The sequence below is a fragment of the Actinosynnema sp. NPDC002837 genome (assembly GCF_040295345.1).
Taxonomy (GTDB): domain Bacteria; phylum Actinomycetota; class Actinomycetes; order Mycobacteriales; family Pseudonocardiaceae; genus Actinosynnema.
Genome location: NZ_JBEOVG010000025.1, coordinates 1 through 94,023, shown reverse-complemented (window position 1 = coordinate 94,023; position 94,023 = coordinate 1). Strand labels below are relative to the sequence as shown.

77 protein-coding genes are annotated in these 94,023 nt (G+C 73.2%); 51 read left to right on the top strand and 26 right to left on the bottom strand.

Annotation, left to right across the window (positions count from 1 at the left end; genetic code table 11):
- Nucleotides 1-34: 34 nt before the first annotated feature.
- The gene (locus tag ABTZ99_RS19530) at nt 35-280 is read right to left on the bottom strand and encodes a hypothetical protein (protein WP_498775853.1); all 246 of its coding nucleotides are present in this window, start codon (nt 278-280) and stop codon (nt 35-37) included.
- Between the two features lie 562 nt (nt 281-842).
- On the opposite strand from ABTZ99_RS19530, the gene ABTZ99_RS19525 reads away from it, so the two are divergent.
- Complete coding sequence (locus tag ABTZ99_RS19525) at nt 843-1,067, top strand: hypothetical protein (protein ID WP_498775855.1); 225 nt, start codon at nt 843-845, stop codon at nt 1,065-1,067.
- Nucleotides 1,068-1,121: 54 nt separating this feature from the next.
- Here ABTZ99_RS19525 and ABTZ99_RS19520 read toward each other — a convergent pair whose 3' ends face one another.
- The 6 genes from ABTZ99_RS19520 to ABTZ99_RS19495 form a co-directional block, all read right to left on the bottom strand.
- Nucleotides 1,122-2,663: a glycerol-3-phosphate dehydrogenase/oxidase gene (locus tag ABTZ99_RS19520; protein WP_499612745.1), complete on the bottom strand. Its 1,542-nt coding sequence runs from the start codon at nt 2,661-2,663 to the stop codon at nt 1,122-1,124.
- A complete protein-coding gene (gene glpK, locus ABTZ99_RS19515; RefSeq protein ID WP_498775859.1) occupies nt 2,656-4,146 on the bottom strand; it encodes a glycerol kinase GlpK in 1,491 nt (496 codons plus the stop codon). Before glpK ends, ABTZ99_RS19520 begins: the two co-directional genes overlap by 8 nt.
- A 13-nt stretch (nt 4,147-4,159) precedes the next feature.
- Nucleotides 4,160-4,870, bottom strand: coding sequence for an MIP/aquaporin family protein (locus tag ABTZ99_RS19510; RefSeq protein ID WP_498775861.1), 711 nt, complete (start codon nt 4,868-4,870; stop codon nt 4,160-4,162).
- Between the two features lie 103 nt (nt 4,871-4,973).
- The gene (locus tag ABTZ99_RS19505; RefSeq protein ID WP_498775863.1) at nt 4,974-5,741 is read right to left on the bottom strand and encodes an IclR family transcriptional regulator; all 768 of its coding nucleotides are present in this window, start codon (nt 5,739-5,741) and stop codon (nt 4,974-4,976) included.
- A 57-nt stretch (nt 5,742-5,798) separates the two neighbouring features.
- On the bottom strand, nt 5,799-6,695 hold the full coding sequence (locus ABTZ99_RS19500; RefSeq protein ID WP_499612743.1) for a bifunctional helix-turn-helix transcriptional regulator/GNAT family N-acetyltransferase: 897 nt from the start codon (nt 6,693-6,695) through the stop codon (nt 5,799-5,801).
- Nucleotides 6,696-6,733: 38 nt separating this feature from the next.
- Nucleotides 6,734-8,167 carry a bifunctional phosphatase PAP2/diacylglycerol kinase family protein gene (locus ABTZ99_RS19495; RefSeq protein ID WP_498775867.1) on the bottom strand — a complete coding sequence of 478 codons (1,434 nt, stop codon included), beginning with the start codon at nt 8,165-8,167 and terminating at the stop codon, nt 6,734-6,736.
- A gap of 80 nt (nt 8,168-8,247) precedes the next feature.
- On the opposite strand from ABTZ99_RS19495, the gene pafA reads away from it, so the two are divergent.
- From pafA to ABTZ99_RS19480, 3 genes are all read left to right on the top strand, one after another.
- Nucleotides 8,248-9,606, top strand: a complete 1,359-nt coding sequence (gene pafA, locus ABTZ99_RS19490) for a Pup--protein ligase (RefSeq protein ID WP_053716655.1) — start codon at nt 8,248-8,250, stop codon at nt 9,604-9,606.
- Between the two features lie 99 nt (nt 9,607-9,705).
- Complete coding sequence (locus tag ABTZ99_RS19485; RefSeq protein WP_498775870.1) at nt 9,706-10,266, top strand: ArsR/SmtB family transcription factor; 561 nt, start codon at nt 9,706-9,708, stop codon at nt 10,264-10,266.
- Nucleotides 10,259-11,134, top strand: a complete 876-nt coding sequence (locus tag ABTZ99_RS19480) for an SRPBCC family protein (RefSeq protein WP_499612740.1) — start codon at nt 10,259-10,261, stop codon at nt 11,132-11,134. The genes ABTZ99_RS19485 and ABTZ99_RS19480 overlap by 8 nt, the downstream gene beginning before the upstream one ends.
- On the opposite strand, the gene ABTZ99_RS19475 is transcribed toward ABTZ99_RS19480, so the two are convergent.
- Both ABTZ99_RS19475 and ABTZ99_RS19470 read right to left on the bottom strand, forming a co-directional pair.
- Nucleotides 11,121-11,741, bottom strand: coding sequence for a response regulator (locus ABTZ99_RS19475; protein WP_498776133.1), 621 nt, complete (start codon nt 11,739-11,741; stop codon nt 11,121-11,123). The genes ABTZ99_RS19480 and ABTZ99_RS19475 overlap by 14 nt on opposite strands.
- A gap of 5 nt (nt 11,742-11,746) precedes the next feature.
- Complete coding sequence (locus ABTZ99_RS19470) at nt 11,747-12,712, bottom strand: sensor histidine kinase (RefSeq protein WP_499612738.1); 966 nt, start codon at nt 12,710-12,712, stop codon at nt 11,747-11,749.
- Between the two features lie 139 nt (nt 12,713-12,851).
- Here ABTZ99_RS19470 and ABTZ99_RS19465 point away from each other — a divergent pair, with 139 nt between their 5' ends.
- From ABTZ99_RS19465 to ABTZ99_RS19435, 7 genes are all read left to right on the top strand, one after another.
- Complete coding sequence (locus ABTZ99_RS19465) at nt 12,852-13,358, top strand: GlcG/HbpS family heme-binding protein (RefSeq protein WP_499612736.1); 507 nt, start codon at nt 12,852-12,854, stop codon at nt 13,356-13,358.
- A 173-nt stretch (nt 13,359-13,531) separates the two neighbouring features.
- Complete coding sequence (locus tag ABTZ99_RS19460; protein ID WP_498775878.1) at nt 13,532-14,518, top strand: helix-turn-helix transcriptional regulator; 987 nt, start codon at nt 13,532-13,534, stop codon at nt 14,516-14,518.
- The gene (locus ABTZ99_RS19455) at nt 14,515-15,486 is read left to right on the top strand and encodes a helix-turn-helix transcriptional regulator (protein WP_498775880.1); all 972 of its coding nucleotides are present in this window, start codon (nt 14,515-14,517) and stop codon (nt 15,484-15,486) included. Before ABTZ99_RS19460 ends, ABTZ99_RS19455 begins: the two co-directional genes overlap by 4 nt.
- Before the next feature lie 18 nt (nt 15,487-15,504).
- On the top strand, nt 15,505-15,771 hold the full coding sequence (locus tag ABTZ99_RS19450) for a bacteriophage holin (protein WP_499612733.1): 267 nt from the start codon (nt 15,505-15,507) through the stop codon (nt 15,769-15,771).
- Nucleotides 15,764-16,108 (top strand): Sec-independent protein translocase subunit TatA, encoded by a 345-nt coding sequence (gene tatA / locus ABTZ99_RS19445; protein ID WP_498775884.1) that lies wholly within the window; start codon nt 15,764-15,766, stop codon nt 16,106-16,108. Before ABTZ99_RS19450 ends, tatA begins: the two co-directional genes overlap by 8 nt.
- A 120-nt stretch (nt 16,109-16,228) precedes the next feature.
- Nucleotides 16,229-17,140 carry a twin-arginine translocase subunit TatC gene (gene tatC, locus ABTZ99_RS19440; RefSeq protein WP_498776135.1) on the top strand — a complete coding sequence of 304 codons (912 nt, stop codon included), beginning with the start codon at nt 16,229-16,231 and terminating at the stop codon, nt 17,138-17,140.
- 38 nt (nt 17,141-17,178) lie between these two features.
- A complete protein-coding gene (locus ABTZ99_RS19435) occupies nt 17,179-18,063 on the top strand; it encodes a diacylglycerol/lipid kinase family protein (protein WP_498775886.1) in 885 nt (294 codons plus the stop codon).
- Here ABTZ99_RS19435 and ABTZ99_RS19430 read toward each other — a convergent pair.
- Nucleotides 18,047-18,532, bottom strand: a complete 486-nt coding sequence (locus ABTZ99_RS19430; RefSeq protein ID WP_498775888.1) for a hypothetical protein — start codon at nt 18,530-18,532, stop codon at nt 18,047-18,049. The two genes, ABTZ99_RS19435 and ABTZ99_RS19430, sit on opposite strands and share 17 nt — an antisense overlap.
- 151 nt (nt 18,533-18,683) lie before the next feature.
- On the opposite strand from ABTZ99_RS19430, the gene ABTZ99_RS19425 reads away from it, so the two are divergent.
- The 3 genes from ABTZ99_RS19425 (at nt 18,684) to ABTZ99_RS19415 (ending at nt 23,649) form a co-directional block, all read left to right on the top strand.
- Nucleotides 18,684-21,449 carry a DEAD/DEAH box helicase gene (locus ABTZ99_RS19425; RefSeq protein ID WP_498775890.1) on the top strand — a complete coding sequence of 922 codons (2,766 nt, stop codon included), beginning with the start codon at nt 18,684-18,686 and terminating at the stop codon, nt 21,447-21,449.
- Nucleotides 21,450-21,576: 127 nt separating this feature from the next.
- Entirely contained in the window at nt 21,577-22,278 is a 702-nt protein-coding gene (locus tag ABTZ99_RS19420; protein WP_499612730.1) for a DUF4333 domain-containing protein, read from the top strand.
- 162 nt (nt 22,279-22,440) lie between these two features.
- Entirely contained in the window at nt 22,441-23,649 is a 1,209-nt protein-coding gene (locus ABTZ99_RS19415; RefSeq protein WP_499612728.1) for a GNAT family N-acetyltransferase, read from the top strand.
- A gap of 433 nt (nt 23,650-24,082) precedes the next feature.
- Here ABTZ99_RS19415 and ABTZ99_RS19410 read toward each other — a convergent pair whose 3' ends face one another.
- A complete protein-coding gene (locus ABTZ99_RS19410) occupies nt 24,083-25,024 on the bottom strand; it encodes a 5'-3' exonuclease (RefSeq protein ID WP_498776137.1) in 942 nt (313 codons plus the stop codon).
- A 467-nt stretch (nt 25,025-25,491) separates the two neighbouring features.
- Here ABTZ99_RS19410 and ABTZ99_RS19405 point away from each other — a divergent pair, with 467 nt between their 5' ends.
- Both ABTZ99_RS19405 and ABTZ99_RS19400 read left to right on the top strand, forming a co-directional pair.
- A complete protein-coding gene (locus tag ABTZ99_RS19405) occupies nt 25,492-26,619 on the top strand; it encodes a M24 family metallopeptidase (protein ID WP_498775897.1) in 1,128 nt (375 codons plus the stop codon).
- Nucleotides 26,616-27,065, top strand: a complete 450-nt coding sequence (locus ABTZ99_RS19400; protein ID WP_197289421.1) for an Lrp/AsnC family transcriptional regulator — start codon at nt 26,616-26,618, stop codon at nt 27,063-27,065. The genes ABTZ99_RS19405 and ABTZ99_RS19400 overlap by 4 nt, the downstream gene beginning before the upstream one ends.
- 7 nt (nt 27,066-27,072) lie before the next feature.
- On the opposite strand, the gene ABTZ99_RS19395 is transcribed toward ABTZ99_RS19400, so the two are convergent.
- Complete coding sequence (locus ABTZ99_RS19395; RefSeq protein WP_499612725.1) at nt 27,073-27,957, bottom strand: hypothetical protein; 885 nt, start codon at nt 27,955-27,957, stop codon at nt 27,073-27,075.
- A gap of 48 nt (nt 27,958-28,005) precedes the next feature.
- Complete coding sequence (locus ABTZ99_RS19390; protein ID WP_499612723.1) at nt 28,006-28,755, bottom strand: aminotransferase class IV; 750 nt, start codon at nt 28,753-28,755, stop codon at nt 28,006-28,008.
- Between the two features lie 69 nt (nt 28,756-28,824).
- Here ABTZ99_RS19390 and ABTZ99_RS19385 point away from each other — a divergent pair, with 69 nt between their 5' ends.
- Together ABTZ99_RS19385 and ABTZ99_RS19380 are read left to right on the top strand one after the other, a co-directional pair.
- Complete coding sequence (locus ABTZ99_RS19385; protein WP_499612722.1) at nt 28,825-29,988, top strand: GlxA family transcriptional regulator; 1,164 nt, start codon at nt 28,825-28,827, stop codon at nt 29,986-29,988.
- A 17-nt stretch (nt 29,989-30,005) separates the two neighbouring features.
- Nucleotides 30,006-30,632 carry a DJ-1/PfpI family protein gene (locus ABTZ99_RS19380; RefSeq protein WP_498775906.1) on the top strand — a complete coding sequence of 209 codons (627 nt, stop codon included), beginning with the start codon at nt 30,006-30,008 and terminating at the stop codon, nt 30,630-30,632.
- A 209-nt stretch (nt 30,633-30,841) separates the two neighbouring features.
- Here ABTZ99_RS19380 and ABTZ99_RS19375 read toward each other — a convergent pair whose 3' ends face one another.
- Complete coding sequence (locus tag ABTZ99_RS19375; RefSeq protein ID WP_499612721.1) at nt 30,842-31,786, bottom strand: RNA polymerase subunit sigma-70; 945 nt, start codon at nt 31,784-31,786, stop codon at nt 30,842-30,844.
- A gap of 99 nt (nt 31,787-31,885) precedes the next feature.
- On the opposite strand from ABTZ99_RS19375, the gene ABTZ99_RS19370 reads away from it, so the two are divergent.
- The 4 genes from ABTZ99_RS19370 (at nt 31,886) to ABTZ99_RS19355 (ending at nt 39,329) form a co-directional block, all read left to right on the top strand.
- Nucleotides 31,886-33,082 carry an MFS transporter gene (locus ABTZ99_RS19370; RefSeq protein WP_499612719.1) on the top strand — a complete coding sequence of 399 codons (1,197 nt, stop codon included), beginning with the start codon at nt 31,886-31,888 and terminating at the stop codon, nt 33,080-33,082.
- The gene (locus tag ABTZ99_RS19365; RefSeq protein ID WP_499612717.1) at nt 33,049-34,239 is read left to right on the top strand and encodes an MFS transporter; all 1,191 of its coding nucleotides are present in this window, start codon (nt 33,049-33,051) and stop codon (nt 34,237-34,239) included. Before ABTZ99_RS19370 ends, ABTZ99_RS19365 begins: the two co-directional genes overlap by 34 nt.
- A 446-nt stretch (nt 34,240-34,685) precedes the next feature.
- On the top strand, nt 34,686-35,933 hold the full coding sequence (locus ABTZ99_RS19360; RefSeq protein WP_499612715.1) for a GGDEF domain-containing protein: 1,248 nt from the start codon (nt 34,686-34,688) through the stop codon (nt 35,931-35,933).
- A gap of 111 nt (nt 35,934-36,044) precedes the next feature.
- The gene (locus ABTZ99_RS19355) at nt 36,045-39,329 is read left to right on the top strand and encodes a hypothetical protein (protein WP_499612713.1); all 3,285 of its coding nucleotides are present in this window, start codon (nt 36,045-36,047) and stop codon (nt 39,327-39,329) included.
- Here ABTZ99_RS19355 and ABTZ99_RS19350 read toward each other — a convergent pair.
- Together ABTZ99_RS19350 and ABTZ99_RS19345 are read right to left on the bottom strand one after the other, a co-directional pair.
- Complete coding sequence (locus ABTZ99_RS19350) at nt 39,307-39,876, bottom strand: DUF4865 family protein (protein WP_499612711.1); 570 nt, start codon at nt 39,874-39,876, stop codon at nt 39,307-39,309. The genes ABTZ99_RS19355 and ABTZ99_RS19350 overlap by 23 nt on opposite strands.
- Nucleotides 39,877-39,887: 11 nt before the next feature.
- A complete protein-coding gene (locus ABTZ99_RS19345) occupies nt 39,888-40,832 on the bottom strand; it encodes a P1 family peptidase (protein ID WP_499612709.1) in 945 nt (314 codons plus the stop codon).
- Nucleotides 40,833-41,168: 336 nt separating this feature from the next.
- Between ABTZ99_RS19345 and ABTZ99_RS19340 the strand changes: the two genes are divergently transcribed.
- The gene (locus tag ABTZ99_RS19340; RefSeq protein WP_499612707.1) at nt 41,169-41,432 is read left to right on the top strand and encodes a hypothetical protein; all 264 of its coding nucleotides are present in this window, start codon (nt 41,169-41,171) and stop codon (nt 41,430-41,432) included.
- Here the strand turns inward: ABTZ99_RS19340 and ABTZ99_RS19335 are convergent.
- Nucleotides 41,416-42,849: a pyridoxal phosphate-dependent decarboxylase family protein gene (locus ABTZ99_RS19335; protein WP_499612705.1), complete on the bottom strand. Its 1,434-nt coding sequence runs from the start codon at nt 42,847-42,849 to the stop codon at nt 41,416-41,418. The two genes, ABTZ99_RS19340 and ABTZ99_RS19335, sit on opposite strands and share 17 nt — an antisense overlap.
- A gap of 19 nt (nt 42,850-42,868) precedes the next feature.
- Between ABTZ99_RS19335 and ABTZ99_RS19330 the strand changes: the two genes are divergently transcribed.
- A complete protein-coding gene (locus ABTZ99_RS19330; RefSeq protein WP_499612703.1) occupies nt 42,869-44,149 on the top strand; it encodes a carboxylesterase family protein in 1,281 nt (426 codons plus the stop codon).
- Here ABTZ99_RS19330 and ABTZ99_RS19325 read toward each other — a convergent pair.
- Nucleotides 44,142-45,041 (bottom strand): LLM class flavin-dependent oxidoreductase, encoded by a 900-nt coding sequence (locus ABTZ99_RS19325; protein ID WP_498775933.1) that lies wholly within the window; start codon nt 45,039-45,041, stop codon nt 44,142-44,144. The genes ABTZ99_RS19330 and ABTZ99_RS19325 overlap by 8 nt on opposite strands.
- A gap of 56 nt (nt 45,042-45,097) precedes the next feature.
- On the opposite strand from ABTZ99_RS19325, the gene ABTZ99_RS19320 reads away from it, so the two are divergent.
- Nucleotides 45,098-45,628 carry a MarR family winged helix-turn-helix transcriptional regulator gene (locus ABTZ99_RS19320; RefSeq protein WP_498775935.1) on the top strand — a complete coding sequence of 177 codons (531 nt, stop codon included), beginning with the start codon at nt 45,098-45,100 and terminating at the stop codon, nt 45,626-45,628.
- Here the strand turns inward: ABTZ99_RS19320 and ABTZ99_RS19315 are convergent.
- Entirely contained in the window at nt 45,559-46,647 is a 1,089-nt protein-coding gene (locus tag ABTZ99_RS19315) for an NAD(P)/FAD-dependent oxidoreductase (protein ID WP_499612700.1), read from the bottom strand. The genes ABTZ99_RS19320 and ABTZ99_RS19315 overlap by 70 nt on opposite strands.
- A 100-nt stretch (nt 46,648-46,747) precedes the next feature.
- Entirely contained in the window at nt 46,748-48,436 is a 1,689-nt protein-coding gene (locus tag ABTZ99_RS19310; RefSeq protein ID WP_498775939.1) for a DEAD/DEAH box helicase, read from the bottom strand.
- Between the two features lie 520 nt (nt 48,437-48,956).
- Here ABTZ99_RS19310 and ABTZ99_RS19305 point away from each other — a divergent pair.
- From ABTZ99_RS19305 to ABTZ99_RS19250, 12 genes are all read left to right on the top strand, one after another.
- Nucleotides 48,957-49,364, top strand: a complete 408-nt coding sequence (locus tag ABTZ99_RS19305; RefSeq protein ID WP_499612698.1) for a histone-like nucleoid-structuring protein Lsr2 — start codon at nt 48,957-48,959, stop codon at nt 49,362-49,364.
- A 279-nt stretch (nt 49,365-49,643) separates the two neighbouring features.
- Nucleotides 49,644-50,351, top strand: coding sequence for an AfsR/SARP family transcriptional regulator (locus tag ABTZ99_RS19300; RefSeq protein WP_498775943.1), 708 nt, complete (start codon nt 49,644-49,646; stop codon nt 50,349-50,351).
- An 8-nt stretch (nt 50,352-50,359) separates the two neighbouring features.
- On the top strand, nt 50,360-51,124 hold the full coding sequence (locus tag ABTZ99_RS19295; RefSeq protein WP_498775945.1) for an AfsR/SARP family transcriptional regulator: 765 nt from the start codon (nt 50,360-50,362) through the stop codon (nt 51,122-51,124).
- A 100-nt stretch (nt 51,125-51,224) separates the two neighbouring features.
- Nucleotides 51,225-51,488: an acyl carrier protein gene (locus tag ABTZ99_RS19290; protein WP_498775948.1), complete on the top strand. Its 264-nt coding sequence runs from the start codon at nt 51,225-51,227 to the stop codon at nt 51,486-51,488.
- A 45-nt stretch (nt 51,489-51,533) separates the two neighbouring features.
- Nucleotides 51,534-52,766 carry a beta-ketoacyl-[acyl-carrier-protein] synthase family protein gene (locus ABTZ99_RS19285; protein ID WP_498775952.1) on the top strand — a complete coding sequence of 411 codons (1,233 nt, stop codon included), beginning with the start codon at nt 51,534-51,536 and terminating at the stop codon, nt 52,764-52,766.
- Nucleotides 52,766-53,464 carry an alpha/beta fold hydrolase gene (locus ABTZ99_RS19280; RefSeq protein ID WP_499612695.1) on the top strand — a complete coding sequence of 233 codons (699 nt, stop codon included), beginning with the start codon at nt 52,766-52,768 and terminating at the stop codon, nt 53,462-53,464. Before ABTZ99_RS19285 ends, ABTZ99_RS19280 begins: the two co-directional genes overlap by 1 nt.
- Nucleotides 53,461-54,423, top strand: a complete 963-nt coding sequence (locus ABTZ99_RS19275; RefSeq protein WP_498775957.1) for an acyl-CoA thioesterase family protein — start codon at nt 53,461-53,463, stop codon at nt 54,421-54,423. Before ABTZ99_RS19280 ends, ABTZ99_RS19275 begins: the two co-directional genes overlap by 4 nt.
- Nucleotides 54,420-55,454: a beta-ketoacyl synthase N-terminal-like domain-containing protein gene (locus ABTZ99_RS19270; RefSeq protein WP_499612693.1), complete on the top strand. Its 1,035-nt coding sequence runs from the start codon at nt 54,420-54,422 to the stop codon at nt 55,452-55,454. Before ABTZ99_RS19275 ends, ABTZ99_RS19270 begins: the two co-directional genes overlap by 4 nt.
- A complete protein-coding gene (locus ABTZ99_RS19265; RefSeq protein WP_498775964.1) occupies nt 55,451-55,738 on the top strand; it encodes an ApeI family dehydratase in 288 nt (95 codons plus the stop codon). Before ABTZ99_RS19270 ends, ABTZ99_RS19265 begins: the two co-directional genes overlap by 4 nt.
- Complete coding sequence (locus ABTZ99_RS19260) at nt 55,735-56,187, top strand: 3-hydroxyacyl-ACP dehydratase FabZ family protein (RefSeq protein WP_499612690.1); 453 nt, start codon at nt 55,735-55,737, stop codon at nt 56,185-56,187. The genes ABTZ99_RS19265 and ABTZ99_RS19260 overlap by 4 nt, the downstream gene beginning before the upstream one ends.
- Nucleotides 56,184-56,918 (top strand): 3-oxoacyl-[acyl-carrier-protein] reductase, encoded by a 735-nt coding sequence (gene fabG / locus ABTZ99_RS19255; RefSeq protein ID WP_498775969.1) that lies wholly within the window; start codon nt 56,184-56,186, stop codon nt 56,916-56,918. The genes ABTZ99_RS19260 and fabG overlap by 4 nt, the downstream gene beginning before the upstream one ends.
- 1 nt (nt 56,919) lies before the next feature.
- Nucleotides 56,920-57,618: a 2-hydroxychromene-2-carboxylate isomerase gene (locus tag ABTZ99_RS19250; protein WP_499612688.1), complete on the top strand. Its 699-nt coding sequence runs from the start codon at nt 56,920-56,922 to the stop codon at nt 57,616-57,618.
- A gap of 21 nt (nt 57,619-57,639) precedes the next feature.
- Here ABTZ99_RS19250 and ABTZ99_RS19245 read toward each other — a convergent pair whose 3' ends face one another.
- Nucleotides 57,640-60,384, bottom strand: a complete 2,745-nt coding sequence (locus ABTZ99_RS19245; RefSeq protein WP_499612686.1) for a hypothetical protein — start codon at nt 60,382-60,384, stop codon at nt 57,640-57,642.
- Nucleotides 60,385-60,544: 160 nt separating this feature from the next.
- Here ABTZ99_RS19245 and ABTZ99_RS19240 point away from each other — a divergent pair, with 160 nt between their 5' ends.
- Nucleotides 60,545-61,531 carry a Gfo/Idh/MocA family protein gene (locus tag ABTZ99_RS19240; RefSeq protein WP_498775975.1) on the top strand — a complete coding sequence of 329 codons (987 nt, stop codon included), beginning with the start codon at nt 60,545-60,547 and terminating at the stop codon, nt 61,529-61,531.
- Nucleotides 61,532-61,535: 4 nt separating this feature from the next.
- On the opposite strand, the gene ABTZ99_RS19235 is transcribed toward ABTZ99_RS19240, so the two are convergent.
- Complete coding sequence (locus ABTZ99_RS19235; RefSeq protein WP_498775977.1) at nt 61,536-63,974, bottom strand: FtsX-like permease family protein; 2,439 nt, start codon at nt 63,972-63,974, stop codon at nt 61,536-61,538.
- Entirely contained in the window at nt 63,974-64,780 is an 807-nt protein-coding gene (locus ABTZ99_RS19230; RefSeq protein WP_499612683.1) for an ABC transporter ATP-binding protein, read from the bottom strand. Before ABTZ99_RS19230 ends, ABTZ99_RS19235 begins: the two co-directional genes overlap by 1 nt.
- 357 nt (nt 64,781-65,137) lie before the next feature.
- On the opposite strand from ABTZ99_RS19230, the gene ABTZ99_RS19225 reads away from it, so the two are divergent.
- From ABTZ99_RS19225 to ABTZ99_RS19190, 8 genes are all read left to right on the top strand, one after another.
- A complete protein-coding gene (locus tag ABTZ99_RS19225; protein ID WP_498775981.1) occupies nt 65,138-66,172 on the top strand; it encodes a LysR family transcriptional regulator in 1,035 nt (344 codons plus the stop codon).
- A 223-nt stretch (nt 66,173-66,395) separates the two neighbouring features.
- On the top strand, nt 66,396-67,322 hold the full coding sequence (locus ABTZ99_RS19220) for a 3-oxoacyl-[acyl-carrier-protein] synthase III C-terminal domain-containing protein (RefSeq protein WP_499612681.1): 927 nt from the start codon (nt 66,396-66,398) through the stop codon (nt 67,320-67,322).
- Between the two features lies 1 nt (nt 67,323).
- Entirely contained in the window at nt 67,324-68,682 is a 1,359-nt protein-coding gene (locus ABTZ99_RS19215) for a preATP grasp domain-containing protein (protein WP_499612679.1), read from the top strand.
- The gene (locus tag ABTZ99_RS19210) at nt 68,679-69,980 is read left to right on the top strand and encodes a type III PLP-dependent enzyme (protein WP_498775989.1); all 1,302 of its coding nucleotides are present in this window, start codon (nt 68,679-68,681) and stop codon (nt 69,978-69,980) included. The genes ABTZ99_RS19215 and ABTZ99_RS19210 overlap by 4 nt, the downstream gene beginning before the upstream one ends.
- Nucleotides 69,977-70,249 (top strand): acyl carrier protein, encoded by a 273-nt coding sequence (locus ABTZ99_RS19205; protein WP_498775991.1) that lies wholly within the window; start codon nt 69,977-69,979, stop codon nt 70,247-70,249. The genes ABTZ99_RS19210 and ABTZ99_RS19205 overlap by 4 nt, the downstream gene beginning before the upstream one ends.
- Nucleotides 70,250-70,251: 2 nt before the next feature.
- Nucleotides 70,252-71,082, top strand: a complete 831-nt coding sequence (locus tag ABTZ99_RS19200; protein ID WP_498775993.1) for a hypothetical protein — start codon at nt 70,252-70,254, stop codon at nt 71,080-71,082.
- The gene (locus ABTZ99_RS19195) at nt 71,079-72,296 is read left to right on the top strand and encodes a hypothetical protein (RefSeq protein WP_499612676.1); all 1,218 of its coding nucleotides are present in this window, start codon (nt 71,079-71,081) and stop codon (nt 72,294-72,296) included. The genes ABTZ99_RS19200 and ABTZ99_RS19195 overlap by 4 nt, the downstream gene beginning before the upstream one ends.
- Complete coding sequence (locus tag ABTZ99_RS19190) at nt 72,293-73,480, top strand: acyl-CoA dehydrogenase family protein (RefSeq protein ID WP_498775997.1); 1,188 nt, start codon at nt 72,293-72,295, stop codon at nt 73,478-73,480. Before ABTZ99_RS19195 ends, ABTZ99_RS19190 begins: the two co-directional genes overlap by 4 nt.
- Here ABTZ99_RS19190 and ABTZ99_RS19185 read toward each other — a convergent pair.
- From ABTZ99_RS19185 to ABTZ99_RS19175, 3 genes are all read right to left on the bottom strand, one after another.
- Nucleotides 73,422-73,994 (bottom strand): P-loop NTPase family protein, encoded by a 573-nt coding sequence (locus tag ABTZ99_RS19185; protein ID WP_499612674.1) that lies wholly within the window; start codon nt 73,992-73,994, stop codon nt 73,422-73,424. The two genes, ABTZ99_RS19190 and ABTZ99_RS19185, sit on opposite strands and share 59 nt — an antisense overlap.
- Nucleotides 73,995-74,031: 37 nt before the next feature.
- Nucleotides 74,032-76,317, bottom strand: a complete 2,286-nt coding sequence (locus ABTZ99_RS19180) for an RCC1 domain-containing protein (RefSeq protein ID WP_499612672.1) — start codon at nt 76,315-76,317, stop codon at nt 74,032-74,034.
- Nucleotides 76,318-76,496: 179 nt separating this feature from the next.
- Nucleotides 76,497-78,089 (bottom strand): tryptophan halogenase family protein, encoded by a 1,593-nt coding sequence (locus tag ABTZ99_RS19175; RefSeq protein ID WP_498776004.1) that lies wholly within the window; start codon nt 78,087-78,089, stop codon nt 76,497-76,499.
- A gap of 261 nt (nt 78,090-78,350) precedes the next feature.
- On the opposite strand from ABTZ99_RS19175, the gene sbnB reads away from it, so the two are divergent.
- The 5 genes from sbnB to ABTZ99_RS19150 are packed head-to-tail and all read left to right on the top strand — an operon-like array spanning nt 78,351 to nt 93,976.
- Nucleotides 78,351-79,373: a 2,3-diaminopropionate biosynthesis protein SbnB gene (gene sbnB / locus ABTZ99_RS19170; RefSeq protein WP_498776006.1), complete on the top strand. Its 1,023-nt coding sequence runs from the start codon at nt 78,351-78,353 to the stop codon at nt 79,371-79,373.
- 36 nt (nt 79,374-79,409) lie between these two features.
- A complete protein-coding gene (gene sbnA / locus ABTZ99_RS19165; protein ID WP_498776008.1) occupies nt 79,410-80,393 on the top strand; it encodes a 2,3-diaminopropionate biosynthesis protein SbnA in 984 nt (327 codons plus the stop codon).
- Nucleotides 80,390-91,939, top strand: coding sequence for an amino acid adenylation domain-containing protein (locus tag ABTZ99_RS19160; RefSeq protein ID WP_499612669.1), 11,550 nt, complete (start codon nt 80,390-80,392; stop codon nt 91,937-91,939). Before sbnA ends, ABTZ99_RS19160 begins: the two co-directional genes overlap by 4 nt.
- Complete coding sequence (locus tag ABTZ99_RS19155; protein ID WP_498776012.1) at nt 91,936-92,751, top strand: ABC transporter permease; 816 nt, start codon at nt 91,936-91,938, stop codon at nt 92,749-92,751. The genes ABTZ99_RS19160 and ABTZ99_RS19155 overlap by 4 nt, the downstream gene beginning before the upstream one ends.
- A gap of 13 nt (nt 92,752-92,764) precedes the next feature.
- Nucleotides 92,765-93,976 (top strand): cytochrome P450, encoded by a 1,212-nt coding sequence (locus tag ABTZ99_RS19150; protein WP_498776015.1) that lies wholly within the window; start codon nt 92,765-92,767, stop codon nt 93,974-93,976.
- Nucleotides 93,977-94,023 lie beyond the last annotated feature (47 nt).

Here is a 94,023-nt window from a genome sequence, read left to right as displayed (position 1 = left end):
GCCCCCGACACCGCGTCGGGGGCCTTCGCCGCGTTCACAGGAAGATCTTGACCAGCTGGTCGCGCCCCTCGTGGTCGCGCAGCACCACCTGGTTGCCCGCGCGCAGCTCCGAGTCGACGAACTCGTAGATCAGCAACGCCCGGTTGACCAGGTCGACCTTCTTGAGCCCGGTCCGGTCCTGCAACTTGCCCAACGCCTCGACCGCCTCCGCGATCAGCGCGACGTTCACCCGATCCGCGACGGCGGGCTTGTCCGACGTGGCCCGCTCGACCGACGACATGTGCACCTTCCTCCGACTTGCCCCCTGCCCACCATTGTCGCAGACGCCGCAGCGATCAACCACATTTCCAGTGGCGAAAATGTGGCGAACCGGTTGCGCACGGCTGCGGAAGCGGTACTGTAGGTCATGTCACCGCTGGGTGGCCAGGACCACGAGGGGCGTTCGCGCCCCGGCGAGAGGAGTTCTCGTGACTCGTTTGTGCTTCGGCGCACGCGAAGGCCCCTGACAGGGGTCGCCCGGCCTCGGAATCGACCACCGTTCCGACGCGGGGCAGCCACGAGGACTTCATCCTCGTCGCACGGGGTGCGACGAGGAGGGGGAGGCAGCTCGCTGTTCGGAGTTCCGGGGGGAGCTCGCGCAGCGGATACCTCCCAAGGTGGTTCTCCGGCGTGCTGTGCCCGCAGTGGGCGTACCTGTCCGGAGAGGAAAGGGCACTTCACCCATGAGTGCCGCAACGCCGGATCGGGCATTGTCCGGGTCCGGCACGGAAGAGGGCTGGGGTGAACCCAGTCGCGAAGCGCGGGTGCGCGTGGAGAAGTCGGGACTCAGGGTGGAAGTGGCCGTGCCCTCCAGCCAGGCTCCCCGACTGCTCACCGCCGCAGTCCTCGCGATGGTGATGGTCGGGGCCGTGGTCGGCCCCGTGGCCACGCTCCGGGCGGTCCCGGTGGACTTCCCGGTGTGGGCGACCGTCGGCTTGGTCGTCGGTCAGATCGGCCTGCTCGGGCTGATCGCGTTGATCGCGCGACGGGCGTCCGGGTCCGGCAGAGGGATCGGACGGCGGAGCTGACGCGAAAGGGGCACTCGGGAGAGTGCCCCTTTCGCGTGGTCGGGCGTGGTCGGCCTACGCGATGGCCTTGGCCAGCAACCGCCCCGTGCGCTCGCGCACCGACGGCGTGTCCAGCCCGCGCACCACCACGGTGGTCCGCCGCCGCAGCACGTCGTCCACCTCGGTCGCCCACTCGTACCGCTGCGCGTGCGCCACCTGCGCCCAGATGTCCGGCCCGTCCGGGTGCACCCGGTCCAGCAACGACGGGTCGTCCGACGCCAGCGCCAGCACCTCGTGGCTCACCGTGCCGTAGTGCGTGGCCAGGTGCCGGAGCACGTCGTCCGGCACCGACGGCAGCTCGCGGCCCAGCTGCGCGCTCACCCGGTCGGGCAGGGCCGCGCCCGGCAACGCCGACGGCACGCCGTCGAACGCGTGCGACAGGTCCCGGCCCAGCGCCTCGCCGACGCGCGCCAGCACCGACGCGCCGATGCGCCGGAACGTGGTCCACTTGCCGCCCGCCACGCTGATCATCCCGCCACGACCGCGGGTGATCACGGTCTCCCGCTTGGCGTGGCTGGTGTCGCCGGACCCGCCGGGCAGCACCCGGAGCCCGGCGAACGCGTACGCCAGCCGCGACCGGTCCAACGCCGACGCGACGATGCCGACCGACGCCTCACCGAGGATCTGGTCGACGTCGGCGGGCGAGCACCGCACGTCGGCCGGGTCGCCCTCGTACGGCTCGTCGGTCGTGCCCAGCAGGAGTTGCCCCTCCCACGGGATGGCGAACGACACCCGCACGTCGTCCACCGGGATGGTCATCGCCGCACGCCACGGCTCGTCCGTCTTCAGCACGAGGTGCGCGCCCTTGGACAGCCGGATGCTCGGCGCGGCCGCCGCGTCCTCCATCCGCCGCACCGAGTCCAGCCACGGCCCGGTCGCGTTGACCACCACCGACGCGTCCAGCCCGAACTCGCCGCCGTCCACCTTGTCGCGCAGCTCGACCCCGGTCACCAGCCCGCCGCGCTTGCGCAGGCCCGTCACCTCGACGTGGTTCAGCAGCACGGCGCCCGCTTCGGCCGCCGCACGCGCCGCCGTGATGGCCACGCGCGCGTCGTTCATCTGGTGGTCGTAGTACAGCGCCGCGCCGCGCAGGCCCGCGGTCCGCAGGTGGGGCACGTGCTCCACGGCCCGCCGCGCCGACAGCACCTTGCCGACGCCGTCGCCGAACCCGGACAGCGCCGAGTACAGCACCACGCCCGCGCCGAGCACCGACCGCGAGTGCGGCCCGCCCCGGTACACCGGCACCAGGAACGGCAGCGGCCGGACCAGGTGCGGCGCCAGGTGGTCGCCCAGCGCGCGCCGCTCGGCGTGGTTCTCCCGCACCATCGGCACCGCGCCCGGACCCATCGCGAGGTACCGCAGGCCGCCGTGCACGAGCTTGGACGACGCGCTGGACGTGGCGCCCGCGAAGTCGCCCGCCTCCACCAGCGCCACCCGCAGGCCCGACCGGGCCGCCGCCCACGTGGTGGCGATGCCCAGCGCGCCGCCGCCGATCACGACCAGGTCGAAGGCGCCGTGTCCCAGCGCCTCGCGCGCCCTGGCCCGTTGCTCACTCATCGTTGTCGTCCTCGTCAATCCAGCCGACGGTCCGCTCGACCGCCTTCTTCCACTTGCGGTAGCCCTTGTCGCGGGTCTTCGCGTCCATGCCGGGCAGCCACTCGGCGGCCTTGTGCCAGTTCTCGCGCAGGCTCTCGGTGTCCGACCAGTAGCCGACCGCGAGGCCCGCCGCGTAGGCCGCGCCCAGGCACGTGGTCTCGGCGACGATCGGCCGCACCACGGGCACGTCCAGCACGTCGGACAGGAAGCCCATGAGCAGGTTGTTGGCCGTCATGCCGCCGTCGACCTTCAACGCGACCAGTTCCACGCCGGAGTCGGCGTTCATCGCGTCCACGACCTCCCGGGTCTGCCAGGCGGTGGCCTCCAGCACCGCGCGGGCGATGTGGCCCTTGTCGATGTAGCCGGTGAGGCCCGCGATGATGCCGCGCGCGTCGGACCGCCAGTGCGGCGCGAACAGGCCGGAGAACGCGGGCACGAAGTACGCGCCGCCGTTGTCCTGCACCGACCGCGCGAGCGTCTCGATCTCGGGCGCGCTGGAGATCAGCCCCATCTTGTCCCGGAACCACTGCACCAACGCGCCGGTGACCGCGATCGCGCCCTCCAGCGCGTACGCGGCCGGCTGGTCGCCGATCTTGTAGCCGACCGTGGTCAGCAGGCCGTTCTCCGACACGACAGGCTTGTCGCCGGTGTTGACCAGCAGGAAGCTGCCGGTGCCGTACGTGCACTTGCCCTCGCCGGGCGAGTAGCAGGTCTGGCCGAACAGCGCCGCCTGCTGGTCGCCGAGCGCGGAGGCCACCGGGACGCCTTCCAGCGTGCCGGTCGCGGTGCCGTAGACCTCCGCGGACGAGCGGATCTCCGGCAGCATCGCCTTGGGCACGCCGATCGCGTCGACCAGCTCGTCGTCCCAGTCCAGCGTCTCCAGGTTCATCAGCATGGTGCGGCTGGCGTTGGTGACGTCGGTGACGTGGCGGCCGGTGAGCTTCCAGATCAGCCAGGTGTCCATGGTGCCGAACAGCACCTCGCCGGCCTCGGCGCGGGCGCGCAGGCCGTCGACGTGGTCGAGCAGCCAGCGGACCTTGGGCCCGGAGAAGTAGGTGGCCAGCGGCAGCCCGCACTTCTCGCGGAACCGGTCCTGCTCGCCGAGCTCCTTGACCAGCTGGTCGGTGCGGGTGTCCTGCCAGACGATCGCGTTGTGCACGGGCTTGCCGGTGGCCTTGTCCCACACCAGCGTGGTCTCGCGCTGGTTGGTGATGCCGACGGCGGCCAGGTCGTGCACGGTCAGCGAGGCCTTCTGCAGCGCGCCGTGCACGACGTCGAGCACGTTGGCCCAGATCTCCTCGGCGTCGTGCTCGACCCAGCCGGGCTTGGGGAAGATCTGCCGGTGCTCCTTCTGCGCCACGGACACGATCGCGCCGCCGTGGTCGAAGACGATGCAGCGTGAGGAGGTCGTGCCCTGGTCGATGGCGGCGATGTAGGTGCTCACGGTGGGACGCTCCTCAGTAGACGGCGATGTCGACGAGCCCGGCCAATGCTCCGCCGATCAGGGGACCGACGACGGGGATCCAGGCGTACCCCCAGTCCGATCCACCCTTTCCGGGGATCGGCAGGACGGCGTGCGCGAGGCGGGGGCCCAGGTCGCGCGCGGGGTTGATGGCGTAGCCGGTGGGCCCGCCGAGGGACATGCCGATGCCGACGACCAGCAGGGCGACGATCAGCACGCCGGTGCCGGAGGTCTCCAGGCCCTTGGTCTGGCCGGTCGCCAGGATGACGAACACCAGCACGAACGTGGCGATGACCTCGGTGGTCAGGTTCTGCGCGCGGTGGCGGACCTCGGGGCCGGTGGCGAAGACGCCGAGCACGTCGCCGGTGTTGGCGCGGAACTGGCCGAGGTAGGCGAGGTAGCACAGGACGGCGCCGGTGAACGCGCCGAGGAGCTGGGCGAGCAGGTAGAGCGGGACGGTGCTCCACTCGCCGTTGTGGATGGCCAGGCCGACGGTGACGGCCGGGTTGAGGTGCGCGCCGGACAGCGGCGCGACCGCGTAGGCGCCCGCGAGGACCGCGAAGCCCCAGCCGAACGTGATCACCACCCAGCCCGCGCCGTTCGACTTGGACTTCGCCAGCACCACGCCCGCGACGACGCCGTTGCCGAGCAGCAACAGCAGTGCGGTGCCCAGGAACTCACCGATGAAGATCGACTGGTTGGTCATCCACGCGCCCTCTCTGGCCTGAATGCCGTTCGACAATGTCGTACGGTGCGCGTGAATCCTGTGCCGACGCTCACAAGATGTCAACCCTTCCGGAACGCCCTCGTCACCAGGGGATGGCGCCGAGCTCGCGCGAGATGGACCGCGCGGCCTCGCGCACGTAGGACACGAGGTCCGTGCGCGGCTGCTTCTTCTCGTCGCAGAGGCGCTCGACGGGCCCGGAGATCCCGACCGCGCCCACCGTCACCAGCCGTCGGTCCCGGATCGGGGCCGCCAGCGACACTTCGCCCTCGACCAGCTCTTCGACCTCCGACGCCCAGCCGCGCTGCCTGACCTGCTCCAACGCGTCGCCGAGCCGGTCGAGGTCGGTGATCGTGGCGGCGGTGTAGGACTTGAGCGGCTCGTCGTCGGCGAGGCCGAGGCCGACCGGGTCGTCGGCGAGCAGGACCTTGCCCAACGCGCTGGCGTGCGAGGGGAGCAGCGCGCCGACTTCGAGGACCTGGCGGGAGTTGTCCGGCCGGAAGACGTGGTGCACGACCAGGACCTGGTTCTCGTGCAGGGTGCCGATGCGGACGCTCTCCATGCTGCGCGAGGCCAGCGAGTCCGACCAGTTCAGCGCGCGGGTGCGCAGCTCGTTGCCGTCGAGGTAGCTGCTGCCGATGTGGAACAGCGCCGCGCCGAGCTGGTACTTGCCCGTGTCCGGCGACTGCTCGACGAACCCGACCAGCTGCAACGTGCGGAGGATGCCGTGCACGGTCGGTTTGGGCAGGTCGAGGGCTCGGGCGAGTTCCGCCACCCCCATCCGCCGCGCACCGCTGGCCAGCAGCCGCAGCACCGCGGCTGCCCGTTCGATGGACTGGATGGGACCGGGCACGCGATCACTCTAGCGCTTCACCGTTCGACCATGTCGAACTGCTGGAATCGCGGCGCGTCACAGGTGCAGCGACCAGGTCTGCGCCTCCACGTCCCGCCCGAACAGGCGTTCCGGCGTGCTCTCGTCGAGGGTGAAGCCGACCTTCTCGTAGAGGTGCCGCGACGCCGCCAGGCCCGCCACGGTCCACAGCTCCATCCGCTCGTACCCGGCCCGGCGGGCGAAGCGGAGGCACTCGTCGACCAGTCGCGCGCCGATGCCCAGGCCCCGTGCGGCGGGTTCGACGAGCAGCAGGCGGAGCTTGGCGGTGCGGTCGTCGACCCGCATGCAGAAGATCGAGCCGACCGGTTCGCCGTCGACCTCGGCGATCCACGCCGCCTCGTGGTCGGGGCAGTGGCGCGCCCCGTACTCGCCCGCGACCCGTGCCACCAGCGCCTCGAAGGTCTGGTCGAAACCGCACTCCTCCGCGTACCGCACCCCGTGCCGGTTGACCACCCACCCGAGGTCGCCCGGGCGCAACGGCCGCAGCAGGTACGACCGGGGCGTGCCGGTGAGCAGGCGTTCGACCTTCCGCATCGAGGCCACCAGCTCGACCCGGTCCGCCGGCGGCACCCGGTCCAGCAGCGCGCCGATCTCGGCGTCGGACCGGGCGTTCAGGTCGGCGAACACGGACTCGCCGTGCGGGGTGAGCGCGACGACGTGGCGGCGCGAGTCGCGCTCGGACACCGTGCGGGTCACCAGGCCGTCCCGGTCGAAGCGGGTCAGGATGCGGCTGAGGTAGCCCGCGTCCAGCGACAGCGCCGCGCGGAGGTCGGCCGCCTCGCGGGGGCCCGCGGCCAGCTCGAACAGCACCCGCACCTCGGTCAGCGAGTACGGCGAGGCCAGGTAGCCGCGGTCGCGCACACCGATCACGCCGGTGTAGAAGCGGTTGAACGCGCGGACGTCCGCGACCGTCATCGTTGACTCCCTCAACAGAAACGTTGACGGAGTCAACCTTATCCCTGTGGTCGGTAGACGGCCAGGGCCGCGGGCCGGGACCGGAACTCGAACGTCGAGCCCGTGGGGCCGACCTCGCCGTCCGTCGCGATCGCCACCGCGCCGTCGAGCAGCCGCACGTCCAGCCACCGCGTCTCCAGGTGACCGTAGGTCCGGCTGCGGTGCAGGGAGCCGAGCAGCGCGCCGAGGAAGAACCGCGCCCGGGAGAACCGGGTGTCGGCGCGGATGTACCGGACGTCCATCAGCCCCGCGTCCAGGGCGGGCCGCATGGTCGGAGCGAAGCCCTTCGGCCGGTACGGGCCGTTGCCGACGAACAGCATCCACACCAGCCGCCGCTCGCCGTTCAGCTCCACCCGCAGCGGCCGCGACGTGCGCAGCACCCGGGCCAGCGCGATCGCCGCCGCCGGCCACTTGCCCCACCTGCCCTGCAACTTCTCCCGCAGCCGCACCATGTCGGGGTAGCCGCCGAGGCTCGCGGTGTTGACGAACCAGCGCGGCCCGGCGCCGTCGACGGACACCGCCGCGAGGTCCACCAGCGCGCCGTCGCCGTCGGTGACCGCCCGCGCGCTGTCGTCCAGCCCCTGCACGCCCACGTCACGAGCGAAGTGGTTCAACGTCCCGGACGGCACCAGGACCAGCGGCAGCCGGTGCGCCGCGGCCAGCGCGGCGACGGCGGCCACCGACCCGTCACCGCCCGCCACCCCCAGTGCCTGCGGAGCGTGATCGGCGATCACCGTGTCGAGATCCTCGATTCCCACGATCGTGGCTTTCGGCCATTCGCGGAGGATCTCGTCCGTCGGATCGCCCCCGACCAGGCCCGCGCTCGGGTTCACCACGACCGCGAGACCTTCGCCGTCGACCAGGGCCGCCAACGCCCGGTGCTCGCGCGCCGACGCGGGCTCGGTCCGCCCCAACGGCCACCAACGCCTGGTCAGCAGGGCCGCGCCGACCCCGATCGCGGCGCCTGCGGCCACGTCGGACGGCCAGTGCACGCCGGTGTGCACCCGCGAGTAGGCCACCGCCGCCGCGACCGGCGCGATCGCCGCCCCCAGCGCGGGCGACTCCATCGCCACCGCCGTGGTGAACGCCGCCGCCGACGCCGCGTGCCCGGACGGGAACGACGACGACGTGGGACGCCTCGTCAGCCGCCGGGGCACGTGGAGCAGGTCGGCGGCGGGCCGGCGGCGCGGGAACAGGCGTTTCGCGACCAGGCTCGCGGAGAAGCTCGCGCCGCCGATCGCGGCCACCCCGCGCAACCCCGCGCGCCGCGTCACCCCTTTGCGCACCGCCAGCACGCCCGCGACGGCGAGCCACAACACGCTGTGGTTGGCGGCGCGCGACAATCGCTTCATGCCCTCGTCGACGGGCGAGGCGCGCAGCTCCCCGGTTCGGCTCATCAGGGCCAGGTCCAGGCGGTTCACTCGTCGGAGCACACAAGAACGTTATCCGCGAAATCGGCGCGACGCCCGATTGGATCACTGAGGAAAGCTCCGAATGCGCCTACTGTTGAGGGATGCAGCGGCGGATCTTCGGCATTGAGACTGAGTTCGGGGTGACCTGCACCTTCCACGGGCAGCGCAGGCTGTCCCCGGATGAGGTCGCGCGTTATCTGTTCCGCCGGGTCGTCTCGTGGGGACGCTCGTCGAACGTCTTCCTGCGCAACGGCTCTCGGCTCTACCTGGACGTGGGCTCGCACCCCGAGTACGCGACGGCGGAATGCGACGACCTCGCCCAGCTCGTCACGCATGACAAGGCTGGTGAGCGCATCCTCGAGGACCTGCTCGTCGACGCCGAGCGCAGGCTCGCCGACGAGGGCATCGGGGGAGACATCTTCCTGTTCAAGAACAACACCGACTCCGCGGGCAACTCCTACGGTTGCCACGAGAACTACCTGGTCGCGCGGGCGGGGGAGTTCTCCCGCATCGCCGACGTCCTGCTGCCGTTCCTGGTGACGAGGCAGCTCATCTGCGGCGCGGGCAAGGTGCTCCAGACGCCGCGCGGAGCGGTCTACTGCCTCTCGCAGCGGGCCGAGCACATCTGGGAGGGCGTGTCCAGCGCCACCACCCGGTCCCGCCCGATCATCAACACCCGCGACGAGCCGCACGCCGACGCCGAGCGCTACCGCAGGCTCCACGTCATCGTCGGCGACTCGAACATGTCCGAGGTGACCACGCTGCTCAAGGTGGGCAGCGCGAACCTGGTGCTCGAGATGATCGAGCAGGGCGTCCAGTTCCGCGACTTCAGCCTGGACAACCCGATCCGCGCGATCCGCGAGATCAGCCACGACCTGACCGGCAGGCGCACCGTGCGGCTGGCGGGCGGCAAGGAGGCCTCGGCGCTGGACATCCAGCGCGAGTACTACGAGCGCGCGGTGGAGCACGTGGCCAAGCGCGCGCCGGACCCCATGGCCGAACGGGTGCTGGAGCTGTGGGGCCGCACGTTGGACGCGGTCGCGTCGGAGGACCTGTCCAAGATCGACCGCGAGATCGACTGGGCCATCAAGTACCGGCTGATGGAGCGCTACCAGGCCAAGCACGACATGGACCTGTCCAACCCGCGCATCGCCCAGCTCGACCTCGCCTACCACGACATCCGGCGCGGCCGGGGCATCTTCGACCTGCTCCAGCGCAAGGACCAGGTGGAGCGGGTGACCGACGACGGCGAGATCGAGGCCGCCAAGGACACCCCGCCGCAGACCACGCGGGCCAAGCTGCGCGGTGACTTCATCGCCGCCGCGCAGGCCGCGGGCCGCGACTTCACCGTCGACTGGGTGCACCTGAAGCTCAACGACCAGGCGCAGCGCACCGTGCTGTGCAAGGACCCGTTCCGCGCCGTGGACGAGCGCGTGGAACGGCTGATCTCCTCGCTCTAGCCGGGCGGGGCACGACGGGACGACCCCGGGCCGCGTGGCCCGGGGTCTCTCTCGGCCCTATTGACAAAACAGATTTTTACGTACAACATGATTTTTGCGATGAGAGACGTCCTGTACCTGGAGCAGATCGAGCAGGCCGAGGCACTGCTCAAGCCGCAGCGCATCGAGGTGCTGCGGCAACTGGCCGAGCCGCGGTCGTGCACCGAGGTGGCCGCCGCGCTCGACCAGACCCCGCAGCGGGTCTACTACCACGTGAAACGCCTGGTCGAAGCCGGTCTCGTGACGCAGGTGAACGAGCGGCGCGTGCGCGGCATCAACGAAGGCGTGTACCAGGCGAGCGCGCGCTCGTACTGGCTGTCGCCGGGCCTGGTCGGCCGGCTCGGGCTGCGCCGGGCGCAGGACGAGCTGAGCCTGGGGTACCTGCTGGACCTCGTGGAACGGGTCCAGGCGGACATCGCGGGCCTCGACCGGACCCGGCCCGAGCTGCCGTCGCTCGGCGTCTCGGGCGAGATCCGGGTGCGGCCCGAGCAGCGGCAGCAGTTCTTCGACGACCTGAAGACGACCTTGCAGGACCTGTTCGCCCGCTACGGCGGCGCGGAGGGCGACGCCTTCCGGCTGGCCGTGGCGTGCTACCCGAAGGAGGAGGAGACCGATGAGTGAGACCGTGGTCCTTCGCGCCCGCACCACCGCGCCCGTCGACCGGGTGCGACGGGCCGTGACCGACGCCGGGGAGCTGGGCACGTGGCTGGCCGAGCACGCGGCCGTGGAGCTGCCCGACCGGTTCGAGTTCTGGGGCCGCACCACCCCCGAGGGCGACGCGCCGCACCAGACGCTGCGGCACGTGGGCGAGGACTCGCTGCGCTTCGACTGGAGGGTCGGCGGCGAGGACACCACCGTCGAGATCGGGTGGGCCGAGGAGGGCGGCGACACCGTGGTCACGCTGTCGCAGAGCCACTTCCCGGGCTGGGACGTGGCCGTCGTGGAGACCAGCGTGCTCGGCTACCTGTACACCTACTGGTGCCTGTCGCTGGCCAACCTGGTCGACCACGTCGAAGGCCGCCCGCTGACGCCGAAGGTGGACTTCGCCACCACCGAGATGCGCGGCGAGGTGCTCATCGGCGCGCCGGTCGACGCGGTGGCCCACTCGCTGGTCGACGCCGGGCAGTACACCCGGTGGTTCGGCGCGAAGATCGACATCGAGGCGTGGGAGGGCGGCCGGGTCGCCATGGGCGGGTTCGACCAGAACCCGCAGCCCGCGAAGGTGGTCGACTTCGAGCCCGGCAGGCGGATGGGCATCGACTGGGGCGGCATGGTGTCGACCTGGGAGCTGGCCGAGTCCGACGGCGGCACCCGGCTGACGTTCGTGCAGAGCGGGTTCGACACCGACCTGCCGCCGTACGGCGCGTGGGCGGGCTGGCTGTCGGGCGTGGCGGAGCTGCGCCGGTTCCACGAGCTGCCCGGCTGGCGGCCGATCTGGCTGCGGCCGGAGGTGCCCGGCCTGCCCGAGGGCATGCTCACGGAGAGCTGAGGCGGATCAGCTTCAGCTCGACGGCGGTCCGCACGGCCGCCGTCCGGGTGTCCACGCCCAGCTTGTCGAAGATCCGCACCAGGTGCGTCTTCACCGTCGCCTCGCTGATGAACAGCGCCTTGGCGATCTCGCGGTTCGACAGGCCGCGGGCGAGGTGGTCGAGGATCTGCACCTCGCGCTTGGTCACGGCGGGGGTGGTCGCCGGCCGCAGCAGGCGGCGGGCGATGTCGGGGGACAGCACGGTGCGGCCCGCGGAGGCCTGGCGGACCGCGGCGGCCAGCTCGTCGGGCGGGCAGTCCTTGAGCAGGTAGCCGGTCGCGCCCGCCTCGACCGCGCGCACCACGTCCGCGTCCGAGTCGTACGTGGTCAGCACCACGACCTGCGGCGGGTCGGGCAGGGCGCGCAGCCGCCGGGTGGCCTCCACGCCGTCGATGCCCGCGCCGAGCCGCAGGTCCATCAGCACCACGTCAACGCCCCTGGTCGCGGCGAGGCGGACCGCGTCCTCGCCCGTGGCGGCCTCGGCGACCACCTCGAAGTCGCGGGCCAGCAGCCCGGCCAGGCCGAACCGGACCACCGGGTGGTCGTCCACCACCAGCACCCGCAACAGGCCGGTCACGGCGTCGGCACGCTCACGGCCAGCGCCGTGCCCTCGCCCGGCGCGCTCTCCACCGTCATCGTGCCGCCGAGCTCGGCGACCCGGTCGCGGATCGCGTCCAGCCCGTAGCCCCGGCCCGGTTCCGGGCGGACCGCGGCCGGGTCGAACCCGCGGCCGTCGTCGCGCACGTCGAGCGTCACCGCGTCGCCCAGGTACGTCAGCGTCAGGACGGCGGTGGTGGCGTCGGCGTGCTCCCGGACGTTCGCCAGCGCGCCCTGCGCGACCCGCAGCAACGCCACCTCCACCGGCACCGGCAGCGGGTACGGCTCGCCCTCCACCTCGACCCGGTCGCACAGGGCGCGCAGCGCGTCGGTCAGCGTGCGGCCGCTCAACGGCGAGAGGTCGCGGACGAACCGGCGCGCCTCGGCGAGGTTCTCCTTGGCCACCTCGCGGGCGCGGTCGGTGTCGCCGAGCTCGAGGAGCAGCGTGATGCTGGACAGGCCCTGCGCCAGCGTGTCGTGGATCTCCCGGGCCAGCCGCTGCCGTTCCCGCAGCGCACCGGCCTGGTGCAGCAGGCGGCGGCGGTCGAAGAACACGGCCGCGGTGATCACCGCGACGCCGACCGGGCCGAGCACCAGGCTCGGCTCGACCGTCTCGGCCAGCCGCACCTGCGCGAGCACCACCGCGGCGGTGAGCACGGCGGCCAGCGGCACGGCCACCCGCGGCCGCAGCTGCCGCAGGCACTGGAAGAACAGGGGGATCGCGCACCAGCCGAAGCTCGGCGCCAACCACACCAGCGCCAACCACAGCGCGAGCACGGCGGGCAGCGCGCCGGTCCACCGCACCCCGAACGGGTAGGCCGCGCCCAGCACGGCGGCGGTGAGCAGCACGACGGGCGCGACGCCGTGGTACGCGAGGTACCGCGCCGCCGACGCCGTCAGCAGCACGTAGAAGCCCGCGTGCATCGCCCGGTGCAGCCACACGGGGCCGACCCTAGGCCAGGTTCCGGCCCGCGGGGTCAACCGATGGGTTGAACGGGTGTCGACCGGAACCACCAGGTCGGGGCGGTCGGGCGCGGCCAGGCTCGGAACCGGCACGAAACCGGACGAGGAGGGTGTGGCGATGCGCAAGACCACGATCGCGGTGCTGGTGGCGTTGTCCGTGGCGGGAGCCGGCGGGTACGCGGTGGCCGACCAGCAGCACGGGCGCAGCGGCGTCGCGGTGCGGACCACGACGACCATCACGGTCGACGCGGCCGTCCAGGCGGCGCAGGCGGCGTTGGACGCTGCGGAGAAGGAGGGCCAGCGGGTCACGGTCGCCGTCGTCGACCGGGGCGGCGACCTGGTCGTGCTCCTGCACGGCGACGGCGCCGGGCCGCAGAGCGAGGAGTCGGCCCGCCGGAAGGCGTTCACGTCGGTGTCGTTCAACGCGCCGACGTCGGCGCTCGGGGGCCGGGTGACCGGCGACGGCGCGACGTTGCGCGACATCCCCGGCACGCTGTTCCTGGCCGGCGGGGTGCCGGTGGTGTCCGACGGCGCGCCCGTCGCGGGCATCGGCGTCGGCGGCGCCCCCAGCGGCGACCTCGACGAGCGCTTCGCCCGCGCGGGCCTCGCGGCGATTGGCGGCTGACCGGCCCGCGGCCGTGACCTGCGCGGACGGGGCGCTTCCCGGGCGGAACGGAGCCCGGGAGGCGCCCCGCCGGGCCGCGGCGTCCGGCCCGGCAATCGGCTGAACGGACCATTCATCCGCGTTCAGGGCGGGGATGGCGTCACCGGGCGTTCGTCCGGGGTTAGGGTTCCGGTGTGGCCATCGCACGTGCCGAACGGCTCGTCAACCTGGTGCTGTGCCTGCTGTCGACCCGGCAGTACCTGACCGCCGAGCGCATCCGCGCCATCGTCCCCGGCTATGCCGACGCCGCGACGGACGAGGCGTTCTTCCGCATGTTCGAACGCGACAAGACCGAGCTGCGCGACCTCGGCGTGCCGCTGGAGACCGGCCGCAGCACCGGCTTCGACGCGATCGACGGGTACCGCATCGCCCGCCGGGACTACGAGCTCGGCGACATCGACCTCGAACCCGACGAGGCCGCCGCCGTGGCGCTGGCCGCCCGGCTCTGGGACTCGCCGCAGTTCACCGGCGCCGCGCACGGCGCGCTCATCAAGCTCCGCGCCGCGGGCGTCGACGTCGACCAGGACGTGCACGTGCCGGTCGAGCCGAAGGTCCGCACCAGCGAACCCGCGTTCCCGCCGCTGCTCGCCGCCGTCCAGCAGGCGCGCGTGGTCGAGTTCGACTACCGCCGCCCCGTGTCGGTCGAGGTGCGCACCCGCACCGTCGAGCCGTGGGGCGTGGTCGCCTGGCGCGGCCGCTGGTACCTCGTCGGGCACGACCGCGACCGCGACGCGCCGCGCTGCTTCCGGCTCTCCCGCATCGTCGGCGACGTCCGCGCGGTCGGCAAGGCGGGCGCCGTGGCGCCGCCCGAGCAGTTCGACCTGCTGTCGTTCGTGGTCCGCAACCAGCCCGCCGCCGACCAGCAGCCCGCCACCGCCAAGCTGTGGGTCGCGCGGGGCCGGGCGCAGGGCGTGCGCAGGCGGGCGAAGGTCGTCGGCGCGCGGGACTTCGACGGCGAGCCCGGCGACGTGCTGGAGATCGAGCTGAGGTTCCCCGACTCGGCCGCCGGGTGGATCGCGGGCTTCGGCCCGGACGTGGTGGTGCTCGAACCGGAAGTGCTGGCCAAGACCGTGCGGGAGAAGCTGCTCGGCGCGCTGCGCGGGGCGGGGGTGCGCGCGTGAACGCCGCCACCGACCGGCTGCCCCGGCTGCTCGCCCTCGTGCCCTACCTGCTGGCCCGGCCCGGCATCCCGATCGACGAGGTCGCCGCCGACTTCGAGGTCACGCCCAAGCAGATCCGCAAGGACCTCGAACTGCTGTGGATGTGCGGCCTGCCCGGCTACGGCCCGGGCGACCTGATCGACCTGTCGTTCGAGGGCGAGACGGTCACCGTCACGTTCGACGCGGGCATGAGCCGCCCGCTGCGGCTGACCGCGGCCGAGGCGACGTCGCTGCTCGTGGCGCTGCGCGCGCTGGTCGAGACGCCCGGAGTGGCCGACCAGGACGCGGTGCAGCGGGCGGTGGCCAAGATCGAGGCCGCCGTCGGCCAGGCGCAGCCCGCCGGCGTGGCCGTGGGACTGGCCCTGCGGGAAGCGCCGGAGACGGCACGCGTGCGCGACGCGGTGTCCGACGGCGTGCGCCGCGGCCGTGCCCTGCACCTGCGCTACTACACGCCCTCGCGCGACGAGATCACCGCCCGGGTCGTGGACCCGATGCGGATGCTGCTGGTGGAGGGCCGCGGCTACCTGGAGGCCTGGTGCCGCGCGGCGGACGGCGTGCGGCTGTTCCGCCTCGACCGGATCGACGCCGTCGACGTGCTGGCCGAGCCTGCCGCCCCGCCGCCCCACGCGACGCCCACCGACACGTCGGAGGGGTTGTTCCAGCCGGACCCGTCGCAGCGCACGGCCGTGCTGGTGCTCGAACCGGACGCCCGCTGGGTGGCCGAGTACTACCCGACCGACGGCCTGGTCGAGTTGCCCGAAGGTCGCGCCAGGGTGCTCATGCGGTACGCCGACACGGCCTGGATGGTGCGGCTGCTGCTCGGGTTGGGCGGCGAAGCGCACGTGGAGCAGCCGCCCGACCTGGTGGCCGAGGTCGCCCGACAGGCCGAGGCGGCGTTGCGCCGGGCGGATCACCTCCCGGCAACCTAGGGCAAGTACGGTGGTGCCGTGCCGTACTTGCCGAGCCTGGTGCTGATCGTCCTCGGGGTGGTGGTGCTCGTCCCGATCGCGGTCCGAGTCATCCGATCCTTGCGTCGCTTCCGCGCCGCAAGCACTCTGGTGGGTGACAGGGTCGGCGACGGCGTCGGTCTGCTGCGGGCGCGCTCTGCCGCGCTCGGGGTGGCCATCGCCGAACGGCGTCCGGATCACGCCCGCGAGGGCAAGCCCCGCGTACCATCGGTGGACCGGGGGAGACAGGAGGACAACCGTGCCTAACCTCGGACCAACCGAGCTGATCATCATCGCCGTGGTGATCATCCTGCTCTTCGGCGCGAAGAAGCTGCCCGACATGGCGCGCTCGATCGGTCGTTCGGCGAAGATCCTCAAGGCCGAGACGAAGGGCCTGCGCAGCGAGGACGACCCGCAGCAGCAGGGCACGACGACGGCGCAGCAGGCGCCCGCGCCGCAGCAGCTGCCGCCCGCCCAGCCGCAGGTGGCCCAGCAGCCGGTCGCGCAGCCCCAGCAGGTCGCCCAGCCCGTGGCGCAGCCGCAGGTGGCCCAGCCGATCGAGCAGTCCGCGCAGAACCTGCAGAACAAGCAGAACACCAACTAGAACCGCGTCGACGAGAGCCTAAGGACGGTCCGCACGGTGGGGGCAAGTCCGGTCCGGTGGTGGGCCGAGCGCCGGGAGCGCCGCAAGATCACGAGTCGTCGGGCCAACCCGGACGGCACGATGTCGTTGAAGCACCACCTCTACGACCTCCGGCACCGCCTGGGTCTGGCGCTGCTGTTCATCGCGGGCGGTGCGATCTTCGGTTTCATCTGGTGGAGCTGGTACCCCTTCGGCCTGCCCAGCCTCGCCTCGATCGTCATCGACCCGTACTGCGGCATCCCGGAGACCCTGCGCCTCACCCAGGAGGGCAAGGGCTGCCAGCTGCTGCAGACCAAGCCGTTCGAGGCCTTCATGATCCGGTTGAAGGTCGGTGCCGGCGCGGGCATGGCGCTGACCGCGCCCCTGTGGCTCTACCAGGTGTGGCGGTTCATCTCGCCGGGCCTGTACGCCAAGGAGCGGCGCTTCGCCATCGTCTTCGTGGCGTGCGCGTCGGTGCTGTTCGTCGCGGGCGCCACGCTGGCGTTCTACATCGTGCCGCAGGGCCTGGCCGTGCTGATCGGCTTCGGTGACGAGCAGTTCATCACCGCCCTCACCGCCGGCGAGTACGTCAGCTTCGTCATGACGCTGCTGCTGATCTTCGGCGTGAGCTTCGAGCTGCCGCTGATCGTGGTGATGCTCAACCAGGTCGGCGTGGTCAGCTACGAGAAGCTGCGCAAGTGGCGGCGCGGCATCATCTTCGGCCTGTTCATCTTCGCCGCGATCGCCACCCCGGGCACCGACCCGATCTCCATGGTCGCGCTGGCCGTGGCGCTCGTGCTGCTGTTCGAGCTGGCGATCCAGATCGCCAGGGTGCACGACCGGCGCGTCGAGCGCAGGCGCAAGGCCGAGGGGCTGGACGACCTCGCGGACGACGAGGCCGCGCCGTTCGACTACACGCCGTCGGCGGTCGAGGAACCGTCACCCGAACCGGTGCCCACTCCCGACCCGACGCCGGCTCCGCCCGGCAAGGTTCGCTACGACGACGTGACCTGATCACTCGATCCGGTGAAGGCTTTGTAGGCTGCCGGACCATGTCGACGTCAACGAGGGCTGCCCTGCTGGTGTGCCCCACCTCGGGCAGGGGCAGGGCCGCGCGCATGGCCGGCACCGTCGCGGAACGGCTGCGCGGCGTGGTCGACCGGCTCGACCTGCACGTGGCGTCCAGCGCCGAGGGCACGGCCGAGGCCGCGCGCCGGGCGGTGGCCGACGGCGTCGACGTGCTCGTGGTCCTCGGCGGCGACGGCGGCGCGCACCTGGCCGTCCAGGCGTGCGCGCAGTCAGCGACGGCGCTGGCCGTGGTGCCCGCCGGCACCGGCAACGACCTGGCCGCGGCCCTCGGCACGACCTCCGTGGACGACGTGGTGACCGCGTTGCGCGAGGGCCACCGCACCAGGTTCGACCTCGGGCGGGTGGAGCACGGCCCCTGGTTCGCCACCGTGCTGTGCGCGGGCTTCGACTCCGCGGTCAACGAGCGCGCGAACGCGATGCGCCGGCCCGCCGGACCACGCCGCTACGACCTGGCGATCCTGGCCGAGCTGGCGGCGCTGCGGCCGCAGCGGCTGGTCGTCGAGACCGAGGATGACGTGCTGGAACTGGACGCGCTGCTGGTCGCGGTCGGCAACACGACCAGCTACGGCGGCGGCATCCCGGTCTGCCCGGACGCCTCCACGAGCGACGGCCTGTTCGACCTGACCGTGGTGCGCGCCACGCCGCGCCGCACCCTGCTGCGGATGCTGCCCACCCTCCGCACCGGCCGGCACGTGGACCACCCCGCCGTGCGCACGCTCCGGGCCCGTTCCGCACGGCTGTCCGGGCCGACCTGGGTCGCCTACGCCGACGGCGAGCGGCTCGGCGGCGTGCCGCTGACCACCACGTGCGTCCCGGGCGCCCTCGTCGCCGTCACCGGTGCCGGCTGATCACGTCGCGCTTGCGCCACGAGCCGTGCGGCTCCGTCGTGCCCCGGTCGAACAGCCAGCCGGCGATGGTCAGCACCCCGTCCGCGGCGTCCAACGGCGTGCCGTGCGCCGACTCGACGGTCTCGATCTCGTGCCTGCCGCAGTCCCGGATCGCGTCGCAGCGGACCGAGATCTCACCCTCCACCTGCCACGGCGGAGGCGGTCGCAGCACGTTGCGGTGCGGGTCGCGCGGCAGCGAGACGTGCACGAGGAAGGCCACCTCCTCGAACTCGGCGAGCGCCGACAGCCCCGCGTAGGGCGCGCCGGGCAGGTGGTCGAACACCAGCCCGGCGCCCGGTCTGCCGAGGTGGCCGGCCAACCGCTCGATCCGCGCCTCGGCCAGCCTCAGCACGGCGAGCACCGGGTCGACCTCGACCAGGTCGGGGAACACCCACCGGAGGTCGCCCTCCGCCAACGGGATCGCTTCCACGGCTACCGAGTCTGCCCCATGGTCCATATTCATGGTCTTTATAGCTTCAGTGTTGATTAAAAGAAGCGTCCCGGACCCGGTCGCGGCGCTGTTCCGGGTTCCGCTGCGGATCTGAAGCGATTTTGTCGGTCCCGTATGACAGCCTGGACAGGTGTCAAGCACTCCGCGGTCTCCAGCCGACTCGTACGCGGACTTCCGCCGCCGCTCCTCCCGGCCCAAGCTGGCCGACTTCCTGGGGGTCATCTCGTTCGAACTCGACCCGTTCCAGGAACGCGCCTGCGAGGCGCTGGAAGACGGGCACGGCGTGCTGGTCTGCGCCCCCACCGGCGCCGGCAAGACGGTCGTCGGCGAGTTCGCCGTGCACCTGGCCCTGACCGAGGGCCGCAAGTGCTTCTACACGACGCCGATCAAGGCCCTGTCCAACCAGAAGTACGCCGACCTGGTCGCCCGCTACGGCGCCGCGAAGGTCGGCCTGCTCACCGGTGACACGTCGGTCAACGGCGACGCGCCGATCGTCGTGATGACCACCGAGGTCCTGCGCAACATGCTGTACGCGGGCTCCTCCACCCTCAAGACCCTCGCCTACGTGGTCATGGACGAGATCCACTACCTGGCCGACCGGTTCCGCGGCCCCGTGTGGGAGGAAGTGATCCTGCACCTGCCCGAGTCCGTGCGGCTCGTCGGCCTGTCCGCCACCGTCAGCAACGCCGAGGAGTTCGGCGAGTGGCTCGTCGAGGTCCGCGGCGACACCACCGTCGTCGTCGACGAGCACCGGCCCGTGCCGCTGTGGCAGCACATGATGGCGGGCGGCCGGATGATGGACCTGTTCGCCGGCGAGGGCCCCGACGGGCACACCCGCATCAACCCCCAGCTGCTGCGGCACACCGACGACCTGGCCCGCTTCCACGTGCCGTGGAGCCGCAACCGCAACAACAAGGACCAGCGGGGCCGTCCGCCGCGCGGCTCCGGGTTCAAGCCGCCGTCCCGGGTCGACATCGTGCAGCGGCTCGACGGCGCGGGCCTGCTGCCCGCCATCGACTTCGTGTTCAGCCGGGCGGGCTGCGACGCGGCCGTCCTCCAGTGCGTGCGGGCCGGGCTGCGGCTCAACTCCAACGACGAGGTCGAGCAGATCCGCGAGGTCATCGAGGAGAAGACCAAGGACCTGCCGCAGGGCGACCTGATGGTGCTGGGCTACTGGGAGTGGCGCGAGGCCCTCGAACGCGGCATCGCCAGCCACCACGCCGGCCTGCTGCCCGCGTTCAAGGAGACCGTGGAGGAGCTGTTCGTCCGCGGCCTCGTGAAGGTCGTGTTCGCCACCGAGACGCTGGCGCTCGGCATCAACATGCCCGCGCGCACCGTCGTGCTGGAGAAGCTCGTCAAGTACAACGGCGAAGCGCACGTCGACCTCACCCCCGGCGAGTACACGCAGCTCACCGGCCGCGCGGGGCGGCGCGGCATCGACGTCGAGGGCCACGCCGTGGTGGTGTGGCAGCCCGGCGTCGACCCGAAGGCCGTCGGCGGCCTCGCGTCCACCCGCACGTACCCGCTGCGCTCGTCGTTCCGCCCCGGCTACAACATGGCCGTCAACCTGGTGAACCAGCTCGGCGCCGCGGCGGCCCGGGAGATCCTGGAGCAGTCCTTCGCCCAGTTCCAGGCCGACCGGTCGGTGGTCGGGCTGGCCCGGCGGATCGAGCGCAACCGCGAAGCGCTCGGCGGCTACGCCGAGGCGATGACGTGCCACCTCGGAGACTTCACCGAGTACGCGTCGCTGCGCCGCCGGGTCGCCGAGCGGGAGAAGGCGTTGGCGCGCCAGAACACCTCCGCGAAGCGGGCCGAGGCGGCGCAGTCGCTGGAGCGGCTGCGCAAGGGTGACGTGATCGCGGTGCCGTCCGGGCGCCGGTCCGGGCTGGCCGTCGTGATCGACCCGGGGCTCGAACCGCTCGGCGAGGCGCGGCCGTTCGTCGTGACCGAGGACCGGTGGGCCGGCCGGCTGTCGTCGGCGGACTTCCCCATGCCCGTGGAAGTGCTGGGCAAGATGCGGCTGCCGAAGCAGGTCGACACGCGTTCGCCGAAGTCGCGGCGCGACCTGGCGGCGTCGTTGCGCGCCACCGGGATCGTCGCGCCGGCCATGCGCAAGCGCCGTTCGACGGCGGACGACGACGCGGAACTGGCCACGTTGCGGCGGGCCTTGCGCGCGCACCCCTGCCACGGCTGCGAGAAGCGCGAGGAGCACGCCCGCTGGGGCGAGCGGTACCACCGGCTGCTGGCCGAGACCGAGCAGGTCGAGCGCAAGGTCGCCGCCACCACGCACTCGTTGGCGCGCGAGTTCGACCGGATCCGCGGCCTGCTGCGCGAACGCGGCTACCTGCACGCCGACGAGAACGGGCCCGGCGAGGAGGTCACCGAGCACGGCAAGCGGCTGACCAGGCTCTACAGCGAGTCCGACCTGCTGGCCGCCGAATGCCTGCGGCACGGCGTGTGGCGCGACCTCGACCCGGCCGAACTCGCCGCCGTCGTGTCGGCGCTGGTGTACGAGGCGCGCCGGGACGGTCCGCTGGAAGCCAGGCTGCCACCGGGCAAGGTGGCGGACGCGCTGACCGCGACCGCGCGGCTGTGGGCGGAGCTGGAGGACGACGAGCGCAGACATCGGCTCGACCGGACCCGGCAGCCCGACCCGGGTTTCGCGTGGGCGGTGTACCGGTGGGCGCGCGGCGAGTCGTTGGAGAAGGTGCTGTCCGCGGCGGAGGAGAACGGCGCCGAGCTCGGCGCGGGCGACTTCGTGCGGTGGTGCCGGCAGGTGATCGACTTCCTGGACCAGATCCGGGACGTCGTCGGCGGCGGTGATCCGGTGGGCGCCGCCGCGCGCAAGGCGGTGGACGCGTTGCGCCGCGGGGTGGTGGCGATGGCCACCGTTTGACAAAGCTTTGCGGGGCGGGTGGGTACCGTGCGGGTGGCTGTGGTTTGATCGCGCCCGCAAGCCTTGAACAGCTTGTCCAGATCGTTTGCAGACCGACCTTGTCCAGACCGACCGTCGGAGGCCGAGCATGACCAGTCCGTACGGACCGTCCGGAGGGAACGACCCGCAGCCGCAGTGGGGCCAGCAGCAACAGCCCTACGGTGGTGGGTACCCGGGCACGCCGTCGGGTGGTTTCCCCGCTCAGCAGCCCAATCCCTACGGGCAGCCGGACCCCTCGCAGCAGCAGCAACAGCAGCAGTGGGGGCAGCAGCCGGGCCAGCAGCCGTACACGCAGCAGTACCCCGCCGGGTACGACCCGAACAACCCGCAGTCGAACCCGTACGGGCAGCCGCAGCAGGGTCAGTACGGGCAGCCCGGCCAGTTCGGCCAGCCGGGTCAGCCCGGCCAGTTCGGGCAGGGGCCTGGTCAGTTCGGTCAGCCGGGGCAGTACGGCCAGCAGCCGCCGAAGAAGTCCAGCGCCGTGCTGTGGGTCGTGGTTGCGCTGGTCGTGCTGGTGGTCGCGGCCGTCGGCATCACCGGTTTCGTCGCGCCAGGGTTCTTCAACACCAAGGTCTTCGACCAGACCGCCGTGCAGAACGGTGTCGTCGGCGTGCTGAAGGACGACTACAAGATCTCCGACGTGGAGGGCGCGACCTGCCCGGCCGAGCAGGAGGTCAAGCCGAACACGACCTTCGAGTGCAAGGTGAAGGTCGGCGGCAAGGACAAGACGGTCAAGATCACCGTGAAGACCGAGGACGGCGAGTACGAGGTCGGCCAGCCCGCCGGCTGACCTCCCGCTCCGTTGCCCCGAGGCCACTCCCGCTGTCGACGCGGGGGTGGCCTCGCGGCTTTCGCGCCTCGTTGGCTTGACGCCTCGTTGGTTCGCGCCTCGTTGGCTTGGCGCGGTGAATCTCGTTAGCAATGCGAGTGACCTCTGAGGCACCATGCGGAGGTGACCGATTACGACATCCGGGTGCTGGACGACTCCCAGTACCGGACCGCGCACACCCTGTTCCGCGGCACGCTGCACCACGCGCCCGCCCCCGACGACCAGTGGAAGTTCGCGCAAGAGTCGTACGACGAGGGGCGCGTGTTCGGCGCGTTCGGCGACGGGGAGATGATCGGCACGGTGCAGTCGTTCCCGTCCCGGCTGGCCGTGCCGGGCGGGGCCGTTTTGCCGCACGCCGCCGTGAGCCGGGTCGGGGTGCGGGCGGACTGGACGCGCCGCGGTGTGCTGAGCGCGTTGCAGCGGGCGCAGCTGCGGGCGCTGCGGTCGGGCGGCGACGTGATCGCCACCTTGCGCGCGTCGGAGACCGCCATCTACGGCCGGTACGGCTACGGCGTCGCCACCAGGTACCGGAACCTGCGCATCGACCGGCGCCAGGCCGCCCCGCGCACGCGCCCGGTCGGTCGGGTGCGGCTGGTCGAGGGTGAGGCGGGGGAGCGGATCGCGCGCGGGCTGTTCGACGAGCTGTCGCCGGGGCGTGCGGGCACGATCGCCCGGTGGCCCGCGTGGTGGAGCCTGAACGTCCGGCGCGTGGCGGCCGACGAGAACATCAAGTTCGCGGTGCGCTCGGGCGCGGCCGGTGACGACGGCTACGTGGCGTTCAAGGTCGAGCCCGGCAGGCACGACTCGAGCGAGGAGAGGCCGACCACGCTGATGGTCCTGGACCTGTGGGCGCGCGACGCCGAGGCGTGGGCCGACCTGTGGCTGTTCGTGCTCGGCGTCGACCTGGTGGTGGAGGTGTCGGCGGCCGGTCGGCCGGTGGACGAGCCGGTGGAGTGGCTGCTGGGCGACCGGCGCGCGTGCCGGGTGGCCGCGGAGACCGACGAGACGTGGCTGCGCCTGCTCGACGTCCCGGCCGCCCTGTCGGCGCGAACGTACCGCCAGGCCGAGCCGGTGGTGATCGGCGTGCGCGACGCCTACCTGCCGGAGAACGCGGGTTCGTACCGCGTAGCGGCGGACGGCGTGACGCGGGTCGACGACGCGCCCGAGCTGGTGCTGGACGTCGACGTCCTCGGTTCCACCTACCTGGGCGACGTGTCGTTCACAACGCTCGCCGCCACCCGCCGCCTGGACGTCGTCACCCCCAACGCCCCCGCCCGCGCCGACGCCCTGTTCCAGGTCTCCACCCCACCGTGGAGCGGCACCTTCTTCTAACCCCACCTTCTCCCAACCTCACCCCGCCACCCTCGCGCAGCGCCTCCCGACCTCCGTCGCACCGCCCTCACCGTCCACCGACGGCCGCCAGCAACCCGCCACCGCCACCCACCACCGCCAGCCGCGCAGCCCGGCCACCACCACCGCCAGCCGCCGGCAAACCCGCAGCCACTTCGAGCAGCCGCGTCCGGCCGACCGGAGCCGGTGATCTGTCCGTGGCAGCTCGCCGCTGGCGCTCGCGACCGGCGGCCAGCGGCGGGTGGTCGGCGACTGGGCGGCCAGCGGCGGCGGCTGGTGACTGGCGGCTGGTGACTGGCGGCTGGTGACTGGCGGCTGGTGACTGGCGGCTGGTGACTGGCGGCTGGTGACTGGCGGGCGGTGACTGGCGGGCGGTGACTGGCGGTTGGGCGGCAGGCGGTTGGGCCTGGCGCGGCTAGCGGCGCTCCAACGCCGACAGCAGCCTCGGCAACGAGCTGCCGAGTCCCCAACGCCGGGTCAGCTCGGCGACGCGGTCGGGGTCGGCGGGTGCCGCGGGCACGACGTCCGGGCGGTCCATGACGATCTTCGCGTCGGTCGCCACGTTGACCACGGTCGGTGCGACCGCAAGGTAGTCCTGGGCGTTGAGCAGCGCGGTGCGGGCGCGGGTGGTCAGTTTGCGGTCGCGGCCGTCGTGCACGGCGTCGAGGACGGCTTGCAGCGAACCGAACTCGCTGATCAGCTTCGCCGCCGTCTTCTCGCCGATGCCGGCCACGCCGGGCAGGCCGTCGGACGGGTCGCCGCGCAGCACGGCCATCCCGGCGTACGCGCGCCCGGCGTCGTGCACCGGCAGTGCGTACTTGGCGGCCAACTCCACCGGGCCGAGCAACTCGGCCTTCGCCCACCCGCGGCCGAGGTAGAGGACTCGCACCGGGGTCGGCTCGTCGCGCACGACCTGGAAGAGGTCGCGGTCGCCGGTGATCACTTCGACCGGGTCGGCGGTCTCGCGGGCGGCGAGGGTGCCGATGACGTCGTCGGCCTCGTAGCCGGCGGCCTCGGCGGTCGCGATGCCCACCGCGTCCAGCACGTCGAGGATGATCGGCACCTGCGGGGTGAGGGTGTCGGGCACCTCTTCCTCGCCGTCGGCGGCGCCCTCGGCTACGCGGTGCGCCTTGTAGGACGGGAGCGCGGCGACGCGGAACTCCGGGCGCCAGTCGGCGTCCAGGCAGGCGACCAGGCGGCTCGCCTTCCGGTCGGTGATGACCTTCGCGATCGTGTCGACGAACCCGCGCACCGCGTTCACCGGTGTGCCGTCCGGTGCGGTCATCGACTCGGGCAGCGCGTAGAACGCCCGGAAGTACAGGCTGGCGGCGTCCATCAGGACCAGCGGGTTGCTCACCTGGGACAGCTTGCCAGAGACCACCGACATCGCAGACCGCTCGGGCCGTCCCTGTGGATAACCCGGTCGCCAGGTGCAGTTCAGTCCTCGGGTCTGGTTCCGTCTTGGGTCAACTTCAGCTCTTGGGTCTTATGCGAGGGCGAGGGGCTGATGTGTGGGAGGGGAGGGCTGATGTGTGGGAAGGGAGGGCTGATGTGTGGGAAGGGAGGTAGGTGTGCGGAGGGGTGGGGCGGGGGTGGAGGGGTTGGGGCATGGGGGTGGTTGCGGCGGGCCTCATTGTTTCAACCGACGTTTTAGGGGGTTGGAAACGGCGTTATTTTTCATCGGGTTTTCAATGATCACCCGGTCGTGGAGGAGGTCGGTGGGAAATGGCAGGTAGGTGGGGGTGCTGCCCCGATCGAGGGATAGGGCTCGTGGTGCAGTGGCTTGTGGCGTAGGACGGGCTCCGCACCACTAGGCTTCCCTGCATGTCGACCCATGTTGGGCCCGTCGACGTGGACGCCCTGCGCGCGCGCCTCGACCGGGCTACCGCTGCCGCCGCCGTCGCGGGCGTGGACGCGTTGCTCGTCGCGCCCGGCTCGGACCTGCGCTACCTCATCGGAGCCGGCGGCACGTCGTTCGAGCGGTTGACCTGTCTGGTGGTGCCGGTCGGTGGTGTCCCCGTGTTGGTGGTGCCCAAGTTGGAGCACCCGGGTTACGCCGACGTCCCCACCGACGAGCTCGGCGTGGAAGTCGCCACGTGGGTGGACGGCGAGGACCCGTACGCCCTGGTCAAGCGGGCGTTGAAGGGGAACCGGACGGCGGTCTCCGACATGATGCCGGCGCTGCACACCCTGCGGTTGCGGGACGCGGTCAGCGCCGACCAGGTGTTGGCCGGGCCGGTGTTGCGAGAGTTGCGGATGCGCAAGGACGACACCGAGGTGGCCGCGTTGCGCAAGGCGGGCGCGGCGATCGACCGGGTGCACGCGCGCATGGCCGAGTGGCTGCGCCCCGGCCGCACGGAGGCCGAGGTGGGCGCCGACATCGCCGCCGCGATCGTCGCCGAGGGCCACGCCCTGGCCGAGTTCGTCATCGTCGCCTCGGGCCCGAACGGCGCGTCACCGCACCACGACGTGTCCGACCGGGTGATCGAGGCCGGTGACGTGGTGGTGGTCGACATCGGCGGACCGCTGGCCGAGGGCTACAACTCCGACTCCACCCGCACCTACGTGCTCGGCGAGCCGCGCGACGCCGACGTCTGGCGGACCTACGGCGTGCTCCAAGCCGCCCAGCAGGCCGCCGTCGACGCGGTGCGGCCCGGAGTCACCTGCGAAGCGGTGGACGCCGCCGCGCGCGACGTCATCGCCGACGCGGGTTTCGGCGAGTACTTCGTCCACCGCACGGGCCACGGCATCGGGCTGGACGTGCACGAGGACCCCTACATCGTCGGCGGCAACGACCTGCCGCTCGAGCCGGGCATGGCGTTCAGCGTCGAACCCGGCATCTACCTGCCCGGGCGGTGGGGCGCGCGGATCGAGGACATCGTGATCGCCACCGCCGACGGCGTGGAGAGCGTCAACAACCGACCGCACGAGCTGGTGGTGTTGCCCACGTGACGAACCTGGAGCCGATCGACCGGGCGATCCTGCGCGAACTGGCCGCGGACGGCCGGTGCAGCTTCACCGACCTCGCCGAACGGGTCGGGCTGAGCGTGTCCGCCGTGCACCAGCGGGTGCGGCGGCTGGAGCAGCGCGGCGTGGTGCGGGGCTACGCGGCGCGGCTGGACGGCGACGAGGTCGGCCTGCCGCTGACCGCGTTCATCTCCCTGACCCCGATCGACCCCGCGGCTCCGGACGACTACCCGAAGCGGCTGGAGCACCTGCCGCAGATCGAGGCGTGCTACTCCGTCGCCGGCGACGCCTCGTACGTGCTGCGGGTGCGGGTGGCGTCGCCGCACGCGCTGGAGGAGCTGCTCAGGCAGATCCGCGAGGTGGCGAACGTGTCCACCCGCACCACGGTCGTGCTGTCCACGCCGTACGAGGACCGGCCGCCCGCGGTCTGATCGCCCCTCAGAACAGCCGGGTCCACGTGTTCGCGAAGCGCCGGAGCACGTCGCGGTCACGCCGGTCGGGCGCCACCGGCAGGAGGCGCTTGACCTCGTCGTCGGTCGCGGGCCGCACGGACAGCACGAACTCGCGCACCGCCTCGACGTCGGCCCTCTTCGTCACCACGGCGACCGCCTCCACCTCGCCGATCCGCCGCACGAACACGTGGTCGACCTGGTCCGGCCGGTACTCCGGCTCCGTCGTCCCCGCGGTGGCGGGCCGCACCACGAGCCGGGGGAACGCGTGCAGCTCGCCGCCGTCGCCGGACCGGCTGTAGTCCAGGGTGGCCCGGCCGTCGGAGACGGTCAGCCGGGGGAACTGGTAGCCCTCCGGCGTGGCGATCAGCAGCACGCCGCCGGGCAGGTCGGCGTGCGCGATGCGGGACGCGGCGTCGTCGCCGGGCATCGTGGTGGGCAGCCAGATGCCGAACGCCACGGCGGCGACGGTCGCCCCGCCGGCGACGAGCCGGACCACGAGGCCGTGCGCCAGCATCGCCGCGACCAGCGCGAACGGCACGCCGAGCGCGGGCAGCGCGAGCCACGACGCGGGTTCGGAGGGTTCGCTCGACTCCAGCACGGCGTTGTAGAACACGGCGCCGACCAGCCCGAACGCGGTCACCAGCGCCGCCCAGCCGAGCCGGGGCAGCGGCTTGGCCGTCAGCGGGCTGCCGCGGGGGGTGAACGTGCCGATCAAGTACGCCATGGCGAACGGGCCGGCCATGCCGATCACGACCAGCACGGCGCTCTGCAGGAAGAACCCGACCAGCACCAGCCAGCCGACGAAGGCCGCGGACAGCCCCATGACGAGCCACACCACGGCGATCTGCACGGGAACCCGGTAGTCGATCATGCGCACACGCTCTCGTGACCGGGATGCGGCGGGCATCGGTGGATCTACTCAAACGGGGTCGGCGGTGATCGCGTCGTAGGCGGCCTGGACGCGGGCGAGCGCCTCGGCGTCCACGGCGAGCTCCACGTCGTCGATGCGCGACACCGCGACCACGCCGATCGAGTTGGTCAGGAACGCGCCCCGGTAGCGGCCCACGTCGGCCAGCCGCACCACCTCGCGCCGTGACGGCAGCTCCCGTTCCAGCAGCTGCATGGTGATGCCGTGCAGCCAGTCCGCCCGCGGCCACACCACGTCGTCACCGTCGTCGAAGAACGCGATGTTGGCGATCGCGCCCTCCACCACGACACTGTCGGCGGTGAGCAGCGCGTCATCGTAGCCGGCCCGGACGGCACGCCGTCCGTGGTGGAGCTGGCCGAAGCCGCCGAGGTGCTTGATGTGCGGCAGCGGGCGCGTGTAGTCGACCGGCATCAGGCGCTGCGGCGTCGGCGGGGGAGTGGCAGGCGGGCGCACCACGACCATCACCGTCGGCGCGTCCAAGCCGAACACGACGACCCGGACGGCCGCGTCACGGACGTCGTCGGCCAGCGCGTGCGAGATCAGGGCGCGGACCCGGTCGCCGTCCAACGGCGTGCCGTACAGCTCTTGGTTGGCCTGGTCGAGGCGGCGAAGGTGCAGGTCCAGGCCCTTCACCCGGCGGTCGCGGACCTGCATGGCGGTGAAGTGCCCGTAGTTGGCCAGCAGGCCGGGCACGAAGTGGTCGACGGTCGGCGGCTCGCCCTCGATCTCGATCCTCAGCACGCGGGTGAACGTAGCGTGGCGGGAATCGAGGGTCGCCGGTCGTTGCCGCCGTCCCGGGAGGTGGGGAGGGTGGGGATCGTGGAACGCGAGGTCCTGGTGGTCGGGTACGACGGTGCGGCGCTGACCGACATCGCGGGTCCGGCGGACGTGTTCGCCGGCGCGAACCGGGCGTGCGGCGCCGACCGGGCGCGCGAGGTCGACCGGCGGCACGAGACCGACCCGCCGCGCGAGGCCGACCGGCCGCACAAGTCCGACCGGTCGCGCGGGATCGACCGGGCGTGGGGCATCGACCGACTGCGTGCCGACGACGGGCCGCGCGAGGCGGACCGGGAGCTTGCCGGTGAGCCGCGACAACGGGCCCCTCAGGCGCGTGGCGGCTACCGCGTGCGGCTGGCCGGGATCGGTGGCGGGTTCGAGGTGACCGGCGGGTTGCGGATGGAGGCCGAGGACCTGCGGGACGTGTCCGGAGGGGTGGACACGGTCCTCGTGGTCGGCGGCTTCACGTTCGCCGACGCGGCCCGTGACGCCGAACTGCTGCACCACCTGCGGCGGGTCGCGGGCGGCGCGCGGCGGGTGGGCAGCGTCTGCACGGGCGCGTTCGTGCTGGCGGCGGCCGGGCTGCTGGACGGCGCCCGGGCCACGACGCACTGGGCGTTCTGCGACCGGCTCGCGGCCGACCACCCGTCGGTGGACGTGGTGCCGGACGCGATCTACGTGCAGGACGGGCGGCTGGTCACCTCCGCCGGCGTCACCGCGGGCATCGACCTCGCGCTGGCGCTGGTGGAACGCGACCACGACGCCGCGCTGGCCCGGCTGGTCGCCCGCTGGATGGTGGTGTTCCTGCAACGTCCCGGCGGCCAGTCGCAGTTCAGCGTGCGGTCACGGGTGCCGCCGGTGCGGGAACCGGGGCTGCGGGCCGTGCTGGACGCGATCGCCGACGACCCGGCGGCCGGCTGGACGGTCGAGGGCATGGCGCGGCACGCCGCGATGAGCGCGCGGCACTTCGCCCGCGTGTTCCCGCGCCGGGTCGGCGTGTCACCCGCCCGGTACGTCGAACGGGTCCGGGTCGAGGCGGCGGCCGGGCTGCTGGAGTCGGGCGACGAAGGGCTGGACGTCGTCGCCAGGCGCACGGGTTTCGGCTCGGCGGAGACGTTGCGCCGGGCTTTCCTGCGGGTGCTCGGCGTGACGCCGGGCGGTTACCGCGACAGGTTCCGCACCACCGGTGCGGCATGACGACAAGGGGGACCAAGATGGACGTGGCTTTCGTGCTCTACCCGCGGATGACCGCGCTGGACCTGGTGGGGCCGTACGAGGTGCTCGGCCACCAGCCGGAGGTGACCGCGCACTTCGTCGCCGCCTCGCTCGACCCGGTGGTCACCGACGCCGGGCTGACGATCGTGCCGACGACGACGTTCGCCGAGCTGGACCGCGCCGACGTGATCGTGGTGCCCGGCGGCGGTGGCTGGGCGGAGGTGCTGGCGGAAGGGGTGGTCGCGCGGTGGCTGCGGGTGGCGCACCCGACCGCGACCTGGACCACGTCGGTGTGCAGCGGGTCGACGTTGCTGGCGCAGGCGGGCATCCTCGACGGCCGTCCGGCGACCACGCACTGGGCGTTGCGCGACGAGCTGGCCGCCCGCGGCGCGGTGGTCAGCACCGAACGGGTGGTCGTCGACGGGTCCGTCGTCACCGGCGCCGGTGTGTCCGCCGGGATCGACCTGGCGCTCACCCTCGTCGGCCGGATCTGGGGTGACGAGCGGGCCCGGTTCACCCAGCTGGTCATCGAGTACGACCCCCAGCCGCCCTACGAGGCCGGTTCCCCCGAGACGGCGCCGCCCGGGCTCGTCGCCCTCGCCCGCGGCGTGTTCGCGGGGAGTTGACCGGGTCACCGCGGCGAGCACGGCGGGCCGCCCGCCGTGCCCGCGCAGGACCCGCAGCGGCAACCCGGCCAACGCCAGCACCGAGCCCTCCCCGAACAGCTCGCCGTCCAGGTCGAGCGTGCCGCCGAGCACGATCACCAGCGCGTCCCGCCACTGGAGCGGGTCGTACGGGCAGGCGTCCGCCACGGTCACCAGCCGGACGTCGAAGCTCACAGCGCCGTGGGCAGGCCGAAGAGCGCGAACCGGTCCGACGGGAACGTGACGATCTCCACGACCTCGTCGCCCTCGATCCGCAGCACGTCCAGCGCGACCGGCCGGAAGTGCTCCTCGCCGGGCTTGCGGGCGTAGTTGGCCAGCGCGGGCTGCCGGTTCGCCCGGGTCTCGACCACCTTCCACTCGCCGAACGCCTCCGGGCCCACCATCACCGACGCGCAGATCTCCATGACGGCGTCGCGGCCGGACTGCCACTCCGGCTGCGGCGGCATCGTCCACGTGACGTCCTCGCGCAACGCCGAGGCCAGCAACGCCATGTCGCAACGCTCGGTGGCCTCGACGAACTTGCGGACCACCGCCTTCTCCCGCGGGTTCGGCTCGCCCGACCAGTCGGCACGCCGTTGCGGCAGGTGCTTGCGCATCGTGACGCGGGCGCGTTGCAGCGCGCTGTTCACCGCGGGCACGGTGTCCTCCAGCAACGCCGCCGTCTCGCTCGCCGGCCAGCCCAGCACGTCCCGCAGCACCAGCACCGCCCGCTGCCTGGCCGGCAGGTGCTGCACGGCGGCCAGGAACGCCAGCTCGATCGTCTCCCGCGCGACCACCTCCGCGTCCGGCTCGGCGTCCAGCAGGGCGTCCGGGAACGGCTGCAGCCACGGCACGTCGGCCGTCGGCAGCTCGTCGGTCACGCCGATCGCGGGACGGCGGTCGATCACGTCGAAGCACGCGTTCGTGGCGATCCGGTACAGCCAGGCGCGGAACGACGACCGTCCCTCGAAGGTGTCCCTGGCGCGCCACGCCTTGAGGAACGTCTCCTGCACGAGGTCCTCCGCCTCGTCGAACGAGCCGAGCAGCCGGTAGCAGTGCACCCGCAGCTCGTGCCGGCACCGCTCGGCCTCGCGCGTGAAGTCGACGGTCATCTGCGCAACCTCGCTCATGGTCACCCTCCGGGCTTGTACGGTGACGTGCCGGTCGCACGCCGCACAAGTTGTGACGGGGCCGGCCCGGGAAACTCATCGGTCGCGGCCGGATCGGGGGAGCGGGTGGTCGGTGGCACGGGGTTCCGCGCGGTGTTCGCGGTGCCGGAGTTCCGGGTGTTGTGGTCGGCCGCGGTGCTCTCGACCGTCGGCGACCAGCTGGCCAGGGTGGCGTTGTCGGTGCTGGTGTTCCAGCGCACCGGGTCCGCGGCGTGGACGGCGCTGACCTACGCGTTGACGATGCTGCCCGCGCTGGTGTCCGGGGTGCTGCTGACGGGGCTGGCGGACCGGTACCCGCGGCGGACCGTGATGGTGGTCGCCGACGCGGTGCGGGCCGTGCTGCTGGCCGTGATGGCGGTGCCGGGCGTGCCGCTGCCGGTGGTGGCGGCGCTGCTGGTGCTGTCGCAGCTGGCCGAGCCGCCGTTCGCCGCCGCGCAGGGCGCGCTGCTGCCGTCCGTGCTGGGCGGGAAGTACGAGGCCGGCCAGTCGGTGCACCTGATCACCCACCAGGCGGGGCTGCTGCTGGGGTTCGTCGGCGGCGGGCTGGTGGTGGCGTGGCTGGGCACGTCCGGCGCGCTGCTCGCCGACGGGGTGACGTTCGCGGTGTCGGCGTTGGTGCTGCGGTTCGGCCTGCGCCACCGGCCGGCCCCGGCGTCCGTGCCCGCCGCGCGCGTGCGGATCCGGGCCGGCGCGGCGCTGGTGTGGCGGGACCGGCGGCTGCGGCTGCTGGTCGGCCTGGGGTGGCTGGCGCTGTTCACGGTGGTGCCGGAAGGGCTGGCCGCGCCGTTCTCGGCGGAGGTCGGCGCGGGTGCGGCGGGTGTCGGCCTGCTGCTGGCCGCGGACCCGGCCGGGATGGTCCTCGGCACGGTGCTGCTGCGCTTGCTGCCCGCGTCGGCGCGGGTGCGGGCGCTCGGGCTGCTCGCCGTCGCCACCGCGTTGCCGCTGGTCGGGTACCTGTTCGCGCCGGGCCTCGTCGGCGCGGTGGCGTTGCTCGCGGTGAGCGGCGTGTTCAGCGCGTACCAGGTGACGGCCGGCGCGACGTTCGTGCGCCTGGTGCCGGACGAGCAGCGCGGCCAGGCGTTGGGCTTCGCCCGCAGCGGCCTGGTCGCCGCGCAGGGCATCGGCGTCGCGGCGGGCGGCCTGCTGGCGTCCGCGACGGGCTCGCCGACCACCGCGATCGCCGTGGCGGGCGTCGCGGGCGCCGTCCTGGCCCTCACCGCCACCACCGCGTGGTCCCGCGTGGCGCCCGCGGCGGTCGCCTGACCGTGCTGTGGCGCAACCGGTCGTTCCTGTTGTTGTGGGCCGGGCAGTCCGTGTCCCTCGTCGGGTCGCAGGTGACGGTGGTCGCGGTGCCGTTGGTGGCGGCGCTGGCGTTGGGCGCGGGGCCTTGGGGGATCGGGGTGGTGACGGCGTGCGGGCGGTTGCCGTACCTCCTGTTCGGGTTGCCGGCCGGGGTGTGGGTCGACCGGTTGCCGAGGCGGGTGGTGGCCGGGGTGTGCGCCGTCGGGCAGGCGGTGAGCCTGGCGGTCGTGCCGGTGGCGGCCGGGCTCGGGGTGTTGTCGGTCGGGTTGTTGGCCGTGGTGGCGGCCGTGGCGGGGACGTTCGCCGTGTTCGGGGACATCGCCGGGTTGGCGTTGGTGCCGATGGTGGTGCCCGCGGGGGAGTTGACGCGCGCCCAAGGTGTCGTGGAGGTGGGGCAGGCGACGGCGCAGGTGGCCGGGCCCGCGTTGGGCGGGTGGCTGGTCGGCGCGGTCACGGCGGCGGGCGCGTTGGTGGCCGACGCGGTCAGCTTCCTGGTCGCGGCGGTGACGTTGGTGTGGGTCCGGGTGGTCGAACGGCCGCAGGCGCGGGCCGGGATGTGGGCCGGGGTGCGGGCGGTGTTCGCCCACCAGGGGCTGCGGCGGGTCACGCTGTGCACGGCGACGCAGGTCTTCTGGTTCAACGCCTTCACCGTCGTGGTGCTGCTGCACCTGGTGTCGGCGTTGGGCCTGTCGGCGGCCCAAGCGGGGCTGACGTTGTCCGCGGGCGCGGTCGGCGGGCTGGTCGGCGCGCTAGTCGCCGCCCGCTTGGGCGGGTGGTGGGGCAGGCGGCGGACGATGGTCGTCGCGATCCTGGTCACCGGCGCGGGGCAGGCGGCGGTCGCGGTGGACCAGCTGGTGATCGGCGCGGTGGCGGTGATGTGGTTCGCGCTGCAGGTCTACAACGTGCACCAGGTGCCGGTGCGGTACGAGGCCACGCCCGCCGCCCTGCACGGGCGCGTCAACGCGACCATCCGCACGGCGGTCTGGGGCACCGCGCCCGCCGGTGCGCTGGTGGGCGGCCTGCTCGGCGACGCCGTGGGCCCGCGGGCGACGCTCGTGCTCAGCGGCCTCGGCGTCGCGACGGCGTGCCTGTGGCTGGTCCGGGCGCGCATCGGGTGAGCGCGCCGGCCGCGGGAGTCGGAGTGCTCGCCGCGGCCCGCGCGTGGCCTCGGTAGGTGTCGGTCACCTTCGGGGGAACCCGTCTTCACCAGATCTTGTCGCGCATGGCGGCGCACCTCCCCTCGACGTGGCGGGCAGCGGGAACGGCGGCATCGGAGTGATCACCAGATCTTGTCGCGCACGAGGACACCTCGCCTCCGTCTCGACACGGCTACGACCGGCGGGCTTCACCAGATCTTGTCGCGCACCGCGATCACCTCCAGTGGTCCTGGTCACCCCGGTAGCGGCTGACATCGACACAGGTCACCATTACTGTGACCCTCCGTCCGGACGCCATGACGGTCCGGGGTAGACAGTCGTGAGGAACCATGGGCAGAGCGGGTTCGACGTCGTCGGGCGATCGACGCTGGTCACTATGGTCCCTGCCCAAGCGGGCCCTGGTGTACGTGCTGTCGGTGGATCTGCTCGCCGTCCTCGCGCTCGCCGCCACGACCGCGTGGCCGGTGCCCGCCGACTCGTGGACCGCGTTCGCCGTCCTGGCCGGCTGCGCCGCGCTGCACCTGCACTGCTCGCGCTGGATCGAGCGCATCCGCCGCGACCACAGCCACCTGCCGCACGTCGACCTGTGCAGCATCTGGATCCTGGCCGGCGCCCTCGTGCTGCCGCCCTCGCTCGCCGTCGCGCTCGTCGTGCTGATGTACGCGCACCGCTGGTGGGTCGTCGGCCGCTGGGACGCCTCACGCCCACCGCACCGCAACGTGTTCACCACGTCGATGATGGTGCTGGCCACGCTCGCCGCGAGCACCGTGGCGGGCGTCACCGGGCTGCGCGCGAACCTCGGCGCCGGGCGGCCCGACGGCCCGCTCGACCTCGTCGGCCTGGTCGGCGCGGGCGCGGCGCAGTGGCTGGTCAACACCGCCCTGGTGGCCGCGGTGATCCTGCTGACCGTCCGGCCCCGCTCGGTGAAGGACGCCCTCGGCAGCGGCGCGGACAACCTGCTCGAAGCGGGCCAGCTCGCGCTGGGCGGCTTCGTCGCCCTCGCCGTGGCGTGGTGGCCCGGGTTCGCGCTGCCGATGGTCGTCGCGGCCGTCGCCCTGCACCGCACCGTGCTCATCCACCAGCTGGAGCTGGCCGCCCGCACCGACACCAAGACCGGCCTGCTCAACGCCGAGGCCTGGCACCTGCAGGCGACCCTGGAGCTGCAGCGCACCCGTCAGCAGCCGCCCGGCGCGCGGGTCGGCCTGTTCATGATCGACGTCGACCACTTCAAGGACATCAACGACACGCACGGCCACCAGACCGGCGACCTCGTGCTGCGGCGCATCGCGGCGGCGTTGGAGAGCGCGGTCCGGCGGGGCGACGCGGTGGGCCGCTTCGGCGGCGAGGAGTTCGCCGTGCTGCTGCCCGGCGTGGACCACGAGGAAGCGACCGCGATCGCCGAGCGGGTGCGCGCGGAGGTCCACCGGGTCCTCGTGGACGACGGCGACGGCGGCGTGGTGGCGGGCCTCACGGTCAGCATCGGCATCGCGGTGTGGCCGGAGGTCGCCGAGGACACCGTGTCCGGGCTGCTCGCGGCGGCGGACTCGGCGCTGTACGAGGCGAAGCGGCTCGGCCGCGACCAGGTGCAGGCGGCGGGCGCGCGCCGCCGCGCCCGGTGGACGCCGGCGACCCGGTCCGAACGTCCCGGGGTGTAACGACCGCGACTACCCGGCAGATCTGCTACAGGTCGGGCCTGAAGGTGGCGTAGTTTCCTGCCCGCCACCTCCGACACGGTGGACCTCCTCGCTTGCAAGGGTCGTGAGCCAGTGGACCTCGGTGCCCCGCACGGCATCCGCTTCCGCTTCGAAGCGGGGCTGCTGCGTGCCGTCCTGCTCGACGCGCACCGCAAACCGCCCGTCGACGCCGCCGAGGAGCTGACCGCCGAGGCGGGCGCGCGCGACCTGCTGGTCGAGCAGACCCGGGACGGGCACGAGCGCGCGGTGCTGCGGCAGCGGTTCGACCTGCCCGCGCCCGCGCGGTGGCGGCTCGCCGTGGACGCGCCCGCCACCGAGACCGCCGACGGGGTGTCGTTCGCGCTGCCGGACTCGGTGACGCTGCTGGTGTCCGGCTCGCAGCCGTGCGAGGTCGTGGACGGCGGCGTGTGCGTGCGGCTGCCCGCGGGCGAGTCCGACCTGGACGTCACGGTGATCAGCGAGCCCGTGTTCGAGGTCGGCGACACGGTCGTGGTGTGCCGCCCGGACCAGCTGCGGGAGGCCGCGGTCGTGGTGTCGTGCCTGCCCGCGGACCGCGTCACGCCCGTCGTCGCGCTGAGACCCGGGCACCCGTCGTCGCACCGGCACGACCGGCTGCTGGCCCACCTGCTCGACGCCACGGGCGTGCGCCGCGCGGTGTTCCTCGACGAACCGGACGAGGAGCTGTTCGGCGCGCTGCCCGAACGCCTGCACCTGCCGTGCGAGGAGCCCGTCGGGCTGACCGCGAAGGCCTGGGAGCTGCTGCGCGGCGGCGGCGAGCCCGAACGCACGCTCGACGTGGCGCCGGACGCCGACTTCGTCGCCGCCCTGTTCACCGCCCTGCGCACGGGCGCGGCGCTGCGCGTGGACGAGGACGCGCCGCCCGTGCCGTTCGCCGAGCACAACCCGGACGACGCCGACGAGGCCGTGCTGATCGACCGCGCCGGCGAGGCCGACGGCCTGATGGCCGCTGTCTACGCGCACCACCGCGGCGCCCGGCTGGTGATCGTGCCCGAGCCCGACCTGGCCCTGGTGGGCGCGGTGGTGGCCGAGGAGCAGGAGCGGGTCACCGCGGCCGCGGGCGCGATCGGCGACGCGGTCAAGGGCATCGGCTTCGTCGAGGCGCTGTGGCGGTACCTGTCCAGCGGCGGGCACGACCCGTACGCGGCGGTCGAGGCCGCGGTCACCGCGCAGGTGCCCGCCGACGCGGTCGCGGAGGTCGGCGACCGGGCGCTGACCGCGTTCACCGCCGGGCTGCCCTACTCGTTCGTGCACACCGAGGACGTGAACTGGGCGCGCAAGCCGATCGGGCACGTGGTGGCCGACCCGGCGCTGGTCGTGCTCACCGAGCTGCACCGCGCGGGCGTGGCGCGCGAGCCCGGCGCGTTCAGCGTCGTGGTCGACGCCGGTGCGTTCACCCCCGGCGGAGCCGAACACCGGACCGCGGCGCCGGGGACTGCTCTCCGGCACCACACCCACCCCATCGTGCTGTCCGAGCAGGACGCCTCGCCGGACGTGCTGCGCGACCTGGTCGTGGACCTGCCGGTCGAGCTGGTGTTCTTCAACTGCCACGACGCCGACGACGCGATCGCGCTGGGCGGGCAGGCGCTGCCGGACGACGACATCCCGGTGGCGCTGCGGCACCGGCCGATCGTGTTCAACAACTCGTGCCGGTCGTGGACGGGGCTGGGCCGCGAGTTCGTCCGCGCCGGCGCCCGCGGCTACATCGGGACCCTGTGGACCATCCCGCCGAACCTCGCCGCCGGGTTCGCCCGCACCGTCGTGCGGCGGCTCACCGCCGAGGAGACGCCGGCCGCGCGGGCCATCGTCAACACCGGCACGCCGGGCGGCATCGAGCGGTCCTACCTGTACGTCGGCACGGTCAACGGCCGGCTGGACGAGTGGCGCGACCGGTCCACCACCGCCGCCGAGGCCGCGTTGACGGGGTGCGAGCTGCTGGCCGCCGCCGCGCGCGACCGGGCCGGCCCGCTCGCACCCGTGCTGCGCCGGGAGCTCACGGCGTTGCGCGAGGTCGCCGACACCGGCGACGCGACCGACACCCCGGCCTACGCCGACGTGCTGCTGGCCGAGCTGGGGCTGGAGGACGACGAGGAGCGGGCCGCCGTCCTCGTCGACCGGGTCGACGCCCTGCTGACCGGGCTCGACCTGCCCGAGGACGAGCTCGAAGCCCTCTGGGCGACCAGGTTCGAGCTCACCGGCGCCCGCTCCGAGCGGCGCGGGGAATACGGGGCCGCGCTCGCGGACTTCGAACGGTGTGTGGGCCTGGGCGACGCGTGCCGCGACCGAGCGGACGTCCTGCTGCGAATGGCGAGGCTGCTGATGCGCGAAGGCAGAACCGACGAAGCCGGACAGGCGGCGCGGCTGGCGTACGAGGAGCACCGGGTGCGGGAGGACGGGCCCGGGCGGCTCGAGTCGATCACCGTGCTCGACGAGCTCGGCGACGCCGATCCCGAGACCGCCCTCCGGTACGCCGTCGAGGGCCGCGACCTGGCCGGGGAGCTGGGCGACCGCGTCCGGGAGGCCGAGTTCACGCTCGCCGAGTGCGACCGGCGCCGCGACCGCGGCGACCTCGCCGAGGCGATCGAGGCCGGGTCGCGCGCCGTGGAGCTCTTCCGGGACCTGGGCGACGACCGGCGGGAGCTGGCCGCGCTGCGCCGGCTCGGCGCGTGCCACCGCGACCGGGGCGACCTGGAGACCGCGCAGCACTACGCCGCCGTCGGCCTGGCCCGGGCCGAGCAGGTCGGCGCGGCGGCCGAGGTGGCGTCGTTCCACGACGACCTGGGCGGCGTGCTGACCGCGCGCGGCGAGCACGGCAAGGCGTTGGAGCACTACCGGCACGCGGTGGAGAAGCTCGTCGCGACCGGCGCGTGGGAGCGCGGCGCGGAACTGCTGCCGCACCTGGCCGTCGGCGCCGTCCGGGCGGGCGACCCGGAGGCGCTGTGGACCGCGGCCCTGAGCGGCGGCCTGATCTGCGAGGTCGCGCCGCGCGAGGTGTGGGCGTCGGTCGTGCCGCTGGTGGTCGACTCGATGAAGCGGGCGATCGAGACCGGTCCGCTGGAGCTGACCGAACGCGGCATGACCGACTTCGCCAGCGCGGTGACCGCGGGCCGGCGGGAGGACATGCCGTTCCAGGTCGGTCTGCTCGCCGACGTCGTGGTCGTGCTGCTGGCGTGGCTGATGGACCGCGCCGACCCCGACATCCTCGCCTTCGCCCGCGAGCTGGACCGCACCAGCGGCGGCGTGCTCGACCTCGTCGGCTACGTCGCCGTGCCCTACGGCGACCGCGCCCGCAACCCCGGGACGGGCCGGTCGCGGCCTACCAGTGGCGGCCCGCGCTGAGGTCCTCCAGCTCGGGCCGGGACAGGTGCAGCACCCGGAAGCGCACCTCGCCGTCGGTGTCGGGTGCCGTGCGCCAGAGGCTGAAGTGCACCAGCTCCCAGTTCCGGGTGTCGACCGCCAGCGCGGTGCTGTGCAGGTCGGGGTGGTCCTTGAGCCCGTCGACCCGGTCGAGCGCCTGGTCGACGGCCTCGGCCGCGTCGGCGTCGGCGGGCAGCCGCCAGGTGCGCTTGGTGGCGGCGGCCGGGGTTTCGGCGGCGCCGCGTTCGAAGGCGAGGCCCGTCCAGTGCTGCACGACGGGGCGGCCGAAGTCGGCGCTCAGGCCCCGGAAACCCGGTCCCCACAGGAAGCTGTTCATGCCCTCGGCGGTGCGCCACAGGTAGAACGGCGCGTACTGGTTGACCGGCGAGCCGTCGACACCGCGTTCCCGCACGCAGTAGGCCTTGAGGCCCAGGCCGGGGAAGGCGTCCAGCGCGGAGCCCTTGGTGGCGACCCGGGTGCGGATGACGTCCATGTCGTAGTCGGCGGGCAGGGTGATCTCGTAGTGCATCGCGTGCATGGTCAGTTCCCCCGGTACTCGGCTGCGGTGCGCGGGTACAGCTCGCGGTAGGCCGCGAGCTGGCCCCAGGACGTGGTGGCGGACTCGGCTCGGAGCAGGCCGTGGACCAGCGCGCGGGCGAACACCCGCCGTGCGGCGGCGAGCACCTCGTGGGGGTCGGCCGCGTCGTGGGTCCCGGTCGTGGCGGCGAAGACCGTGTCGCCGTCGGTGAGGCCGTGCGCCGGGCGGACGGCGGTCGCGAGCCCGTCCTGCGCGGCGTTGGCCAGGGCGAACAGGTGCGGCAGGCGGGCGTTCGTGGCGATCACGCCGATGACGGTGTTGAACGGCTGGGGGTGCCCGGTGGTCCGGGCCGCGTCGAGGTCGTCGCCCTGGTAGGCGGGGAACTCACCGGGCAGGCCGAGGTGCGCGGCGAACGGCAGGCCGGTGTCGAGGTCGACCGACGGGCCCACCGCGTTGAGGACGGCCACCGCGCCCACGACCACGCCGCCGGGCAGCGTGGCGCTCGCCGTGCCCAGGCCGCCTCTCATCGTGGCGTTGAGCGCGCCCGTGCCCGCGCCGACGTTGCCCTGGGCGAACTCCACGCCCGCGTCGCGCACGGCCTCCGCGCCCTCGGCGGGCCCCGGCCGGGCGTGGAAGTCACCGCCGCGGCCGAGGTCGAACAGCGCGGCGGCGGGCACGAACGACCCCAGCTCGCGGGCCGCGCCGTCGGCCGCCGCGAGCCCGTACGCGCTCCCGCCGGTCAACAGCACGCCGCGCACCTCCCGGCCGCCGTGGCGGGGGTCGAGCGCGGCGGTGTCCCGGGTCGCCGGCGCACCACCGCGAACGTCCACAGTGGACAGCGTGCCGGGTGGGAACAGCACGGCCGTGGAGCCGGTCAACGCGCCGTCACCGATCCGCGTGGCGTGCCCGACCAGCACGCCGGCCACCTCGGTGATCGAGTTCCGCACGCCTCCGATGGTACGGCGCGGCTCGGCGTCGAGTCCGCCGCGGTGGTGGCGGTGACGTGTGGGGCTCACCTCGGACGTGCCTACCGGCGGGACCCGTGATGACCGGTAGCGTGCCCGAAGCGCCTTGACGGTCGGCGGCGTGCACGAGCACTTCAGCGACAATCTGTGAGGCGGACATGCGTTTCGTGATTCGCGCCGACCGGCGGGTACACCAGAGCTCGGCGTTCGGACGGCAGCGAGATCTACCTCGGTCCCGAGTCGGGCCCGGACTCGCGTTGATCCGAGTGGCGCGGCTGATGGACTGAGGCTTCAGCTCGCCCGGCGAGGGGGCGCCTGATGTTCCCGCTGCGGTCGACCGTGGTGGCGGCACTCGTGTTGTCGTTGTGCGTGGCGTGCGGCGGGGAGGAGGTCGAGCCGCCGAGGCGCGACCCCGCGCTGGTCGCCGAGGTGGAGGACTTCCCGGCTTCCGATCTGGAGCGGAAGCCGTTCAAGGCGTTTGTCGGTCGCGTACGTGCGGAAGACATGCGCCTGCCGGCTTGCCGAGGACAACTCCAAGCCCTTGCCGCCGTGATCGGGGTGGTCGTCAGGCTTCGGCGGTGAGCAGGCGGGCGCCCAGTTCGCGGACCACGGAGGCCAGCAGGTCGACGTCCTCCTCCGTGGTACGCCAGTTCACGATCGCCGGGCGCAGGGCGACCACGCCCCGGTAGACCGTGGTGCCCGCGTAGACGCGGCCGTCCTCGATCAGGGCCTCGCCCAGCCTGCGGTTCAGGTCGTCGAGGGCTTCGTCGGGCACGCCCGGTGGGCGGTAGCGGAAGCAGACGATGAAGAGGGTGATCGGGGCCAGCAGCTCCAGGTCCGGCGCTTCCCCGATGCGGCGGCCCAGGCGCAGCGCCAGGTCCTGGTGGCGTTCGACCATCGCCCGGTGGCCGTCCCGGCCGTAGGCGCGCAGCGTCGCCCAGATCGGGAACGCGCGGGCGCGGCGGGAGGACTCCGGGCCCAGGTTGTTGTAGTTCACGGACTCGTCGTCCGGCTCCGGCAGGTACGGGGCGTTCCAGGCGCCGAACGCGTGCCCCAGCAGCGCCCGGTCCCGCACGAACGCCATCCCGCTCTCGTACGGCACGTTGAGCCACTTGTGGCCGTCCGCGGCCACCGAGTCGGCACGCTCCACGCCGCGCACCAAGTCGGCCGTCCGGGGTGAGAGGGCGGCGAACAGGCCGAACGCGCCGTCCACGTGCAGCCACGCCCCGTGCCGCTCGGCCAGGTCGGCCATCTCGTCCAACGGGTCGAAGTCGCCGCCGTTGACCTCACCCGCGTTGCCGATCAGCACCGCGGGCCCCGACGACGCCAGTTCGCGGTCCAGGGCGTCGACGTCGAGCCGGCCCGCGTCGTCACGGGTCAGCGTCCGCACCGAGTCCCGGCCCAGCCCCAGCATCTGAAGTGCCTTGCGGCTGCTCGGGTGCACGTACCCGCTGGAGAACACCGGCAGCCGCGGCAGGCCCACCAGGCCGTCCGCGGTCACGTCCACCCCGTGCTGCCGCGCCCACCAGTACCGCGCGCACGCCAGCCCGGTCAGGTTCGCGAACGTCGCGCTCGGCGTGAGCACGCCGCCGTGCGACGGGGGCAGCCCGAACAGCTCCTTCAACCACCGCAGCACCACCGTCTCGGCGTGCGCGGCCAGCGGCGAGGCGGGCCACAGGCCACCGGCCTGGTCCAGCAGCGACGTCACCCAGTCCGCGGCCTGCGCGGCCGGCGTCGCGCCACCGACCACGAAGTGGAAGAACCGGGGCCCGGACGAGTGAGTGGCGGCCCGCGTCCCGATCCGCAGCAGGTCCGCGACGGCGGCGATGGTCCCGTCACCGGCCTCCGGCAACGGCCCGTCGAGGTCCTTGATCAGGTGGGCGTGCGTGGCGTCGCGCACCGGCAGGTGCGGCAGCGCGTCGAGGTACGTCCCGGCGGCCCGCGCCACCATCCCCAACGCCTCGGCGGCGTCCTCTCGTGCGTTCAGCGGATCACCCATCATGGCAGAGTAGGCGCTGATGACACGACGTGGGCGGTTTCGAGGTCGGGCGGTCGACGCCGGAGTGGACGCGTTCCTCGGCATCCGGTACGCCGAGCCGCCGTTCGGGCCCCGCCGGTTCGCCGCACCCGTCCCGACCGACTTCGCGGGCGACTGCCTGGAGTTCGGGCCGATCGCGCCGCAGTCCGCGCGGTTGCCCGGCGCGCCGGTGTGGCGTCCGGGCGACGAGGACGTGCTGACCCTCAACGTCTGGACGCCCTCCACATCGGACGGGCCCTGGCCGGTGCTGTTCTACGTGCACGGTGGGGCCTACACGTTCGGCTCGTCGGCCCAGCCCGACTACGACGGCGCCGAGCTGGCCCGCGCCGGGCTGGTCGTGGTGACGTGCAACTACCGGCTCGGGTTCGAGGGTTTCGGGCACGTGGAGGGGCAGCCGGCCAACCGGGGGCTGCTCGACCAGCGGGCCGCGCTGCGGTGGGTGCGGGAGAACATCGCGGTGTTCGGCGGCGATCGCGACAACATCACCGTCGGCGGGCAGTCCGCGGGCGCCGCGTCGGCGTTGTTCCTGGCGGCGTGGGAGCCGGTGCGGCGGGTCATCGCGCACAGCGTGCCGAACCGGGTCTACACGCCGGGGTTCGCGCGCCGGGTCGCGGAGTGGGTCGACACCGGCACGCCGGAGTCGACGGTCGCGTCGACCGACGCCCTGGCCGCCGCGCAGCGCACCGGGCCGTTGAGCCACGACCCGGTGCTGTTCGGTCCGGTCGCCGACGCGCTGCCCGCGCTGCCCGCGGCGACCGACGCCCTGCTGTGCCACACCGACGTCGAGTACGCGCTGTTCGAGGCGGTGGGCACGTTCCGGCCGCCGGCGGACCTGCGGGCGTTCGGCCGCGCCTGGGGCATCCCCGACCACGTCGTGGCCGCGTACGAGCACTTCGAGGACGCGCACGTGCGGCTCGCGGGCGACTTCGTCTTCGCCGAACCCACCACCAGGCTGGCCGAGGCGCACGGCCGGGCGTTCCTCGCGCGGTTCACCCGGCCGCCCGCCTGGCACACCGCGGACGTGCCGTTCTCGTTCGGCAACCTCGACGGCGCGGACTTCCTCATCGGTGGCCGCGCGGGTGACGCCGAGCGCGCGCTCTCCCGGCGGATGCTCCGGGCGTGGGTCGACTTCTGCGCCACCGGCGACCCCGGCTGGACCGGTGTCCGGCACTGGGGCGACGACGTCGAGGCCCGGCGCGAGCCGTGGCGCGGCGTGGACCTCTCCGCGCCCGTCGACCACCCCGTGCAGCCGGTCACCTGACGGCCTCCCGCACGGCGGGCGCGATCTCGTTGGCCCACGTCCCGAGCGCCACGTCGGTCACCGGCTCCTTCACCGGGAAGTAGACGAAACCGGCGGCGTCGTGCTCCAGGACCGCGCCGGTCAGCTCCTCGACCCACTGCCCGACCGAGCCGCCGACCCACCGGCCGTCCCCGTCACGGGTCGCGGCGAGCGGCGTGGACGTGATCACGCCCGGCAGGTTGTAGACGGTGGCGACGTCGCGCGGATCCCGGCCGGCGGCCCTGGCCGCCTCGTCGACCACGGGCCGGGACGTCCGGTACCGCTCGCTGAGCCAGTCCGCCGCGTGCCCGGGGATCCAGCCGTCGGCGAGCTTGCCGGTGACCGCCAACGACTTCGGCCCGACCGAGCCCGTCCACACCGGCGCGGCGGGCACCGGCGCCGGCTGCAACGCGGTGACCTGGTAGAACTCGCCGTCGAACGTCACCGGCTCGCCACCGCCGGACAACGCCCGGACCAGCGTGATCGCCTCCTCGAAGGCGCGGATGGCCGCACCGGGCGTCAGCCGTCCGACACCCAACCTGGCGATGTCGTCCCACAGTCCGCCCGCGCCCATGCCGAGCACGATCCGGCCACCCGACAACGCGGACAGCGACGTCACCGTGCGGGCGAGCACCGGCGCCGGCCGGCTCGGCAGGTTGGTCACGCTCACCAACCCCGTGACGCCCGTGGTCCGGCCGAGCACCGTGCCCATGAGGGCGTAGGCGTCGAGCCGGTCGCCGAAGTACGGGTGGTCGGACGCGGTGACGAGGTCCAGGCCCGCGCGGTCGGCCGCGACCGCGTGCCGGAGGGTTTCCGCGGCCCGGCCGACGGCGGTGCTGATGCCGATCCCGAACAACGGCTTGCGTGGCGACATCGAGGTGATGTCCTTCCCGGTAGTTGGTTCGCGGTGCGAACGAGTATCGTGATCCCATGGCCAAGGCCGAGGGTGAGCAGATGGGCATCGTCACCGCGCTGGTGCGCGCCACGTTCCTGGTGGACGCGGTGTACGCCGACTCGGCCCGGGAGTACGGCCTGACCCAGCAGCAGGGGCAGTTGCTCTGCGTGCTGATGCCCCGGTCCTACGGCATGGGCGAGCTGGGCGAGGTGCTCGGCCTGGCCAAGTCGAGCCTGAGCGGTCTGGTCGACCGGACCGCGCGGCGCGGCCTGGTCCGCCGCGAGGCGGACGCCCACGACAACCGCGCGGTCCGGGTCGAGCTGACGCCCGAGGGCAGCCGGCTCGCCGACGAGTTCTACGCCGAGACGTGCCGCCGGATCGAGCGGCTGCCCTCGGGCCTGCCCGACGCCGAGCGCGAGACCCTCGCGGACCTCCTGTCCCGCCTGGTGCGGGACAACGAGGTGCCGCCGGTGTTCATGGTGTTGAACGAGCAGGGTCAACGGGTGGCGGGGTCGACGCCGAACAGCTCCACGAACCGCCCGGTGAACAGGTCGGCCCCCTTGTAGCGGGCGACGTCCTCCGGCGACAGGAGCGTCGTGCCGTCCGGGGTCGGGAACTGGCCCACACCGCCCTTCGGGCCCAGCGGCAGCAGGATCGACGGCACGGGGGACGGGCGGTAGGTGGCCGTGGGCCGCTCGCCGCGCACCTGGGCCGCGATGTTCTTAGCCACCACCTCGGCGTGCTGCATCGCGTACCCGGCCATCTTCGCCTCGGCCAGGTCGGTGATGTCGCCGACCGCGTACACGTGCCGGTGGCCCTCGACGTTGAGCGTTTCGGTCACCCTGACCCGGCCCTGCGGCGTCCGCGCGTCGTCCAGGAAGCCGCCGTTGACGCGCGCGCCGTGGCAGCGGAACCAGATGTCGGCGGTGAGCTCGCCGTCGGTCGTGCCGACGGTGAACGTCCCGGCCCGCGCCGGTTCCGTCGGCGGCGCCGCGGTCAGCGCCGTGCCCAGCCGCAGCTCCACGCCGATCGCGTCGAGCTGCCGGTGCAGCTCGTCGCGCAGCTCGGGCTCGAACCCGGGCACCAGCCGCTCGGCCGGGTCGACGACGGTCACCCGCTTGTCCGGCCACACCGCCTTGATCTCGCCGGACAGCTCCAGGCCGACCGGGCCCGCGCCGACGATCAGCACGCGCGGCGCGTCGGCGAGCTCCTTGTGGGTGGCCAGCAGCCGGTCCAACGCCTCGGTGGACGACTCGGTGTCCGTCTTCGCCGGGTACGGGTAGTCCGACCCGGTGGCCAGCACGACGTAGTCCGCGGCGATCCGCTCGCCGGAGGCCGGCGTGACACCGCCCGGGTCGACCGACGCGGCCCGGGCGCGGACGACCCGACCCCGCGCGAGCAGGCCGTCGTACGGGAAGAAGATGTTGCCCGCCCAGTCCGGTTCCACCAGCGCCCGCAGCGATCCGGCGGCGTGGACGAACGCGTCCTTCGGCTCCACCAGGACCACGTCGGCGTCCTCGTCCAACGCCTTGGCGACCGCGGCGCCCCCGTACCCGCCGCCGACGACCACGACAACACGACTCATCTCGGCACACTCCCCAGCGATCAGTAGTTCGTCCTACGAACCATACTAGTTCGTAGGACGAACTGACAAATCGCGGTGAGGATCGTCCCGGGTGGCGGTGTCAGCGCGGGTCGTCGCGCTCCCGCCGCACGGTGACCTTGCGGCCCTTGATGGTCGCGCCCCGCAACGAGGCGATGACCTGCTGCGCGGCCGAGTCCGGCACCTCCACCAGCGAGAACCGGTCGGCGATCTCGATCGCGCCGATGTCGCGGCCGTTGAGGCGCGCCTCACCCGCGATCGCGCCCACCAGGTCCTGCGGCCGGATGCCCGAGCTGCGGCCCGCGCCGACGAACAGCCTGGTCATGCCCGCGGACGGGCGGCGCGGCCGGCGCGGCTCACGGCGTTCGCCGCCGCCCTCGCGCCCGCGGCGGTCACCGGACGGCCCGGACCGCGGCACGTACTCCGGGATCTCCTCCTCGTCCGCCGCCGCGCCGGTGGCCTCGTGCGCGAGCTTCACCGCCGCCAGCGCCACCTCCATGACGTCGAACTGGTCGGTCAGCGTCTCCACCACGACCCGGAAGCTCTCCAGGTCGTCCTCCAGCAGGCTCTCGTGCAGCGCGGCGCGGGTCAGCTCCAGCCGGCGCGCCCGCAGGTCCGCGATCGTCGGGACCTTCTCCATGTGGATGCGCTGCTTGGTGACGCGCTCGATGGTCTTGAGCATGCCGTGCTCGCGCGGCTCGGCCAGGGTGATCGCCACGCCCTCGCGGCCCGCCCGCCCGATCCGGCCGATGCGGTGCACGTAGGACTCCGGCGCGGACGGCACGTTGTAGTTCACGACGTGCGTCAGCTGCTCGATGTCCAGCCCCCGTGCCGCCACGTCGGTGGCCACGAGCAGGTCGGCCGTGCCGTTGCGCAGCCGCGTCATCACGCGGTCGCGCTGCTCCTGGCTGATGCCGCCGTGCAGCGACTCGGCCCGGTAGCCGCGCCCGTTCAGCGTCTCGGTGAGCTGGTCGACCTCGTCGCGCGTGCGGCAGAACACGATCGCCGCGGTCGGCGCCTCGACGTCCAGCACCCGGCCCAGGGCGGCGGGCTTGTGCGCGCGCGGCACGACGTACGCGCTCTGGCGCACCTTCGGCGCCTCGCCGGGCTCCGCCTGCTCGCGGCCGATGGTGATGCGCACCGGGTCGGACAGGTGCGTGCGGGCCAGGCGGTCGATGCGGCCGGGCATGGTCGCGGAGAACAGCACGGTCTGCCGCTCCGACGGCGTCTCGGCCAGGATCGTGTCCAGGTCCTCGGCGAAGCCCATGTCGAGCATCTCGTCGGCCTCGTCGAGCACGACGACTTCCAGGTGCTCCAGCTTCAGCGTGCCCCGGTTGAGGTGGTCGACCGCGCGGCCCGGCGTGGCCACCACGACGTCGACGCCCTGCTCCAGCACCCGCAGCTGCCGCCCGATGGGCTGGCCGCCGTAGATGGGCAGCACCCGCGCGCCCAGCTCACGGCCGTACCGGTGCACCGCCTCGGAGACCTGCACCGCCAGTTCCCGCGTCGGCACCAGCACGAGCGCGAACGGCGCCCGTCGCTCGCGCTCGCCGCCCGCCATGCGCTCCAGCACGGGCAGCGCGAACGCGGCCGTCTTGCCGGTGCCGGTGGCGGCCTGGCCGAGCAGGTCGCGGCCGGCGGTCAGCGGCGGGATGGCCTCGCGTTGGATGGGGGTGGGCTCCTCGTAGCCGAGGCCGGACAGCGCCCGGAGCAGTTCGGGGCGCAACCCGAGGTCGGCGAAGCTGGTCCGGTCGTCGGGCTCGTCGTTCATGCCCTCAAGTCTCGCTGATCGCCCCTGAACCGCTCGGTGAGGGGGGTCGCGCGCCGCGGTCGGGTCCGGGATTCCGCAGTCACCGCGAATCGCGTCGCGCCCGTCCGGATCGGGTCCCGGGCTCGTGCTCATCGCGTGGCCCGGGGGTCGGGGAGTCGGCGGTGAAGTCACGCCGTCAAGGGTCGAACGCACCACACGGGCGTATCGGCGGTCGACTCCGGGGATTGTCCGAAATTGACGGTTGACGGCCGGTTGTCGAGCGTCGGCCGAAGTGTCGGGAATACGGGAATCTGCGGGAATCGCGTCGCGCGCGGACGTCCGAGGCTTTTCGGGAAGCGGAGTCGGGTGAGGCGTGGCCGCCGCTCGGGGTAACACCGGTGCGGCCGATCGTCACGGCTGCGACCGGGGATTCACCCGGAGGTCACACTGGGGCCGCCCGCTATACCTCTCCTATACTTGGCGATCGGCATCCCCTTCATGGTCAACTCACCGGTAGCGTGCCGCGAGATCGATACCCAGCGTGAGTTCCGACCAGTGGGAAGTGGTGCGCGTGGCGGTGGACGACTTGGACGGGCATTCCGGGCACGACGTCCGGCCGGTCTCGTTCGGCCTCGACGGGGTGTGGTTCGAGATCCGCCTCGGCGCCGCGAACGCGGCCAGACTGCGTGCCGTCCTGGACCGGTTCGTGCGTGCCGCGCGGCGGGTCCCCGGCACCGCTCCGGCACCGGTACGCAGCGCCGATGCCCACCTGGCGCAGGTCGTGCGGCAGTGGGCGCGCGAGCACGGCTACCGGATCTCCGACCGCGGCAGGCTCTCGGAGATCGTGCTGGAGGCCTACGAGCACGCGCACAGCGGCCGACGGCGCGCGGACGGGTCGCGGGGAGTCGCCGATCACCCGAAGCGGCTAGGTGGTCGTGACGCGCCGTGACCGTGACCGCCGTCGGGCCCAAGTTCGTCGAGTCCGGAAGCAGCAGCCGGAGTCCGGCGCTGCCCCGATCGGCGGCATACCGCCGCGGCACGGTCCCAGTGGTTCAAATGATATTTCCCCCATCGTGACGGGCTCGGCAACATGTCAAACGCTTTAGTCGGCCGATTTCGAGGTTGGATGGCCGGCTACCGCGCGCTCTGCGCCGTCTAGAGACTGGGGGTCGTGACCATGCGGGTGCAGATTCTCGGTGCTGTCGCCCTCGCACGTGAGGATCGTCGGATGGGTGTGGCCGCTCGTCAGGTGCGCACCCTGCTCGCGTTGCTGGCGCTTTCACCGGGCGCCCCCGTTCCGTTCGACCAGCTGGTCGAGGAATTGTGGGCCGGTAAACAGATGGGAAACGCGCGCAACGCGCTCCAGGCGAATGTGGTGCGGCTGCGCAAACTGCTGGAGCAGTTCGCCGACGTGCCGGGCGACTGCCTGGTCCGCACGGTGAGCAGCGGCTACGTGCTCGACCTGCCGGGCGCGGCGGTCGACGCGCAGCTGTTCCGCGACCTGGCCGACCGCGGCTCGGCCCTCGTGCCGCAACGGCCCGGCGAGGCGATCGACCTGCTGGAACGCGCGTTGCGGCTGTGGCACGGACCGGCGCTGTTCGACGTGAGCGACGGCCTGCGGTTCCGCATCGAGGCCGCCCGGCTCGACGAGCGCAGGCTCAGCGCCCGCGAGGACCTCATCGCCGCCAAGCTCGCCAACGGCGAGGACCGCGGCGTCGTGTCCGAGCTCAAGCAGCTCGCCGCCGAGTACCCGGAGCGGGAGCGGTTCAGCGAGCAGCTGATGGTCGCGCTGTACCGCAACGGCAGGCAGACGGAGGCGCTGGACGTCTTCCACCACACGCGCAGGCGCCTGGCGAGCGAGCTCGGGTTGGAGCCCGGCCGCGCGATGCGACGGCTCTACCAGGCGATCCTCGTCCACGACCAGGTACTGCTGTAGGAGGCGAAGTGCTGGAGTTCCGGGTCTTGGGGCCGGTCGAGGCGCACCACGACGGGCAGGAGGTGCCGCTGGACGGGTCGAAACCGCGCACCGTCCTCACGGCGTTGCTGCTCGCCGACAACGGCGCTGTCTCCGACACCCAGATGAGCGATTTCCTGTGGGGCGACCACCCGCCCGCCACGTTCAACGCGCAGATCTACACCTACGTCTCGCGCCTGCGCAAGACGCTGCGCCGGGAGGTCGGCATCACCCGCCGTTCCCGCGGCTACGAGGTGCGGCTCACCGACTGCGCGTTCGACCTGCGGGAGTTCGAGGAGCAGGCGGCGCGGGGCCAGTCCGCGCTCGCCGCCGGCCACTACGAGGAGGCGGCGCGGCTGCTGCGCGCGGCGTTGCGGCTGTGGCGCGGTCCCGCGTTGACGGGGGTGTCGGAGCACCTGGCGGACGCCGAGGCGCCGCGGTTGGAGGAGGCGCGGATCGCCGCGCTGGCCAGCCGCATCGAGGCCGACCTCGCGCTGGGCCGGCACGCCCAGCTGCTGCCCGAGCTGACCAGGCTCGTGCACCAGCACCCGTTGCAGGAGCGGTTCCGCGCCCAGCTCATGACCACGTTCTACCGCTGCGACCGGCAGGCCGACGCGCTCGTGCTGTACGAGGAGGGCCGGCGCATGCTCGCCGACGAGCTGGGCATCGACCCGGGCTCGCTGCTGCGCGAGGTGCACCTGGCGATCCTCACCGCGGACCCCGTGCTGGCGTCGCCGCGCCGGGTGGCGGTGTAGCGCGGGCGGGAGCCGTATAGCCCGCCGCATAGGCCGGATATAGCCCCGAAAAGCAGGGTGGGAACCGGTAGGCAGAAACCCGTGTTCCCGGAGGTGCCCAGTGACCAGTTCGGTGCGGATCGACGCGGACGGCAAGGCGAAGATCAAGGAGATCGTGTCGGAGATCCTCGAGATCGACGCCGCGGAGATGACCGACACGAGCCTTTTCAAGGAGGACCACGACGCCGACTCGCTCGGCGCCATCGAGATCCTCTCGGCGTTGGAGCGCACGTTCGGCGTGGAGATCGACCAGGCCGAGCTGACCCGGATGGTCAACCTCGACGGCGTCATCGCGGTCGTCGCCGAAGCCCAGGCCGCCAAGTAGCCACCTCACCCGTCGAGCGGTCCGGCACCGGACTTGGAGGGCACGATGCACGACGGAGTGCGGCAGCCGCGCCGGGTGGTGATCACGGGTCTCGGCGTGGTCACCAGCATCGGCATCGGCGTCACCGAGTTCCTGGCCGGCCTGCGCGAGGGTCGCAGCGGGATCACGCCGATCACCTCGTTCGACACCACCGGTTTCAGCCACGCCAACGGCGCCGAGGTCACCGACTTCGACCCGGCCGCGTGGCTCACCCGGGTGGACCCCGACGAGCTCGGCCGGGCCGGGCAGTTCTCCGCCGCCGCGGCGCGCATGGCCGTGGGCGACGCGGGCCTCACGGTGGAGGAGCTGCGCGGCAAGCGGGCCCTGGTGTCCGTCGGCACGACCGACGCCGAGTCGCGCGACCTGGACAACCTCGTGGCGCAGCAGCTCGAGCACGGCCCCGAGTCGTGGAGCCCGGTCGTCGCGCGGCGCTCCACGGCCGGTCGCCTGTCGTCCAGCATCGTGCGCGAGCTGGCGTTGACCGACGTGGAGGCGGTGACCATCCCGACCGCGTGCGCGGCGGGCAACTACGCCATCGGCAACGGCTTCGACGCCATCCGCGAGGGCGAGGTGGACGTCGCGCTGGTCGGCGGCGCGGACGCGGTGTGCCGCAAGACGTTCACCGGCTTCTACCGGCTCGGCACGATCGCGCCGGAGGTGTGCGCGCCGTTCGACAAGGACCGCAAGGGCATCCTCACCGGCGAGGGCGGCGGCATCCTGGTGCTGGAGTCGCTGGAGTCCGCGCTGGCCCGCGGCGCCCGGATCTACGCCGAGGTGCTGGGCTACGGCCTCAACTGCGACGCCAACCACCCCGTGGCGCCGGACCGGGACAGCCTGGCCCGGTGCATCGAGCTCGCGCACCGCAACGCGGGCGTCAAGCCCGAGGACGTCGACTTCATCTCCGCGCACGGCACCGGCACCAAGGCCAACGACGTCACCGAGTCCGGCGCGATCCGGCAGGTGTTCGACGCGCCGCCGCCGACCGTGTCGATCAAGTCGATGCTCGGCCACTCGATGGGCGCGGCGTCGGCGCTGGCGTCGGCGGCGTGCGCGCTGGCGATCACCGAGGGCTTCATCCCGCCCACCATCAACCACCGCGAGACCGACCCCGAGGTGGGGCTGGACTGCGTGCCCAACCAGGCGCGGCCGGCCACGCTGAACGTGGTGCAGAACAACGCGCTGGCGTTCGCGGGCAACAACTCGGTGCTGATCCTGGGCCGGTACCGGGACGCGGTCTGATGGTCGAGGTGCTGTTCCTGCACGGCTTGGCGGGCAAGGCGGCGGTGTGGGACGCGCTCGACCTGCCGGTCACCGCCGTCACGCCGGAGCTGCCGTGGCACGGGATGGCCGACCCGGCGTGGAGCCACGAGCCGGACCCCGGTCGGTTCGTGGTCGACGCGGTGTCGGCCGCGCACGACGTCGTGGTGGCGCACTCGTTCGGCGCGAACCTGCTGCTGGAGTGCTACGCCGACGGCCGCGTGCCGCCGCGGCCCACGGTGCTGGTGTGCCCGTTCTACCGGCCGGAGCCCGCGGACTTCGACTGGCCCACGATCTCCTACTACCTCAACGACTTCCACCGCACGTTCACCGAGGCGCTGCGCGTCGGCGAGACCGCCCGCTTCCCCGAGGCCAAGCGCGAGTGGCTGGCCAGGGCGTTGCGCGACCAGGTCGGCCCGTACGGCTGGACGCGGTGGTTCCAGACCTACCTGCGCACCCCGTTCCTGGACCTGTCCCGGGTCGACGCGCCGGTGCTCGTGGTGAGCGGCGTGGACGACATCGCCGCCCGCCCCGACGACGGCCGCGCCCTGGCCAAGGCCCTGCCCCGCGGCCGGTTCGAGCCGCTGGACGGGTGCGGCCACTTCCCGATGATCGAACAACCCGACCGCCTCGCGGCCCTGGTCCGCGACGTCGTCGACGAACACCTGGAGCTGACGTGACCACCACGACCGTCTCGCTGCGGCCCCGCTACGAGGGCTCGAACATCTGCACCTGGATCGGGTTCAAGCACGTCAACTACATGGTCGAGGAAGCGGTGCTGGACCACCTGCGGCAGAGCGGGTTCCCGGCCGGCGCGCTGTACGAGCGGTTCGGGCTGTGCACCGACATCACCGACCTCGACACCAAGATCCTCACCGCGTTCCACATCGACGACCTCGCGCGGGCGACGGTCGAGCGGGTCGACGGCGACGGGCCGCTGCAGGTGGTCGTGGAGCTCACCGTGGAGCGGGACGGCAAGACGGTGAAGGCGGTCAAGTCGAAGGTGTCGGTGTCGTTCCGGCTCGACCCGCACGGCTTCGACGCCGAGCCCGTGCCCGACGAGCTGCGGCCGCACGTGGTCGACGAGATCGGCGCGCCCCGGGCCGCCGTGCTGGACAAGATCGGCGCGGTCGAGCCGGTCGAGGTCGGCGACGCCGACCCGCTGGACCTGCTCACGGCGGGCAAGAACGCGTTCGCCTGGGCGTGGCGGATCCCGTACTTCTACTGCCACTTCACCGAGCGCGTGCAGATGTCGGGCTACCTCCGCCAGATGGAGGAGGTGCTGGACCTGTTCGTGCAGGACCGCGGCGCGTCGATCAAGACGCTGCTGGACGAGCAGAACTGGATCCCCGTCGTGCCGAAGTCGCGGATCACGTTCCTCGGCGAGGCGAACATGGAGGAGACGCTCTACACGGTGTTCACCGTGGAGGAGGTCTTCAAGCGCTACACCTTCACCGCCCGGATGGACTGCTACGTGCTGCGCGACGGCGTGCTGGTGCCGACCGCGACCGGCCGCATCACCCACGGCTGGGCCGTGATCGAGAACCGCAAGGACTGGAGCCTGGTCGACTTCGACGACCGCCTCGTCGGCGCCATCACCGGCAAGGCCGGGTCGCTCAGCGGGCGCGGTGCGTCGTGACGGCTTCCCTGGTGGACGGCCTGGTCATCTCGGCGTGGTCGGCGGTGTCCCCGTTCGGGATGGGCGCGGAGGCGTTCACGGGCGGTGTGCGGGCGGGCGTCCCGGCGCTCGCCCCCGCGCCCGGCGGCCCGTTCGAGCAGGCGGCGCTGGTGCCGGACTTCAGCGCGGCCGGCGCGTTGGGCAAGAAGGGCACCCGGACCATGGACCGGGTCACGGCGCTGGCCGTCAGCACGGTCGGCCGGCTGCTGGAGGAGTGCGGCCCGGCGTTGCTGGAGCAGCCCGAACGCGTGGGTGTCGTGCTGGGCACCGGTTCCGGCAGCGTGCAGTCCATCATGGACTTCACGCGTGACGGCCTCACCGGCGAGAAGCCCTACCACGTCGACCCGGCGCTGTTCCCCAACACGGTGATGAACCGCGCGGCCGGGCAGAGCGCCATCTGGCACAAGATCAAGGGTCCCAACACCACCATCGCGGGCGGCGCGCTGACCGGGCTGCTGGCGTTGAGCTACGCGGCACGGCTGCTGCGCGGCGGGCACGCGGACCGGGTGCTGGTCGGCGCCGCCGAGGAGTACTCCGAGCAGCGGGCGTGGCTGGAGTGGCGCGGCAGCGAGGGCACGGCCGGTCCGCTCGGCGAGGGCGGCGCGGTGTTCCTGCTGGAGCGCGAGTCGGCCACGGCCGGGCGGCCGGTGCTGGCCCGCGTCGTGACCACCCGGTTCCGCGGGTTCTTCGAGCCCGGCGGGGCGGCGGAGGCGTTGCGCGAGTGCGTGCGCGCGGCGCTGGCGGAGGCGGCCCTGGACCCGGCGGACGTGGTGTTCGTGTCCACCGACGGCGCCGAGGAGCCCGCCGTGGTGCAGGCGCTGGGCCGCACGCCCGAGTGGTTGCGGTGCGTGCCGCTGGTGGGCGACACGTCGGCGGCGGTGGCGAGCTTCCAGCTCGCGGCGGCGATCGCGGCCGGCCGGTCGGGCGCCGCGCTGGTGACCGGCGTCGAGCGGGACGGCACGGTCGGCTGCGTCGTGCTGGACCTGCCGTGAGCACGGTGCGCGTGGACCCGGCGGACCCCGTGTTCGCCGGGCACTACCCGGGCTTCCCGATCCTGCCGGGGCTGTTCGTGCTCGACCACGTGCGGGCCGCGCTGCCCGGCCACCGCGTGGTCGCGCTGGACCGGGCGAAGTTCGTGCGGCCGGTGTTCCCCGGCGACGAGCTGACCGTCTCGACCGAGCTGACCGCCGAGGAGGACCACGTGCGGTGCGCGGCGAAGGTGTCCACCGGCGCGGGCACGGTGGCGGAGTTCAAGCTGCGGCTGGTGGCGACGTGACGGGCCTGGCCGGCATCCGGCGGATCATCCCGCACCGGTTCCCCGTGCTGCTGGTGGACCGGGTGTCCGAAGTGGACCCTGGCAGCAGCATCGTGACGGTGAAGGCGGTCAGCGGGCGCGAGCCCTGTTACGCCGGCGCCGACGTCGAGGACGCGTACCCGCTGGGGCTGCTGATGGAGTCGTGGGCGCAGTCCGCGGTGCTGCTGACCCGGTGGGAGCACCCGAACCCGGACGTCCGGGCGGACAAGGTCGAGCTGATCAGCGGCATCCGCGACGTCGTCGTGCACGGCGACGTGGTGCCCGGCGACGTGGTGGAGCACCACGTCCGGCTGGTCCGGGAGGTGGCCGACGCGGCGATCCTCGCGGGCCACAGCCTGGTGGTCGGGCGCAAGGTGCTGGAGATCGGCTCGTTCACGATGGCACGGCGCAGGGCGGAGGAACTGGCATGAGGCGCGTGGCGCTGGTGACCGGCGGGTCGCGGGGCATCGGGCACCAGGTGGTGGCCCGGCTCGCGCGGGACGGGTTCGACGTGGCGTTCTGCTACCAGTCGAACCGCGACGCCGCCGAGGTGGTGGAGAAGGAGGCGCTCGCCGCGGGCGCGGCCGTGTTCACCGCGCAGGTGGACGTGGCCGAGAAGCGCGAGGTGGACCGGTTCGTCAAGGACGCCGAGCGGTCGTTGGGACCGTTGCACGCGGTGGTGTCGTGCGCGGGGATCGTGCGCGACAACCCGTTGGTGCTGCTGAAGGAGGAGGACTGGCAGCGGGTGCTGCGGGTCAACCTCGACGGCACGTTCCACCTGGCCAAGGCCGCGGTGTTCGCGATGATGAAGCGCAAGGCGGGCTCGGTGGTCACGCTGTCGTCGGTGGCCGGCGTGCACGGCAACGCGACGCAGACGAACTACTCGGCGTCCAAGGCCGGGATCATCGGCTTCAGCAAGGCGTTGGCCAAGGAGGTCGGCAAGTACGGCATCCGGGTCAACGCGGTGGCGCCGGGGTTCATCGAGACCGACATGGTGGCCGGGCTGGGCGAGGACTTCGCGTCCCGGATGGCGGCGCAGATCCCGCTGGGGCGGTTCGGCCGGCCCGAGGAGGTGGCCGACCTCGTGTCGTTCCTGGTGTCGGACCAGGCCTCCTACGTCACGGGCCAGGTGTTCGGCGTCGACGGCGGGTTGGTGATCTGACGTGGCGCGCGAGCCCCGGTTCTACTTCTCGCTGCGCAGCCCGTACTCCTGGCTGGCCTACCACGACCTGCTGCGCGAGTACCGGGACGTGGCGGACGCGATCGAGTGGCGGCCGTTCTGGGAGCCCGACGAGCGCAACGAGCGCGCGTTGGCCGAACGCGGCGAGCACTTCCCGTACGCGGCGATGTCGCGCGCCAAGCACTTCTACATCCTCCAGGACGTGGCCAGGCTCGCCGCGGCGCGCGGGCTGGAGCTGACGTGGCCGGTGGACCGCGACCCGGTGTGGGAGATCCCGCACCTGGGGTACCTGGTGGCGTTGCGCGAAGGGCTCGGGCCGCAGTACATCGCCGCGGCGTACCGGGCGCGGTGGGAGCAGGGGCGTGACATCTGCTCCCGCGAGACGGTCGCCTCGATCGCCGCGGAGCTGGGGCTGGACCCCGCCGAGGTGTCGGGCGCGAGCGAGGACCCGGAGCTGCGGGCGCGCGGGGTCGAGCTGCTGGTGGACATGTGCCGGGACGGCGCGTTCGGCGTGCCGTTCTTCGTGCACCGGTTCACCCGGTTCTGGGGCGTCGACCGGTTGCCCGACTTCGTCGCGCACGTGCGGTCGAAGCTCGCGCCGGCGGCGGCTCTGCCCGCGTCCTCCAGCGCGGTCGGCCTCGGCCGCTCCTCCGACGAGGGGCACGCGGGCGGCTGCGGCTGACGGCGGCGCGGTCGGTGCGCGTCAGCGCCGGCAGGTGAGCACGTCCGGCGGCTCGGTGCCCACGTAGCGCCGCCACTCGTCGGTGCTCAGGTCGCGGCCGGCCGAGGCGCACGCGGCGCGCACCCACTCCTGCTCGGTGAGGTGCCAGCGGGTCAGCTCGCCCTCGGGTTCGGCGGTGAGCAGGTGACTCGCATCGGTGCCCGGCGCCACCGCCGTCAACCGCGACACCCCCTGGGAGGGGTGGGGGAGCGGGATCGTGCCCAAGGGCTCGCCCGAGCCCAGGTCGGTCAGCACCAGCACGTGGTCGGCGCGGACGCGGGCGGCCACCCGACCGTCGTGGGTGGCGGCCAGGCCGGGCGCCCACCGCCCGGTGGACGGGACCGAGCGGATCACCGCCGCGCCGTCGCGGTCCCACACCTCGACCGCGGTCGCCCGCTCCACCAGCAGGTGCGCGCCGGTGTGGTGGACCGAGGCGGCGGGACCGCCGGCCAGCTCCCGCGTCGTGCCCGCGGCGACGTCGACCAGCACCACACCGGCCGCCCCCGACACCGCCACCTGCCCGCCGTCGGCGCTGACCGAGGCGCGGTCGGCCTGCACGGGCCGGTTGAGCAGCGAGGTGTCGACGCCGGTCTCGATCACGTCCAGCACCTCTCCCGTGGAGCTGTCGAGCACGTGCACCCGACCGTCCTGGTCGACCAGCACCAGCCGGGCGCCGTCGGCCGAGGCGCGGGCGGCCATGAGGTCCTCCATACCGGGGACGGCGGGCCACTGGTCGAGCAGTTCGGCGCCGTCGCGGTCGTAGACGTCCACGGTCCCGCTCGGCGTCGACAGCACGAACAGGCGGTCGCCGTCGGCGCTCCACACCGGCACGGCGCCGTAGTCGTCCACCCTCCCGTCCTCGAACCCGGCGAAGGCGCCGTCGCCGGCACCCACCAGGACTTGCTGCTGCGCGACCAGGGCGATCCGGTCCGGCGCCGTCACCAGCCACGGCGCGCGGCAGGCCCGGCAGGTGATGGGCAGGTCGCCGTGCAAGGGCTCGCCGACGCGGGTGTTGCGGGTCAGGTCCCACAGGACGAGGGCGTCGTCGGTGCCGGACACCAGGTGGTCGGAGTCGCCGACGAACGCGAGCGCGTCGGCCCGGCTGTTGTTGCCCGGCAGCCGCCACCGCCTGCCCTGGTCCGCGCCGGAGGTGTCCAGCACCTGCAGGACACCGGTGTGGCCGACCGCGATCCGGCCGCCGTCCGCGCTGACGGCGAGCGACTCGGGGTCGGGCTCGCCGATCGGCAGCCGGACGTCCGCCGTGTCGTAGTCCGCCGTCGCGACCCCCTCGGTGCGCCACAGCCAGGTCTCGCCTGCCCGCGACCAGCCGAAGTGGCCGCCGTCGGGGGAGTACCCCACGGCGTGCCCGCCGTCGGCGGGCAGCACGGACACCGGGACGGACCGGCGCACGGCCAGGTCGTCCACCGAGCGCAGCTGCCACTCGGTGGCGGCGAGCACCGCGAGCTCGTCCTCGGACCGCAGCGCCACCTTCTCCGGCCAGTTCGACGTCGAGGACTCGGCGGACCGCCCGGTGCGCCGGTCGTGCACGACCAGCCGGGCCTCGTCGTCGCGGGTGTCGCCCGGTTCGAGGCGGTGGGAGAGGAAGGCGACGACCTCGCCGGACGGGGAGATCGCCGCGCTGCCGCGGTTGTGCTCCGCCGGCACCCCGACCTCGGTGACGGCGTCGCGGCCGTCCCAGCGCAACGCGCGCCCCTCGGCGAGCACGGCCACCGCGTCGCCCTCGGCGTCGACCGAGAGGTCGACCACCGGGCGGTCGAGCCCGATCTCGGTCCTGGCGCCGCCGACGAGGTCCCACCGCACCACGCGACCGGTCGCGGTGCCCGCCACGGCGACGCGGCCGTCGCGCGACGCCGCGACCGACGTGACCCGCGACCCCACGTGCAGGTAGCGCTCCAGGTGCGGGCTCGCGGTCAGCACCTGGAACAGCACCGACCTGGTCACCGGCTGCGGGTCGGTCCGGTAGGCCTCCACCGCGAGCAGGTGCGCCAGGTCGAGCCGGGTGTCGACGTTGGCCAGGGCGGCGGACGCCAGGCCTCGCGCGGTCGCGATCCGCGCCTCGGCGCGGGCGTTGTCCCGCTGCACGATTGCCAGCACCGCGCCGACCACCGCCAGCACCGTGAGCAGCGCCAGCGCCACCACCGCGCCGCGCGCCAGCCGCAGGGTCGTGCGGTGCCGCCGGATGTCCTCGCCGACCAGCTCGTCCTTCGGCACCCCGCGCACGGTCGCGGCGACGTCGGCGACGCAGTCGCGGAAGCGGGCGTCGGTCTGGTCGACGTGCTCGGTGTCGTGCAGCCACCGCAGGTCCACCCACCGCGGCTCGGTGGCCATCGCGGTCCGCAGCGGGGGCGGCAGCGCCGTCCGCTCGTGGTCGGGGTCCAGTTCGCCGTCGGTCAGCACCAGCAGGATGCGGTCGGCGGACCGGTTGGCCAGCCACCACTCGACCTCGCGGGCCACCCACACCGACCGCGCGGCCTGCACCGAGGCCATGAGCACCAGCCACCGCGAGGAAGCCAGCGCCCGCTCGATCGAACCCCACAGGTCCGGGTCGGCGGACAGGCTCGCGTTGTCCAGGAACACCCGCATCGCGCGCGGCCGGTACCACGGCTTCGCCAGGCGTTGGAGCCCGGCGCGCAGCGCGGGGCCCGCCCGTCCGTCACGTGCGTGGCTGTAGCTGATGAACGCGTCGTACTCCGCCCGGCCCGTCACTTCCACCCCCGCGGTCGTCCACGTCCGATGGTCCGCCCACTGGACAGGAGGAGGTACGCACCAGTGCGGATACCGCCGGGAACGGACGTGCCCGCACGGCGTGGCCTGCCGACGGCCTCGGCCGCCGGCCGGGGAGGTGAAGCGATTAAGCTCCGGCGGTGTGAAGCCGCTGCGCTGGGGTGTCCTCGGGGCCACCGCCCACATCGCCGGTCGGGTGCTGCCCGCGATCCACCGGGCGGCGGGCAACGCCGTGGTGGCGGTGGCCGGCCGGGCGGGGCGGCGGGCGGCGGCGGAGGAGGTGGCGCGGCCCTTCGGTGCCCGCGTGCACGACGGGTACGACGAGCTGCTGGCCGACCCCGACGTCGACGCCGTGTACATCGCGCTGCCCAACACCTTGCACGTGCCGTGGACGTTGCGCTCGCTCGACGCGGGCAAGCACGTGCTGGTCGAGAAGCCGATGGCGCTGTCCGAAGAGGACTGCGTGCGCGTCGAGCGCGCCGCCGCCGACCTCGTGGTCATGGAGGCGTACATGTACCGCTTCCACCCGCAGCAGCGGCGTGCGGCGGAACTGCTGGCCTCGGGCGAGATCGGCGAGCTGCGGGTGGTGCGGTCGGCGTTCGCGTACCCGACCGCGGTCGAGGGCAACATCCGGTTCGACCCGGCGCTGGGCGGCGGCGCGACGTGGGACGTCGGCTGCTACGCGTTCGACGTGCCGCTGTGGGCGTTCGACGCCGAGCCGCGCGCGGTGCGGGCCCGGTTCCACTCGCGGGAGGTCGACCTGAGCGCGGTGGCCACGCTCGACTTCGGCGACGGCCGCTGGGCCGTGCTGGACTACAGCCTCGAGTACGGCCCGCGCGCCGCCTACGAGTTCCAGGGCGCCCGCGGCTCGATCTCCGTGCGCAACGCGTGGACCCGTCCCGACGAGGAAGGGCTGATCACGGTCGTCACGCTCGACGGCGTGCGCGACGAGGTGGTGCCCGCGTCCGACGCCTACGAGCACCAGGCCGCCGCGTTCGCCGAGGCGGTGCGGGAGCGGGTCACGCCGCTGGTGTCGCCCGCGCACTCCGCGCGCACCGCCCGGGTGGGGCAGGCGCTCGTGCGGTCGGCCGCGACCGGCGCCGAGGTGGACCTCCGGCGCCGGCCGTGACCCGTCAGTCCACCGACGCCGCGGCTTGCACGGGAGGGGTCCGCAGCACGTACGCCGTGGACAGCACGGTCGACAGCAGCGTCAGCCCCGTCGCCCCGCCCACCACGACCAGGTAGATCGCGATCGGACCCTCCGGCCAGAACGAGCCGTTCAACGCGATGGCGAACGGCACGAGCGTCACCAGGGACACGATCCCGCCCAGGATGATGCCGCCCAGCGCGATCACCACCGACTCGACGCCGACCATCCGCAGGATCTGCCCGTGCGTGGCGCCGATGAGCCGTTGCAGCGCGAACTCGCGCCGCCGTTCACCGGTCGCGATCACCAGGGTGTTCACCAGCGAGATCACCGTGTACGCCAGGATCATGCCGACCAGCAGGTAGTTCACCCACGCGCCGGTCTGCTCGCCACCGCCGCCCGCCGCCACCGCCTCCTCGCGGCCCGCGACCCGCAGGTCCGGGTGGCGCTCGGTCAACGGCGCCAGCGCCGACTCGGGCCCCTTGACCAGCACCTGCGACGCCGAGCCGCCGGTGGTGTGCGCGACGACCAGCTCCGCGGGCAGCAACGCCGCGTCGAACGAGCCCGTGTGCACGGCCGCGACCTCCAGGTCGACCACCGCGCCGTCGCCGAGCTTCATCCGGACCGGGTCGCCGACCGCGACGCCGAGGTCCTCCGCCCAGCCGGTCGGCAGCGCGACCGAGTCGCCGCGCAGGTCGTCCAACGACCCGGCGGTGACGTCGACGTCCATGGTCCGCGTGACACCGCTCGGCGTCACGCCCAGCACGGTGATCTCGTCGTCGCCGTCCTCGTGGTCGGGGAAGAACGCCTCGGTGTCGACCACGGCCGACGCCGCCTCGACGCCCGGCAGCGCACGCACCTCGTCCACCACGTCCAGCGGCACGCCGCCGGTCGAGCCGGTCACCACGGCGTCCGCGCGCAGGCTCGCCGCGAACGCGTCCGTCGCCGCGCCCGCCTGCGTGGTCTGGAGGTAGAGCAACGCGGTCGCCAGACCCGTGGCCAGCATGACCGGCGTGATGGCGCTGGCCACGCGCACCCGCCGGGCGCCGGCGTTGAGCACCGCGAGGTACCCGGACATGCCGGACAAGGCCCGCACCGGCCAGTGCAGGACCGCGATCAGCACCTTCGCCGCGGCGGGGGAGAGCAGCGCGATGCCCGACGCCCACAGCATCGCGGTGGGACCGGCCGTGCTCGCCGCCACCGGCCCGGACATGACCACCGCGGTGATGATGCTCAACGCCGTGCCGCCGCCCAGGCACAGCAGCGCGAACACCAGGCGGGGCACGCTGAACCAGCGCGTCTGCAGGCCGGCCGCCGTCAACGCCTCGGTCGGCCGGGCCACCGCCGCGGCCCGTCCGGCGATGAACGCCGCGATCGTGGCGCTGAGCAACGAGATGCCGACGCCGGCCACCACGGGCACCCAGCCCTGGCGGTACGCCATCGCCCGCGGCGCGACGCCCGCGCCGGACAGCTGCGTCAGCAGCCACTCGCCGAGGTACGCGCTCACCGGCCAGCCCAGCGCGGTCGCCAGCACCGCCACGAACGCCGTCTCGCCGAGCACCAGCCGGCGCAGCTGGCCCGGCGTGGTGCCGATCGCCCGCAGCAGCGCCATCTCGCGGTGCCGCTGCTGCACGGACAGGCCGAGCGTGCCCGCCACCACGAACATCGCGACCATGATCGCCAGGCCGCCGAAGACCGCGGACACCGTGATGATCGTCTCGCCGCCGCCCCGGCTGTCGGAGAACTCGGCGAGCCCGCGTTCGTCGCCCGCGAGCACGACCACGTCCCGGGCGGCGACCGCGGCCGCCAGGCCCTCGCGCACGCCGTCCGCCGTCGCGCCCGGTTCGAGCAGCACGCCGAGCAGGTCGGCCTGGCCGGGTTTCGCGTACCGGCGCCGTGCCTCGTCGTCGGTGAAGAACACGGCCTTGGCCTCGACGGCCGCCCTGGCGACGCCGACCACCCGGTAGTCGACGCTCTCCGAGCCGATCCGCAACGCGACCGTGCCGCCGAGGCCGACGCCGGAGTTCGCGTCCACCACGACCTCGTCGGGTCCTTGCGGGGCGCGGCCCTGCTCCACCGCGTACGGCGCGAGGCGTGCGCCGGACCACGTGTGGCCGGTCGCCTCCGCGCCACCGGGCAGGACCACCGGGAACGCCACGTCGGCCACGACCTCGGCCACACCGTCCACGGCCGCCGCCTTCGCGGCCAGCGAGGCGTCGATCGGGGAGCGCTCCAGGTACGACGGATCGCCGGTGACGACCAGCGGCGCCGCCGCGAGCCGTTGCGCCGGGACGTCGTTGCGGATGCCGGTCTCCATCAGCCCGCCGCACGCCATCACGATCGCCGCGCCCATGAACAGCGCGATGAACGAGGCGGTGAACCCGCCGATGCGGTGGCGCAGCGTGCGCAACGCGAGGCGCAGCATCAGCGCACCCCGTTGGCCAGGTCGCCGGCGGGCTCGTCGGCCCACGCGCCCAGCTGGGTCATGCGCGCGCTGACGGCGTGCGCGGTCGGCGACGTGAGCTCGCCCGCGATCCGGCCGTCGGCGAGGAAGACGACGCGGTCGGCGTGCGCGGCGGCCACCGGGTCGTGCGTCACGATCACCACGGTCTGGCCGCCGTCGCGCACGGTCTGCCGCAGCAGGGCGAGGACCTCGAGCGCGGTGCGGGTGTCGAGCGCGCCGGTCGGCTCGTCGCCGAAGATCACCGCGGGTTCGGTGACGAGCGCGCGGGCGATGGCCACCCGCTGCTGCTGGCCGCCGGACAGCTCGCCGGGGCGGTGCCCTCGGCGGTCGGCGAGCCCGACGCGGGCGATGACGTCGTCCACCCGGGAGCGCTTCGGGCGGCGGCCCGCCAGGCGCAGCGGCAGCTGGACGTTCTCCACCACGGACAGCGCGGGCAGCAGGTTGAAGGACTGGAAGACGAAGCCGACGCGCTCGCGGCGCAACCGGGTCAGCTCGCGCTCGCCCAGGTCGGTGATCTCCCGGCCGTCGAGCAGCACGGAGCCCGACGTCGGCCGGTCGAGGCCGGCGGCGCAGTGCAGCGCGGTGCTCTTGCCGGAGCCGGAAGGGCCCATCACCGCGGTGAAGGTGCCGCGCGCGATGCCGAGCGTGACTCCGTCAAGGGCCACTACGCCGTTCCGCTCATTGCCGTAAACCTTGCGGACGGAATGCAGTCGGACGACGTCATCCACGCCTTGAATCGGAGATAGATTCACGTTCTTGCTCCCCATGTGGGACCTATCGGTGTGTGCACGCGCCGCAGACCATACGGACGTGATCACGCGGGTGGCACTGGTGCTGTCCCCCGCGTCGCCCGTGGGGCCGGCAGGTGGGGCCCGTCCCCGCATCGTTGCGGAGACAAGGCGTGACCGACTTTTGAGTAGGTACGTGCCGGGATCGTAGCGACGCTTTCCATAATTTCTGTTGAGAACTCAACGAATAGTGGGCTGTTGCGTGAACTCCTCCGCTCGGGATGGCCCGTGGGGTAGGTTGGAACGGCCGCCCGGCACGAACGAGGTGGGTCCGGGAAATCCCCGAACCCGCCGGAGTTGGTGGACCCCGAGTAACGACGCGAAGGGGTTGGATGCATGCACTTGGAGATACGTCATGCCAGGGTGGTCACCACCCTTGCCGAGGCCGGCAGCATCTCGAAGGCCGCGGCGAAGCTGTCCCTGCCCCAACCGAGCCTCACCGCCCAATTGAGACGGATCGAGAAGGCGGTTGGCGGCGATCTGTTCGTGCGTTCGGCCTTCGGGATTACTCCGACGCCCCTGGGGGAGCGTTTAATCCCGATGCTGGCCGATCTCGCCACCCGGGCCGACGCGGTGGTCGCGGAGGCGTCCTCGCTGTCGTCCGGAATTCTCCGTATCGGCAACGCCGAATGGACCCCGGTGACGCTGCGGCGGGCGTTGCAGTCGTCGCTGCCGTCGGTCGAGGTGCAGACGGTGACGCTGGACCCGGCCCTGGGGGTGGACGCGGTCAGCCGGGGCGAGCTCACCGCGGCGCTCGTGCCCAGCCCAGAGGCGGTGGACGGGGTGCGGGACCTGGATCCCGCGCTGGCCAAGGAGATCATCGTGCGCGAGCCGATCTGGCTGGCGCTGCCGCGCGACCACGCGCTCGCGCGCAGGACTACGGTGAGCCGAAGGCACATGCTGTCGTTGAGCTGGGTGCACCACGTGCCGGGGCACTGGTTCCACGTCGTCGAGGAGCACCTGTTCCGCAAGCTCGACCACCCCACGCCGGAGGTCATGCACTACGCGGGCGGGCACGCCGAGGCGATGAGCTGGGTGCGTGACGCGGGGGCGGCGGCGCTGGCCACGCCGACCGGGTCCACGTCGGACGTGAGCCTGGTGGCGATGACGGAGCCGTTGCGCAGCAGGCTGCTGCTCGTGTGGCGGCCCGGCTCGATCCACCCGAACACGTTGCGGCAGCTGATCGACGCGTTGCGCCGGTACTACTGCGACTACGCCCGCACGATCCCGCGCTACTGGAACTGGATGACCGAGCGGCCGACCGACTTCCCGGAACTGGCCGCGTTCCTGCCCCGCCCGACCCGCTGGTGGCCGCGCGACTCGACCGGCGACCACCACCCGTCCCCACCCTCCCGCACCGCCGCCACCTGACCCCGCGTGTCCCGCACCCGCAACGCGCGTGTCCTACGTTCCCGCACCCCGAGTTGAACGCTCAGAACGGTCGCGTGTGCTGAGCGTTCAACTCGGGTGTCCCGGACGTAGGACACGCGCGTTCTGAACGTTCGACACGCGGTCAGCGGAGTGTCAGCACGGTGTCAGTGGGCCTTGCGAACCTTGAGCCGGCAACGGACCAGGGCGAGCGAGGAGGACGCACATGACGGCGTTGGTGGCGGTCTCGAGTCACCTGCCGGAGACGGTGGCCGTCGCGGACCTCAAGGAGCCGCTCGGCCTCGACGACCAGCAGGTGCGCCGGTTCACCCGCCTCTACGGCCTCGAACGGATCTGCAAGTCGGACCTTTCCGAGGCGCAGCTGCTGATCGCGGCGGCCGAGAAGCTGGACGGGCTGCGCGGCCAGGAGGACCGGGTCCGCTACCTCATCCGCGCCAAGGGCATGCGCACCACCGCGCCCTACCCGGTCAGCCCGGTGCACGAGGTCCGCGAGGCGTTGAACCTGCGGCACGCGCAGACCCTCTCGGTCGCCGACCACGGCTGCGCCACCGGCCTGCTCGCCATGGACGTCGCCGGCACGCTGCTCGCCGCCGACGGCGACCCCGACGCGCTGGCGCTGATCCTGGCCGGCGACAAGACGTTCACCCCGTTCACCCAGTGGGTCCGCGACACGTCGATCATGGGCGAGGGCATGGCCGCGATCCTGGTGGCCGCCGACGGCGACCGCGACCACGTGCGCGGCTACGCCAGCCGCATCCACGGCCGCGACGACGGCGTGATCGACCTGACCCCGGAGATCGCCAAGGACGCCCGTCGCATCTACCAGGACGCGCTGGCCGAGGTCGTCGGCGCGGCCACCGAGGAGGCGGGCATCGGCGTCGCCGACATCGACCTGGTGCTGCCCCACAACGTCAACCGCGTGTCGTGGACGGTCGCGGCGAAGAACCTCGGCCTGCCCAACGACCGGTTCTTCCTGGACAACCTCGGCGCCACCGGCCACTGCTTCTGCGCCGACCCGTTCATCAACTACCAGACGGTGACGGAGCTCGGCCTGCTCAAGCCCGGCGACAAGTACCTGATGACGGCCGCCGGCCTCGGTCAGACCTTCGCCGCGATGGTCCTGGAGCACTGACATGGACGAACCGGACTTCACCCGCAGGCTCAAGACGGCGCTGCTCGGCACGCCGGACGCCTCGCTCGCGTTCCTCGGCAACTTCGAGGTCGAACAGCGGTGGGCGCTCGGCGAGCACACGTTGCCCCGGCTGTCGGCCGAGAGCGGCGCGGCCGTGGTCAACCACATGGACGAGTTCGCGCTCTTGCTGGCCGGCGGCGACGACCACGTCGTGCTCAAAGCCGCCCCCGACCCCGTCTACCTCGCCTACCTGACCGAGCTGGGCATCGACCTGCCCACCGTGCACGTCGTCGCGGACTCCGACCCCCGCCGCACGGTCACCGCCGACGCCCTCGCCGACCCCGCCACCGTCGAGGCGTTGACCGGCCTGGCCCGGGGTGGCGTCCGGCTGACCGCGCACGGCGTGTCCGACCTCGAAGCCGAGCTGGCCGAGCGCACCGGCATGGCGTTGGCCGCGCCGGACGCCGTCACGTGCAAAGCGGTCAACAGCAAGGTCTACAGCCGGCGTGCGGCCGACGAGCTGGGCCTGCGCCAACCCGCCGGGTGGGCCTGCGAGACCGTGGACGAGCTGCGCGAGGCGTTCGGGCGGGCCCGCGAGCTGGTCGCGGACGGCCGCAAGGTCGTGGTGAAGGAGGCGCTGGGCGTCTCCGGCAAGGGCATCGCGGTGCTGGAGAGCGAACGCCGCATGGACCGCCTGCTCGGGATGGTCGCCAAGCAGGTGGAGAAGACCGGCCGGCCGCGGCTGGGGTTCGTGGTCGAGGAGTGGGTCGCCAAGCGCGCCGACCTCAACTACCAGTTCACCGTGGCCCGCGGCGGCGACGTGCGGTTCGACTTCGTCAAGGAGCTGCACACCGAAGGCGGTGTCCACAAAGGACACCGGATGCCCGCGCGGCTGGCCGCGGGCCAGGTCGCCGAGCTCACCGAGACCGCGCACCGGCTGGGCAAGAAGCTCGCCGCGGACGGCTACTTCGGCGTGGTCGGCGTGGACGCCATGGTCGACCCCGACGACGGCCTCTACCCCGTCGTCGAGATCAACGCCCGCCACAACATGTCCACCTACCAGGCACGCGTGCAGGAGCGGTTCGTCGGCCCCGGGCAGCTCGCGCTGGCGCGGCACTACCCCGTGCGGCTGCGCCGCAGGCTCCCGTTCGCCGAGGTCCGCGAGCTGCTGCGCGGCCTGCTGCTCGACCGGGCCGGCGGCACCGGCCTGCTGGTCAACAACTTCGCCACGGTCAACGCGGGCCACCGCGCCGACTCGGCGTTCGACGGGCGGCTCTACGGCCTGCTCGTCGCGTCGTCGGACGAGGAGCTGCGACGCGTGGACGACGACATCACCGCCCGATTGGAGGCGCGACCGTGAGCGCTGAGTTCGAGGTGCAGGGCATCGGCATCACCGAGATCGCCGAGCGGTACGGCACACCGCTGTACCTGTACGACGGCGAGGAGCTGGAGTCCCGGGTCGACGGGCTGAAGGAGCTGCTGCACCCGCGGCTGGAGTTCTTCTTCTCCCTCAAGTCGAACCCCAACATCGGCGTGCTGTCCGTGCTGCACTCCCGGGGCGCGCGGGCCGAGGTGTCGTCGATGGCCGAGCTGGTCACCGCGCGCCGCGCCGGCGTCGACCCGGCCGACATCATCTTCCTCGGACCGGGCAAGAGCGCCGACGAGCTGGCCGCCTGCCTGGACGAGGGCGTCTACGCGATCGTGTGCGAGTCGTTCGGCGAGCTGGCGCTGATCGAGGAGTTCGCCGCCCTGCGCGGGGTGCGCGCACCGGTCGCGCTGCGGGTCAACCCCAGCTTCTCGGTCAAGGGCTCCGGCCTGACCATGGGCGGCAAGCCGCGCCAGTTCGGCATCGACGAGTCGCAGCTGTTCGCCTCCGACGACCTCGTGGCACGGCACCCGAACGTCCGCTTCATGGGCGTGCAGGTCTACATGGGCACCCGCATCCTGTCCGAGGAGGCGGTCGCCGAGAACACCGAGCGGATCTTCGAGCTGGCCGACCGGCTGGCCGGGCACCTCGGCATGCCGCTGGAGCTGGTCGACATCGGCGGCGGCCTCGGCGTGGCCTACTTCGACGGCGAGCGCGACCTCGACCTCGGCCTGCTCGCCGCCCGCGTCAACCCCGTCGTCGACGCGTTCGCCGACCGGCACCCCGGCACGCGGCTGGTGATGGAGCTCGGCCGCTACCTCACCGCCACGTCCGGCACGTACGTCGTGCGCGTCAGATACGTGAAGGAGTCGATGGGGGAGAAGTTCGCGGTCGCCGACGGCGGCACGAACCACCACATGGCGGCGGTGGGCATCGGGTCGTTCGTCAAGCGGAACTTCCCCATGCGGGTGCTCAACCGGGTCGACGAGCCCGCCACCGAGAGCTGGCACGTCACCGGACCGCTGTGCACGCCCAACGACACCCTCGGCAAGAAGGTCGAGCTGCCGCCCGTGCGGCCCGGCGACCTCGTCGGCGTGCTGCGCTCCGGCGCGTACGGCCCGACCGCCTCGCCGGTGCTGTTCCTCAGCCACGGCTACCCGGCGGAAGTGCTCGTCCACGGCGGGCGCGCGCACCTGGTGCGCACCCGTGACGAGACCGAGGACCTCCTGCGCCACCAACACCTCCCCGACCTCGCCGCCGCCACGGCTCTCACCGAAGGAACCGCATCATGAGCGAATCCACCACCGTCGCCACCCACGAGCGGATCGTCGGCGCCATCACCGCCGTCCTGGCCCAGGTGCTGGACTACGAGCTGCCGGAGCTGACCGAGCAGTCCCGGCTGTTCGACGAGCTCGGCCTCGACTCGACCGGCGTCTTCGAGCTGCTGATGCAGCTGGAGGAGGCGCTGGAGGTCGAGTTCGACACCGACAACCTCGAGATGGCGCACTTCGAGACGGTCCGGTCGCTGGCCGACTTCGTCGCCGCGGAAATGGACCGCTAGCCGTGTACCGGACCTCCGCGCCGACGTTGACGCGGTCGTCGGGCGTGCGGGCGCTGGGGCTCTCGCGGGTCGTGCGGACCCGCGTCGCCCCCGACCGCTCGCTGGACGACGAGTTCTCGTTGCGCCACTTCACCGACCTCACGTCCCTCTACGGGGTCGCCGTGCGGCCGGACGTGCTCGCCTCGCCGGGCACGACGTTCACCGCGCTGACCCGGTCGCTGCACGCCGGGCTGGAGCCGTTGGGACCGGTGGAGCTGGCGATCGTCGCCCACGCCACGCCGGACCTCGACTGCCGGCTGGCCGCGGCGACGTACCTGGCCGAGGCGGTGCCCGGCGCGCCGTTGTCGTTCTCGGTGTCCGACGTGGGCCGGTGCGCGCCGTTCGCGGCGCTGCGGATCGCGTCGGACTACGCGGCGCGGCACGGTTTCTCGCGGGTGCTGGTGGTGATCGCCGACCAGGCGACGTTGCCCTACGACGTGGGCGCGCACGACCGGCCCGCGGGTGACGCCGGGGTGGCGTTGCTGCTGGAGCCCGGCGGTGCGCCGTTGTCGCTGGTGCACACGCCCGGGGTCGCGGTCGCCGACCTGCCGGACGCCCTGGCCGCCGGGCTGGCGTCGGTGGTGGGTCCGGACGAGCGGGTGGCCGTGGTCGCGGGCGCCGGGATCGACCCGGAGCTGGTGCGGCGCGGCGGGACGGTGCGGTCCGCGGCGGCCGGGTACCCGTGCACGTCGTTGTGGGAGGGGTTGGCCGGTTCGCTCGGCCGGGTGGTGCTCGTCGAGCACGACCCGGTGACCGGTGACCTGGGTCTGGCCGCGGTGGGGGAGGTCCGGTGACGACGTCCGTGCGGTGGGGCGCCGCTGTGCTGTCGCGCTGCCACCTGGTGGCGCGGGAGGAGGGGCTGGCGCCCGCGTTGACGGTGCTGGGTTCGCTCGTGGCGCCGGGTTCGCTGCCGTGCGGCCCGGGTGGGCACGCGGTCGTGTCGCAGGAGGTCGCGGCGTCGGCGGACCGGGTGTGGGCGGACGGTGTCCTGGTGGACCGGGTTGGACTGGACGAGTCCACTGTGGATACGATCGACCTGCCAGGCGGGGCGGTGGTGCTGCTGCGGATGGCGGGTACACGATCGGGTGAAGATGGCCCGAAAATGTACGGAAACGGTGTTCTCGATCCTCGGTTGAGAGCAGCGGACCCCGAGACCGACCCCGGCACGTCCGACCCCGGCACGTCAGACCAGCGAGCCGCCTGGGCGCTGGGCCTGGTGTGGCTGAGGCTGGGGCTGTCGGAGGCGTTGCGCGAGACGTGCATGCGCTACCTGAACGGGAGGCGCACCGGCAACACCACGCTGCTCCAGCAGCAGATGGTGAAGTCGACCGTCGCCGACGGGCTGATCGAGCACCTGGAGGTGCGCGCGGTCCTGACGGGCGTGGACCCGGGCGAGCTGCCCGGCGTGATCCTGGCCCACCTGCACGCCAGGATCACCGCGGCGGACCGGTGGCTGGTGAACCTGCTCGGCGCGAGCGGGTACCTGGTCGGCGGCCCGGGTCAGGTGGCGCACCTGTCGGAGCTGCTGGCGGAGGCCTACGTGCCCGCCCCGACCACCGACCCCGCATCGGACTCGCACGACCACACCCCGCCGGCCGCGCGCACCACGCCCAGGCCCACACCGGCCCCGGCCCCGGCCGCGCGCGCCACGCACGACGACGCGTCGGCCGCGCGCACGGCGAACGCCGCCCCCGCCGCGCGTGCCGCAGACGGCTCGACCGGTGCCGGCGACGGTGCCGCGGCCGGTTCGGTTGATGCGGGAACCGGCGCGGTTGGCGCGGGTGGCCCGGTCGGTGGCGCCGATGGTGTCGCGGACGGGTTGGCCGGTGCGGGATCTGCGGCCCATGGGATCGACGGCTCGATCGGCGCCGGCAACGGCGTTCCGGCCGGTTTCGGCGGTGCGGGATCCGTTGGCGCGGGTGGGGCGGGTGGCGCGCCGGCGGGTGCGGGCGGTGCCCGTGGCATCGGCGGCGTCGGTGGCGTGCGGTCCGTGGGTGTCGAGTCGTGAGCGCGCTGGACGCGCGGCTCGTTGCGTTGCGCGACCAGGTGCGCGAGTGGGGGGCGGACTTCCGCCGCCTCGGGCTCGCGTTGGACCGCGATCCGGAGCTCATCCGCGCCCACTTCGACCTCCCGGCGGTCCGCTACCTGTCGACCATGGGCATCCCGCCGGAGTACGGGAACGTCCCCATCCCCATCGCGGGCAACCGGTTCTACGGCACGCTCGCCCTCGAACGCGCGATCATCATGGAGGAGCTGGCCTGCGCGGACGTCGGCATGCTGGTCGCCTCGCCCGGCCCGCTGCTGGCCGGCGTGCTGGTCGACCTGCTCGCCGACGCCGAGCAGAAGGAGTGGTTCTACGGCCGGATGCTCGCCGAGCCGCTGTGGACGTTCTTCGCGCTCACCGAGCCGGACCGCGGGTCCGACGCGGGCGGGTTGACGTCGACGTTGACCCCGGTCGACGGGGGTGGCGTGCTCTCCGGCGAGAAGCGGTACGTCGGCAACGCCTGCCGGGCGCAGCTCGGGGTCGTGTTCGCGCGCGTCGGCTCCGGCCCGCTCGGCATCAACGCGGTCCTGGTGGAGACGCCGACGCCCGGGTTCTCGGCGACCGCGCTGGAGACCATCGGCCTGCGCGGCGCGCGGATCAGCGCGATCACGCTGGACGACGTGCACGTGCCCGCGTCCCGCTTCGTCGGACGGCACCTCTCGCCGTCACGGCGCGGCATGTGGGCGTTCGTGCAGACGTTCAACCTGCTCCGGCCGGGCGTGGCGGCGATCGCGCTCGGCATCGCGCGGGCGGCGCACGAGTACGTGGCCGAGCACCGCACGACGCTGCGCCGCGACGAGCGCGACCGGCTCGACGAGCTGGGCCGCCGGATCACGGCGGCCCGCGCGCTCGTGCACCTGGCCGCCCGCGCGGTCGACGCCCGGACGTCCGACGGCTACCTCGCGTCGGCGGCCAAGGCCCGCGCGTCGCAGCTCGCGCTCGACGCCACCCGCGCGGCCTGCGAGTTCTTCGGCGTCGGCGCGCGCTTCGACCACCCGCAGCTGGACAAGCTGGTCCGCGACGCGCGCGGCCTGGAGTTCATCGAGGGCACGTCGAACATGCAGAAGCTGAACCTGTTCCAGGGCCTGTTCACCGGGAAGCTGGACCGGGACGACCCGTTCCGGGTGGGCGTCGGCTCACCGCGCTGAACCCGGCCAGCCACCGCGCCACCCCGGCCGCGGACCGCAGCCGGACCCACGGCACCCCGGCCCGCGCCAACCGGCCGGGGTACTCGGCGAGGTGCCGGCGGCGGGCCCGCACCGCCCAGACGAGCACCGAGTTCCGGCCGACCAGGAAACCCGGCCGTTCCCGGTTGCCGTTCCACAGCACGGTCCGGCGCACGATCCGGGCCGTGCTGCGGCGCACCAACCGCGGCAAGGCGACCCACAGCGGCAGGTCCAACCACACGATCAGGTCGGCCCGGTGCCACAGCACGTCGGCGGTCAGGGCGGCGAGGTTGCCGTCGACCACCCAGGCGGGCCCCGCGGTGGCCGCCGCCAGCCGCTCCCGGAACTCGTCGTCCGGCGGCGTCGTCCAGTCCGGGCCGTGCTGGATCGCGTCCAGCTCGACGTGCGGGGCGTCGACCACGCGGGCCACCTCGCGCGCCAACGTCGACTTGCCCGCCCCGCTCACGCCGAGCACCACGATCCGCCGCACGGTCATGCCCCCAGCCTCCCAGGGAACGGCCGGCGACGGGTGCTCAGCCCGCCGGAACCAGGGCGAGCAGCCCGTACGCGTACCCGGAGATCCGGGTGACGCCGATCCCGCTCACCCGGTCCACCCGCAGCGGCACGTTCGACGTGCGCGGTTCGCCCCGACCCAGCTGGTAGTTCAGGTTGTCGCCCCACGCCCACAGCGAGCCGTCCGAGGTGAGCGCGTAGCCGTTGTGCGCCTCGCCCAGCGCGATGGCCACCGCGCCGGTCAGCCCGGACACCGCCACCGGCGAGCGGACGTGCTCGGTGCTCGTCGAGCCGTTGCCGATCTGCCCGTGCGCGTTGCTGCCCCACGCGAAGACGGTCCCGTCGGCCTTGAGGGCGTAGCGGTTGTCGACGCCGCCCTTGACCTCCACGACGTCGGTCAGCCCTGGCACCTGGACGGCCACCGGGCTCGGCGCGGTGTCCGTCGAGCCGTTGCCCAGCAGGCCGGAGTGGTTGGTGCCCCACGCCCACGCCGTGCCGTCCGCCTTGAGCGCGAAGCCCTCGTCGGCCACGGCGACCGCGTCGGTCATGCCGACGACCCGCACCGGCACGTTGGACTGGCACGTGCCCGGCACGGCCTTGTCGCACAGCACGCCGTGACCCAGCCTGCCCCAGGTGTTGTCGCCCCACGACCACACGGTGCCGTCGGACTTGACGGCGTAGCCGTTGTTGTAGCCGGAGGCGATGGCGACCACGCCCGTCAGCCCCGCGACCCGGACCGGGGTGGTCAGGTAGTCCACCTCGTGGTCGACGCCGTCACCGAGCTGGCCGTAGGCGGTGCGCCCCCACGACCACACGGTGCCGTCCGACCCCAGCGCCAGCCCGTTGCCGCGACCGGCCGCGATCGCGGTGATCCCGGACAGCCCGCTCATCCGCTGGGGCCGATCCGCGAGCAGGCCCGGCACCGCCTCGCTGTGACCCCACACCCACACGGTGCCGTCCGCGCGCAGCGCCATGTTCTCCGAGGCGCCGCCCGCGACGGCGACGACGTCGCCGAAGCCGGGGATCGCACCCGGCAGGGAGCGGTAGCCGCTCGTGCCGTCGCCGAACTGGCCGTTCACGCCCGCGCCCCACACGAACGCGCAGCCGGCGTTGCCCACGCAGGTGTCCGTGAAGTACCCGGTGACGTCGCCGAGCAGGTGGACGGCGCCGGACTCGCCCCGGTTCACCATGCCGAGCCGCTGCCAGGTGTCGAGCTCGCCGAACACCTGCGTCGTCGCGGTCCGCGCGGCGTCCGCGTAGAGGGTGCGCGTCGTGGCGCCGCCCACGTTCTGGGACATGCTGATCCGCGCCGTGCCGGTGCCCTGGGTGGCGGTCAGGTTGAACACCACGCCGGTGACCGGCAGCGTCGCGATCACCTCCGACGAGAGGTACCGGCCCGCGGCCAGCGCTCCGGCGGCGCCGTCCCGCACGCCTTGGCCGGTGGTCGTGTCGAACAGGCGGCGCGGCGTGACCGGGACGAACTCCCCGGCGGCGTCGGCGCCGTAGTAGCCCACGAGCTGGCCGATCACGCGGATCGTGCCCGCCTCGTTGAACAAGTCGATCCTGCGGTCCGCGCCGACCGCCACGACGGCCAGGTTGGACACGGTGCGCCGGGCCGCCACGGTCACGACCGACGTGCCCGGCCGCGCGGAGCCCGCCCGCCACGCGGTGACCGAGGTCGGCGCGGTCGCCTGCCCGGCGGTGAGGGCGACGGCCACCGCGGTCACGCCCGCCGGCACGCGGGACGAGACGTCGACGGTCCTCGTGGCCGCCGCGCCGACCGCGATGTCGAACAGCTCCGCCGACGCCGTGGGGCGGTACTTGGCGCCGCCGCCGGTGGCGTAGTAGCCGGTCAGGTCGGCGACGAGGTCCAGGGCGCCCGCGTCGGCGCGCAGGTCGACCCTGCGGTCGGGCCCCAGCTGGACGGTGACCGAGCCGGCCTTGCTCTCCCCGGCGTGCAGGCTCACGGCCGCGGCGCCCGGACGGGCCGAGCCGGTCTGGTGGGCGGTGACGGTGGTCGCCGCGGCGGCGGCGAACCCGGTCACGTTGAGCAGGACGGCGGTCGCCGTGGCCGGCACCCGGTCGGACAGGTCCACCGTCACGGTCCCGCCCGCGCCGACCCGACCGGCCGGCGCCCCGACGCCCGCGCGGGTGTCGAGCACCCGGACCGGCGCGACGGCGGTGTACCTCGACAACGCGGGCGCGGAGGCCGCGGCCGGCTCCGCCACCGCGCCGGTGGGCAGGGCGACCACGTGCGCCGCCGACGCCAGCAGGACGGCGAGCACCGCGAGAACCGGTCTGATCACGACTTCCCCCCGAAGAACCACGATGGTCGGCAGAGCGTAGGAACCCGGGTCGAGCACGCACAAGTCGGCTGACAGGTGGTGATGTGGGCCGAACGGTGCGTTCGCGCGGGCGCGCACGGCGACGAGCCCACCGGGTCGGGGGACCGGTGGGCTCGTCTTTTCCCGGGGGGTGGGAAGTCCTACTTGCCGTGCAGCTGCTTGAGGTACTCGTACGTGGTGGGCAGCGTGCTCATCAGTTCCTTCTGCGTCTGCTTGATCTGCGCGAACACCGCCTCGGCCGAGTCGAGCACGTCGGGCCGCGCGGCCAGCGCGGGCAGCGTGTGGTCGGGCAGGTACTCGAGCCCGGCGAAGATGCAGTAGTAGTTGGAGTTGTTCCAGAAGTTGCGGAACTCCGCCTCGAAGTTGGCGTAGTAGGTCGACTCGTCGGTGATCGGCATGTTGACCGCGAGACCGGCCTTGTACATGCGGACCTTCTCCTTGAAGTCGTCCGCCAGCTCCAAGTCCTTGCACGCCTGCCAGAACGGCGTGTCGTTGCGGGGCGCGAAGCTGAAGTGGCCCTGCACGAAGTCGCGGGAGTCGTCGAACATCGTCTCGATCTCCGCGTTGAAGCGGTCCTGCAGGATCGAGTCGAAGTCCTTGTCCGGGAAGTGCTTCGCCAGCTGGAACAGCGCCGCGTAGATGAAGTAGATGCCGGTCGACTCCAGCGGTTCCAGGAAGCACGACGCCAGGCCGATCGAGACCACGTTCTTGACCCACGCCCGGCGGTTGCGGCCGACGCGGAACTTGACCTGGTTCAGCGGGGTGTTCTCCGGGTCGAGTCCCCACATGTTGCAGAACTCGAGCGTCGCCTCGTCACGCGACTGGAACCGGCTGGAGAACACGTAGCCGCTGCCGAAGCGGCCCAGCATCGGGATCTTCCACGTCCAGCCGGACGACATCGCGATGGCGCCGGTGTAGGGCTCGACACCGTCGACGGCGTCGTCGTGCGGGATCTGGGCGGCGACCGCGCTGTCGTTGAGCAGGTGGTCGCTCATGTCCAGGAACGGCTCCTTCATCGCCTGGTTGATGAGCAGGCCGCGGAAGCCGGAGCAGTCGATGAACAGGTCGCCCTCGAGGGTGCGCCCGCCCTCGGTCTTGAGCGCCGAGACGTGGCCGCGCTGGTCGATGACCGCCTCGACCATCTTGTCCTGGACGTGGATCGCGCCCTGCTTGGTGGTCGCGAAGCGGCGCAGGAAGTCGGCGACCAGGTTCGCGTCGAAGTGCCACGCGTAGTTGGTCCACTTGGTGCCGTCCATGAACCTCGGCGAGAGGTTCTGGTCCATGATCGGCGGCTCGCGGTAGCAGGCGTAGTCGAACGGCTCGTCGGTCTGGCCGGTGAGCTTCTTGTGCGCCCAGTAGTGCGACAGCGGCTGGTTCTCGTGGTTCGGCAGCAGGCCGAACAGGTGGTAGTAGTGGTCGCTCGTGCCCTGGTACGGGCGACCGTTCGCCTCACCGACGCCCGGCGTGCGCCAGTTGGTGAACTTGATGCCCATCTTGAAGCTGGCGTTGCACTCGCGCATCCAGTCCTCCTCGGCGATGCCGAGGAAGTCGAAGAACGTCTTGTGCAGGTTCGGCACCGTGGCCTCGCCGACGCCGATCTTCGGGATGGCGGGCGCTTCGAGCACGGTGATGGTCACGGCCGGCCCGAGGGCCTTGCCGAGGTACGACGCGGCCATCCAGCCCGCGGTGCCGCCACCGAGCACCACGACCTTCTTGATCCTACGATCTGCCATCGAGGTTTGTCCTCCCGTCATGATCACGACAAAGGCCGCGGAACCGACGTTCGCCGCAGTGCTGCCGGTGTTCGAAGGGCGAGTGCCCGAGATATCCGGGTCGGGACCAGCCTGAACCCGAATGGCTATGGATTTTCTATACCCGACGCCGTCAGTGACGTGTCAGCGGGTTGTCAGCCGTGTTCGCGAGTATGTGGTCGTGACCGCTGCCCGGACGGGTCGGCGCTGCTCATCAGGCCTGGACGAGAAAGGGACGGTAACGTGGCACCTGCCTTCGCGGTGATTTCCGGCGCTCAAGTGGACGAGGTATTGCGAGGGCGCGAGAAGCACGTTGTCGAACTCATCGAGGCGGCTTACCGGTGGCACGGCGAAGGTGACACGGTCAATCCACCGTCCTATTTCCTGCGGTTCCCCGAAGACCCCTCGTCGCGGATCATCGCACTGCCCGCGTCCATCGGCGGCGACGTCGGCGTGCACGGCGTGAAGTGGATCTCCAGCTTCCCCGCGAACGTCGCCGCGGGCCTGCCGCGCGCGTCCGCGGTGCTGATCCTCAACGACCGCGAGACCGGCTACCCGATCGCGTGCCTGGAGAGCTCCATCGTCAGCGCGGTGCGCACCGCCGCGTCCGCCGCGCTGGCCGCGGACCGGCTCAGCCGGCACCGGAGCAGGCCCACCAGGGTCGGGTTCGTCGGCACCGGCCTGATCGCCCGCTACATCCACACCTACCTGACCGCCACCGGGTGGAGCTTCGACGAGGTCGGCGTGCACGACCTGAGCGCCGACTCCGCGAACGGCTTCCGCGAGTACGCCGAGGGCGCGGGCGACGGCGCCGTCGAGGTCCACGACAGCGCGGAGAGCGTGATCCGGTCGAGCGACCTGGTCGTGTTCGCCACCGTCGCGGGCACGCCGCACGTCACCGACCCGACGTGGTTCGACCACAACCCGCTGGTGCTGCACGTGTCGCTGCGCGACCTGTCGCCGGAGGTGATCCTCGCGTCCACCAACGTGGTGGACGACGTGGAGCACTGCCTGAAGGCGAACACCTCGCCGCACCTGGCCGAGCAGCTCACCGGCAACCGCGACTTCCTGTCCGGCACGTTGCACGACGTCATGACCGGCGCGGTGACGCCACCGGCGGACCGGCCGCTGGTGTTCTCCCCGTTCGGCCTGGGCGTGCTGGACCTGGCGGTCGGCAAGCACGTCTACGACGAGGTGTCGCGGGCGGGCGCGCTGGCCGTGGTCCCGGACTTCTTCTTCGACCTCGACCGCTACGGCAAGCGCTGAGCCGCCTGACCGTGCACTTCGCCTAGGAGTCGGCGCATGCCAGTGATATCGACGCCCCAGGAGTTCAACGTGGACGACCTCTACGTGGACCTCCGGCGGCTCTCGGGCCACCCGCTGTACCTCAAGTGCGAGGGGTTCAACTTCGCCGGGTCCATCAAGCTCAAGGCCGCCAACGAGATGGTGTCCGCCGCCGTGCGCGCCGGCACCCTGCGCGAGGGCGCCACGCTGGTGGAGAGTTCGTCGGGCAACCTCGGGGTGGCGCTGGCGCTGGTGGCGGCGAGCCGCGGCTACCGGTTCCTGTGCGTCACCGACGCGCGCTGCAACCTCGCCACCAGACAGCTGATGGAGGCGTTGGGCGCGCGGGTGCACGTCATCACCGAGCCCGACCCGCAGGACGGCTACCTCGGCGCCCGCATCCGCTACGTCAAGCAGGTGTGCGAGGACGAGGGCTACGTGTGGCTCAACCAGTACGCCAACCCGGCGAACTGGATGGCGCACTACCAGAGCACCGGCCCGGAGATCCTGAAGAGCTTCCCCGAGGTCGACGTGGTGTTCATCGGCGCGGGCAGCACCGGCACGCTGATGGGCTGCGCGCGGTACTTCAAGGAGAACAAGCCGTCGGTGCGGGTCGTCGCGGTCGACTCGGTCGGCTCGGTCACCTTCGGCACGCCCGCGCAGCCGCGGATGCTGCCGGGCCTGGGCACCAGCGTCCGCCCGCCGCTGCTGGACGAGTCCTTCGTGGACGAGGTGCTGCACGTGGCGGAACGGGACACGGTGCGCGCCTGCCGGACGTTGCTGCGGCACGGCTTCCTGTTCGGCGGCTCGACCGGCACGGTGCTCTCGGGCGCCGCCGACTGGCTCACCCGCAACCGGCCCGACGGCGATGTGACCGCGGTGGCGATCGCGCCCGACCTCGGCGACCGCTACCTGGACACCGTCTACCGGGACCAGTGGATCAGCGACATCTACGGCGCGGACCTGCTCGCCGAGGACGCCATGCTTGCGAGGAGACTGCCATGACCCACCGGCTTCCCCTGTCCGCCGGTCAGCTCGACATCTGGTTCGACGAGAAGCTCTCCGGCGGCACGTCGGCGTACAACACCGCGGGCTACCTGGACATCCGCGGACCGCTGGACATCGAGGTGTTCCGCGCGGCCGTGGCGCGGCTGGTGTTCGAGTCGGAGTGCATGCGGGCGCGGTTCACCGAGGTCGACGGCGAGCCGGGCCAGGTGGTCGAGCCCCTGCCGGACCCCGGTCTGCGGGTGCTGGACCTGCGCGGCGAGGCCGACCCGGAACGCGCCGGCCGCGACTGGGTGCGGGCCGACCTGGACGTGCCGTTCGCGCTCGGCGACTTCCCGCTGTTCCGCCTGGCGCTGCTGCGCGTCGGCGACGAGCGGGCGTTCTTCTCCCTGTGCATCCACCACTTCCTGTGCGACGGCTACACGCAGGTGGTGTTCTGGCGCAGGCTCGGCGAGCTGTACGAGGCCCTGCTGGCGGGCGCGTCGGTCGACGACGGCCGGTTGCCGCCGTTGGCCGAGCTGATCGCGGCGGAGGCGGCCTACGGCGGGTCCGGTCAGGCCGAGCGGGACCGCAGGTTCTGGGACCGGCGGTTCACCGACGCTCCCGAGCTGGTCAGCCTGTCGCACCGGGACGGCCCGCGGGCGCAGGGCTTCGTGCGCCGCAGCGCCGTGGTGCCCGAGTCGACCGCGCGCCTGGTCCGCGAGGTCGCCGCCGGGGCCAAGGTGACGTGGCCGACCGTGGTGACCGCCGCGATGGCGGCCTACACCCAGCGGATGACCGGCGTCCGCGACGTGCTGCTGACGTTGCCGGTGACCGCCAGGGTGGGCGCCCGGATGCGCGCCATCCCCGGCATGGTGGCCAACACCGTGCCGCTGCGGCTGGCCGTCGGCCCGGGGACGTCCCGCGCCGGGCTGCTGGCCGACACCTCGCGCGAGGTCACCAGGGTGCTGCGCCACCAGCGGCACCGGGTCAGCCGCATCCGCGGCGCGATGGGCCTGCGCAGCGACGACCGCAGGCCGTTCGGCCCGCTGGTCAACATCCTGCCGCAGGAGACCGAGCTGAAGCTCGGACCGTGCGCGATGACGGTCAACAACCTGTCCACCGGGCTGGTGGACGACTTCGAGGCCACGGTCGTGGAGGCGCCGGGCGGCGGCCTCGAACTGCACCTGAGCGGCAACGCGGGCCTGTACGAGGACGCCGAGGTGGCGGGCCACGTCACCCGCTTCGCCGCGTACCTGGAGGAGTTCGTGCGGGCGGCGCCGGACGCCGCGCTGAGCCGGGTGGACTTCGCCGGGGCCGACGCCGTCGTCGGCCCGGTGCGCGAGGACGACTACACCGGCGTCGTGGAACGCGTGCGCGCCGTCGCCGCGGCCCGGCCCGACGCGGTCGCGGTGGTGGACAGGGCCGGACCGGTGACCTACGGCGAGCTCGTCGCGCGCGCCAACGCCCTGTCGCGCGAGCTGGACGCCGGGCTGACCGCCGTGCTCGCCGAGCCCGGCGCCGGTTTCGTCACGGCGGTGCTGGCCGCCCTCGGCGCGGGCGGCGCGTACGTGCCGCTGGACGTGCGCGCGCCGGTCGCCCGGATCGCGGGCCTGCTGGCCGACAGCGGCGCCACGCACCTGGTCGTGGACCCGGCGCACCGCGCGCTCGCGGACGAACTCGCCGGCAGCGCGCGCGTGGTCGTGCTGGACGACGCCGAGGACCACGAGCTGTCACCGTTGTCCGACTCAGCCGACGACCTCGCGTACGTGATCTTCACGTCGGGGTCGACGGGCCGGCCGAAGGGCGCGATGGTGCACCGGGGCGGCCTCGTCAACCACCTGCTGGCCAAGGTCGAGGACCTCGGGCTCACCGCCGCCGACACCGTCGTGCAGAACGCGCCGGTGACCTTCGACGTGTCCGTCTGGCAGATGCTCGCGCCGCTGGTCGTGGGCGGACGGGTGCTCGTCGTGGGCGCGGCGGAGGCCGCCGACCCGGACACCCTGTTCGGCCTCGCCGCGACCGGGGGCGTGACCGTGCTGGAGGTCGTGCCGTCGCTGCTGCGCGCCGCGCTCGACGCCTGGGACGCCGCCGGCCACGCCGTGCCGCTGCCCGGCCTGCGGCACCTGGTCGTCACGGGCGAGGTGCTGCCCGCCGACCTGTGCGCGCGCTGGTTCGACCGCTACCCGGGGCTGCCGCTGGTCAACGCCTACGGGCCGACCGAGTGCTCGGACGACGTCACGCACGCGCTGATCACCGGACCGGTCGACGGCGCCCGCGCGCCGATCGGCCACGCGGTGCGCAACACCCGGCTCTACGTGCTGGGCGACGACCTGCGACCGATGCCGCAGGGCGTGCCCGGCGAGCTGTACGTGGCGGGCGCCGGCGTCGGCCACGGCTACCTCGGCGATCCCGGGCGCACCGCGACGACGTTCCTGCCCGACCCGTTCGGCGGGCCGGGCGACCGCATGTACCGCACCGGCGACCGCGTGCTGCGGCACGCCGACGGGCAGCTGGAGTTCCTGGAGCGGCGGGACTTCCAGGTCAAGATCCGCGGTCACCGCATCGAGCTCGGCGAGGTCGAGGCCGCCGTCCGCGCGGTGCCGGGCGTCGGTGACGCCGCGGTCGCCGTCGTCACCGACCCGGCCGGGCACAAGCGGCTCGTCGGCTACGTCGTGGGCGAGGCGGCCGGGGTCCGCGAGCAGGTGGCACGGCTGCTGCCCGAGTACATGGTGCCGTCGACGTTCGTGGTGCTGGACGCGCTGCCGCTGACCCCGCACGGCAAGGTGGACCGCAAGGCGCTGCCCGCCGTGGACTTCGGCACGCCCGTGACGACGCGCGCGGCCCGCACCCGCGAGGAGGAGATCCTCTGCGGTGTGCTCGCCGAGGTGCTCGGCGTGGCCTCGGTCGGCGCGGACGACAGCTTCTTCGCCCTCGGCGGCGACAGCATCAGCTCCATCCAGGTGGTCAGCCGCGCCCGCGCGGCGGGCCTGGTCGTCACCTCGGCGGACGTGTTCCGGCTGCGGACACCGGCCGCCATCGCGGCGGTCGCCAAGCCCGTCTCCGCCGTCGCCGTGGTCGCGGACGACGGTGTCGGGGAGGTCGAGCCGCCCCCGATCGCCCACCAGTTGCGCGAGGTCCCCACCGGGCTGACCCGTGACTACAGCCAGCACGTGGCGGTGTCCGTGCCCGCCGGGCTGGACGTCGACCGGCTCACCGCGGCCGTGCAGGTGCTGCTGGACCACCACGACGCGCTGCGGCTGCGGCTCGCCGAGCCGGTCGAGGGGCTGTGGGCGCTGGAGGTCCAGCCCCGCGGCGCGGTCCGCGCGGCCGACGTGGTCAGCGCCGGCGGCACGCTCGACGCGGCACGCGAGCGCTTGGCGCCCAAGGACGGCGTGGTCGTCCGGTTCGTGCTGAACGACGGCGAGCTGCTCGTGGTGGCCCACCACCTGGCCGTGGACGGCGTGTCGTGGCGGATCCTGCTGCCCGACCTGCGCGCGGCCGTCGAGGGACGGCCCCTGCCACCCGTCGGCACGTCCTACCGCCGCTGGACCGGGCTGCTGTCGGAGCAGGCGCGCACCGCCGCCCGCACCGCCGAGCTGCCGCTGTGGACGGGGCAGCTGCGCGGCGGCGACCCGCTGCTGGGCGCGCGCCCGCTCGACCCCGCCGTGGACGTCGAGCGCACCGCCGGCCACCACCGGTTCGAGGTGGCCGACGCGGCGGCGTTGACGACCACGGTGCCCGCCGCGTTCCACGCCGAGGCCAACGAGGTGCTGCTGGCCGCGCTCGCGGTCGCGGTGGCGCGGCGGCGCGGCGGCGGGTCGGTGCTGGTCGAGCTGGAGGGCCACGGGCGCGAGCAGGACGCCGAGGACGTGGACCTGGCGCGCACGGTCGGCTGGTTCTCCAGCGTGTTCCCCGTGCGCCTCGACGTCGGCGACACCTCGGACGTGCCGGGGGTGGTGAAGCGGGTCAAGGAGGCGTTGCGCGCCCTGCCCGACCACGGCCTCGGCTTCGGGCTGCTGCGCCACCTCAACCCCCAGACGCAGGGCGCGCTGGCCCGGTTCGCCCCGCCGCAGATCGGCTTCAACTACCTCGGGCGCTTCGGCGTGGACCGGGGGGAGTGGTCCTTGCGCGGCGACGTCGGCCTGCACGCGCACCGGGACGTGCCGCTGCGGTACGCGCTGGAGGTCGCCGCGGTCACCGAGGACCGGCCGACCGGCCCGGTGCTCGTGTCCGACTGGCGGTACGCGGGCGCGCTGCTGTCCGAAGAGGACGTCCGGGGCATCGCCGAGACGTTCACCGCGGTCCTGGGCGCGCTGGTGGAGTACGCGGAACGGCACGCGGGCCGGGCCGGTGGCCGCACGCCGTCGGACTTCCCGCTGGTGTCGCTGACCCAGCGCGAGATCGAGGACGTCGAGCGGGCGGTCGGCCCGCTGGACGACGTGCTGCCGCTGTCGCCGTCGCAGAAGGGCCTGCTGTTCCAGGCCGACTACGACCGCGACGGCGTGGACGCCTACACGTTGCAGGTGACCGTGGACGTGGCCGGTCCGCTCGACCCGGCCCGGCTGCGCGCCGCCGTACGGGCGCTCCTGGCGCGGCACCCGCTGCTGCGTGCCGCCTTCCGGCACCGGGAGTCCGGTGACGCCGTGCTCGTCGTGCCCTCGGCGGTCGAGCCGTCGTGGGACGAGGTCGACCTGAGCGGGATGGACCCGGCGGACCGGGACGGCGAGCTGGCCCGGCTCACCGACGCCGACTGGCTGCGCCGCTTCGACCTGACGGCGCCGCCGCTGGTGCGGTTCACCGTGGTGCGGCTGACCGGCGAGTCGTTCCGCGTCGTCTGGACCGTGCACCACTCCCTGGTGGACGGCTGGTCCAACCCGATCTTCGCGCGGGAGCTGTTCACCCTGTACGCCAACGGGGTCGACACCTCCGCGCTGCCGCCGGTGCCACCCCACGCCGACTACCTGCGGTGGCTGGCCGACCGGGACGTCGAGGCGGCGCGCGACGCGTGGCGCTCGGCGTTGGCCGGGCTGACGGAGGCGACCCGCCTCGCGCCGGTCGACCCGGACCGCACGCCCGCGGTGCCCGACGAGCTGCTGGTGGACCTGCCCGAGTCCCTGACGGCCCGCCTGACCGACTGGGCGCGGGCCAACGACCTCACCCTCAGCACGGTCGTGCAGGGCTGCTGGGCGGTGCTGCTGGGCGCCCTGACCGGGAGCCGGGACGTCGTGTTCGGCGCGGTGCGGTCCGGCCGGCCCGCCGAGCTGCCGGGCGTCGAGACGATGATCGGCCCGTTCCTCGGCACGCTGCCGGTGCGGGTGGCGCTCGACCCCGCGCACACGCTCGCGCGGCTGCTGGCGGACCTCGGCGCCGGGCAGTTCGACCTGGAGCCGCACCAGCACCTCGGCCTGGCCGAGGTGCAGCAGCAGGCCGGCATCGGCGAGCTGTTCGACACCGTGGTCAGCTACCACAACTACCCGATGGCCGACGCCCGCGAGCTGGGCGGCCTGGCGCCGGACCTGGACGTGCTCGGCGGCGAGGCGCGCGTGGTGGCCGAGTACCCGTTCGCGCTGGGCGTGTACCCCGGCGAGCGGATGCGGCTGCACGCCCAGTACCGGGGTCGCCTGTTCACCCGCGAGGACGTGCGGCTGCTGGTCGACCGGTTCGTGCGGTTGCTGGAGACCGCGGTCGACGCGCCGGACACGCCGGTGGGCCGGGTCGACGTGCTGGCGGCGGGTGAGCGGGAGCTGCTGCTGGGCGAGTGGAGCGGGCGGATCGCGCCGATCCCGGACGTGACCGCGCCGCAGCTGTTCGCCGACCGGGTCGCGCAGGCGCCGGACGCGCTCGCCGCCGTGTTCCGCGACGAGGAGCTGACCTACGCCGGGCTGGACGCCCGCGCGAACCGGCTGGCCCGGCTGCTGGCCGCCCGGGGCGCGGGCCCGGAGGGCGTGGTCGCCTTCGCCCTGCCGCGCTCGCTGGAGGCGGCGGTGGTGGTGCTCGCCGTGCTGAAGTCCGGCGCGGCGTTCCTGCCGATCGACGCCAAGCTGCCGCTGGACCGGATCGCGTACATGGTGGACGACGCCCGGCCGATCGCTCTGGTGTCCACTGTGGACACCGCCGGCGGGATGGCCGGGCTCGACGTGCCGCTGGTGCTCCTGGACGACCCCGCGGTGCTCGCCGAGCTGGACGGCCTGCCCGCCACCGCGCCGGCGCCGGCGCTGCGCCAGGGGCACCCGGCCTACGTGATCTACACGTCCGGGTCCACCGGGCGGCCCAAGGGCGTCGTGGTCGACCACGCCGGGCTCGTCGCCATGGTCCGGAGCCTGATCGCGAAGTTCGACGTCACGCCCGACACGCGGGTGCTCCAGTTCGCCTCCTACAGCTTCGACGCGACGGTGTGGGAGTGGGGCCTGGCCCTGCTGGGCGGCGGCACGCTGGTGGTCGCCGACGACGACGCCCGCGCGCCGGGCCGACCGCTGCTCGACCTGATCCGGACCAGGCGGGTCAACCTCGCGGCGCTGCCGCCGGTGGTCGCGGGCGGGCTGCCCGAGGACGCCCGGCTGCCCGACGACCTGGTGATGGTCGTCGCCGGCGAGGCGTGCCCGCCGGAGGTGGTGGCGCGCTGGGCGCCCAGGCACCGGATGTTCAACGGGTACGGGCCGACCGAGGCGGTGCTCGCCTCGACCGTCGGCGGCCCGCTGACCGGCGAGGGCAGGCCGCCCATCGGCACGCCGACCGCGGCGCACCGGGTGTACGTGCTCGACCCGCTGCTGCGGCCGGTGCCCGTCGGCGTGACGGGCGAGCTGTACGTCGCCGGCGGGCTCGCCCGCGGGTACCTCGACCGGCCCGGCCTGACCTCCGAGCGGTTCGTCGCCGACCCGTTCGACGCGCCGGGCGGGTTCATGTACCGCACCGGCGACCTGGTCCGGTGGCACGCCGACGGCCAGCTGGACTACGTCGGCCGCGCGGACGACCAGGTGCAGCTGCGCGGCTTCCGCATCGAGCTGGGCGAGATCGAGTCGGCGCTGGTGTCGCACCCCGGCGTGGCCCAGGCCGTGGTCGTGGTCCGCGAGGACGACGGCGACCGCAGGCTGGTCGGCTACCTGGTGCCCGCCGCGCCCGCGCCCGGACGACCCGGCGCGGTGCCCGACGGCGTGCGGGAACTGCTGGTCGAGTCGCTGCCGGAGTACATGGTCCCGGCGGCGCTGGTCGCGCTGGACGAGCTGCCGCTGACCGCGCAGGGCAAGCTGGACCGCAAGGCGCTGCCCGCGCCCGAGGCCGGCGCGCCCGCCGCTCGCGGCCGGGGACCGCGCACACCGGTCGAGGACATCCTGACCGGGCTGTTCGCCGACGTGCTCGGCCTGCCGCAGGTGGGGATCGACGAGGACTTCTTCGAACTCGGCGGGCACTCCCTGCTGGCCACGCGGGTCATCAGCCGGGCCCGGTCCGCGCTGGGCGTCGAGCTGCCCATCCGGGCGTTGTTCGAGGCGCGCACCGTGGCGGCGCTGGCCGACCAGGTGCGCGGCGCGCAGGGCGCCCGACCGGCGCTGGCGCCGATGCCGCGCGGCGAGCGGACGCCCCTGTCGTTCGCCCAGCGGCGGCTGTGGTTCCTCAACCGCCTGGAGGAGAACGCCACCGGCACCTACAACGTGCCGCTGGCGATGCGCCTGACCGGCGCGCTGAGGGTCGACGCGCTGCGCGCCGCCCTGCGCGACGTCGTGGCCAGGCACGAGGTGCTGCGCTCGGTGTTCCCGGACGAGGACGGCAAGCCGCACCAGCGGGTGGCCGACCTGCCGCCGGACCACCCGCCGCTGGAGGTGGCCGAACTCGCCGAGGCCGAGCTGGGCCGCGTGCTGACCGCCGAGACGGACCGCGGGTTCGACCTCGCGACAGAACCCGCGTTGCGCGCCACGCTGTTCCGGCTCGGCCCGGACGAGCACGTGCTGCTGGTCGTCTTCCACCACATCGCGTTCGACGGCTGGTCGATCGCGCCGTTCGCCCGCGACCTGACCGACGCCTACCGCGCCCGTTGCGCGGGCGTGGCCCCGGACCGGTCGCCGCTGCCGGTGCAGTACGCGGACTACGCGCTGTGGCAGCGTGAGCTGCTCGGCTCCGAGGACGACCCGGAGAGCCTGCTCGGCGCCCAGCTCGCGTACTGGACCGAGGCGCTCGCCGACCTGCCCGAGGAACTGGACCTGCCGACCGACTTCCCGCGCCCGGCGGTGAGCACGCACGACGGCGGCGAGGTCGAGTTCCTGGTCGACGGCCCGCTGTACGCGGGGCTGGTGGCGCTGGCGCGCGAGTCCGGCGCGAGCGTGTTCATGGTGTTCCAGGCGGCCGTGTCGGCCCTGCTGGGCAAGCTCGGCGCGGGCACGGACATCCCGCTCGGCACCCCGGTGGCCGGCCGGGCCGACGAGGCGCTCGACGAGCTGGTCGGGTTCTTCGTCAACACCGTGGTGCTGCGCACCGACACCGCCGGCGACCCGACGTTCCAGGAGCTGGTGCACCGCGTGCGGGAGGCGAACCTCGGCGCGTACGCGCACCAGGACCTGCCGTTCGAGTACCTGGTGGAGAAGCTGAACCCGGTGCGGTCGCCGGCCCGCCAGCCGCTGTTCCAGGTCATGCTGGTGCTGCAGAACGACGGTGACGGGCCGGCCGTCCTGCCCGGCCTGAACGCCCGCGTGCAGCCGGTGGCCGCGCCGCGCGCGAAGTTCGACCTCACCTTCCAGCTCGACGAGCTGGTCGCCGACGGCGCGCCCACGGGCATCCGGGGCGCGCTGGAGTACACGACCGACCTGTTCACCCGGTCCACGGTCGAGCGGATCGCGGACCGGCTGCTGCGGTTGCTGCGCGCCGCGGTGGCCGACCCGGGCGCGCGGCTGAGCCGGCTCGACGTGCTGGACCCGGAGGAGCGCGAGCGGGTGCTGGGCGCGGGCGCCGGACCACGCCGCCCGGACGCGTACCGGGGCGTGGTGGAGCGGGTGCGCGAGTTCGCCGTCCGCACGCCCGACGCCGTGGCCGTCGTGGACGAGGACGGCGAGGTCACCTACTCGACGCTGGTGCGCCGCGCCGCCGCGGTGTCCCGTGAGCTGGACGGCGGTCTGGCCGCGGTGCTGGCCGCACCGGGCGCGCGCTACGTCTCGGCGGTGCTGGGCGCGCTCGGCGCGGGTGGCGCCTACCTGCCGCTGGACGTGCAGGCCCCGGTGTCGCGCACGGCCGCGTTGCTGGCCGACAGCGGCGCGCGCGTGCTGCTGACCGACGCCGCGCACCGCCGCCTGGCCGAACAGGTGGCCGGCACCGCCCGGGTGGTGGTCCTGGACGGCGCCGAGGACGGCGACCTGCCGCCGTTGGCGGGCGCGGCGGACGACCTCGCTTACGTGATCTTCACGTCCGGGTCGACGGGCAAGCCGAAGGGCGCGATGGTGCACCGGGCGGGCATGGTCAACCACCTGCTCGCCAAGGTGGACGACCTGCGGCTGTCCGAACAGGACGCGGTGGTGCACAACGCGCCGGTGACGTTCGACATCTCGGTGTGGCAGATGCTGGCGCCGTTGGTGGTCGGCGGCCGGGTGCGGGTCGTCGGCCGCGAGGTCGCCGCGGACCCGGAGGCGTTGTTCGGCATCACGGCCGGTGAACGCGTCTCGGTGCTGGAGGTCGTCCCGTCGCTGCTGCGCGCCGCGCTGGACGTGTGGGACACCACGGGCGAGGCGCCGGAGCTGCCGTCGCTGCGCCGGCTGGTCGTCACCGGCGAGGCGTTGCCCGCCGACCTGTGCGAGCGGTGGTTCGCGCGGTTCCCGGCCATCCCGCTGGTCAACGCCTACGGGCCGACCGAGTGCTCCGACGACGTCACGCACGCGGTGATCACCGGGCCGGTGCGCGGCACGCGCGTGCCGATCGGCCAACCGGTGCGCAACACCGCGCTGTACGTGCTCGGCGACGACCTGCGGCCGCTGCCCGTCGGCGTGCCGGGCGAGCTCTACGTCGGCGGCCTCGGCGTCGGGCGCGGCTACCTCGGCGACCCCGCGCGGACGTCGGTGACGTTCCTGCCCGACCCGTTCGCCGCGGAGTCCGGTCTCGGCGCGGGCGCGCGGATGTACCGCACGGGCGACCGGGTGGTGCTGCGCCCGGACGGCAACCTGGAGTTCCTGGAGCGGCGCGACCACCAGGTCAAGATCCGCGGCCACCGCATCGAGCTGGGCGAGGTCGAGGCCGCGGCCCGGGCGTTGTCCGCCGTGCGCGACGCGGTGGTGGTCGTCGACGGCGACGCCAAGGGCCACAAGCGGCTCGTCGGCTACGTCGTGCCGGCCGACGACGCGGGCGGCGACATCGCGTTGCTGCGCAAGGAGCTCGGCGAGTCGCTGCCCGACTACATGGTGCCCGCCGCGCTGGTCGTGCTCGACGCCCTGCCCCTGACGCCCAACGGCAAGGTGGACCGCAAGGCCCTGCCCGCCGCGGACTTCGCGCACCTGCCCTCCACGCGCGCCCCGCGCACCCCGGCCGAGGAGCTGCTGGCCGGGATCGTCGCGGACGTGCTCGGCGTGCCGTCGGTCGGCGTGGACGACAACTTCTTCGCGGTCGGCGGCGACAGCATCAGCTCGATCCAGGTCGTCACCCGCGCCCGCAAGGCGGGGTTGCCGATCGCGATCGCGGACGTGTTCGTGCACCAGACCGTCGCCGACCTGGCGGCCGCGGCGGACGACCGCGCGCCGTCGCGGGCCGCGGCGATCTCCAGCGTGTTCGAGGAGTTCGCCGCCCTGGAGGAGACCACGCCGTTCGACACCGTGCTGCGGATGAAGCCGGGCTCCGGTCCCGCGCTGTTCTGCCTGCACAGCGGCGTCGGCTTCGCCCTGCCCTACATCGGCCTGGCGCCGCACGTCGGCCCGGACACGCCGCTGGTGGGCATCCAGTCGCCGTCCATCACCGAGCTGGCCGCGCTGCCGACGTCGTTGGGGCAGTTGGCGTCGGACTACCTCGACCTGATCAGGTCGATCCAGCCCGAGGGCCCGTACCACCTGCTCGGCTGGTCGTTCGGCGGCATCCTCGCCCACGAGGTGGCCGCGCGGCTGGAAGCCGACGGCGAGCGGGTCGGCGTGCTGGCCAACCTCGACGCCTACCCGCCGAGCAGGCACGACCCGCACGGCGACGACCAGGCGATGCTCGGCTGGGTGGTGGAGCTGGTCGGGCACGACCGGTCGGAGTTCGCGGGCCGCGACATCACCGCCGAGGACGTGGTCGAGGTGCTGCGCCGCGACGGCAGCCCGCTGGCCGGGCTCGGCGACGAGCGGGTGCTGGCGATGATCGAGGTGATGAAGGTCCACTCGCGGTTCTCCGAGCGGTACCGGCCGTCCCGCTACGACGGCGAGGTGCTGCTGTTCGCGGCCTCCGGCGAGCTGCCCGAGGACGAGCTGGCCGAACGGGTCGACCTGTGGACGCCGCACGTCGGCGCCCTCCGAGTGCACCACCTGCCCGGTGGGCACGACCACATGATGAACCCGGGCCACCTGGCCCGGATCGGCGCGGCGGTGGCGGCCGGGATGTCCCGCCCGCCCGGGAATGGGGAATCGTGAACGCACTGGTCGACGTCAAACCCGGGCCCGGGGCGACCCTGGTCGAAGTCCTGGCCGTGACCGGCAGGCGGCTGCGGCACCTGCGCCGGGCGCCCGGCCGCTTCATCGGGGTCACGCTCAACCCGCTGGTGTCCATGCTGGTGCTCGGCTACCTGTTCCAGCAGTCGATCTCCATCCCCGGCGGCGGCAGCTACCAGGAGTACCTGTTCGCGGGCGCGGCGCTGCAGGTCGGTCTCGCGGGCGTCGGCCCGACCGCCATCGCGGTCGCGACGGACCTGAAGGGCGGGCTGATCGACCGGTTCCGGTCGCTGCCGATCTCGCGGTCGTCCGTCCTCATCGGACACACGATCGCCGACCTCGTGGTCGCGGTGATGGGCCTGGCCGTCGTCGTGGGCGTCGGCCTGCTGCTGGGGTGGCGCTCGCACACCGGGCTGCTGCCCACGCTCGCCGCGTTCGGCGTGCTGGTCGTGTTCTGCTACGTGGTGACGTGGGTCGGCGTGCTGCTGGGCATGTCGTCCAAGAGCCTGGAGACCATCGACTCGATCGCGCCGCTGGTCGTGGTCGTGTTCCCGTTCCTGTCGAACGCGTTCCTGTCCGAGCAGAACCTGCCCGCGTGGCTGGCGCCGATCGCGGCCTGGAACCCCATCAGCGCGGTGGCCACGGCCTGCCGCCAGCTGTGGGGCAACCCGGTCACCACCGGCGGCGGCTTCCCGACCGACCACCCGGAGGTGGTCGTCGTGGTGACCCTCGGCCTGCTGTTCCTGCTGACCTCGTTCGTCAGCCTGCGCCGGTACGCGAGCACCGCCAACTGAGGAGAACACGGACATGACCGCCCACCTGGCCGATGTCGACCTGGCCGACCTGGACCTGGCCGACCCGCAGACGTTCCTGGACGTGGACCTGCACTCGATGTGGCGGCGGCTGCGCGAAGAGGACCCCGTGCACTGGAACCCGCCGGGCGACGGCACGCCGGGCTTCTGGGTGCTGTCCCGCTACGCCGACGTCGTGGCGGTGTACAAGGACAACAAGAGGTTCACCTCCGAGCACGGCAACGTGCTGTCCACGTTGTTGCGCGGCACGGACTCGGCGTCGGGCAAGATGCTCGCGGTCACCGACGGCCCGCGGCACCGCGACGTGCGCAACCTGATGATCAAGTCGTTCTCGCCGCGCGTGCTGGCGAAGGTCGCCGAACGGGTGCACCAGCGGACCCTGGCGCTGGTGGGCGAGCGGGTCGGGCCGACGTTCGACTTCGCCACCGACGTCGCCGACCACATCCCGATCAACACGATCGGCGACCTGATGGACGTGCCCGTCGCGGACCGGGCGAAGCTCGTGGACTGGAACAACCGGACGCTGAGCCGGTACAGCTCCGAGGACACCGAGCTGGAGGAGTGGCTGGCTCGCAACGAGATCCTGCTGTACTTCTCGGGCCTGGCCGAGCAACGCCGGCGCGACCCCGGCGACGACGTGGTCAGCGCCCTGGCCAACGGGCTGGTGGACGGCGCGCCGCTGAGCGAGGACGAGATCGTCTTCAACTGCTACAGCCTCATCCTGGGCGCGGACGAGTCCAGCCGCATGTCCTCGATCGGCGGGCTCCTGGCGCTGCACCAGCACCCGGAGCAGTGGCGCGCGCTCAAGGACGGCAAGGTCGACATCGGCACGGCGACCGAAGAGGTGCTGCGCTGGACCACGCCCGCCATGCACTTCGGCCGCCGCGCCGTCGTGGACGTGGAGCTCGGTGGGCGGGTCATCAAGGCGGGCGACGTGGTGACGCTGTGGAACAGCTCGGCCAACTTCGACGACGAGGTGTTCACCGACCCGCTGTCGTTCGACCTGTCGCGCACGCCCAACCGGCACATCGCGTTCGGCCACGGACCGCACTTCTGCCTCGGCGCCTACCTCGGGCGCGCCCACGTGCGCTCGGTGCTGGAGGCGGTGCGCGACCTGGTCGACGAGATCGAGCTGGCCGGTGAGCCGCGCCGGCTGTTCTCCAACTTCGTCCACGGCTACTCCAGCCTGCCGGTGACGTTGCGCTGACCGCGTTCCCCGACCGCCCCGCCGCGGACGTCGCCCCTCGGCCGAGG

Excerpts from the sequence above, each read along its gene's own strand:
- ABTZ99_RS19530 (WP_498775853.1), bottom strand. The coding sequence starts at position 280 with ATGTCGTCGGTCGAGCGGGCCACGTCGGACAAGCCCGCCGTCGCGGAT.
- ABTZ99_RS19520 (WP_499612745.1), bottom strand. The coding sequence starts at position 2,663 with ATGAGTGAGCAACGGGCCAGGGCGCGCGAGGCGCTGGGACACGGCGCC.
- ABTZ99_RS19510 (WP_498775861.1), bottom strand. The coding sequence starts at position 4,870 with ATGACCAACCAGTCGATCTTCATCGGTGAGTTCCTGGGCACCGCACTG.
- ABTZ99_RS19500 (WP_499612743.1), bottom strand. The coding sequence starts at position 6,695 with ATGACGGTCGCGGACGTCCGCGCGTTCAACCGCTTCTACACCGGCGTG.
- pafA (WP_053716655.1), top strand. The coding sequence starts at position 8,248 with ATGCAGCGGCGGATCTTCGGCATTGAGACTGAGTTCGGGGTGACCTGC.
- ABTZ99_RS19485 (WP_498775870.1), top strand. The coding sequence starts at position 9,706 with ATGAGAGACGTCCTGTACCTGGAGCAGATCGAGCAGGCCGAGGCACTG.
- ABTZ99_RS19480 (WP_499612740.1), top strand. The coding sequence starts at position 10,259 with ATGAGTGAGACCGTGGTCCTTCGCGCCCGCACCACCGCGCCCGTCGAC.
- ABTZ99_RS19465 (WP_499612736.1), top strand. The coding sequence starts at position 12,852 with ATGCGCAAGACCACGATCGCGGTGCTGGTGGCGTTGTCCGTGGCGGGA.
- tatC (WP_498776135.1), top strand. The coding sequence starts at position 16,229 with ATGTCGTTGAAGCACCACCTCTACGACCTCCGGCACCGCCTGGGTCTG.
- ABTZ99_RS19435 (WP_498775886.1), top strand. The coding sequence starts at position 17,179 with ATGTCGACGTCAACGAGGGCTGCCCTGCTGGTGTGCCCCACCTCGGGC.
- ABTZ99_RS19420 (WP_499612730.1), top strand. The coding sequence starts at position 21,577 with ATGACCAGTCCGTACGGACCGTCCGGAGGGAACGACCCGCAGCCGCAG.
- ABTZ99_RS19405 (WP_498775897.1), top strand. The coding sequence starts at position 25,492 with ATGTCGACCCATGTTGGGCCCGTCGACGTGGACGCCCTGCGCGCGCGC.
- ABTZ99_RS19395 (WP_499612725.1), bottom strand. The coding sequence starts at position 27,957 with ATGATCGACTACCGGGTTCCCGTGCAGATCGCCGTGGTGTGGCTCGTC.
- ABTZ99_RS19380 (WP_498775906.1), top strand. The coding sequence starts at position 30,006 with ATGGACGTGGCTTTCGTGCTCTACCCGCGGATGACCGCGCTGGACCTG.
- ABTZ99_RS19350 (WP_499612711.1), bottom strand. The coding sequence starts at position 39,876 with ATGCACTACGAGATCACCCTGCCCGCCGACTACGACATGGACGTCATC.
- ABTZ99_RS19340 (WP_499612707.1), top strand. The coding sequence starts at position 41,169 with ATGTTCCCGCTGCGGTCGACCGTGGTGGCGGCACTCGTGTTGTCGTTG.
- ABTZ99_RS19335 (WP_499612705.1), bottom strand. The coding sequence starts at position 42,849 with ATGGGTGATCCGCTGAACGCACGAGAGGACGCCGCCGAGGCGTTGGGG.
- ABTZ99_RS19330 (WP_499612703.1), top strand. The coding sequence starts at position 42,869 with ATGACACGACGTGGGCGGTTTCGAGGTCGGGCGGTCGACGCCGGAGTG.
- ABTZ99_RS19325 (WP_498775933.1), bottom strand. The coding sequence starts at position 45,041 with ATGTCGCCACGCAAGCCGTTGTTCGGGATCGGCATCAGCACCGCCGTC.
- ABTZ99_RS19320 (WP_498775935.1), top strand. The coding sequence starts at position 45,098 with ATGGCCAAGGCCGAGGGTGAGCAGATGGGCATCGTCACCGCGCTGGTG.
- ABTZ99_RS19315 (WP_499612700.1), bottom strand. The coding sequence starts at position 46,647 with ATGAGTCGTGTTGTCGTGGTCGTCGGCGGCGGGTACGGGGGCGCCGCG.
- ABTZ99_RS19310 (WP_498775939.1), bottom strand. The coding sequence starts at position 48,436 with ATGAACGACGAGCCCGACGACCGGACCAGCTTCGCCGACCTCGGGTTG.
- ABTZ99_RS19300 (WP_498775943.1), top strand. The coding sequence starts at position 49,644 with ATGGGTGTGGCCGCTCGTCAGGTGCGCACCCTGCTCGCGTTGCTGGCG.
- ABTZ99_RS19285 (WP_498775952.1), top strand. The coding sequence starts at position 51,534 with ATGCACGACGGAGTGCGGCAGCCGCGCCGGGTGGTGATCACGGGTCTC.
- ABTZ99_RS19280 (WP_499612695.1), top strand. The coding sequence starts at position 52,766 with ATGGTCGAGGTGCTGTTCCTGCACGGCTTGGCGGGCAAGGCGGCGGTG.
- fabG (WP_498775969.1), top strand. The coding sequence starts at position 56,184 with ATGAGGCGCGTGGCGCTGGTGACCGGCGGGTCGCGGGGCATCGGGCAC.
- ABTZ99_RS19235 (WP_498775977.1), bottom strand. The coding sequence starts at position 63,974 with ATGCTGCGCCTCGCGTTGCGCACGCTGCGCCACCGCATCGGCGGGTTC.
- ABTZ99_RS19230 (WP_499612683.1), bottom strand. The coding sequence starts at position 64,780 with ATGGGGAGCAAGAACGTGAATCTATCTCCGATTCAAGGCGTGGATGAC.
- ABTZ99_RS19225 (WP_498775981.1), top strand. The coding sequence starts at position 65,138 with ATGCACTTGGAGATACGTCATGCCAGGGTGGTCACCACCCTTGCCGAG.
- ABTZ99_RS19220 (WP_499612681.1), top strand. The coding sequence starts at position 66,396 with ATGACGGCGTTGGTGGCGGTCTCGAGTCACCTGCCGGAGACGGTGGCC.
- ABTZ99_RS19215 (WP_499612679.1), top strand. The coding sequence starts at position 67,324 with ATGGACGAACCGGACTTCACCCGCAGGCTCAAGACGGCGCTGCTCGGC.
- ABTZ99_RS19205 (WP_498775991.1), top strand. The coding sequence starts at position 69,977 with ATGAGCGAATCCACCACCGTCGCCACCCACGAGCGGATCGTCGGCGCC.
- ABTZ99_RS19185 (WP_499612674.1), bottom strand. The coding sequence starts at position 73,994 with ATGACCGTGCGGCGGATCGTGGTGCTCGGCGTGAGCGGGGCGGGCAAG.
- ABTZ99_RS19175 (WP_498776004.1), bottom strand. The coding sequence starts at position 78,089 with ATGGCAGATCGTAGGATCAAGAAGGTCGTGGTGCTCGGTGGCGGCACC.
- sbnA (WP_498776008.1), top strand. The coding sequence starts at position 79,410 with ATGCCAGTGATATCGACGCCCCAGGAGTTCAACGTGGACGACCTCTAC.
- ABTZ99_RS19160 (WP_499612669.1), top strand. The coding sequence starts at position 80,390 with ATGACCCACCGGCTTCCCCTGTCCGCCGGTCAGCTCGACATCTGGTTC.
- ABTZ99_RS19150 (WP_498776015.1), top strand. The coding sequence starts at position 92,765 with ATGACCGCCCACCTGGCCGATGTCGACCTGGCCGACCTGGACCTGGCC.